At 62.8% G+C, this 111,329-nt stretch carries 101 protein-coding genes, 1 tRNA gene and 1 pseudogene; 44 read left to right on the top strand and 59 right to left on the bottom strand.

The window, feature by feature from the left end; translation table 11 throughout:
• The first annotated feature begins 165 nt into the window (after window positions 1-165).
• The gene (locus tag Q0P52_RS08020; protein ID WP_293762128.1) at window positions 166-1,887 is read left to right on the top strand and encodes a hypothetical protein; all 1,722 of its coding nucleotides are present in this window, start codon (window positions 166-168) and stop codon (window positions 1,885-1,887) included.
• Window positions 1,888-1,952: 65 nt separating this feature from the next.
• On the opposite strand, the gene Q0P52_RS08015 is transcribed toward Q0P52_RS08020, so the two are convergent.
• Together Q0P52_RS08015 and Q0P52_RS08010 are read right to left on the bottom strand one after the other, a co-directional pair.
• Entirely contained in the window at window positions 1,953-3,083 is a 1,131-nt protein-coding gene (locus Q0P52_RS08015; protein WP_293762125.1) for a M14-type cytosolic carboxypeptidase, read from the bottom strand.
• A gap of 125 nt (window positions 3,084-3,208) precedes the next feature.
• Complete coding sequence (locus tag Q0P52_RS08010) at window positions 3,209-3,757, bottom strand: phasin family protein (RefSeq protein WP_293762123.1); 549 nt, start codon at window positions 3,755-3,757, stop codon at window positions 3,209-3,211.
• A gap of 188 nt (window positions 3,758-3,945) precedes the next feature.
• Here Q0P52_RS08010 and phaR point away from each other — a divergent pair, with 188 nt between their 5' ends.
• The gene (phaR, locus tag Q0P52_RS08005; RefSeq protein WP_293762122.1) at window positions 3,946-4,512 is read left to right on the top strand and encodes a polyhydroxyalkanoate synthesis repressor PhaR; all 567 of its coding nucleotides are present in this window, start codon (window positions 3,946-3,948) and stop codon (window positions 4,510-4,512) included.
• A gap of 132 nt (window positions 4,513-4,644) precedes the next feature.
• On the opposite strand, the gene Q0P52_RS08000 is transcribed toward phaR, so the two are convergent.
• From Q0P52_RS08000 to Q0P52_RS07965, 8 genes and pseudogenes are all read right to left on the bottom strand, one after another.
• Window positions 4,645-5,481 carry an alpha/beta hydrolase gene (locus tag Q0P52_RS08000; protein ID WP_293762120.1) on the bottom strand — a complete coding sequence of 279 codons (837 nt, stop codon included), beginning with the start codon at window positions 5,479-5,481 and terminating at the stop codon, window positions 4,645-4,647.
• A gap of 313 nt (window positions 5,482-5,794) precedes the next feature.
• Entirely contained in the window at window positions 5,795-6,586 is a 792-nt protein-coding gene (locus Q0P52_RS07995) for a PhnD/SsuA/transferrin family substrate-binding protein (RefSeq protein WP_293762118.1), read from the bottom strand.
• 5 nt (window positions 6,587-6,591) lie between these two features.
• Window positions 6,592-7,353 carry an ABC transporter permease gene (locus tag Q0P52_RS07990; RefSeq protein WP_293762116.1) on the bottom strand — a complete coding sequence of 254 codons (762 nt, stop codon included), beginning with the start codon at window positions 7,351-7,353 and terminating at the stop codon, window positions 6,592-6,594.
• On the bottom strand, window positions 7,350-7,661 hold the full coding sequence (locus tag Q0P52_RS07985) for a CBS domain-containing protein (protein WP_293762142.1): 312 nt from the start codon (window positions 7,659-7,661) through the stop codon (window positions 7,350-7,352). The genes Q0P52_RS07990 and Q0P52_RS07985 overlap by 4 nt, the downstream gene beginning before the upstream one ends.
• A gap of 147 nt (window positions 7,662-7,808) precedes the next feature.
• Window positions 7,809-8,285, bottom strand: a pseudogene (locus tag Q0P52_RS07980) (ATP-binding cassette domain-containing protein); the annotation flags it as partial.
• A complete protein-coding gene (locus Q0P52_RS07975; protein ID WP_293762114.1) occupies window positions 8,278-9,450 on the bottom strand; it encodes an ABC transporter permease in 1,173 nt (390 codons plus the stop codon). The gene Q0P52_RS07975 and the pseudogene Q0P52_RS07980, both read right to left, overlap by 8 nt.
• Window positions 9,447-10,370 (bottom strand): ABC transporter substrate-binding protein, encoded by a 924-nt coding sequence (locus Q0P52_RS07970; protein ID WP_293762112.1) that lies wholly within the window; start codon window positions 10,368-10,370, stop codon window positions 9,447-9,449. Before Q0P52_RS07970 ends, Q0P52_RS07975 begins: the two co-directional genes overlap by 4 nt.
• Before the next feature lie 31 nt (window positions 10,371-10,401).
• The gene (locus Q0P52_RS07965; RefSeq protein ID WP_293762110.1) at window positions 10,402-11,229 is read right to left on the bottom strand and encodes a fatty acid desaturase; all 828 of its coding nucleotides are present in this window, start codon (window positions 11,227-11,229) and stop codon (window positions 10,402-10,404) included.
• A gap of 433 nt (window positions 11,230-11,662) precedes the next feature.
• Here Q0P52_RS07965 and Q0P52_RS07960 point away from each other — a divergent pair, with 433 nt between their 5' ends.
• From Q0P52_RS07960 to Q0P52_RS07935, 6 genes are all read left to right on the top strand, one after another.
• Complete coding sequence (locus Q0P52_RS07960) at window positions 11,663-12,580, top strand: LysR family transcriptional regulator (RefSeq protein WP_293762108.1); 918 nt, start codon at window positions 11,663-11,665, stop codon at window positions 12,578-12,580.
• A gap of 266 nt (window positions 12,581-12,846) precedes the next feature.
• Window positions 12,847-14,001: an ABC transporter substrate-binding protein gene (locus Q0P52_RS07955; protein ID WP_293762106.1), complete on the top strand. Its 1,155-nt coding sequence runs from the start codon at window positions 12,847-12,849 to the stop codon at window positions 13,999-14,001.
• 60 nt (window positions 14,002-14,061) lie between these two features.
• Window positions 14,062-15,078 (top strand): ABC transporter ATP-binding protein, encoded by a 1,017-nt coding sequence (locus Q0P52_RS07950; protein ID WP_293762104.1) that lies wholly within the window; start codon window positions 14,062-14,064, stop codon window positions 15,076-15,078.
• A 9-nt stretch (window positions 15,079-15,087) separates the two neighbouring features.
• On the top strand, window positions 15,088-16,044 hold the full coding sequence (locus tag Q0P52_RS07945; protein ID WP_293762102.1) for an ABC transporter permease: 957 nt from the start codon (window positions 15,088-15,090) through the stop codon (window positions 16,042-16,044).
• Complete coding sequence (locus Q0P52_RS07940) at window positions 16,034-16,849, top strand: ABC transporter permease (RefSeq protein WP_293762100.1); 816 nt, start codon at window positions 16,034-16,036, stop codon at window positions 16,847-16,849. Before Q0P52_RS07945 ends, Q0P52_RS07940 begins: the two co-directional genes overlap by 11 nt.
• Before the next feature lie 13 nt (window positions 16,850-16,862).
• Entirely contained in the window at window positions 16,863-18,299 is a 1,437-nt protein-coding gene (locus Q0P52_RS07935) for a gamma-aminobutyraldehyde dehydrogenase (protein WP_293762098.1), read from the top strand.
• A 221-nt stretch (window positions 18,300-18,520) separates the two neighbouring features.
• Here the strand turns inward: Q0P52_RS07935 and Q0P52_RS07930 are convergent, their stop codons facing one another.
• Genes Q0P52_RS07930 through Q0P52_RS07920 form a run of 3 tightly spaced genes read right to left on the bottom strand, consistent with a single transcriptional unit; the run spans window position 18,521 to window position 20,193 of the window.
• Window positions 18,521-19,132, bottom strand: coding sequence for a pyridoxamine 5'-phosphate oxidase family protein (locus Q0P52_RS07930; protein WP_293762096.1), 612 nt, complete (start codon window positions 19,130-19,132; stop codon window positions 18,521-18,523).
• A 2-nt stretch (window positions 19,133-19,134) separates the two neighbouring features.
• The gene (locus Q0P52_RS07925; RefSeq protein ID WP_293762094.1) at window positions 19,135-19,599 is read right to left on the bottom strand and encodes a nuclear transport factor 2 family protein; all 465 of its coding nucleotides are present in this window, start codon (window positions 19,597-19,599) and stop codon (window positions 19,135-19,137) included.
• 45 nt (window positions 19,600-19,644) lie between these two features.
• On the bottom strand, window positions 19,645-20,193 hold the full coding sequence (locus Q0P52_RS07920; protein ID WP_293762092.1) for a peroxidase-related enzyme: 549 nt from the start codon (window positions 20,191-20,193) through the stop codon (window positions 19,645-19,647).
• A gap of 129 nt (window positions 20,194-20,322) precedes the next feature.
• Here Q0P52_RS07920 and Q0P52_RS07915 point away from each other — a divergent pair, with 129 nt between their 5' ends.
• From Q0P52_RS07915 to rimO, 3 genes are all read left to right on the top strand, one after another.
• Window positions 20,323-21,204: a LysR family transcriptional regulator gene (locus Q0P52_RS07915; protein WP_293813694.1), complete on the top strand. Its 882-nt coding sequence runs from the start codon at window positions 20,323-20,325 to the stop codon at window positions 21,202-21,204.
• Between the two features lie 640 nt (window positions 21,205-21,844).
• Window positions 21,845-22,528 (top strand): hypothetical protein, encoded by a 684-nt coding sequence (locus Q0P52_RS07910; RefSeq protein ID WP_293762087.1) that lies wholly within the window; start codon window positions 21,845-21,847, stop codon window positions 22,526-22,528.
• A gap of 215 nt (window positions 22,529-22,743) precedes the next feature.
• Complete coding sequence (rimO, locus tag Q0P52_RS07905; RefSeq protein WP_293762085.1) at window positions 22,744-24,060, top strand: 30S ribosomal protein S12 methylthiotransferase RimO; 1,317 nt, start codon at window positions 22,744-22,746, stop codon at window positions 24,058-24,060.
• A gap of 211 nt (window positions 24,061-24,271) precedes the next feature.
• On the opposite strand, the gene Q0P52_RS07900 is transcribed toward rimO, so the two are convergent.
• Window positions 24,272-25,327 (bottom strand): HoxN/HupN/NixA family nickel/cobalt transporter, encoded by a 1,056-nt coding sequence (locus Q0P52_RS07900; protein ID WP_293762084.1) that lies wholly within the window; start codon window positions 25,325-25,327, stop codon window positions 24,272-24,274.
• A gap of 177 nt (window positions 25,328-25,504) precedes the next feature.
• On the bottom strand, window positions 25,505-26,875 hold the full coding sequence (locus Q0P52_RS07895; protein ID WP_293762082.1) for an ATP-binding protein: 1,371 nt from the start codon (window positions 26,873-26,875) through the stop codon (window positions 25,505-25,507).
• 227 nt (window positions 26,876-27,102) lie between these two features.
• Here Q0P52_RS07895 and Q0P52_RS07890 point away from each other — a divergent pair, with 227 nt between their 5' ends.
• A complete protein-coding gene (locus tag Q0P52_RS07890) occupies window positions 27,103-28,284 on the top strand; it encodes an acetyl-CoA C-acyltransferase family protein (protein ID WP_293762080.1) in 1,182 nt (393 codons plus the stop codon).
• 222 nt (window positions 28,285-28,506) lie between these two features.
• Window positions 28,507-29,271, top strand: a complete 765-nt coding sequence (locus tag Q0P52_RS07885; protein WP_293762078.1) for a hypothetical protein — start codon at window positions 28,507-28,509, stop codon at window positions 29,269-29,271.
• A gap of 13 nt (window positions 29,272-29,284) precedes the next feature.
• On the opposite strand, the gene Q0P52_RS07880 is transcribed toward Q0P52_RS07885, so the two are convergent.
• The 20 genes from Q0P52_RS07880 to Q0P52_RS07785 all read right to left on the bottom strand — a co-directional run bounded on the left by Q0P52_RS07880 (window position 29,285) and on the right by Q0P52_RS07785 (window position 47,690).
• On the bottom strand, window positions 29,285-30,724 hold the full coding sequence (locus Q0P52_RS07880; RefSeq protein WP_293762076.1) for a nickel-dependent hydrogenase large subunit: 1,440 nt from the start codon (window positions 30,722-30,724) through the stop codon (window positions 29,285-29,287).
• Window positions 30,721-31,722, bottom strand: a complete 1,002-nt coding sequence (locus Q0P52_RS07875) for a hypothetical protein (protein WP_293762074.1) — start codon at window positions 31,720-31,722, stop codon at window positions 30,721-30,723. Before Q0P52_RS07875 ends, Q0P52_RS07880 begins: the two co-directional genes overlap by 4 nt.
• Complete coding sequence (locus tag Q0P52_RS07870; RefSeq protein WP_293762072.1) at window positions 31,706-33,145, bottom strand: sigma-54 dependent transcriptional regulator; 1,440 nt, start codon at window positions 33,143-33,145, stop codon at window positions 31,706-31,708. The genes Q0P52_RS07875 and Q0P52_RS07870 overlap by 17 nt, the downstream gene beginning before the upstream one ends.
• 232 nt (window positions 33,146-33,377) lie before the next feature.
• Window positions 33,378-34,418, bottom strand: a complete 1,041-nt coding sequence (gene hypE, locus Q0P52_RS07865; protein ID WP_293762071.1) for a hydrogenase expression/formation protein HypE — start codon at window positions 34,416-34,418, stop codon at window positions 33,378-33,380.
• A complete protein-coding gene (gene hypD / locus Q0P52_RS07860; RefSeq protein ID WP_293762069.1) occupies window positions 34,415-35,533 on the bottom strand; it encodes a hydrogenase formation protein HypD in 1,119 nt (372 codons plus the stop codon). The genes hypE and hypD overlap by 4 nt, the downstream gene beginning before the upstream one ends.
• Window positions 35,530-35,760 carry a HypC/HybG/HupF family hydrogenase formation chaperone gene (locus tag Q0P52_RS07855; protein WP_293762068.1) on the bottom strand — a complete coding sequence of 77 codons (231 nt, stop codon included), beginning with the start codon at window positions 35,758-35,760 and terminating at the stop codon, window positions 35,530-35,532. The genes hypD and Q0P52_RS07855 overlap by 4 nt, the downstream gene beginning before the upstream one ends.
• Before the next feature lie 2 nt (window positions 35,761-35,762).
• Complete coding sequence (gene hypF / locus Q0P52_RS07850; RefSeq protein WP_293762067.1) at window positions 35,763-38,063, bottom strand: carbamoyltransferase HypF; 2,301 nt, start codon at window positions 38,061-38,063, stop codon at window positions 35,763-35,765.
• Between the two features lie 2 nt (window positions 38,064-38,065).
• Window positions 38,066-39,061 (bottom strand): hydrogenase nickel incorporation protein HypB, encoded by a 996-nt coding sequence (gene hypB / locus Q0P52_RS07845; RefSeq protein ID WP_293762065.1) that lies wholly within the window; start codon window positions 39,059-39,061, stop codon window positions 38,066-38,068.
• A 27-nt stretch (window positions 39,062-39,088) separates the two neighbouring features.
• Window positions 39,089-39,430, bottom strand: coding sequence for a hydrogenase maturation nickel metallochaperone HypA (hypA, locus tag Q0P52_RS07840; RefSeq protein WP_293762062.1), 342 nt, complete (start codon window positions 39,428-39,430; stop codon window positions 39,089-39,091).
• Window positions 39,423-40,445: a hypothetical protein gene (locus tag Q0P52_RS07835; RefSeq protein WP_293762059.1), complete on the bottom strand. Its 1,023-nt coding sequence runs from the start codon at window positions 40,443-40,445 to the stop codon at window positions 39,423-39,425. The genes hypA and Q0P52_RS07835 overlap by 8 nt, the downstream gene beginning before the upstream one ends.
• On the bottom strand, window positions 40,442-40,933 hold the full coding sequence (gene hybE, locus Q0P52_RS07830) for a [NiFe]-hydrogenase assembly chaperone HybE (protein ID WP_293762057.1): 492 nt from the start codon (window positions 40,931-40,933) through the stop codon (window positions 40,442-40,444). The genes Q0P52_RS07835 and hybE overlap by 4 nt, the downstream gene beginning before the upstream one ends.
• 2 nt (window positions 40,934-40,935) lie before the next feature.
• The gene (locus tag Q0P52_RS07825; protein ID WP_293762054.1) at window positions 40,936-41,157 is read right to left on the bottom strand and encodes a rubredoxin; all 222 of its coding nucleotides are present in this window, start codon (window positions 41,155-41,157) and stop codon (window positions 40,936-40,938) included.
• On the bottom strand, window positions 41,154-42,023 hold the full coding sequence (locus tag Q0P52_RS07820; protein WP_293762052.1) for a hydrogenase expression/formation protein: 870 nt from the start codon (window positions 42,021-42,023) through the stop codon (window positions 41,154-41,156). The genes Q0P52_RS07825 and Q0P52_RS07820 overlap by 4 nt, the downstream gene beginning before the upstream one ends.
• Window positions 42,020-42,457 carry a hypothetical protein gene (locus Q0P52_RS07815; protein WP_293762051.1) on the bottom strand — a complete coding sequence of 146 codons (438 nt, stop codon included), beginning with the start codon at window positions 42,455-42,457 and terminating at the stop codon, window positions 42,020-42,022. Before Q0P52_RS07815 ends, Q0P52_RS07820 begins: the two co-directional genes overlap by 4 nt.
• Window positions 42,457-42,780, bottom strand: coding sequence for a HypC/HybG/HupF family hydrogenase formation chaperone (locus Q0P52_RS07810; RefSeq protein ID WP_293762049.1), 324 nt, complete (start codon window positions 42,778-42,780; stop codon window positions 42,457-42,459). The genes Q0P52_RS07815 and Q0P52_RS07810 overlap by 1 nt, the downstream gene beginning before the upstream one ends.
• Complete coding sequence (gene hybD, locus Q0P52_RS07805; RefSeq protein WP_293762046.1) at window positions 42,780-43,388, bottom strand: HyaD/HybD family hydrogenase maturation endopeptidase; 609 nt, start codon at window positions 43,386-43,388, stop codon at window positions 42,780-42,782. Before hybD ends, Q0P52_RS07810 begins: the two co-directional genes overlap by 1 nt.
• 152 nt (window positions 43,389-43,540) lie before the next feature.
• Window positions 43,541-43,828, bottom strand: coding sequence for a HigA family addiction module antitoxin (locus Q0P52_RS07800; protein ID WP_293762044.1), 288 nt, complete (start codon window positions 43,826-43,828; stop codon window positions 43,541-43,543).
• A 51-nt stretch (window positions 43,829-43,879) separates the two neighbouring features.
• Window positions 43,880-44,587 (bottom strand): Ni/Fe-hydrogenase, b-type cytochrome subunit, encoded by a 708-nt coding sequence (gene cybH, locus Q0P52_RS07795; protein WP_293762041.1) that lies wholly within the window; start codon window positions 44,585-44,587, stop codon window positions 43,880-43,882.
• A gap of 200 nt (window positions 44,588-44,787) precedes the next feature.
• Window positions 44,788-46,578, bottom strand: a complete 1,791-nt coding sequence (locus tag Q0P52_RS07790) for a nickel-dependent hydrogenase large subunit (RefSeq protein WP_293762038.1) — start codon at window positions 46,576-46,578, stop codon at window positions 44,788-44,790.
• A complete protein-coding gene (locus Q0P52_RS07785) occupies window positions 46,578-47,690 on the bottom strand; it encodes a hydrogenase small subunit (protein WP_293762035.1) in 1,113 nt (370 codons plus the stop codon). Before Q0P52_RS07785 ends, Q0P52_RS07790 begins: the two co-directional genes overlap by 1 nt.
• A 348-nt stretch (window positions 47,691-48,038) precedes the next feature.
• Between Q0P52_RS07785 and Q0P52_RS07780 the strand changes: the two genes are divergently transcribed.
• Both Q0P52_RS07780 and Q0P52_RS07775 read left to right on the top strand, forming a co-directional pair.
• The gene (locus Q0P52_RS07780) at window positions 48,039-50,537 is read left to right on the top strand and encodes an EAL domain-containing protein (RefSeq protein WP_293762032.1); all 2,499 of its coding nucleotides are present in this window, start codon (window positions 48,039-48,041) and stop codon (window positions 50,535-50,537) included.
• Window positions 50,538-50,551: 14 nt separating this feature from the next.
• Entirely contained in the window at window positions 50,552-50,983 is a 432-nt protein-coding gene (locus Q0P52_RS07775; protein ID WP_293762030.1) for a GNAT family N-acetyltransferase, read from the top strand.
• Window positions 50,984-51,140: 157 nt separating this feature from the next.
• Here Q0P52_RS07775 and Q0P52_RS07770 read toward each other — a convergent pair whose 3' ends face one another.
• The 8 genes from Q0P52_RS07770 to Q0P52_RS07735 all read right to left on the bottom strand — a co-directional run bounded on the left by Q0P52_RS07770 (window position 51,141) and on the right by Q0P52_RS07735 (window position 59,939).
• Complete coding sequence (locus Q0P52_RS07770) at window positions 51,141-51,527, bottom strand: hypothetical protein (protein WP_293762027.1); 387 nt, start codon at window positions 51,525-51,527, stop codon at window positions 51,141-51,143.
• Window positions 51,524-52,846, bottom strand: a complete 1,323-nt coding sequence (locus Q0P52_RS07765) for a phosphatase PAP2/dual specificity phosphatase family protein (RefSeq protein ID WP_293762024.1) — start codon at window positions 52,844-52,846, stop codon at window positions 51,524-51,526. The genes Q0P52_RS07770 and Q0P52_RS07765 overlap by 4 nt, the downstream gene beginning before the upstream one ends.
• On the bottom strand, window positions 52,843-54,633 hold the full coding sequence (locus Q0P52_RS07760) for a bifunctional alpha/beta hydrolase/class I SAM-dependent methyltransferase (RefSeq protein ID WP_293762021.1): 1,791 nt from the start codon (window positions 54,631-54,633) through the stop codon (window positions 52,843-52,845). The genes Q0P52_RS07765 and Q0P52_RS07760 overlap by 4 nt, the downstream gene beginning before the upstream one ends.
• A gap of 22 nt (window positions 54,634-54,655) precedes the next feature.
• Window positions 54,656-55,309 (bottom strand): lysophospholipid acyltransferase family protein, encoded by a 654-nt coding sequence (locus Q0P52_RS07755; RefSeq protein ID WP_293762018.1) that lies wholly within the window; start codon window positions 55,307-55,309, stop codon window positions 54,656-54,658.
• 7 nt (window positions 55,310-55,316) lie between these two features.
• Window positions 55,317-56,264, bottom strand: coding sequence for a phosphatidate cytidylyltransferase (locus Q0P52_RS07750; RefSeq protein WP_293762015.1), 948 nt, complete (start codon window positions 56,262-56,264; stop codon window positions 55,317-55,319).
• Window positions 56,257-56,865, bottom strand: a complete 609-nt coding sequence (locus Q0P52_RS07745) for a CDP-alcohol phosphatidyltransferase family protein (RefSeq protein ID WP_293762012.1) — start codon at window positions 56,863-56,865, stop codon at window positions 56,257-56,259. The genes Q0P52_RS07750 and Q0P52_RS07745 overlap by 8 nt, the downstream gene beginning before the upstream one ends.
• A 452-nt stretch (window positions 56,866-57,317) precedes the next feature.
• Complete coding sequence (gene serS, locus Q0P52_RS07740) at window positions 57,318-58,604, bottom strand: serine--tRNA ligase (protein ID WP_293762009.1); 1,287 nt, start codon at window positions 58,602-58,604, stop codon at window positions 57,318-57,320.
• A gap of 12 nt (window positions 58,605-58,616) precedes the next feature.
• The gene (locus tag Q0P52_RS07735; protein ID WP_293762006.1) at window positions 58,617-59,939 is read right to left on the bottom strand and encodes a replication-associated recombination protein A; all 1,323 of its coding nucleotides are present in this window, start codon (window positions 59,937-59,939) and stop codon (window positions 58,617-58,619) included.
• 69 nt (window positions 59,940-60,008) lie between these two features.
• Here Q0P52_RS07735 and Q0P52_RS07730 point away from each other — a divergent pair, with 69 nt between their 5' ends.
• Window positions 60,009-60,947: an alpha/beta hydrolase gene (locus tag Q0P52_RS07730; protein ID WP_293762003.1), complete on the top strand. Its 939-nt coding sequence runs from the start codon at window positions 60,009-60,011 to the stop codon at window positions 60,945-60,947.
• A 153-nt stretch (window positions 60,948-61,100) separates the two neighbouring features.
• Here Q0P52_RS07730 and lolA read toward each other — a convergent pair whose 3' ends face one another.
• The 3 genes from lolA to Q0P52_RS07715 form a co-directional block, all read right to left on the bottom strand.
• Window positions 61,101-61,712, bottom strand: coding sequence for an outer membrane lipoprotein chaperone LolA (gene lolA / locus Q0P52_RS07725; RefSeq protein ID WP_293762000.1), 612 nt, complete (start codon window positions 61,710-61,712; stop codon window positions 61,101-61,103).
• Window positions 61,713-61,866: 154 nt separating this feature from the next.
• A complete protein-coding gene (locus Q0P52_RS07720; RefSeq protein WP_293761998.1) occupies window positions 61,867-62,889 on the bottom strand; it encodes a hypothetical protein in 1,023 nt (340 codons plus the stop codon).
• Window positions 62,890-63,004: 115 nt separating this feature from the next.
• Window positions 63,005-64,600, bottom strand: coding sequence for an NAD+ synthase (locus Q0P52_RS07715; protein WP_293761996.1), 1,596 nt, complete (start codon window positions 64,598-64,600; stop codon window positions 63,005-63,007).
• Between the two features lie 77 nt (window positions 64,601-64,677).
• On the opposite strand from Q0P52_RS07715, the gene Q0P52_RS07710 reads away from it, so the two are divergent.
• The 8 genes from Q0P52_RS07710 to Q0P52_RS07675 all read left to right on the top strand — a co-directional run bounded on the left by Q0P52_RS07710 (window position 64,678) and on the right by Q0P52_RS07675 (window position 72,744).
• Window positions 64,678-65,802: a GNAT family N-acetyltransferase gene (locus tag Q0P52_RS07710; protein ID WP_293813695.1), complete on the top strand. Its 1,125-nt coding sequence runs from the start codon at window positions 64,678-64,680 to the stop codon at window positions 65,800-65,802.
• Between the two features lie 62 nt (window positions 65,803-65,864).
• Window positions 65,865-65,955: transfer RNA gene (locus Q0P52_RS07705), tRNA-Ser, on the top strand.
• A 504-nt stretch (window positions 65,956-66,459) separates the two neighbouring features.
• Window positions 66,460-67,053 (top strand): GspH/FimT family pseudopilin, encoded by a 594-nt coding sequence (locus tag Q0P52_RS07700; protein ID WP_293761992.1) that lies wholly within the window; start codon window positions 66,460-66,462, stop codon window positions 67,051-67,053.
• Window positions 67,053-67,589 (top strand): type IV pilus modification protein PilV, encoded by a 537-nt coding sequence (gene pilV, locus Q0P52_RS07695; RefSeq protein WP_293761990.1) that lies wholly within the window; start codon window positions 67,053-67,055, stop codon window positions 67,587-67,589. The genes Q0P52_RS07700 and pilV overlap by 1 nt, the downstream gene beginning before the upstream one ends.
• Entirely contained in the window at window positions 67,586-68,386 is an 801-nt protein-coding gene (locus Q0P52_RS07690; RefSeq protein ID WP_293761988.1) for a PilW family protein, read from the top strand. The genes pilV and Q0P52_RS07690 overlap by 4 nt, the downstream gene beginning before the upstream one ends.
• On the top strand, window positions 68,383-68,928 hold the full coding sequence (locus Q0P52_RS07685) for a PilX N-terminal domain-containing pilus assembly protein (RefSeq protein WP_293761986.1): 546 nt from the start codon (window positions 68,383-68,385) through the stop codon (window positions 68,926-68,928). Before Q0P52_RS07690 ends, Q0P52_RS07685 begins: the two co-directional genes overlap by 4 nt.
• 24 nt (window positions 68,929-68,952) lie before the next feature.
• On the top strand, window positions 68,953-72,273 hold the full coding sequence (locus tag Q0P52_RS07680) for a PilC/PilY family type IV pilus protein (protein ID WP_293761984.1): 3,321 nt from the start codon (window positions 68,953-68,955) through the stop codon (window positions 72,271-72,273).
• A gap of 15 nt (window positions 72,274-72,288) precedes the next feature.
• On the top strand, window positions 72,289-72,744 hold the full coding sequence (locus tag Q0P52_RS07675) for a type IV pilin protein (RefSeq protein ID WP_293761982.1): 456 nt from the start codon (window positions 72,289-72,291) through the stop codon (window positions 72,742-72,744).
• Between the two features lie 54 nt (window positions 72,745-72,798).
• Here the strand turns inward: Q0P52_RS07675 and dkgB are convergent, their stop codons facing one another.
• Window positions 72,799-73,605, bottom strand: a complete 807-nt coding sequence (gene dkgB / locus Q0P52_RS07670; RefSeq protein ID WP_293761980.1) for a 2,5-didehydrogluconate reductase DkgB — start codon at window positions 73,603-73,605, stop codon at window positions 72,799-72,801.
• A gap of 37 nt (window positions 73,606-73,642) precedes the next feature.
• A complete protein-coding gene (locus Q0P52_RS07665) occupies window positions 73,643-74,833 on the bottom strand; it encodes an MFS transporter (RefSeq protein WP_293761978.1) in 1,191 nt (396 codons plus the stop codon).
• A gap of 154 nt (window positions 74,834-74,987) precedes the next feature.
• On the opposite strand from Q0P52_RS07665, the gene Q0P52_RS07660 reads away from it, so the two are divergent.
• The 5 genes from Q0P52_RS07660 to Q0P52_RS07640 all read left to right on the top strand — a co-directional run bounded on the left by Q0P52_RS07660 (window position 74,988) and on the right by Q0P52_RS07640 (window position 79,494).
• Window positions 74,988-75,878, top strand: a complete 891-nt coding sequence (locus Q0P52_RS07660) for a LysR family transcriptional regulator (protein WP_293761976.1) — start codon at window positions 74,988-74,990, stop codon at window positions 75,876-75,878.
• A 144-nt stretch (window positions 75,879-76,022) separates the two neighbouring features.
• A complete protein-coding gene (locus Q0P52_RS07655; protein ID WP_293761974.1) occupies window positions 76,023-76,955 on the top strand; it encodes a choline ABC transporter substrate-binding protein in 933 nt (310 codons plus the stop codon).
• Window positions 76,956-77,084: 129 nt separating this feature from the next.
• On the top strand, window positions 77,085-77,975 hold the full coding sequence (locus Q0P52_RS07650) for a 3-keto-5-aminohexanoate cleavage protein (RefSeq protein WP_293761972.1): 891 nt from the start codon (window positions 77,085-77,087) through the stop codon (window positions 77,973-77,975).
• Window positions 77,976-78,068: 93 nt separating this feature from the next.
• Window positions 78,069-79,025: an L-carnitine dehydrogenase gene (locus Q0P52_RS07645; protein WP_293761970.1), complete on the top strand. Its 957-nt coding sequence runs from the start codon at window positions 78,069-78,071 to the stop codon at window positions 79,023-79,025.
• Window position 79,026: 1 nt separating this feature from the next.
• Entirely contained in the window at window positions 79,027-79,494 is a 468-nt protein-coding gene (locus Q0P52_RS07640; RefSeq protein WP_293761968.1) for a thioesterase family protein, read from the top strand.
• 31 nt (window positions 79,495-79,525) lie between these two features.
• On the opposite strand, the gene Q0P52_RS07635 is transcribed toward Q0P52_RS07640, so the two are convergent.
• A complete protein-coding gene (locus Q0P52_RS07635; protein ID WP_293761966.1) occupies window positions 79,526-80,497 on the bottom strand; it encodes a GlxA family transcriptional regulator in 972 nt (323 codons plus the stop codon).
• 284 nt (window positions 80,498-80,781) lie between these two features.
• On the opposite strand from Q0P52_RS07635, the gene Q0P52_RS07630 reads away from it, so the two are divergent.
• Window positions 80,782-82,983 (top strand): SLC26A/SulP transporter family protein, encoded by a 2,202-nt coding sequence (locus tag Q0P52_RS07630; RefSeq protein ID WP_293761964.1) that lies wholly within the window; start codon window positions 80,782-80,784, stop codon window positions 82,981-82,983.
• A gap of 63 nt (window positions 82,984-83,046) precedes the next feature.
• On the opposite strand, the gene Q0P52_RS07625 is transcribed toward Q0P52_RS07630, so the two are convergent.
• The 3 genes from Q0P52_RS07625 to Q0P52_RS07615 all read right to left on the bottom strand — a co-directional run bounded on the left by Q0P52_RS07625 (window position 83,047) and on the right by Q0P52_RS07615 (window position 89,205).
• Window positions 83,047-86,355 (bottom strand): EAL domain-containing protein, encoded by a 3,309-nt coding sequence (locus Q0P52_RS07625; RefSeq protein ID WP_293761962.1) that lies wholly within the window; start codon window positions 86,353-86,355, stop codon window positions 83,047-83,049.
• A 525-nt stretch (window positions 86,356-86,880) separates the two neighbouring features.
• Entirely contained in the window at window positions 86,881-87,921 is a 1,041-nt protein-coding gene (locus tag Q0P52_RS07620; RefSeq protein WP_293761960.1) for an ABC transporter substrate-binding protein, read from the bottom strand.
• Between the two features lie 381 nt (window positions 87,922-88,302).
• Entirely contained in the window at window positions 88,303-89,205 is a 903-nt protein-coding gene (locus tag Q0P52_RS07615; protein ID WP_293761958.1) for a LysR family transcriptional regulator, read from the bottom strand.
• Window positions 89,206-89,403: 198 nt separating this feature from the next.
• Here Q0P52_RS07615 and Q0P52_RS07610 point away from each other — a divergent pair, with 198 nt between their 5' ends.
• The 5 genes from Q0P52_RS07610 (at window position 89,404) to Q0P52_RS07590 (ending at window position 95,122) form a co-directional block, all read left to right on the top strand.
• Complete coding sequence (locus Q0P52_RS07610; RefSeq protein WP_293761956.1) at window positions 89,404-90,702, top strand: NAD(P)/FAD-dependent oxidoreductase; 1,299 nt, start codon at window positions 89,404-89,406, stop codon at window positions 90,700-90,702.
• 75 nt (window positions 90,703-90,777) lie between these two features.
• The gene (locus tag Q0P52_RS07605) at window positions 90,778-91,200 is read left to right on the top strand and encodes a RidA family protein (protein WP_293761954.1); all 423 of its coding nucleotides are present in this window, start codon (window positions 90,778-90,780) and stop codon (window positions 91,198-91,200) included.
• Window positions 91,197-91,874 carry a DUF1028 domain-containing protein gene (locus Q0P52_RS07600; RefSeq protein WP_293761952.1) on the top strand — a complete coding sequence of 226 codons (678 nt, stop codon included), beginning with the start codon at window positions 91,197-91,199 and terminating at the stop codon, window positions 91,872-91,874. The genes Q0P52_RS07605 and Q0P52_RS07600 overlap by 4 nt, the downstream gene beginning before the upstream one ends.
• Before the next feature lie 3 nt (window positions 91,875-91,877).
• Entirely contained in the window at window positions 91,878-93,029 is a 1,152-nt protein-coding gene (gene argE, locus Q0P52_RS07595) for an acetylornithine deacetylase (protein ID WP_293761950.1), read from the top strand.
• 344 nt (window positions 93,030-93,373) lie between these two features.
• Window positions 93,374-95,122, top strand: a complete 1,749-nt coding sequence (locus Q0P52_RS07590) for a methyl-accepting chemotaxis protein (RefSeq protein WP_293761948.1) — start codon at window positions 93,374-93,376, stop codon at window positions 95,120-95,122.
• 228 nt (window positions 95,123-95,350) lie between these two features.
• Here Q0P52_RS07590 and Q0P52_RS07585 read toward each other — a convergent pair whose 3' ends face one another.
• Window positions 95,351-96,445 (bottom strand): polyamine ABC transporter substrate-binding protein, encoded by a 1,095-nt coding sequence (locus Q0P52_RS07585; protein ID WP_293761946.1) that lies wholly within the window; start codon window positions 96,443-96,445, stop codon window positions 95,351-95,353.
• A 287-nt stretch (window positions 96,446-96,732) separates the two neighbouring features.
• Window positions 96,733-98,232 (bottom strand): aldehyde dehydrogenase, encoded by a 1,500-nt coding sequence (locus tag Q0P52_RS07580; protein ID WP_293761945.1) that lies wholly within the window; start codon window positions 98,230-98,232, stop codon window positions 96,733-96,735.
• Between the two features lie 144 nt (window positions 98,233-98,376).
• Between Q0P52_RS07580 and Q0P52_RS07575 the strand changes: the two genes are divergently transcribed.
• Complete coding sequence (locus Q0P52_RS07575) at window positions 98,377-99,162, top strand: helix-turn-helix transcriptional regulator (RefSeq protein WP_293761943.1); 786 nt, start codon at window positions 98,377-98,379, stop codon at window positions 99,160-99,162.
• A 41-nt stretch (window positions 99,163-99,203) separates the two neighbouring features.
• On the opposite strand, the gene Q0P52_RS07570 is transcribed toward Q0P52_RS07575, so the two are convergent.
• The 5 genes from Q0P52_RS07570 to Q0P52_RS07550 all read right to left on the bottom strand — a co-directional run bounded on the left by Q0P52_RS07570 (window position 99,204) and on the right by Q0P52_RS07550 (window position 103,826).
• Window positions 99,204-99,785 carry a hypothetical protein gene (locus Q0P52_RS07570; protein ID WP_293761941.1) on the bottom strand — a complete coding sequence of 194 codons (582 nt, stop codon included), beginning with the start codon at window positions 99,783-99,785 and terminating at the stop codon, window positions 99,204-99,206.
• Window positions 99,786-99,915: 130 nt separating this feature from the next.
• Window positions 99,916-100,695 (bottom strand): hypothetical protein, encoded by a 780-nt coding sequence (locus tag Q0P52_RS07565; RefSeq protein WP_293761939.1) that lies wholly within the window; start codon window positions 100,693-100,695, stop codon window positions 99,916-99,918.
• 100 nt (window positions 100,696-100,795) lie between these two features.
• Window positions 100,796-101,359: a hypothetical protein gene (locus tag Q0P52_RS07560; RefSeq protein WP_293761937.1), complete on the bottom strand. Its 564-nt coding sequence runs from the start codon at window positions 101,357-101,359 to the stop codon at window positions 100,796-100,798.
• Between the two features lie 5 nt (window positions 101,360-101,364).
• On the bottom strand, window positions 101,365-101,916 hold the full coding sequence (locus tag Q0P52_RS07555) for a C40 family peptidase (protein ID WP_293761935.1): 552 nt from the start codon (window positions 101,914-101,916) through the stop codon (window positions 101,365-101,367).
• A complete protein-coding gene (locus tag Q0P52_RS07550) occupies window positions 101,913-103,826 on the bottom strand; it encodes an ATP-binding cassette domain-containing protein (protein WP_293761933.1) in 1,914 nt (637 codons plus the stop codon). Before Q0P52_RS07550 ends, Q0P52_RS07555 begins: the two co-directional genes overlap by 4 nt.
• Window positions 103,827-103,933: 107 nt before the next feature.
• Here Q0P52_RS07550 and Q0P52_RS07545 point away from each other — a divergent pair, with 107 nt between their 5' ends.
• The 8 genes from Q0P52_RS07545 (at window position 103,934) to Q0P52_RS07510 (ending at window position 111,321) form a co-directional block, all read left to right on the top strand.
• Window positions 103,934-104,293: a hypothetical protein gene (locus Q0P52_RS07545; protein ID WP_293761931.1), complete on the top strand. Its 360-nt coding sequence runs from the start codon at window positions 103,934-103,936 to the stop codon at window positions 104,291-104,293.
• A gap of 19 nt (window positions 104,294-104,312) precedes the next feature.
• Window positions 104,313-104,765: a protein YgfX gene (locus Q0P52_RS07540; RefSeq protein WP_293761929.1), complete on the top strand. Its 453-nt coding sequence runs from the start codon at window positions 104,313-104,315 to the stop codon at window positions 104,763-104,765.
• 2 nt (window positions 104,766-104,767) lie between these two features.
• Window positions 104,768-106,033, top strand: a complete 1,266-nt coding sequence (folC, locus tag Q0P52_RS07535) for a bifunctional tetrahydrofolate synthase/dihydrofolate synthase (protein ID WP_293761927.1) — start codon at window positions 104,768-104,770, stop codon at window positions 106,031-106,033.
• Window positions 106,034-106,040: 7 nt separating this feature from the next.
• Window positions 106,041-106,940: an SPOR domain-containing protein gene (locus Q0P52_RS07530; protein ID WP_293761925.1), complete on the top strand. Its 900-nt coding sequence runs from the start codon at window positions 106,041-106,043 to the stop codon at window positions 106,938-106,940.
• A gap of 7 nt (window positions 106,941-106,947) precedes the next feature.
• Complete coding sequence (locus tag Q0P52_RS07525; protein WP_293761923.1) at window positions 106,948-107,466, top strand: CvpA family protein; 519 nt, start codon at window positions 106,948-106,950, stop codon at window positions 107,464-107,466.
• An 84-nt stretch (window positions 107,467-107,550) separates the two neighbouring features.
• Window positions 107,551-109,086 (top strand): amidophosphoribosyltransferase, encoded by a 1,536-nt coding sequence (purF, locus tag Q0P52_RS07520; protein WP_293761922.1) that lies wholly within the window; start codon window positions 107,551-107,553, stop codon window positions 109,084-109,086.
• Window positions 109,087-109,289: 203 nt separating this feature from the next.
• Window positions 109,290-110,474, top strand: coding sequence for an O-succinylhomoserine sulfhydrylase (locus Q0P52_RS07515; protein ID WP_293761920.1), 1,185 nt, complete (start codon window positions 109,290-109,292; stop codon window positions 110,472-110,474).
• 205 nt (window positions 110,475-110,679) lie between these two features.
• Window positions 110,680-111,321, top strand: coding sequence for a TetR/AcrR family transcriptional regulator (locus Q0P52_RS07510; RefSeq protein WP_293762139.1), 642 nt, complete (start codon window positions 110,680-110,682; stop codon window positions 111,319-111,321).
• The last annotated feature ends 8 nt before the right edge of the window (window positions 111,322-111,329 follow it).

The raw sequence follows: 111,329 nt of genomic DNA, 5'->3' as shown, positions 1-111,329 counted from the left end.
ATCAGTTTGAGCATTGCAAAGCGCCGGTTTCGGCGCTTTTTGCATTTGTTCGCACGTTGTGCTTGCTCAATTCATGTTGAGTATAAATACTGGTAAGGTCGAACCGGCTTACATCCCGGTTTTTTACGCAGGTACGTCACGCAAGACAGACTTGAAAGTAGAAAAATGCTGGACTTCTTCTCCCGGGGCTCGAAGAACAAGTCAGACCCGTTGGCCAATGCCGCTGCCGCCAAGGCATATGTGGAAACGCTCAAACACGAGCATGGCCCTGCCGCACACGAAAAAGTGACCGAAACGCTGGTCAACCTCAACGCTGAAGCGCCCGTCATCACGCCGGATCTGCTTGATGCGGTGTTGACGCTGAACCTCGAGATTCAGCCCCTGCATGAAACGTTGTGCGGACAATACTTCATGAATAGCCGCATGCCGAAAGTGCTGGAGGCGCAATTGCGCTCGCAGATACTGGCTTATGGCCGGCAGTTCCTCGAGTTCTATCAGCGAGCCTTGTCGGTGGACAGCGGCTTTGAACATGAGGAGAGGCTGCATGCCATGATGCCTTTGGTGATGGTGCGCATCATGCATTATCACGGCGAGTTCGCGCGCTGGCAGTATTTGCGGCAATTCACGCCGGACGAGGTGTTCTGGCTGAATGTGAACCAGCTCTACAGGTTGGCCGAACAGCGCAAGATGGATTCAACGCCGGTATTCCTCTTTGGCGATGACAGCCCGGGCACAACGGTGCAGGACCAGTATCTGGTGATGCTAATGCTGTCTTTGCTGAGCAGCGGCAACATGACGCAAAAGCAGTTCAACTTCTCGTTTGAGCTGCTCAAGCTGGTATCCAATCGCATGTCGCTGGTGCCGGGGTACAACGACAGTTCCAGCTTTGTGGTGGTGCTGTCCGAGGCCAAGCCGGCGGCGCGCGCCAATGACAGCTTCGTCAGTGAAGGCGCCCGCTTCTGGAGCACTGCCGATGTGGTGGAAATCATTCACGCCTGGTCTACGGTGATGGACGGCGGTCGAATCCCGCCTGAGATAAAACGTCTGGTCGAACCCGGCATTGACTCGGCATTGCTGAAAATGCTGTGTCGCGAGTGGGCCCCCAAGCCAGTGCGCTTCCAGCGGGCAGAGCGCGTGCCGGTTTCGAATCGCAATATCGAGGTAGCTCACCGTCTGTCGCAGTTGCACCGGCTGATTCGACAGCCGGATGAGGTTATCCTGCAGCATTCCCGACAAGCGCAGTCCGACTCGGACAGCTTCGACGATGCCGCCAATATCCGTATCTACGGCTTTGTCACCAGTCGCAAACGCGACCGCAGTACGCTGGCGTCGCCCTTGTCGCTGGCGGGCGAATCGCCGGTGCCGCCCACCAAGGACGAGTTTCTGCGCTGGTCGGTCGAGAACGTCAGCCAGACGGGGCTTGGCGTGTCGCTGGATTCCTTGGGCAATGAATGGGTGTCGCTGGGTAGTCTGATTGGCTACCGCGACATGGATAATGCGACCTGGAGTCTTGGTCTGGTCAGGCGGGTGAAGCGCACCAGCCAGCGGGAGCGCATCTATCTGGGGGTGGAGTTATTGTCCAATCGGCCAGTGGCGGCTTCTTTGCGGCCTACTGACAGCAAGCTGATTGACCCCAGCCTGCCGCCGGATATGGTGTGGCTGGCAGGGCATATCGCGCTGTTTGTGCCCTTCGAGCGTGGCGGTCGCAACGTGAATGCCATGATCTTGCCGATTTCCATCTATATGCTGGGCAAGCAGTTTTACATGACGGCGCGCGGCAAGCACTTCCAGATTGCCTTGGGCAAAGTGCTGGAGAAGGGCAGCGACTGGTGCCTGGCGGAGATCGAGCTGGTAAAAGCGCTGGAGAAATTGCCCTTGGCAATGTGACTGAGCGACAGGCATAAAAAAACCGGAGCATGGCTCCGGTTTTTTTATGCCTGTACAAGACTGAATCAGGGACGCAACTGATTGATGACGCCATAGATGGGACTCAGCATGGCTTCGCCCAGCCGCAGGCTGCGCTGTCCGCTCCAGCCGTAATCGTCGTCCGGCAGATTGGCGTTGTCCTTGAACGGCATCTCCAGCGTGAAGGAGAGGCATTTGAAGTGTTCGGCCACCCAATTGGTGGCAACGGTGAGATTGGCTTGGCCGGGGGCGTCTTTCTCATAGCCGATCTCGTCCTGAAAGTCCGGGCTGGCCAGCATCAGCAGGTGTTTGAAGTTGTTTTCCAGCTGCTGGATGCGCGCGTCGTAAGACGGGGTGCCTTCCGAGCCGGCGACAAAGACATAGGGCAGCTTTTCATCGCCGTGGATGTCCAGGAACAGATCCACGCCCACTTCTTCCATCTTGGCGCGCACAGCCAGTACTTCCGGGCTGCGTTCAGCGGAAGGCGCTTGCCATTCCCGGTTCAGATTGGCGCCGGCGGCATTGGTGCGCAGATTACCGAGGACCGAGCCGTCCGGGTTCATGTTGGGCACCACGTAGAAGGTGGCTTTGTCGAGCAAGGCGCGCGAAGTCGGGTCCTGCGGGTCAAGCAAACGGTTCAGGAAGCCCTCCACAAACCATTCGGCCATGGTTTCGCCCGGATGCTGGCGAGCGATGACCCAGACCTTCAGATCGGATTCCACTTCGTGACCGATGGTGAGAAGGTTCATGTCGCGGCCTTGCACCGTGCTGCCCAGATCGTTGATCTGACACAGTCCCGACCCTTGAGCCTGACCCAGCAGGTTCAGGTGCTGTTCCAGAGAGTAGGGCTCGAAATAGGCGTAGTAGATGCTGTTGGCTAGCGGAACATGCTCCACCGTCATGGTTTCGCCGTCGTAATGGGCGGGTACGCGGAACCAGTTGATGCGGTCGTAGGAGGCCATCAGCTGGTAATCCACCCAGCCGTCGGGGTAAGCACACTGGCCCGCGTTCTCGAAAGTCAGCCTGCATTGCTGATAGGCCGCGCCTTGCAAACGGAAGTAGAACCACTGGGCGAACTCAGCGGCGTTGTCGCGGCGGATGCGCAGACGGATGTTCTCGAAGCTGTCCATGGAGACGATTTCGATGCTGCCTGCGTCAAAGTTGCTGCTGATTTTCATGCGCGAAACCTGTGTGCTGTTCGGTATTTCAAAGCCCGGATTGTACCCCCCCGGGCGCGCCATTGCATCATGGAAAGCAAAAACCCCGCCGTAGCGGGGTTTGTCGGCAATGCGCCAAGCGTCGATCAGCCAACGCGCTTGGTGGCGGCCTTCACGGCGTCAGCGGTGGCGCTGGTAGCGGCCTTCACGCTGCTGTCGGTGAATTCGGCAACTTGCTGGGCAGCCTTGCTGAAGCTGTTCACGGCGGCGGCGGCGGCGGCCAGGGAAGTCTTCACGGCGTTCAGGGCGGCGTCGGAGCCGGCCGGCGCGTTTTTGGCTGCGCCTTCCAGAGCGGTGATCAGGCCCTTGTTGAAGTTGCCAAGATTGTCTTCGGCCAGCTTGGACAGCTCGGTCTGGGCGGAGGAGACAATTTCGTATACGTTGCGGGAGTTGGCCACGGCAGTGTCAATGGACTGGGTGGTCAGCTTGTTCAGCTGGCTCAGGGCCTGCTGCGGGTCGGAAGACTCGGCCAGTGCCTTGGCGATCTTCACGTTCTCTTCCAGAGTCTGCTTGGAGGCTTCCAGGTTGAGCTTCACCAGGCGCTCGGCGCTGTCCAGGGAGATCTGGGCGACGCGCAGGGCTGCTTCGAAGCCGGACAGGGAGGCTTTGCTGAACTGATCATTAGTGGAAAACATCGTCGTAACCCTCATGAATTAGAATGGACCAACAATTTATTCTGACGATTGCATTGTGCGCTGCACAATGACGCACAAATGTATCATGCACTGCAGCATGGCGATAGAAGTTTTGCTCTAGCTTGTTGTATTTATGATAAATTGCCAGCACACAACACCGAACGACGACAATAAACCGGGAGTGTTACATGAGTGTTGAGAAACGGGTCATCAAGAAGTACCCGAACCGCCGTCTTTACGATACGGCCACGAGTTCCTACATAACCCTGGGGGACGTGAAGCAGCTGGTGCTCGATAATGTCGATATCCAGGTCGTCGATGCCAAGACGCAGGATGACATTACTCGCAGCGTGTTGTTGCAGATCATTCTGGAGGAAGAAAACGGCGGGATGCCTATGTTCAGCTATGAGGTGCTGACACAGTTCATCCGTTTCTACGGGCAGGCAATGCAGGGCATGATGGGGCCCTTCCTGGAAAAGAACCTGCAGCTGTTTGGTCAGCTGCAGCTGAAGATGCAGGAGCAGACTCGCGCGCTCTACGGCGACAACGCGATGTTCAACACCACGATGTGGGGCGAGTTCATGAAGCTGCAGGGGCCCGCCATCCAGAACATGATGTCCAGCTATATGGAGCAGAGCACCGGCATGTTCCTGGAAATGCAAAGCCGCATGCAGGAGCAGACCAAGCAGCTTTTCGGCGGCTTCGGTTTTCCTGCTTACCCGGGCGCGGAAAAGGACGAGAAAGACAAATCCTGATTGCCGCAGTTCCGGCCTGACAAAACCCGTCTTTCGACGGGTTTTTTCTTTTGTGCCAGCAGGCTCAGGCCCGGGTTGAAGCCTTGAGCACTGCAAAATCGGGCGCGCTGCGCGGCCGGCGTCGCCTGACCATCAAGACAGGCCGCCCATGCGGCGCACCGCCTGCCGCCAGCGCTCAGGCGCGGCCTGATAACAGTGGTCGTGATCGCCGCCCTCAATCAGCAGCTGCTGCTTGGGGGCGGTGCTGAGGCCGTACAACTTTAGCCCCAGTTCAACCGGTATCACTTCGTCTGCGGTGCAGTGAATGAACAATTGAGGCACTTTCAGATCGTCTATTTTTTCGGCGGACAAAAACTCCTGGCGCAGCAAGCGCGACAGCGGCAACCAGTCGGCTGTCATGGCGCGTCCCACATCCGCCGCCGAGGTAAACGCGCCATCCATGATGAGCCCGTCCAGATGCTGGGCGTGGCCGGCCAGATCGATAGCCACCGCGCTGCCCATGGAATGGCCGTACAGCAGTCTGCGGGATGCTTTGCCGGTCAGCTGCAAAAAGCGCAACCACGCCAGCCGGGCATCAATATAAACCGAGGTTTCACTGGGCAATCGCAGCGCGCTTTCTCCATAGCCGCGATAGTCGATAGCCATGACGGCAAAGCCCGCTTGCCACAGGCTGAGAATCAGATTGATATCGGTTGAGAGTGTGCTTTCATTGCCATGCAAATACAGCACGGCCGGGGCGGTGGGCTTGGGCGCCGGCAACCACCACAGATGAACCGGTCCCGGCCTGGTGCCGCCGCCGGCCGGCGCATCCAGCCACAGTTCTTCAAACGGTACGCCAAAATCGGCAGGAGAAACAGACACTTGCCTTGACGGCAGCAAGATCACCAGCCGTTGTCCCACATGCCAGACCAGCAAGAGCAGCAGCAAGGTTGCCAGGATGTAGAGTTGTTTTCTGGTGATGATCTTCACGAGTATCGCTTTCACTGAAGGCGGCTGTTTTGGTCTGAAGTAGCATGGGCGCGCCTGGTCTTGTTTGCCGCGCGCCCTGCCTGTAGGCATGGTAGTGCGCGCGGCGCCTGCGGGAAAGCTGGGCCGCATGGCTTCGGCCAACCTGGTGCTTGCGTCATTCAAACCCAAGTCACACACAGCGTATCGCCATCGTTCGCTCATGTGCTGCAGGCGGTGCGCAACGGCGCCTTGTTTCCAGACCGAAATTACGCCTTGCGATGGATCGCAAGTGGATGCGCAACTTGCCGTCGGCTGCTGATCTTCTTCCTGTTGCTTACCAGCAGCCCAGCAAGGCCGCGTTGCGTTCGGCATCTCGGCGCAGGGCCTGATAATCCGCAGCATTCAGCGCGGTGAAACCGGTGATGCGCATGTCGGCAAGCAAGCCGGCGACCGAGGCGTTGTCGAGCAGCGTGATGAGGGCCGCTCTCAGTCGGGCTACGGTGTCCTCGCTGGCGGTGCTGTGGGTGATCAGCGGCAGGCCGGGGGTATGCGCTGTCTGCGCCAGAGGGCGAAGGCGGGCAAAAACCTCGGGTTCCTCTTGTGCCAGCAACCACGCGCTGACGCTGTCCAGCGCGGCGATGTCCGCCTTGCCTTCGGCCAACTGCCTGGCGGAGTGGCGGTGCCCGCAGCTAAAGCTTACCGCCCTGAAAAAGGGCTGCGGCAGCGTATTGGTCACCAGATGGCTGCGCAAGGCGTGGTAACCGGATTGGGAGTGGCGCTCGCTGCATACGGCGATGCTGTTCTGGAAGTCTTCCAGCCGCTGTCGCGGATCGTCGCGGCGGATCAGGATCTGGCTGCTGTAGCGGTAGCCGTCGCAGCCCGGCGCGTCGTAATGGAAAGCGCCGAGGATCCGCACATGCCCGGCGAGCAAGGAGACGGCGGGAAAGCCGCAGGTCTGGCTTAGCAACAGGCGAGGGTCTTGCCAGTGATGGAGATAGTCACTGGGCTGGGTCAGCTCATTGGGTACGTCGCCCAGGCCGGCCAGCAGCAGTTGTTCGCGCAGGGCGCACCAAAGCGCTTGCTGATGGTGTTGCGCATAAGGGTACATGGGAAGGCTGCAAAGCATGGGGTTCAGCTTTTCTGTAGAGATGGCGCAGCAATGCCTACCGCCAGGCTTTCAAAGGCCTGGTCCACCACGATGGCAAGCAAGGCCACCAGTAAGGCCCCCTGAATGACATAGGCGGTGTTGAATCCGCTGAGCCCGACAATGATGGGCAGACCCAGTGTTTTGGCGCCCACGGTGGACGCGATGGCCGCAGTGCCGATGTTGATGACGACCGAGGTGCGGATGCCGGCCAGCATCACCGGCGCGGCAAGCGGCAGCTCTACTTTCCACAAGGATTGCGCGGTTGTCATGCCCATGCCCCGCGCCACGTCCCTCAACTCGGGGGAGACGCTGTCCAGTCCGTTGAGCGTGCCGTGCGCGATCGGCAGCATGCCGTACAGCACCAGTGCGATCAGCGCGGGGGTTTCGCCAAAGCCGATCAGCGGGGCGGCCACCGCCAGTACGGCAACCGGCGGCAATGACTGGCTGATGGCCAGCAGGGTTTCCAGCAGCGGCCGCAAATCCCGCCATGCGCTTCGGCAAACCAGGATGGCTCCGCCTGCGCCCAGCACCATGGCGATCAGGCTGGATGCCGCGACAATGGCCAAATGGGAAAGCAGCAAATTGGCGAAGCTTTCCTGTGTGTAAAGGGGCCGCTCCAGCTCCGGGAAAAAATAATGGAACAGCGAGGCGGCATGGGGTAGCGCCAGCAGGGTGGCGGCCAGCACGGCGATGGACAAGCACAAGCCGCGCTGGCGGGCGGCGACGGGAAGGCTCAGGGCGCTCATCGGGCTTCCCTGTCCAGTAGGTCGCTGAAGTGCAGCGCGCCGGCGGGATTGCCGCGCTCGTCAACCACCGGCAGTCGATCCACCTTACGAGTAACAAACTGGGACAGGGCTTCGCGCAGGGTGTCGTCGCTCTGGATGGGTTCTCCGCCGGCATGGTCGGCCGGGTGCACGCGGCCAGCCACTTTTTGCAGGCCCAGTAGGCGTACGCCGGCGTCGCCACGGCCAACAAAGTCACGTACAAAATCGTTGGCCGGCGAGATCAGGAAGCTTTCCGGGCTGCCTTGCTGCACGATGCGCCCTTTGTCCATCAGGACGATGGTTTGTCCCAGCAGCAAGGCCTCATCGATGTCGTGCGTCACCAGGACGATGGTCTTGCCCGAGAGCGACTGGATGCGCGCCACTTCCTGTTGCAGGCTGGCGCGTGTGACCGGGTCCAGCGCGCCAAAGGGCTCATCCATCAACAGCACCTCGGGGTCGGCCGCCAGAGCGCGGGCCACGCCCACCCGCTGCTGCTGTCCCCCCGAGAGTTCGTGGGGATAGCGATGCCTGAAATCGTTGGCCGGCAAGTGCAGCAGATCCAGCAGTTCGGCTACCCGATCGCGCGTGCGGGCTGCCGGCCACTTCAGCAGGGAGGGGACGGCGGCGATGTTCTGTTCCACGGTCTAGTGCGGAAACAGTCCGACCGACTGAATGGCGTAGCCGATGCGTCGGCGCAGGATCTCGGGCGGCTGGCGGCGGATGTCTTCGCCGGCCAGCAGAATGGCGCCGCTATCAGGCTCGATCAGCCGGTTGATCATTTTCAGCGTGGTGGATTTGCCCGAACCTGAGGTGCCGATCAGCACCGTCAGTTGTCCTTGCGGCACGGTAAGCGACACATTGTCTACCGCCGGGGCTGAGCCAAAGTGTTTGGAAATCGCGGTAATTTCAATCATGTCGGTTCCTGTCCAGCCGCGAGGCCGCCAATTTGAAGAGCCCGTCGGTCGCGGCCGCCAGCGCCACTACCGGCAACACCCCCAGCAGCACCTGATCCAGCGCGCTGCCCGACAAACCCTGGAACATGATGGCGCCAAAGCCGCCAGCGCCGATGAGCGCGGAGACGGCGGCGAGGCCTATGGATTGAACGGCCGTCACCCGCACGCCGCCGAGAAACATCGGCAAGGCCAGCGGCAGATCGATGCGGCGGAAGATTTGCCAGCGCGTCATGCCGATGCCTTCGGCGGCGTGGCGCACATCTTGCGGCACCTGTTGCAGGCCGGCGCATGTGGCGCGCGCCAGCGGCAACAGCGAATACAGCGCCAGGGCCACTACCGCCGGCCACGCGCCGACGCCGGCGATGCCGCTGCCAGGCCAGTGTTTGCCTATCCAGGCCAACGGACCGATGAGCAGCCCGAACAAGGCAATCGAGGGGATGGTCTGCAGAATGTTGAGGCTGCCGAACAGCCAGTTGTTCCAGTGTCTCCAGCGAAACGCCGCCAGCCCCAGCAGCGTGCCGGCGGCGACGGCGGGCAGCAGTGAAAACAGTACCAGTTGCATGTGCTGGATCAGCGCCGTATCGAAGCTGTCCTGATAGTTCTGGTATTCCTTCAGCAGCGACAGCGCATCAAGCCGTCCTGTGAGCAACACCGCGAGGGCAGGCGCAATGCCGGCAGCCAGGCACAAGGTTTGCCGAAGCGGGGGCAGCGCCAGTCGGCGCAAGCTTTCGCTAGCCATCAGCAGGCAGGCCAGCGACATCAACCAGAAGCCGCTGCCGAAAGAAACCCGCGCCAGCGAGTCCTCTGCGCCGGCCAGCTTGGACGCTTCATGGCCGGCGCTCCACAGCAGTAGAGCGACAAACCACATGGACCACCAGGCCCTGGCGAGCAAGCCGCGTGGCGACTCCGGCGCAAAACAGGCTGCCACCAGCAGTACGGCGGCCGGAATCAACGCCATGGCCAGCCCGTCATGCAGGGTGAGGACGGAAAGGCCGCGCCCGGTGAGCAGGCGGTTGGGCGCGTAAGTCAGCAAGGGCAACAAGAGACCCAGCACACTCAGGCCCGCCAGCAACAACCATGTCTTGTCTATTGCCGGCAGGCCAAAGCATTGGCGCCGCGCTGTCACTTGATAAAGCCCTTGCTCTTGAGATACGCGGCAGCCACTTTGCGCGCATCCTTGCCTTCAATGGCGATGCTGGCATTGAGTTTCTGCAGCGTGGCGCTGGTCAGCGAGTGGAATACCGGTTCCAGCAGTTTGGCGATGCGCGGGTTTTGCGTCAGAACCTGGCCGCGGATCACCGGGGTGGGGGCATAGATGGGTTGCACGCCTTTGACATCGTCCAGCGTTACCAGGCCCAGCGCCGCCACCGGGCCGTCCGTGCCGTAGGCCATGGCCGCATTGACGCCGGAAGTCTGCTCGGCCGCGGTCTTGATGGTGACGCTGGTGTCGCCGCCGGCCAGCGTCAGCAGCTGGTCTTGCTTCAGGTTGAAGCCATACGCGCTCTGAAAGGCGGGCAGGGCGTCAGGGCGTTCGATGAATTCCGCGGACGCCGCCAGTTTGAAACGACCGCCCTGTTTGATGTAGCGGCCCAAATCGGTCAGGGTTTTCAGCTTGTTGGCGGCGGCGACATCCTTGCGGATGGCGATGGCCCAGGTGTTGTTGGCCGGGGAGGGCGTCAGCCATACCAGTTTGTTTTTCTCCTGATCCAGCTTCTTCACCAGCTGGTAGCCCGCCTCGGCGTTTTTCCAGGCTGGATTGCTTTCATCGGCAAAGAAAAAAGCACCGTTGCCGGTGTATTCCGGATAAATGTCGATCTCGCCGGCGGTGATCGCGCCCCGCACGACCTTGGTATTGCCCAGCGAAATCTTGTTGACGGTATGAATGCCGTTGGCCTCCAGCACTTGCAGGATGATATTGCCCAGCAAGGCACCCTCGGTGTCGATCTTGGAGGCGACGCGTACGGCGTCAGCGGCATTGGCCATGGCGGCCTGGCCCATGCCGAGCGCGGCCAGCAAGCTGAAAGTCAGGAATTGACGTTTGTTCATGAGAGAAATCCGCAAAGGTGGGTTGAGAATGTCAGGCGAAAGGGTGGAACTCGGCAATGACCGGCTTGGCGCGATGCCGCCAGAGCAATCGCAGATAACCGGTTTCATGGAAGCCGTCGCACAGCTGCAGATAGTGTTCTCGCCGCTCAAGGTAGCGCGCGCGCAACTGGTACCAGGGCAGGCCCGGATGCAGGTGATGCACCAAATGGTAGTTCAAGTTGAGGAAAAGCACTCGCCATGGCAGCTGGGCTTCGTTGATCACGGAGCGGGCCGCGGGATGGCTTACCGCCCGATGCTCGTAAAAAGAACGCACCATGGCCAGCGCCAAGGCCGGGTAGGCAACGACGAAAACGTAGTACAACGGGTGAATGCCCGCCAGTCGGACTGCGTACAGCAATGCCGCGGTGAGCAGGAAATGCGCTAGCCAGATGCCCGCATGGCGGCGACCGCCCCGCCATGCGGCCTGCAGCGTTGCCAGCCAGCCCAGCAACGGGCCGAGCAGCAGGCGGCCGGGAGCCGTGTTGCGCCACTGCGCCAGTGACAAACGCCAACCGGACAAGGGCTTTGGCGACAGGTAATAGCTTTCCGGGTCAACACCCGGCAGGGTCAGTCGCTCGTCATGATGGTGCGCGAGGTGCGTGTCGCGATACACCGCATAGGGATACCAGATGGCCAGCGGCGCGGTGCCCAGGGCTTCGTTCAGGCGCGCATGCCCAGTGGGGTGGCCGTGAATCAGCTCGTGCTGCAAGGACATGTACCAGCAGGTGAAGAAAATGAGCAGTGGCGTGCCCAGCCACGGACTTAGCTGCCGCCAGTGCAGCACCGTCAGCAGCCAGCCGCCGTAAATAAGGACAATCAATCCCCAGGTTGGCCATTCAACCCCGCCATGCGCCGCCGAACGCTCAGACTTTCCCGTCGGCTGCGGCGTTTTGTTGTTTAGTTCCGGAATCGCGTGTTGCAAGCTGCAGTACATGTCCGCCCCGCCACTTGTTGTAGACGCGGACAAATATAAATAAGGGACGAGCGTTAACTAAATACGAAAAATCGACAAGCTAAGTCACGTTTCTGGTTTTGCGGAGCGGGGAGGCCCGGCAGCGGCTGACGGGTTGCCGCCGCGATGCCCGGCGTTGCGCAATAATGATTGCCCCTGTCGGGATGGCTGCCAGCACCCTGGCGTAGCGGAGGCTGACGGGAGGCATGGAAGCTCATGGGCGAGTTGCCGGGTGGTGGCTACACCCTGTCCGGACTCTGAGGCACAATCGGTACAAACAACATGGGGCCAGGGAGAGCGCGTGTCGATTACGCTAAAGAATGTGCGTTACTTTGTTGCGGTTGCGGAGATGGAGTCCATCTCCCGCGCCGTGCAGGATCTGAATGTTTCCCAGTCGGTGGTGACAGAGGCTATCCGGGCTTTGGAAGAGGATTTGGGCGTGCAGCTTTTCACGCGCCATGCGCGGGGAATGAGCCTGACGCACGCCGGCTACCAGTTCTTGCGTCACGCGCACCAGATTCTGGCTTCCGTGCGACATGCGCGAGAGGCGCTTTCCACAAGACCGGACGCAGTGACCGGCCAACTCAATATCGGTGTGACCAGTCTGGTGTGCGGCTATTTTCTTCCGTATCTGCTGGAGCGTTTTCGCAGCACTTTCCCGCAAGTTGAAGTCAGCGTGGTGGAAGACCAGCGCGACTATATCGAGCATTTGCTGGTGAATGGCGAGCTGGATGCGGCGGTGCTGATTGTGTCTAATGTCCAGAACAAGCAAGCCCTTCACACGGAAGTGTTGCAGCAATCCAGTTACCGGCTGTGGTTGCCGTCCGGTCACCGGCTGCTGGATGGCGGTGGCGTTGCCCTGGCAGACCTGGTGGAGCAGCCGCTGGTAGCGTTGAAGCTGGATGAACTGGAAGATGTGGCTACCGCCCTGTGGCGGCAAAGCGGCCGCAAGCCGAAGTTGGCGGTCCGCACTGCCTCTGTCGAGGCGATGCGGAGCCTGGTAGCCACCGGCGCCGGCCTTGCCATCATGCCGGATGTGCTGTATCGCCCGTGGTCCCTGGAGGGGGACCGGCTGGAAGTGCTGCCTCTGCTGGAGCCAACCCCGACACTTGAGGTGGGTGTCGTATGGCGGCGGGGCATGAGGGTATCTGACAACACGCACAACTTCCTGACGCTGGCCAGAGAGTACAGCCGCAGCCACAAACAGACTTTCTCTTGATATCTTTTTTTCAGATATATCTCGTTTGCCTATCATTTTTTTCTATATTACAGGCCCTATCCGGCCACCGCCTTGCCACTGGGCGCGACTCACCGTTGATCGAGAGCGCGGCGCTATTCGCTCTTGCCGGGGGTAGCCTGCTGTCATCTGTTTTTCCAATTGCTGCCATAGGCGGGACTGACTAGGGAGGAGGCCGCAGGCTGCCTAGAATCGGCTCACAAATTCCCAGACGCACAATGCGCAGTCCTTGGACAAGGAGAAACGTGATGCAAAGCAGCCTGATTCGTCTGACCGCGGTGTTGGTAAGCTCCAGCTTGCTTACCCCGACCGTGTTTGCCGCCCCTCTTGCCTCGTTGGGAAAGCCCGAGGGCAAGCTCAATATCATTGCCTGGCCCGGTTACATCGAACGCGGCCAGAGCGACAAGAATTATGACTGGGTAACCGGATTCGAGAAGTCGACGGGCTGCCAGGTCAACGTCAAGACGGCCGCCACATCCGATGAGATGGTGTCCTTGATGAACTCGCCAAATTATGACCTGGTGACCGCGTCTGGCGATGCGTCTTTGCGCCTGATTTACGGCAAGAAGGTCCAGGAGATCAACCCGGCGTTGATTCCCAGCTGGAAAACCCTGGACGCGCGAGTGAAGAATGGCAACTGGTTTACCGTTGGCGGCAAACCTTATGGCGTCCCCTATCAGTGGGGGGCCAACTTCCTGATGTACAACACCAAGATTTTTCCGAAGCCGCCCACCAGTTGGTCTGTGGTATTCGAGCCCGGCAACTTTCCGGATGGCAAATCCAGCAAGGGTCGGGTACAGGCCTACGATGGCGCCATCTATATCGCCGATGCCGCGCTTTACCTGATGCACAAGAACCCGAAGCTGGGCATCAAGGATCCCTACGAACTGAATGAGGCCCAATACGCCGAGGTGCTCAAGCTACTCCGGCAACAAAAAGGCCTGACCCATCGTTACTGGCATGACGTGACAGTGCAGATGAACGACTTCAAGAAGGAAGGCGTAGCGGCCTCCAGTGCATGGGGCTACACCATCAATACCCTGCAGGGAGAGAAATTCCCCGTGGCCGGCACCATCCCGCAAGAGGGGGCCACTGGTTGGGCGGACACCACCATGTTGCATGCCCAGGCCCAGCACCCCGTGTGTGCTTACAAGTGGATGGAGTGGTCGCTCAACAAAAACCTGCAGTCTGGCCTGGCGGAGTGGTTCGGTTCCAATCCCGTGGTTGCCGAGGCATGTCAGACCAAGGCACCTGGAGGCACCAATTTCTGTCAGAGCAACGGTTTTGACCGTTTTGCGCAGATCCGCTTCTGGAGAACGCCGGTGGCCAAATGCGCGCAAGGCAGCTGTGTGCCTTACAGCCGCTGGACTGCAGACTACATCGCCATCATGGGCGGCCGCTGACCGCATGTAAAACACGTCGCTGGTCGGCCTTGGCCGGCCAGCAGTCGGGAGCTTCATTTCATGACTCTAGCCGTCAGTTTCCAGCAGGTCAGCCGTCACTACGATGCGGTGCGCGCAGTGGATCAGGTAGACCTGGGTATCGCGGAGGGAGAGTTTTTCTCCATGCTGGGGCCCTCGGGGTCTGGCAAAACCACCAGTTTGCGTCTGATCGCCGGTTTTGAGCAGCCAACCAGCGGTTCCATCCAGATTTTTGGCCGGGAAGCCGCTGGCCTGCCGCCCAATATGCGCGATGTGAATACGGTATTCCAGGATTACGCGCTGTTTCCCCACATGAGTGTGCTGGACAACGTTGCCTATGGATTAATGATCAAGGGAGTGGCCCGGGCGGAGCGTTATCGCCGCGCGGAATCCATGCTTGATCTGGTCAAGCTGGGGCAGTACGGCGGCAGACGCCCTGCTGCGTTGTCTGGCGGGCAGCGTCAACGCGTCGCGCTGGCCCGGGCGCTGATCTTGCAGCCGCGGGTGCTGTTGCTGGACGAGCCGCTGGGTGCCCTGGATCTCAAGCTGCGCGAGCAAATGCAGACCGAACTGAAAACTCTGCAGCGCAAGCTGGGCATCACCTTTATCTATGTCACGCATGATCAAGGGGAGGCGCTCTCGATGTCTGACCGCGTGGCGGTGTTCAACAAAGGGCGGATTGAGCAGATTGCTGCGCCGAATGTGTTGTACACCCAGCCAGCCACGTCGTTTGTCGCCGACTTTGTCGGCACCTCCAATGTTTTTGATGCAGCCTGGGCTGCCAGCCTGACAGGCAAGCGGCAAGCCTTTGCGGTGCGCCCCGAGCGCATCCGACCGGTGGGGCAAGGGCAGGCCGGGGATGGGGTGCGTGTGCCAGCCCGGTTGCTGGATGTGCAGTACCTTGGGGCTGTCAGTCGCTATGAGCTGGAAGTGGAGCCGGAGCGCATCATCAGCATGGTGTTGCCCAATGACGATGCGGCAGCTTCGCAGCCCCTGACGCCGGGGCAGAACATTACCGTATGGCTTCCAGCCCATGCGATGCATGCCTTGGCAGGCTAAGGAGGCGACATGATGACGGCTTCGTTGCCTCAAGAGCGCGCCGAGGGGCAAAGGCAGGGAGTATGGCTGCGCCTGGGCGTGGCGCTGTACCGCCACCCGGGGCTGCAGTTGGGCCTGTTGCTGGCCTTGCCTTTGCTATGGTTTGTGCTGGTTTATCTGGGTTCGTTGTGCACCCTGCTGACGCAGAGCGTATTCACCTTTGATGATTTCACCATGTCCGTCAGCCGGGAGCTGACGCTGGATAATTACCGTCAGCTGTTGTCCCCGGCGAATCTGGATGTGGTGCTGCGAACCTTGACCATGGCGTCTCTGGTATCGCTGGCGTCGGCGGTAATGGCTTTTCCGCTGGCGTATTACATGGTGCGGTATGCCCGGGGCTGGCAAAAGGGGTTTTTCTATGTGGCGGTGATGCTGCCTATGTGGGCCAGCTACATCGTCAAGGTTTATGCCTGGACCGTGCTGTTGGCCAAGGGCGGCATTGTCTACTGGGCTTACGAGTCGCTGGGTTTGCAGGGAATTGTCGACTGGCTGATGACGATTCCGCTGCTTGGGGGAAACTCGCTGACCACTTCCAATCTGGGGCGGTTCACCGTCTTCACCTACATCTGGCTGCCTTTCATGATTCTGCCCATCCAGGCGGCTCTGGAGCGGGTACCGGCCAACCTGTTGCAGGCAAGCAGCGATCTGGGCGCAAACGGCATGCAGACATTCCGTCATGTCATCCTGCCGCTGGCCATGCCTGGCGTTGTCGCGGGCTCCATCTTCACCTTCTCGCTGACGCTGGGTGATTACATCATCCCGCAACTGATCGGCCCTTCCGGGCTGTTCATCGGCTCAATGGTGTACACCATGCAGGGATCAATCGGCAATATGCCCTTGGCCGCTGCGTTTACCGTGGTTCCCGTGCTGATAATCGGCCTGTATCTGATGGGCGCCCGCAAACTGGGAGCATTCGATGCGCTCTGATCAATCCAATCAGGCTCCATGGTGGCTGCGCCTGTTGGCGTTTGGCGGCATCGGCTTCCTGTTCCTGCCCATCGCCGTCATTGTGCTGTATGCCTTCAATGCTGAAAGCTCCGGCTACAGTTTTCCGCCTCAGGGTTTTACCCTGGGTTGGTTTGCTGCGGCCTTTGCCCGGGATGATGTCCTGGGCGCCATCGGTTTGTCCTTGAAACTGGCTTCCATGGCAACGGTGATGGCGCTGGTGCTGGGCACGCTGGCAGCGGCGGCCTTGTACCGGCGAGACTTTCTCGGCAAAGACGCCATCACGATGATGCTGATCCTGCCCATTGCGCTCCCGGGCATCATTACAGGCATTGCGCTGCTTTCCGCTTTTCGCCTGGCGGATATCACGCCAGGCTTCTGGACCATCGCAGTCGGTCACGCCACTTTCTGCGTCGTGGTTGTTTACAACAACGTGATTGCCCGCCTGAGGCGCATCAGCACCAGCATGCTTGAGGCCTCTCAGGATCTGGGAGCGGACATGTTTCAGAGTTTCCGGTACATCATCCTGCCGCAGATCGCCACGGCATTGTTGGCCGGGGGGATGCTGGCGTTTGCCTTGAGCTTTGACGAAATCATCGTCACCACGTTTACCGCCGGCAATGAGGTGACCTTGCCAATCTGGTTGCTGAGCCAGCTGACCCGGCCGCGGGATGTCCCGATTACCAACGTAGTGGCGCTTTGCGTAATGCTGATCACCGCCTTACCCATACTGGCCGCTTATACCCTGACGCGCGGCACGGAAGATATTGCCGGAAGCGGTAAATAGAAGAGGACTGAGCATGGACAAGACTCTGCAATGCAAATTGTTGATCAACGGTGAATTCGTGCCGGGCGACGGGGACAAGGAAGCGATCTTGAATCCGGCAAGCGGGGAGCTGATCACCCATATAAACGAAGCCTCCCTCGAGCAGGTTCAGGCGGCTGTGGCCGCCGCGCAAGCAGCGTTCCCTGCATGGGCGCGTACTACGCCGCGGGATCGCGCGGAACTGCTGCTGCAATTGGCCGATGCGATCGAGGGGCGCGGCCCAGAATTCGCGCGGTTGGAGTCGCTTAATTGCGGCAAGCCTTACCCGCTGGCGCTGAATGATGAAATCCCCGCGGTGGTGGATGTGTTCCGCTTTTTTGCCGGCGCCGTGCGAGCGCAGACCGGGATGTTGGCCGGAGAGTATCTGGCGGGTCATACCAGCATGATCCGTCGAGATCCTCTGGGCGTGGTGGCTTCAATCGCGCCGTGGAACTACCCCTTGATGATGGCGGCCTGGAAGATCGCGCCGGCGCTGGCTGCCGGTAATACCGTGGTGCTGAAGCCTTCAGAACAGACGCCGTTGACCACGCTGAAGTTGGCCGAACTCATCGCGGGCATCTTCCCGCCCGGCGTTTTCAATCTTGTGCTTGGCCGCGGGGAGACTGTCGGCAGCCCGCTGATCTCGCAGCCGCAGGTGCGGATGATCTCCATCACCGGCGATGTCTCAACGGGACAGCGAGTGCTGGAAACAGCTTCGCGCTCTGTCAAACGCACGCATCTGGAATTGGGCGGCAAAGCTCCGGTCATCATTTTTGACGATGCGGACCTGGCCTCCGCCGTTGAGGGGATCCGGGCTTTCGGGTACTACAACGCGGGGCAGGATTGCACAGCCGCGTGCCGCCTCTATGTACAGCGGGGTGTGTACGAGCGGTTTGCCGCTGATCTGGCATCCGCCGTTGCCACTATCAAGATGGGGCATCAGCATCAGGAGGGGGTGGAAATGGGGCCGCTCATTTCCGAGCGTCAGCGCAACCGCGTCGCCAGTTTTGTCGAGCGGGCTCAGCAGCTGTCGCACATCGAAGTGCTAACCGGCGGGAAGCTGGGCGATGGCCCCGGCTTCTTCTATCAGCCCACCGTGATTGCCGGCGCCAGACAGGAAGATGAAATCGTGCAGCGCGAGGTGTTTGGTCCGGTGGTGTCGATAACGCCGTTTGACGATGTTGATCAGGTGATTCGTTGGGCCAATGATTCCGACTACGGCCTGGCAAGTTCGGTCTGGACTTCGGATGTCGGCCGAGCCATGGAGGTCAGCGCGCAACTGCAATACGGGTGTACCTGGGTGAATACCCATTTCATGCTGGTGAGTGAAATGCCTCACGGCGGCATGAAACGTTCCGGCTATGGCAAGGATATGTCCATGTATGCGCTGGAGGACTACAGCTGCATACGCCATGTCATGCTGAAGCACTGAGGGCAAAACGCCGGGAGGTTGCCGGCAAGGAAAAAGGCGGCCATCCGGGGGAGGCCGCTTTTTTTACCAAAGAGGAGTGGATTGGCGTTCAGTCCGCCATCAGGCCATGCCAGTCTCAAGCATCTGCTTTCCCGCAGCACGGTCCTGCGGCTAGCTGACCCGGATGAGCAGTCAGACATGAGAACCCGCCGCAAGATGCTCGCCGTGATGATCATGCGGAATCAATCCTCATGCTTCTCTTGATGCAGTCGAGCCAGCTTGGCTTCCAGTTCGGCAATCCGTTGCCGGCTATCCCTCAGCGCGGTCTCGACGTCGGCGGCTTCGACGCGTTGCGGGATGTGTTTGGGGCAATTGGCGTTCCAGGCCGTCACAGTGAATAAGATGCAGCGCTCGCCCTGTGCGCGGTATCCGCTTGGCATCAGTTCGCGCAGCAGCTGCGCATCCTCGCTCACGCGCGCTTCGCCCCATAGCTTGACTCGCTGGCGGTGCGTGTAATCGATGAGGAAAAGTTGCGACTTCGGGTTCTCGCTGAGATTGCCAACAGTGATGTATTGCCGGTTGCCGGCGAAGTCGGCAAACGCCAGCGTGTGCGCATCCAGCACGTGCAAGAAGCCCGGAGGACCGCCGCGGTGCTGCATATAGGGTTGGCCGTCGGCACTGGCGGTGGCTAGGAAAAAACTGGTTTGTTCACCGATGAAGCTTGCCAGGTCTTGAGTGATTTCTGACGGCCAGTCGCCTTTTTCGCTCATGCGCGCATAGGTCATGCGGGAGCCCTGCCGGGCTTGCATGGCTTTGACGGCAGGGCTAAAGGCGATGTCGCTGACTGGGGACATGTTTATAGCCCGAGGTCAGAGAGTGAGGGGTGTTCATCCGGCCGCCTGCCTTGCGGCCAGTGAAACAGGCGCGCCGACTCAGTAATGACAAGGTCGTTGATGCTGGCGTGGCGCACGGCCATCAAACCGTGTGCGTCAAATTCCCAGTTTTCGTTGCCATAGGACCGGTGCCACTGGCCGGTCTCATCATGCCATTCATAGGCAAATCGCACGGCGATGCGGTTATGGGTGAATGCCCATAGTTCCTTGATCAGTCGGTAGTCCTGTTCTCGTTGCCACTTCAGCGTCAGAAAGACTTCGATCGCCTCCCGGCCCTGAATGAACTCATTGCGGTTGCGCCAACGACTGTCAGGGGTGTACGCCAGCGCGACGCGGGCGGGATCGCGACTGTTCCAGGCATCTTCCGCCAGGCGGACTTTGATCGCGGCAGTGGACGCATCGTAAGGGGGGAGAGGCGGGCGGGTCATTGAACGGCTCCATGATGGCAGCCCCGGCATGGCCGGGGCCCAGGGTCAGACGGTAAAGGGCTGCACTTCAGGGAAGTCGATGTCTGTGGCAGCCACGGAATTAATGTAGTTGGTCCAGGTATTGAGCGCGACGTGTTGCACGATTTCAATGATCTGTGCCTCGCTGTAGCCCGCGTCTTTTACAGCCTGCAGCGCATCAGGGCCGATGTGGCCGCGCTCATGAGCTATCAGGGCGGCGAAACGCACGGCGGCATCGGCCTTGGCATCGGTAGACGCTCCGCGGCGGTTTGCCAGAATTTCCGCGTCGTCGAGCTTGGCGAGGTTTTTGCCCAGATAGCTGTGGGCCGAGAGGCAATAAGCGCACTGGTTGATTTCAGCTACGGCCAGGGCGATGCGCTCGCGGGTTTGCGCCGGCAGTGTGCCCCGGTTCAGCGCGCCGGACAGTGCGAGATAGCCTTCCAGCGCTTGCGGGCTGTTGGCCACCAGGCGGAACAGGTTAGGGACAATGCCAAACTGCTTGTTGACCGCCTCCAGTAACGGCCGCGAGGCGGCAGGGGCGTCAGCGATGGTGGCGGGGATGTTGAGATGCGACATGTTCAGGCTCCGTACAGGGTGGTGGTTGCGACAGCCCAAAGCATACGTTCATTCAGTAATGGTGATAATCGGGTAATATTTGGAATAACTATCCCGGAATTCGAGAATATGGCTGATAGGCTGGAAGCGATGTCGTTGCTGGTGGCGGTGGTGGATGCCGGCGGTTTTTCGGCCGCGTCGCGCCGGGTGTCCATGCCGCTGGCAACTGTTAGCCGAAAGGTGGCGGAGCTGGAGACGCATCTGGGCGTGCAGCTACTGCAGCGCTCCACTCGCCATATCGCGCTGACTGATGCTGGACGCAGCTATGTGGAATCGTGTCGGCGCATTCTCGACGACGTCAACGAAACAGAACGCGCCGCTGCCGGCGAATATGCCGCGCCTAAAGGCGATCTTGTCATCACTGCGCCCGTGGTGTTCGGCCGCCTGCATGTCACTCCGGTCGTGGTGGCGTTCCTCAAGGCTTTTCCTGATATCAATGTTCGCCTGTTGCTTAGCGACCGTATCTCCCATCTGCTGGAAGAACATATCGATCTGGCCGTGCGTATCGGCCCGCTGCCGGATAGCAGCCTGGTGGCCACCCGGGTGGGCGAGGTCCGTCAGGTGGTCTGCGCCTGTCCCGAATACCTTGCGCTGCGCGGTGAACCGATGGCGCCCGAGGACATCGCGTTTCACGATTGCATCAGCTATGAAGGGCTGGCGGGCACACAGGCGTGGCCTTTTTATCGGGATACGGTGGTTTCGTTAATACCCATCAGATCCCGACTCATCGTTAACGGCGCGGAAGCCGCGCTGGATGCGGCCTGCGGTGGTCTGGGGCTCACCCGGGTTCTTTCCTACCAGTGCGAACCGGCCCGTGAGGCGGGCCAGGTGCGGATTGTGTTGCCGGATTACGAGCCCGCGCCGTGGCCTGTCAGCCTGGTGTATGCAGGGCAGGGCCGGTTGCCAATCAAGCTGCGGGCTTTCCTGGACTTCGCCGCGCCTCGCTTGCGTAGTCAACTGGCGGGCCGTTGATCGTACGGTGCGCCAGTAGCGGTGGCGTGCATCATGCGGCGTTTTCACCGCCGGATCGTGCCGGCGAGATTCTTTGCCGGGGCGGACCGGCAAGCGTATCGCTGAAGTCGATGAGCGCATGAGCCGCGCTGCGTTGCACGGTATCGGCATCATGCAGCATATTGCATCACGCTGGCCTGCCTATTTGCAGCGGCCCGTTGCCAAGAGTGGTCAGGACGGGGGGCGCCTTTTGCCGACGGTTTTCTGCATATCCGCTTGCGTGAATAGCGGGCTGCAAAGGTTTGCGTGGACATGGGCTTCAGGACGAAAAAGCCTGATGGCTTGAAGTCATGAAAAAGCGCATCCCCTGTGCGCTGGCTGCGTGGATGCCTGGAGCCCTGAGTGAAACGGTCTTGCCTTCCTTCTTCGGCCAACCTGTTGACGCATGGCCAGCCGGGTTTCCTCCCTTGCAAGCCGGCTGGCAAAAGCGCCATGACTGGATTGCTCGGAGCACCGAAGCGGGCGTCTGTGGTGACGGCGAAGGGGCTGGGACGCCGAATCCAAGCGCTCAAGCGATCACTCGCCAAGAGGCGGACTCGACGCCCTTGCGCGCTTGAGTTTTAAGCGCCGTGGGATGGACGCTGAAAATAAGGATAAGCAAATGACGAAACCGAGCAATGCCAAGAGCCCGGGAGAATCGACCGGCAAGACATGGCTGCGCAAAACCATGGTGATCCTCTGTTGGGTGGTAGGGTTTGTCGCCGCCAAGATGATTGTGCAATCGTATTTCGACAAGCAGGCGTTCAAGACCGCCGGGGCTGAGGCGAACAAATCGATGGAGGAGCTGAGGGCCAAGGCGGTAGCTGAACACCCCGACCAGCCGGCCGCGTTTGCGATTCACGACGAAGCCATCCAGCGTTCCAGCGAGGAGCTGGCGCAAAAATCCGGCAATCAGAAAGCCAAAGAAGCTGCAGGACAGTTCATCGGCTTTTACATGATCAACGTCCGCACGCGGCATGACTACTGCAAGGACTTGGGCGTCGATATCTCCCCTTACACCAAGGCGTTTGCCGCCGAGCATGAGGCGTTGTACGCGAAAAGCCGGACGATCCTTGGGCGCGGCCCTTACTCGCCCGACAAGATTGAAGACATGACCTACGAGCAGCTGCAACCCATTCTGCAGAAGACCATTAGCGAGGGGATGGCCACGCTGGCGAAGCAGAATAAAGTGACCGAAAAGGACATCTGCCAGGGATACAGCGACAAAGGCGCCGAGCTGGCGAGCGAAATGCACCTGTCGAAAGTAAACCCTGCCTTGTATAAAGCGATGCTCGACGCCAGATGAGCGGCAGGCGGAGTGCCCGGCATGGCGCTGCTTGAAGGCATTCAGCCCCTCATGCGCATGCCGAGCGCCTAATGCGGCGTGAGGTCGCGGACGGGTGTCCGTCGGGCGGCATGCGTCATTTGGCTATCCGATCCCGATTCATCGGGTTGTCGCCGGTCACTGAAATGCAAATGTCTGTATAATCACGCGTTTTCCAAATTGTTGCAGATTCCACCATGAGCAAGACACCTCGCGTCGGATTCGTCTCGCTTGGCTGCCCGAAGGCCGCCAGCGATTCGGAGCAGATCCTGACCCGCCTTCGCGCCGAAGGTTATGAAATCGCCAATACGTATGACGGCGCCGACATTGTCGTCGTGAATACCTGTGGTTTCATCGATTCGGCCGTGACCGAGTCGCTGGACGCCATTGGCGAGGCCTTGACCGAAAACGGCAAGGTGATCGTTACCGGTTGTCTGGGCGCCAAGGACGGCGTAGTGCAGACGGCGCATCCGTCGGTGCTGGCGGTGACCGGCCCGCATGCGACGGACGAGGTGATGGAGGCGGTACACGCCCATCTGCCCAAGCCGCACGACCCCTTTGTCGATCTGGTGCCGGATATCGGCGTGCGCCTGACGCCCAAGCACTATGCCTATTTGAAGATTTCCGAAGGCTGTAATCACCGCTGCACGTTCTGCATCATCCCGTCCATGCGCGGCGATCTGGAAAGCCGTCCGGTGCATGATGTGCTGCGCGAGGCGGAAAACCTGGCCCGCGCCGGGGTGAAAGAGCTGCTGATCATTTCGCAGGATACTTCGGCTTACGGCGTGGATGTGAAGTACAAGCTGGGCTTTCACAATGGCCGCCCGGTGAAGACCCGCATGACTGAGTTGTGCGAGGAACTGGGCCGCCACGGCATCTGGGTGCGTCTGCACTATGTTTACCCCTACCCGCATGTGGACGAAGTGATTCCACTGATGCGCGACGGCAAGATCCTGCCGTATCTGGATATCCCGTTCCAGCACGCCAGCCAGAAGGTGTTGAAGCTGATGAAGCGCCCGGCCAATAGCGACAATGTGCTGGCCCGTATCAAGAAGTGGCGCGAAATGTGCCCGGAACTGGTGATCCGTTCCACCTTCATCGTGGGTTTCCCCGGCGAGACGGATGAGGATTTTGAAGAGCTGCTGGCCTTCATCCGCGAGGCGGAGCTGGATCGTGTGGGCTGTTTCACCTATTCCGCCGTGGACGGCGCGGCCGCCAACGAACTGCCCGATCAGGTGCCGGAAGATGTGAAAGAGGCGCGCAAGGAGCGTTTCATGGAAGTGCAGGCCGAGATCAGCGCCCGCCGCCTGGAGCGCCGCATCGGCCAGCGTCTGACTGTGCTGGTGGACGAAATCGACGACGAAGGCACCGCTGTGTGCCGTAGCTATGCCGATGCGCCGGAAATTGACGGTCTGGTGTTCATCGAAGAGGCGGACGGGCTGGAGGCAGGTCAGTTTGTCGAGGTGGAAATCGTCGACTGCAGCGAGCACGACCTGTGGGGCGAGCGGGTATAAACCCCGTCACTCAAGGTTGGCCGAAGGGCCGCACTGAGTAAGGCCGGCCGACAACTCCTCCCGGAGCGCGTTGCGCCTGTTTGTCGTAAGCCGTGTACTGCCTGCGTCGGCGCCTTGGCTCAGGGCTGCCGGGAGGGTCGGTTCTCGGCGCGGAACAATGCCGTTCACTGGCGACAGTGAGCGGCATTTTCTTTGTGGCGGGCCGTACGGCTCAGCGGCTGATTTCCAGCTTGTCCAGGCCTTTAACGCGGTACAGCAGCGTGGCCAGCGCCCAGCTGCCGGCGAAGATGCCGACGATCATGAAACCCAGCATGCCGAAACTGTCGTTGAGGCTGCCCACCGCGTCCCAGAAACCCCCTTGCAGGCCCAGCTTGTCGGCCAGCAGGCCCAGCGCCTCGATGCCGCCTATCACCAGCGCCACCAGCGCGGAAATCAGCGTGATGGTCATGTTGTACCAGATCTTGCGCACCGGCTTCATATAGGCCCAGCCGTAAGCGCCCAGCATCAAGTGGCCGTCCAGGGTGTCCACCAGCGACATGCCGGCGCTGAACAGCAAGGGGAACACCATGATGCTCCAGGGCGACATGCCTTGCGCCGCCTGGGTGGCGGAAATGCCCATCAGCGCAATTTCGGTGGCGGTGTCGAAACCGAGGCCGAAGAGAAAACCCAGCGGATACATGTGCCAGCTGCGGCGGATGAGTCGGAACATCGGTCGGAACAGCCGTGCCAGCAAGCCGCGATTGGCCAGCAGCAGATCGAAATCCTCTTCCTCGTAGCGACCGCCCGCGCGTACCCGCCGCCAGGCGCGGTGAATGGCGTGCAGGATGAACAGGTTCATCAGGGCGATGGCGAACAGGAAAGACGCCGATACCAGAGTGCCGATCACGCCGCCGGCGGTCTTGAAGTCGGCAAAGTGCTGCTGCATGGCGGTGGTGGCCAGCGCCACACCGGCCGAAGCCAGAATCACCACGCTGGAGTGGCCGAAGGAAAAGCAGAAGCCGACTGTCACGGGTCGCTGGCCATCCTGCATCAGCTTGCGCGTGACATTGTCGATGGCGGCGATATGGTCCGCATCCACGGCGTGGCGCAGGCCGAAGCCGTAGGCCAGCAGGGCGGTGCCCAGCAGCACGGGGTGGTTGTGAAAGGCCAGCAAGGCCCAGGCCCAGCCGCAGACGTTCAGCAGCAGCAGGGCGGCGTAGATGCCGATCAGCCTGCGTTTGACGGAGCTGTCGGAGTTGCGGACGATGCGCAGCCAGTTAGCCAGCATGGTTTTCCCTCTGAAAACGGTGGTGTAACGGTTGGCGTTACATTCAAGAAGCGTGCCATGTGGCCGAGCCGGCCCTGCGTGCGCCAGCTGGCTGAAATCAGGGGCGGTTTGTCCGGCCTTGCGCCGCGGCAGGGCAAAAGCATGCCGGAGGTGGAAACCGTTTGCTTGCCGTAATGCTTACTTGCTATGCAGCGGCAGCCGCAAGGTGAAGCAGGCGCCGCCTTCCGGATTGTTGGCGGCGTCCAGTTGGCCGCCGTGGCGTTCGACAATGCCGTAACTGATGGATAGCCCCAGCCCGGTGCCCTTGCCTACCGGCTTAGTGGTGAAAAAGGGATCGAAGATCAGCGGTAACGCTTGTTCGGCAATTCCGGCGCCGTTGTCGCCGACGCTGAGCACGGCCTGGCCGTCTTGTTCCGCCAGCTGGATGTGCAATTGCGGCGCAGGGCATTTCTCCACCGCGTCGAAGGCGTTCTGAAACAGGTTGACCAGCACTTGCTGCAGCTGGTTGGCCGAACCACTGACCAGCACGGCTTGCTCCAGCCCCTGGCTGTCCACTTGCACGCGGAAGGGGGCGGCGCGGCTGACCCAGTGCAGCGAGCGCTGGGTGATGTCGGCCAGATCCACCGCCTGACGGGTGTTTTCTTCCACGGCGGAAAAACGCTTGAGCGCGTCCACGATATCGCCGCTGCGGTCTGCGCCCTCCAGCAAGCCGGCGATGAGCGATGGCAGGTCGGCCAGCAGGCGATCTATTTTCAGCTCCTGACGCAGGGCTTCGCACTCCGCGTTCTGGCCGGCGGTGTGCAGCGCGGCCAGATAGCGGGCAAGTTTGTCGGCATAGCGTTGCATGGCGTGCGCATTGCCCATGACAAAGCTGATGGGGTTGTTCAGTTCATGGGCCACGCCGGCCACCAGCCGTCCCAGGGAGGCCATCTTTTCCGCCTGCACTAGTTGCGCCTGGGCGGACTTCAGCGCTTCGTGCGCGCTTTTCAGTTGCGCATAGGCGCGCTTGAGTTCGCCCACCGGCCGGCCTACCGCCACAAAGCCGCTGTAGCGTCCTTCCCCGTCGTAGAGCGGGCTGACGTTCCAGGTGACCGGCGTGGCGTCGCCGGCCGGGCGCGCCAGTGCGATTTCCACATCCTGCACATCGCCGCGTCCCGCCGCCAGCAGGCCCTGAATCTGTTCCCGCGCTTGCGGGCTGTCCACCAGCTCGATCAGCTCGCGGCCCACCAGGCTGTCTTCCGTCTTGCCGGTAATGGCCAGCAAGGCGCGGTTGACCTGACGCACGGTGCCGAAGGTGTCGCACACCACCAGCACGTCGGTCATGGCCGCCAGCACGCCTTCGGTGAAGTGATGGGCCTCCGCCAGTTCGCGGTGTTTGGCTTCCAGCGTTTCTTGCGAAGCCACCAGTTCGCTGTACACCTCGTCCATGCGCTGGATGACATTGATCCATGCGGCTTCGGCCAACTCCTGCCCGGCGGCGGCGGGCGAGCCTTCCGGCAGCGGAACAGGTGCGTTCAGCGTGGGGTGTGAGCCCTGGAGAGAGAGCATGGTGGCAAGTCCTTGCGTGGTGGAAGATGAAAGCGGGCGGCGTGGCGCCGGTGCGTTATTCTAGGGCATCCGCGTCTTGTTGTAGGGCCCGGCATAGTGAACGGTGCGCAACAGCGCCGGGGCTGTGGCTTTGACGGCGCATGCCGCGCGTCGACGGCGGCGACAGATATGGTAGAGTCGATGATGGTGCAATGCACAAAGCACAATAAATCAACGGGAGAAACAGAATGAAGCAACGCGATATCGTGGTACTCAGCGCAGTGCGTTCCGCCATCGGCGCTTTCGGCGGCTCGCTCAGCCATCTGGAGCCGGCGGAACTGGGCGGTCTGGTGATGAAAGAGGCCGTCAGCCGCGCCGGCGTCGCCGCCGACAAGATTCATTATGTGACCGTGGGCAACTGCATCCCCACGGAAAGCCGTTACGCTTATGTGGCGCGTCTGGCGTCCATTGCCGCAGGTTTGCCGATGGAGTCCGTCGCCATGGCGGTGAACCGTCTGTGCGGTTCCGGTTTGCAGGCCGTGGTGTCCAGCGCGCAAGCCATCATGCTGGGCGACTGTGATTACGCCATCGGCGGCGGGGTGGAGGTGATGTCCCGCGGGGGCTACCTGCTGCCGCAATTGCGCAGCGGCGCGCGCATGGGCGACGTCAAGGCGCTGGACATGATGACCGCCGCGCTGACCGACCCCTTCGGCGTGGGCCATATGGGCATCACGGCGGAAAACCTGGTGGACAAGTGGCAGCTTACCCGCGAGGAGCAGGATGCCTTTGCGCTGGCTTCGCAAGAGCGCGCCGCCGCAGCCATTGCCGATGGCCGGTTCAAATCCCAGATCGTCCCCATCGTCAGCCAGACCCGCAAGGGCGAGGTTGTGTTCGATACCGACGAGCATCCGCGCGCCACCACGCTGGACTCGCTGGCCAAGATGAAACCGGCCTTCAAGAAAGAGGGCTCGGTGACCGCCGGCAATGCTTCCGGCATCAACGACGGCGCGGCTTTCCTGGTGTTGGCTTCGGCGGAGGCGGCCGAGGCTGCCGGCCAGAAGCCGATGGCCCGCATCGTTTCCTATGCCGTTTGCGGCGTGCCCAACCACATCATGGGCGAAGGCCCGATTCCGGCCACGCAGGAAGCGCTCAAGCGTGCCGGCCTGTCGCTGGAGCAGATGGACGTGATCGAGTCCAACGAAGCCTTTGCCGCCCAGTCGCTGGCCGTTTGCAAGGGCCTGGGGCTGGACCCCGCGCGCGCCAACCCCAACGGCGGCGCCATTGCGCTGGGCCATCCGGTGGGCGCCAGCGGCGCGGTGATCGCCACCAAGGCGCTGTACGAACTTGAGCGCATCCAGGGCCGTTACGCCTTGGCCACCATGTGTATTGGCGGCGGTCAGGGCATCGCCGTGATCTTCGAACGCCTGTAAGCCGGTTGGCCCTCTTCGGCAAACCTTGTCGGAGAGGGCCGTGCAATGTTCATCTTTTTGACGCGCATTAATACCCGGCGACAAAAGCCCGCTTCTACGTTGCCCTCCCGCCGAACCCTTTGTACTGTCTGGCCTGGCGGGACAGGCGAAGAGGGATGCGGTCTGTCGCATTGCCGCCGGCGGCATGTTGCGCCCCGGCTGGGCGAATAAGAAGGAGAGGCGATGGGGAGGCGAAACGGACTGGCGATCTGGCGGCTGCTTGGCGCGTGGCTGCTGTGTCTGTGTGCTGTTCCCGCACAGGCGACGGAGACCGTTTCGATTGCGGTGATCGCCAATGATCCGGTGGATGCCGCGGCATTTCGGGTGGTGAAGGAGGCGTATCGCCGCATTGGCGTGCAGGCCAGACCGGTGACCCTGCCCAGCAAGCGCGCCGTGCAGGCCGCCGACGCCGGCACACTGGATGGCGACACCATCCGCGTGATGGGCACCGAGAAGCAGTATCGCCATTTGCTGCGGGTGCCCGAGCGAGTGCTGTCCATCGATACCTACGCCTATACCGCAGCCGCCATGTCGGCCGATATCAAAGGCTGGGACAGCCTGCGCCCCTATCGGGTGTGCATACGCCACGGGATCCTGCTGCAGGAAGCGCAGGCGCAGCAGCTGAATGTCAGCCCGGTAGAGAGCGTTGCCGATGAGGTGAAAATGCTGCAGGTGGGGCGCTGCCAGGTGGCCACCATGAGCAAATGGGCCTGGCTGGAGATAGACCGGCAGCAGGCCGCGCCCATGCGGCAATGGCAGCCGGCTTTGTCAGCGACGCCGATGTTTCATTATCTCAACGCCAACAAGGCGCATTTGGTGATGCCGTTGACGCTGGCGTTGCGGCAGATGCAGGCTGATGGCAGCGCGGCCGAGCTGCTGGGCCAGGATAACCCGGCCATTGAGCTTGCCGCGCGCCGCAGCGCTGCCTTGCGCCTGGCCTCGCCCTGAGCGACTGCCGGCGTCAATGCGTGGTGCACACCTGACAAGGGTCGAAACTGCGCACGATATGCTGTACTTGCAGCGCCTGCGGGTCGTCCGCCTTCACGCCTTCCAGCGCCAGCTCCAGCGGCCCCGCCTGCCCGGCGCTGTCGCGCGGGGAGAAGTTCCAGGTGGTCGGGGCGATGATCTGGTAACGGCTGATGCGTTCATTCTCCACCAACACCCAGTGCCCGAGCATGCCGCGCGCGGCTTCGGTGAGGCCCACCGCCTCCTGGGCGACGATCGTGCCGGGCGTGGGCGCAAGCAGGACCGCCTCCAGATCCAGTGCGGTCAGCCAGCTTTCCATCAGCGGCACCAGCCGGGCGATTTCAGTCACCCGCGCCAGCACCCGCGTCAACACTGTACCGCCCTGTCGGGCAGTCATTTCCTGCAATAGCGGCTCGCCGCGCATCAATGCCCGGGCCAAGGCGCCGGTTTCCGCGCATTGGCCGCCAATGCGGGGCGCTTTGCTCCAACTGTAGGCCTCGGCCTTGTCCGGCAAGGGGACAGTGTCGGCATGTCCGGGGCCGTGCGCGCCGCTGCCGGCCAGCCAGCTACTGTGGTTGTCTTCGGTGATGGCGGCGATGTCGAGCGCCTCCGTCGCGCCATTCCGCCACAGGCCGGCCGGGCTCCAACAACCTTGTTCATCGGGGTAGGCCTCGGCAGCGATGAAGCGGTCTTGCGCCCGACCCAGCGCCGACAGGGCCAGATCGTCGGCGATGTCGAGGAACAGGGCTAGGTCGGCGCCGGGCCGGCGCGAACGGTAATCTTGCAGCGCGCGTTCGCTGTCGATGGCGGCAACGGCTTCCAGGCTGTCGCCGAAGGTGTGGGTTTCCAGAAAGCGGCGGAAGGCGCGCAACCATTGCTGCAGGCGCACCCGTTCCGCGGCCTGGATGACGCGGGTAACACCGCCCGGTTGCAGTGCCAGCGTGTGCGGCCAGTGGCCTGCCAACGTGCCCATGAAGCGCATCAGCACCGCGCGGGCTTCCAGCATGGGTGCGGTGGCGGCGCCTTGCTGGGCCTTGAAGCGACGTTCCGCTTCGGCAAACCAGGGGCGGTCGGCATAGTCGGCGCGGGCGAAATCGGGCAGAAAGAACAGATAGAAATGGCTGAGGTGGTCAGCCACATTCTCCACCGCGTGGATGAGGTTGATCACCCGCTGGCCGTCGGCCGGCGGCCGGATGCCGTACAGCCCCGCCAGCGCGCGGGCGGCGGCGACGGACTGCGACACGGAACAGATGCCGCAGATGCGTGGCACGATGGCCAGCGCGTCCAGCGGTTCGCGGCCCACCAGCATGCGCTCGAAACCGCGAAACAGCGGCGCGCTGACGGCGGCACGACTGACTTTGCCATCGGTGAAGTCCAGCGTGACGGCGAGGTCGCCCTCGACGCGATTGAAGGGGCCGAGCAGGCGTCGGGTCATGGTTTGCTCTTCTTGGGCAGCGAGGGTGGCAGGGTGATGCGGTCGCAGGTGGCGTTGTGGCGCACCCGGTGCGGCGTGGCGGATTTGGACAAGGTGGACAAAGCGACAAACCAGGCCTTGGGCATGTCGGTGGGCAGGCCCACCGGAAAGCCCGCCACTTGCGGCGTGTGGAAAAAGCCGTGTCCGGGGTCGGCAAAGTCCGGCGAGGTGCAGTTGATGCAGGGGTAGCCGCCGGACAGGCAGGAGCCTTCGCCGTTCCAGGCGCGGCTGTTGCAGTCGGCGTGCGCCTGCGTGCCCTTGCAACCCACGTGCTCCATCAGGCAGCCCATCTGTCCGGGCGCGGTGGCGCTGGCCTTGAATTCATAGAACTCGTTTTTTTCGCAGCCGTGGTGTACCAGCTTGTCGGCGTAAAAGCGCGGGCGGCCCAGCGGGTCGAGATCCCGCGCGCTCAGCGCGCCCGCCGCCAGCAAGGCCAGGGTTTCCAGCACCCAGCCGGGGTGGGTGGGGCAGCCGGAGATATTGACTACCGGCAGACCGTTGGCGGCGAGGAAGTCCCCGCCCAGCAGGCCGCCGGGCTGGCTGCCCTGATGGCTGAGTCCGACCGCGCCGGTGTGATTGTCGCCAGCGGCGCTGATGCCGCCGTAAGCGGCACAGGTTCCCACTGCCACCACGCAGCCGGCGCGCCGGGCAATGCGCTCAATGCGCCGGCTCATCGGGCTGCCGTCCGGCAGTAGGTGAAAGCGGCCGTCGGCGCCGGTCATCACGGCGCCTTCCAGACAGAGAATGTCCACGGTTTCGCGGCCTTCGGCCAACCCTTCCAGCAGGGCTTGCACCTGGTCCAGGCTGGCCTCTGAAAACGAGGGATGCCAGACCAGGTCGATGCCGGCGTCTTTCAGCGCCTGAAACAGCGAGGGCGTTTCCGCATTAAGCAAGGACAGGGTGCAGCCGCCGCAACCGCCGGATTGCATCCAGACCAGACGTTTATTTTTCGAGGCCATAGCGGGTCAGTTTGTTGCGCAGTCCAACGCGGGACAGCCCCAGCTCGGCGGCCGCGCGGGTCTTGTTCCAGCGCAGACGGGTGAGGGTTTCGCGCAGGATCTGCTTTTCCAGCTCTTCCAGCCGGGTTTTCAGATCGCCGGGCAGGCTGGCGAGGAAGGCCAGTTCCGCCTCCTGCTCTTCCGCGGCCGCTTGCAGCACCTCGGCGGAGAGCAAGTCCGGGCCGAGCTGATCGTTGTCGCTCAGCACCAGCATGCGGGTGATTTCATTGCGCAGTTGGCGCACATTGCCCGGCCAGCGGTATTCGCGCAGGCATTGCAGGGTGTCGTCGGCAAAGCGCGACGCCGGTTTCAGGTAATGCACGCGGGCTTCGGCCAACAGCGATTCGGCAATCAGCGGAATGTCCTGCGGCCGGTCGCGCAGCGGCGGCACATTGACGGTGAAGGCGGACAGCCGATAGTAGAGGTCTTCACGAAACTGACCAGCGCGCACCAGCTCCTGCAACTGGCGGTTGGTGGCGGACACCACGCGCACATTGACCTTGAGCGGGCGCGGGCTGCCCACCGGCCGCACTTCGCCTTCCTGCAGCACGCGCAGCAGCTTGGCCTGAAAGGCGGGCGAGGTTTCGCCGATTTCATCCAGAAAAATGGTGCCGCCGTCGGCTTGCTGAAACAGGCCGATGCGATCCTGATAGGCGCCGGTGAAGGCGCCGCGCTTGTGGCCGAACAACTCGCTCTCCAGCAACTGCTCCGGCATGGCCGCGCAGTTTTCCACCACGAAAGGGCGCTCCCTGCGGTGGCTGGCGTAGTGCAGGGCACGGGCCAGCAGTTCTTTGCCGACGCCGGATTCGCCCTCGATCAGTACGGAAATGTCGAATGGCGCCACCCGCTCCAGCAGCTTGCAGATGCGTCCCATGCTGCTGTCCGGCGCGCGCACGATGTTGTCCATCGCCGAGCGTTCGCGCATTTCGCGGCGTTTGTTGTCCACTCGCACCTTGAGCCAGGGCTCGGAGGCTTTCAGCTCTACGTTTAGCAGCTCGTTTTCTTGTTGCAGGCGGAATAGTTCCACCGCGCCCTGCACGGTGAGCAGCAGCGATTCCGGCCGCCAGGGCTTGAGCAAGTACTGGTAGATGCCGGCGTCGTTGACGGCGGCGATGATGTCGGCGTTGTCGGTGTAGCCGGAGAGGATGATGCGCACCACTTGCGGGCAGCGTTCGCGCACCTGTTTGAGGAATTCCACGCCGGTCATGTCCGGCATGCGCTGATCGCTCACCACCACCTGGATGAATTCCGAATCCAGAATGGCCAGCGCCTCCGCGCCGCCCTGGGCGGTGAAAAGGGTGAAGTCGTCTTCCAGTGTTCTTTGCAGCGCTTCCAGCGAGCGGACTTCGTCGTCCACCAGCAAAATGGCGGGTTTGCCTGTCATGCTGTTTCCCTGTGTTCTCTTGTGGCGCCCGGTCTGTATCCGGCCGGGTCGTTGTTGTGGCGGTTTTGGTTAACGGCTCTTGAAGCCTGTGAGCGAAGCGGCATTGAAGCCGGCGGCAAGATGCGGCTGCTGTCGCCCTGTCTCGCTGTTGGGCGCGGGTTCGTGCGGGCGCTTGGGGCGGCTAGCAAACATCAGTATCACGGCGCAGCATCAGACGTTTTGTTAGCTGCTGTTAGCAGATTCTGGGCAACATTTCGCCACTTAGCCAGTCCAGCAGCCGCTCGCCGCCAAAATCCGTTCTCACGCGCACAAAATGGTGGCTATCTTCTACTACCTCGCCGATGAGGGCCGCCTGCCTGCCCAGCGGGTGGGCGCGCAAGGCTGCCAGCGCGGCTTCGGCCTCATGGGCCGGGCAGATGGCGATGAGCTTGCCCTCGTTGGCGATGTACAGCGGGTCCAGCCCGAGGAATTCACAGGCGGCGCGTACGGCGGGGCTGACAGGGATGGCGCTTTCCTTGAGCCGCATGCCCACGCCGGACTGGCTGGCGATTTCATTCAGCGTGGTGGCGAGGCCGCCGCGCGTCGGGTCGCGCATCAGGCGCAAGCCGGGGCTGGCAGCTGTCAGCGCTTGCGCCAACGTGTGCAGGGCGGCGCTGTCGGAAACGATGGGGCTGTCAAAACGCAGGTTTTCCCGTTGCGACATCACCGCCATGCCGTGATCGCCCAGCGTGCCGGACACCAGGATCGCATCGCCGGGCCGGGCCTGGTCGCCGGACAGGGTCAGTCCGGCCGGCACGACGCCGATGCCGGTGGTGCTGATGAATACGCCGTCGCCCTTGCCGCGCTCCACCACCTTGGTGTCGCCGGTGACGATGGCTACGCCGGCCTCGCGCGCGGCGCGGGCCATGGCGTGGACGATGCGTTGCAGGTCGGCCAGCGGCAGGCCTTCTTCCAGAATGAAACCGGCGCTGAGGTAGCGTGGTTCCGCGCCGCCCATGGCCAAGTCATTGACCGTGCCGTGCACGGCCAGGCTGCCGATATCGCCTCCGGGGAAAAACAGCGGAGAGATGACGTGGCTGTCGGTGGCGACGGCGAGGCGACCTCCCGGCGGCGGCAGGATGGCCTGATCGTTGCCTTGCGCCAGCCATTCATTGTCGAAAGCCGGGGCAAACAGCTCGCTCACTAGCTGCGCCATGGCGCGGCCGCCGCTGCCGTGGGTGAGGTTGACGAGGCCGTGTTTGAAATCCAGCGGGCGGGTGTAGTGCTTGCTCATGCCTCGGCGGTCTCCATGAAGCGGCCATAGTGATAGTGCGCGGCGCAAGCGCCTTCGCTGGACACCATGCAGGAGCCCAGCGGATTGTCCGGCGTGCAGACCAGACCGAAAACCTTGCAGTCTCGCGGCGATTTCTGTCCGCGCAGGATGGCGCCGCACTCACAGGCTTTGTGGTCGGGCACGTGGCGGTAGGGCAGGGCGAAGCGCAGTTCGGCGTCGAAGTCTGCAAAGTCCGGATGCACGGCCAGCGCCGAGTGCGGCACTTGCCCCAGCCCGCGCCATTCGAAGCTGTCTCGCAGCGCCAGCGTGTGCGCCACCAGTTCGCGCGCTTTCTGGTTGCCGGTTTCGGTGACTGCGCGAGTGAACTGGGTTTCTACCCGGGTGTCGCCGCGATTGATCTGCTCCACCAGCATCAGTACCGACTGCAGCACGTCCAGCGGCTCGAAACCGGCAATCACCACCGGTTTGGCGAACTCCGCCGCCACGGCGGCGTAAGGCGCGCTGCCGATCACCGTGCTGACATGCGAAGGGCCGATGAAACCGTCCAGCTGCACTGCGTCGCCGGCGGCCAGCAAGTGGCGCATGGCGGGCGGAGTGAGTACGTGGTTGCAGAACACGCTGAAGTTTTTCAGGTTTTCCCGCCGCGCCGTGTCCAGCGCGATGGCGGTGGGCGGGGTGGTGGTTTCAAAGCCGATGGCGAAGAACACCACCTCGCGCTGCGGGTTGTCGCGGGCGATCTGCAGCGCGTCGGTCACGGAATACACCATGCGCACGTCCGCGCCCTGCGCGCGCGCCTGATACAGGCTGCCGCGATTGGAGGCCGGCACGCGCAGGGTGTCGCCGTAGCTGCAGAGAATCACTTCCGGTCGCAGCGCCAGTTCGATAGCCGAATCGACGCGGCCGATGGGCAGTACGCACACCGGACAGCCCGGGCCGTGGATCAGTCGCACATTATCGGGCAGCAGGCCGGTGAGGCCGTAGCGGGCGATGGCGTGGGTATGGCCGCCGCAAAACTCCATCAGGCGGTAGGGGCGGCCGGCTTGTACCGATTCATGAATGCGGCGGGCCATGCCGCGGGCCACGTCGCCGCGGCGGAATTCGTCCACGTATTTCATGCGCGCTCCTCGCCGGCTGCCAGTTCTTCCATCAGCGCCAGCGTTCTGGCGGCTTCTGCGGGGTCAAGTTTGCCGATGGCGTAGCCCACGTGCAGGATGACGTAATCCCCCACTTGCGCTTGATCGATGAGGGCGACGGATACTTCGCGCCCCACGCCGTCCACGTCTACCCGCGCCATCTCGTCGGGCAAGAGTTCGGTAATGCGTACCGGCATGGCCAGACACATGGTCAGTTCTCCTTTTGCAGCAGGCGGTGGCGCGCCACCCAGGCCTGGCCGAGGCTGAGGCCGCCATCGTTGGGGGGCAGCCGGTGCGCGGTGTGGGCGGTAATGCCTTGTTGTTTCAATAGCGGCAGCAGTTGTTCCATCAGGCGGCGATTGGCGCAGCAACCGCCCCCCAGCACCAGTTTGCGAATGCCGGTGGTGCGGCTGGCGCGCACCGCCCAGTCGGCCAGCGCGTGCGCCAGCGTGCTGTGCCACAGGCTGGCGATGTCGGCGGCGTCGGTCAGTGTGGCCAGATGGCGCGCCAGCGGCAGGAAATCCAGCAGGTTGGCCGAAGACAGCGTCCAGCCGTCGCTTAGCGGCTCGCAAGGGCGGGCCAGCGCTTCCAGCTTTTGCGCGGCCTCGCTTTCAAAGCTTTGCACCGGGCACAGGCCGGCCAGGCCGGCAATGGCGTCGAACCAGCGGCCAAGGCTGGTGGTGTCGTGACAGTTGACGCCGGTTTCCAGCTGGCGCAGCAGCATGGGCAGGCCGGATTCCTGCGCCAGGTGCGCGGGCAGCCGGTCCAGCATGCCAAGACGGGCGTACAGTGCGGCGGCCATGCGCCAAGGCTCGCGCGCGGCCTTGTCGCCACCGGGCAGCGGCAGCGGGCTGATATGGCCGATGCGCTCGCAGACGGCGGCTTCCACCAGCATCAGTTCGCCTCCCCAGGCGCCGCCGTTCTTGCCTAGCCCGTAGCCGTCCAGCGCCATGCCCAGCACCGGGCCTTGCAGCCCGTGCTCGGCCATGACGGCGGCGAGGTGGGCGTGATGGTGTTGCACCGGTATCAGCGGGATGCCGCGCTCGCGCGACCATTGCTCGGCCAGATGGCTGGAAAAGGCGTCCGGCTGCAGATCGCAGGCGATGGCCTGCGGCTCCGCGCCGGTGAGTTCCAGCAGGTGTTCCGCCGCTTCTTCCAGCGCCTCGCAGGTGAGCGGGTGGTCCAGATCGCCGATGTGCTGCGAGACAAAAGCCTCGTCACCGCGCAACACGGTGGCGGTGGTTTTCAGATAGGCACCCAGCGCCAGCACATTGGGGCCGTCATCGGCCAGCTTGACCGGGTCCGGCACAAAGCCGCGCGCTCGGCGGAAGAACAGCGCTTCCTGCTCTTGCACCGACAGTACGCTGTCGTCGCAACGGGTGACGATATTCCGGTTGTGCAGCAGGAAAACGTCGGCTACGCGGTTGAGGCGCTCGCGTGCTTCCTGGTTGCCGGTGACGATGGGCTCGCCGGACAGGTTGGCGCTGGTCATCACCCACACCTTGTCGCAGGGTTCGTGCAGCCAGTCGGTGCCGGCGGGGCGGCCCAGTGCTTCATGGAACAGCATCCATTGCAGCGGGGTATAGGGCAGCATGACGCCCACCGCGCCGATGCCGGGCGCTACGCCGGGCAGGCAGTGGTCGGTGTCGCGGTTTTTGCGCAGCAGCACGATCGGGCGTTCCGGGCGCTCCAGCCACTGGGCTTCTTCCGCGCTCACCTCGCAGAAAGCGGGCAGCGAGGCGGTGTTGAGCGCCATCACGGCCAGCGGCTTGCCGGGACGGTGTTTGAGCTCGCGCAGTCTTTGCACTGCGTCCGCGCTGCGGGCGTCGCATACCAGATGAAAGCCGCCCAGCCCCTTCATGGCGATGCTGCGGCCCATGCGCAGGATTTGCATGGCGCCGTAGACTGGGTCGCCTTTCAAGGGTTGGCCGAAGCGGTCGGTCAGTTGCAGGCGGGGGCCGCAGGCCGGGCAGGCGGTGGGCTCGGCGTGAAAGCGCCGGGTTTCCGGATTGAGATACTCCTCGCCGCAGGCCGGGCACAGCGGAAAGGCCACCATGCTGGTGTTGGCGCGGTCGTAAGGCAAGCGGTGGGTGACGGTGTAGCGCGGGCCGCAATCGGTACAGTTGATGAAGGGGTAGCGGTAGCGGCGGTCGCTCTGGGTGAACAGCTCGGTCAGACAGGACGGACAGGTGGCGATGTCGGCCGGCAGGCGGGCGCGGGTGGTGCTGCCGGCGCTTTCTTCGATGACAAAGGCAGTTTCGTCGCCGACCGGGTCCAGCAGCGCTTGTTGCAGCTGGTCGATGTGGGCCAGCGGCGGCAGGTCGTCGTCCAGCGCATGGCGGAAAGCCAGCAGGTTGGCGGCGCTGCCTTGCAGCTCCACAGTGACGCCTTCGCCCGTGTTGCGCACAAAGCCGGTCAACTGGTGGCGGCGCGCGGTGCGCCAGATGAAGGGGCGGAAGCCCACCCCCTGTACGCGGCCCTGAATCGAGAGCCGCAGGCGTTGCTGTTCCATGCTTAGCGCTTTTGCAGTTGCTGTTCCAGTTCGGCGATGCGGGCCTTCAGCCGCGCCACCTCGTGCTGCTTCACCAGCTGGGCATCGTTCATGCGCAGCAGCAGCCAGTCTATCCAGGCGTCCATGCCTTCGCCGCTGCGGGCCGATACCTGCAGCACGCGGATGGCCGGGTTGACGCGGCGGGCGTAGGCGATGCAGGCGTCCACGTCAAAATCAAGGTGGCGCAACAGGTCCACCTTGTTGAGCAGCAGGATGTCGGCGGCGGCGAACATGTCCGGGTATTTGATGGGCTTGTCCTCGCCCTCGGTCACCGAGAGGATGGCTACCTTGTGCGCTTCGCCCAGATCGAAAGCCGCCGGGCAGACCAGATTGCCTACGTTTTCGATCAGCAAGAGGCTGTCGTCGGCAGGGTGGAGGGTTTCCAGCGCCTGACCCACCATGTGGGCGTCCAGATGACAGCCCTTGCCGGTGTTGATCTGGATGGCGGGGGCGCCGGCCGCGCGGATGCGTTCGGCGTCGTTGCTGGTTTGCTGATCGCCCTCGATCACATACACCTTGCAGTCCTTGCCCAGCTGACGGATGGTTTCCGCCAGCAGGGTGGTTTTGCCGGAACCGGGGCTGGACACCAGATTAACGGCGAAGATGCCGCGATCCGCCAGCCAGCGACGGTTGATCTGGGCATAGCCCTTGTTCTTGGACAGGATGTCTTGTTCGATTTTCACCATGCGCGACTGGCTGAGGCCGGGCGCATGGGCGCGGGCCGCGCCCTGGCCGTAGTCCAGGCGGCCTTCGCCGCGCACCACAGGGCTGTCCGCCGCCGCGTCCTCCCGGTGCGTATGGTCATGATGGTGATCATGATCGTGATGATGGTGGTGTCCGTGGTCATGATCATGGCCGTGATGGGTGTGGCCGCCGCGCGGGCGGTACGGATACTTCACGCCGCCGGGCTTGCCGTCGATGGATACATTGCCTTCACTGCAACCGCATACCGTGCACATCTTTTTGTCTCCCTTGTGGCGGCCGGGTCAGTCCACTTCCAGTTCGCTGACGCGCATGTCGTCGCCGCCGGTCACTTGTACTTGATGCCTGCCGCATGCCGGGCAGGCGTCGTAGCGCGCCTGGATGACGACCGGCTGACTGCACGCCAGGCACCAGCCCTGTCCGGGTTCGCGCACCACGTGATAAATCGCGCCGTCGGCCAGCGTGTCGCGGCTGACGGCCTCCAGACAAAACAGCAGGGATTCCACCTCCACCCCGGCCAGTTCGCCGATGGTCAGCCACACCTGCCTGACCTTGCGGTACTGCTGCGCCCCGGCCTGATCTTCCAACAGCTGGACGATGCCTTCGGCCAACGACATTTCATGCATGCGCGCATTCCTTGTTTTCCACCGCCAGCCGCCAGGCCACGCATGGGTCGATCAGTGCGGCTTGCCGCCGCCATTCTGCCTCTCCGTCGTCCAGCCGGGAACACAGGGTTTCCCTCAGCAGGCCCTCGGGATGGCTGTGCCAGGCGGTAGGCGGTATTACCCGGTAGCGCGTGACGCAGCCTTCGTCGTCCAGCGCCGCCAGATGCGTTAACGGGCCGCGGGCGGTGTCCACCAGCGCCAGCGCGCCGTCCGGCAGCGGTGCGGCCGCCGCCTGTAGGCAAAGCTCGCCGTTCAAGCCGCGCGCCAACTGGATCAAACGCGCCAGCAGGCGCGCCCGCGCCAGCTGGCCCGCAGCCAGCGTGCGCGACAATTGCCGGTGTTCGCGCGCCAGCGCGCCGGTTTCACGCGGCTGGCCTTGCCAGACCGGGCCACCGGGGCGTATCCAGTCCGCCAGCCGGTTGGCCAGTTGGCCGGCGCTCAGCGGCGGCAGCAGCGCGCAACCGCGCTCCGGGCCCGTCAATGCCGCCAGCCAGCGCGCCGCCGGCATGCGACCTTCCGCCGCCCAGTCCAGCCAGCCGGCTTCACTTCTTTGTAGCCAGTCGTCGCAAGCCTGACCGAAGACTTGCTGTTCCGCCAGTGCCTTGAGCGCGGAAAGCGAACCGGCGGCGCGCCAGGCCGCCAGCGCCGCCGGTTCGGCGGCTTTGCCGTCAAAGGCCAGCGCCCAGTCGGTCAGCAGCTTGCGCAGGGTTTCGCGGGCGGCTTCCTGCGCCAGGCTTTGCAGCTCCTGCGGGCTGGCTTGCGCCGCTTTGCCTGCGGCGCAAGCCAGGGCCAAGCGGGCGGCCAGCGTCTGGGCGTGCGCGCAGAGGGAAAACAGTCTCGGCGTCAGTGCCAGCACTTCGCCGGCGGGTTTGCCGATGAACAGACGCTCCGCTTCCCGGCGCGGCCAGCTTACCGAAACGCCGCCGCCGCGCGCCTTGTCCTGCGTCAGGCGAATGAGGATTTCGTCGATTTTCATGCGCCCAGTCCAAACAGGCGCCGCCGCGACAGATCGGGCGCGTGAGCGGGCGGCGGCGGCGGAAACATCAACCGCAGGATTTCCAGCGCGGTTTCTCGGGCCGTGTCCTGGTCGGCGAACTCCGTCACTGGAGAAAACAGCGAGCACAGGCAGTAGTGGCCAAGGCCGGCTTCGTGTCCGGCCAGGAAGGGCATGTCGCCGCCTGGCAGCGCCAGACGGATTTCACCGCCCGGCGGCACCGGGGGGAGCGTGCCGGGCAGGGCCGGCAGCAGCATCAGATTCATGAACCAGGGCGTCAGCATGACGCCGGCCCACAGTTCGCCGGCGAGATCGGTTTCGGCGGCGCCGGGGCTCCAGCGGCGAAAGCCGATGGCCTCCACGCGCAGCGCGGGGTTGAGCAGCGGCACACCCGCCATGCGCGTGGCCTCGATCAGGCCAAACACGGTTTCCAGTTCAAAGGCGGGCGAGTCCGGATAGCAATCGGCCATGGTCAGTCTTGCACCACCATGAATTGATCGCGCGCGCCGTCGCACATCGGGCATTTCCAGTGTTCGGGCAAGGCATGAAAAGGCGTGCCGGGCGGAATCTGCCAGATGTCGTCGCCCAGCGCCGGGTCGTAGATCCACCAGCAGATTTTGCATTCCATGCGCGCTTCGTCGGGCAGGCGATCGTCGTCGCCCAGATAAGAGCCTTCGAAGCCGGCGCCGCTCATGCGGTTTCTCCGGCCAGCCACTCGCGCGCTTCGCGCAGGCGCTCCAGCGAGTCGGTCAGGTCGTCAAGCGACGCCAGCGCCACCTCGGGGATGCGGGTAATCTCCAGCGTATCCAGCAAGATGTCGTTCATGCCGTTGAAATACTGCACTCGCCAGACATCGCGCAAGGCACTGCCCATGATGCGGCACTTGCCGTAGCCGCGCGAAAACACGCCGCTGTTGCCGGGGCCGATCAGGCTGTCCAGCCAGGCGAGGTCGTCCGGGCTCATCGGCAGTAGCGAGAAATTGATGATGTGGGCGTCGTCGCCGGTTTTGCCCATGTGGTCGGCGATTTCCACCGCTACCGGGCCGGCGTTCATCAGCTGCAGGTTTTGCGGATCGGGAATGTGCAGCGATGGTTGGCCGAAGGCGCGGGCTTCCTGCCATACCGCCGCTGGAATCGGGCAGGCTTCGATGCGGTCGTCCAGCAGTTGTTCGTCCGGGCTGTACTCCAGCACGCGCCAGACGCCGGCGAAAACCGATTCCTGCATGTCCAGCCGGCGGCCGTCCACCCGTTTGACGCGGGCCGATACTTCGCCCTCGCCCAACAGTTGGTTGAGCAGGCGGCGGTTGTCGCTGTCGAGGCCGGCCAGGCTGATGACCGGGTAGGTCTCACCGTCTCCCTGATAGTCGGCAAGCTTGTGGATGAGGCTGTCGATCACCGACAGCGCGGCGGTGAGGTGGCTGACTTCTTCCGCAGTGGGCAGGTAGGGCAGGTCGAAATGTTCCACCTCGCGCGGCAGCGGCATGTAGTTGAGGTCTTCGTCCTCCGGTTGCGAGCCGGGGCCAAGCGCCACTACGGCGACGGGAAAGGGTTTGAGGTTCATGCGCAACCTCCTTGCTTGGCGACGCTGACCGGAATGCCCACCGAGGGCGGCCGGCGGGCTTCGGCAGTCAGTTTGTCGGCAAAGGCGCGCACCACGTCCGGCCAGTCCAGCAGGCCGACGATGACGCCCAGATACTGGCCTTCGCGCAGAAACAGCAGCGCCGGAAATTTCAGTACGCCAAAGCGGCGGGCAATCTTGCGGCTTTCGGTGATGTCGGCATAGGCCACGTCGAAAGTGCCGGCTGGGAATTCGCGCAGCACCTCGGGCACGATCACGGGGTTGTCCAGCACCTCGGGGTATTTCACCGGGTCTTCGTTGAGCATCACGATCAGGTGGTGGCTGTCGGCGGCCAGGGCGTCGAGGCCGTCGGCGCAGACGGCGTGGTAGCCGCGCTCGGCCAGGCGAGCCAGCAGGTTGTCCAGCGGGGAGGTCATCAGTGGGTTTTCCTTCCGGCTTCCAGTTGCGCCTGCAGATGAGGCGGAAGTTGCGGCTCGCGCCGGGTGAGATCGGCCAGATGCACATCGGGGTCGAAGCGGCCGTTCATGGCGGCTTCCAGCGCCGTCAGCGCCTCCAGAATGTCGGCGGCCTGCGCGGGGCTGAGCGCTTCGCGCGCGGCGCCGGCGAAGACCAGCAGCCAGTCGCCCGTTTGCGCGGGGCCGGTCAGCGAGAGGTCGATTTTTTCCGTTTCGCCACGGTGCAGGCACTCGGCCATCAGGCCATCAGCGGCGATGACTTGCATGGGTATGCCCAGGCACATCAGGCGCCTCCCTTCAGTACGCGGTCGTCGCCGATGCGACAGGCCAGCTCGGCTGACGGGCGTTCCGACTCGTAGCGGATCATGTCCAGGCTTTCATGATTGAGGCGCTGGCCGTCGCGGCGCGGGCCGGGTGTCACGCCCCATTCGGCCAGCTGCGTCATGGCCTGCTGGATGGCGGGCGCCAGTTGCGCGCGCACCGGTTCGGTCAGGCTGCCGCCATAGTCTTCCAGCTGCACCGGCTGCACGCCGATCAGCATGATGTCTTTCGGCAAACTGCCTTTGAGGTCGGCCAGACCAAGCACTTCGGAGAAACCGGTCTGGTGCAGGCTCATTTTCTTGGCGGTGAGGTAGGCGGGCACGGCCTGGTCGCGGTAGACGCGCAGGGTGCCGGGTTCGAGGCCGAAGTCGATGGCGTCGAACAGAATCAGCCGTTCGGTTTCTTCCACATAAGGCAGCAGGGCCAGCCCTTGCGTGCCGCCGTCGATGACCCGCACCGAGTCGGGCAGTTGGTAGCGGGCAAACAGGGTTTCCGCCGCGCGGACGCCGAAGCCCTCGTCGGCCCAGAGCAGGTTGCCCAACCCCATGATGGTGATGTGTGCTTTGTCCATATGTCGTCGCCTGTAACGCTATCCGTTACAAAACAAGTTTCGTGCCAGAGCGGAGTTGGACGGAAAGCCCCGCAGCATCAGGCGCTTGCGTTCATTTCCCTGGTCGTGCTGTGGACATGCGGGTGGCGCATGGAAAGCAAAGTGGAAAGTTACTAACCGCCACGCAGCTGGCGCAGGCGGCGACGGGCTTGCGCCAGATCCCAGGCGCTTTGCAGCTCCATCCAGAACTGCGCGCTTTGGCCAAACAGGCAGGCCAGGCGAATGGCGGTGTCCGGCGTGATGCCGCGTTTGCCGGCGATCAGCTCGTTGAGGCGGCGACGCGAGATGCCCAGTAGTCGGGCGGCGTCGGTTTGCGTCATGCCGCTGGGCGCAAGAAAGCGGCTGTCAAGAAAACGGCCGGGGTGGAGCGGGGTGCGGGCGCTGACGAGAGGGGAGGTCATGGCGACGAAGGAGGAGAGGCGCGCCGCCGGAGGCCGGAGCGCGCCATGGGCTCAATCCTTGAACATGCGGAAGCCGCTGATCATGGTGGACACCATGCTTTGCTTGGACATGATGTCCTCGCGGATGGCCGCGTACACGTGAATCATCACGAACAGAATGATGGACCACATGCCCAGCCGGTGCCAGTTGTGCACGGTGAGGCTGTTGCCGCCAAAGAGGCTGATCACCCAGCCGAAAGCGCCGTAGGCCCAGCTCTTGGTGCCCAGGCCTTCGCCGTACAGCGCGAAGCCGGACAGGCACATGAACAGCGTGGCCCAGAGGAAGGTGGCCATGGCCAGCTGGCCTACCGGGTTGTGACCAATGTATTTCTTCGGGTAGCGCTCGATGAACAGATACCAGCGCACTTCAAAGAAGAACTCCTTCCACCAGCTGGCGTCCCAGATCGGCACCAGAATGATTTCCCGGGCGTGATGGTTGCCGACGATGGCCCAGTACAGCCGGGCAATCAGGCCGACGGCAAGAATGTAGCCGGCAGTGAAGTGGGCAAAGCGGATATAGCCCATCACATAGTTGAAAGTGGCCTCGCCCGGCACCGAGGGCAGCGGTTTGCCGATGAGGTAGCCGGTAACCGACAAGGTGATGATGCACAGCACGGTAACCCAGTGCCACAACCGCACTGGGGCTTCGTACACGTACACCGAGGTGACTTTGCGACCCATCCCTTGCGGGGCGTCGCCGTCGAATCCGTAGGTTTTCATGCCAAATCTCCTGTCTGTTCCGACCTTGCCGCCGGGCCTCCCGCGTTCCGGGAGTGTTGGTCGGCGCTTGGCGCCGGCGGCCTGGTCTGGAACGTCACCCGGCGGTTCTGGGAGGGTTCCGCCGGGTGGCTAGCCCCTTGAGGGGGGAATCGCGCGGTCTGCCGGTTCATGGGGGGAATCCCCGGCAAGCCGCGACGAACTCAACGAACCTTGACGCTGACCAGCTCGCCGCCGTCTTCGCCGATCACGTGCGTGGAGCAGGCAAGGCAGGGGTCGAAGCTGTGTAGGGTGCGCAGGATTTCCAGCGGCTGATCCGGCACCGCCATTTTGGTGCCCATCAGCGAGGCCTCGTAAGCGCCGATCTGGCCCTTGGCGTCGCGCGGGCCGGCGTTCCAGGTGGTGGGCACCACGCACTGGTAGCTGTCGATGCGTGTGTCGGCAATCTTCAGCCAGTGGCCCAGCGCGCCGCGCGGCGCTTCGGTGAAGCCCACGCCCTTGGCCGTCTTCGGCCAACTGGCCGGGTCCCATTTGTCGATGTTGGCGGTGGCGGTGTCGCCGGCCTTGATGTTGGCGATCAGGCTGTCAAAGAAGTAGCGCATCTTCTTGGCGGCCCAGACCGATTCCAGCGCGCGGGCGGCGGTGCGGCCCAGGGTGGAGAACAATGCGGCTTTGGGCGCGTTGAGCGCCTTCAGCAGCTCGTCCACCGGCTCCTTGAATTCGGCCTTGTTCTGGTGATAGCCGATCAGGTAGCGCGCCAGCGGGCCCACTTCCATGGCGTGGCCCTTCCAGCGCGGCGACTTGATCCACGAGTACTTGGCCGATTCGTCCAGCTCTTCGATGCGCGTCTTGGTGCCCTTGTGCTTGGGGCCCAGCTCGAATTTGGGCTCGGTGATGCCGTCGAAGGGGTGCAGGCCCTTGCTGTCGTCGCCGTAGCTGTACCAGCTGTGGGTGACGAATTCCTGGATTTCGTCCGGTGCGTACAGGTCCACCGGGTGGATTTCCTCAAACTTGCCGTTGATGATGGCACCGCGCGGCAGCAGCAGGCTTTTCTCGCTGTAGTCGTTGGCGTGGTCGGGGAAATCGCCGTAGGAGAGCACGCTCTGGCTGGCCAGCCCGCCGCCGATGGCGGCCCAGTCCTTGTAGAAGCCGGCAATGGCGATGACGTCCGGCACGTACACTTTTTCGCAGAACTCGATGGAACGGTCGATGATGCTGGACACCAGGTTCAGCCGTTCCATATTGATGGCGCCCACCGCGCCCACGTCATCAATGTTGATGGCGCAGGGCATGCCGCCCACCAGCCAGTTGGGATGGGGGTTCTTGCCGCCGAAGATGGTATGCACTTTGACGATTTCCTTCTGGAAATCCAGCGCCTCCAGATAGTGCGCCACCGCCATCAGGTTGGCTTCCGGCGGCAGCTTCATGGCCGGGTGGCCCCAGTAGCCGTTGCGGAAGGGCCCCAGCTGGCCGGATTCGACAAAGCGTTTCAGGCGCGATTGCAGGTCGCGGAAGTAGCCGGGGCTGGACATGGGCCAGTCCGACACGCTTTGCGCCAGTTCGCTGGTTTTCTTCGGGTCCGCCTTGAGGGCGGACACCACGTCCACCCAGTCCAGCGCGTGCAGGTGGTAGAAGTGCACCAGGTGGTCGTGCACGTACAGCGCCGCCTGCATCATGTTGCGGATCAGGTTGGCGTTTTTGGGAATCTGGATCTTCAGCGCGTCTTCCACGGCGCGCACCGAGGTGAGCGCGTGGGTGCCGGTACAGACGCCGCAGATGCGCTCCACGAAAGCCCAGGCGTCGCGCGGGTCGCGACCCTTGAGGATCACCTCCAGCCCGCGCCACATGGTGCCGGTGGAGATGGCGTTGGTGATGATGTTGTTGCTGTCGATGTTCACTTCGCAGCGCAGGTGGCCCTCGATGCGGGTGACGGGGTCCACCACCACGCGGCGGCCGCTGTTGTCCAGCGTGAAACCTTGGGTCTGGTAGGCCATTACACGTTCTCCTTGTTCTTGTCGTCGGCGCTGTGGTCAAGCGGCTTGAGATCCTGCTTTTTCAGCATGGTGCTCTTGATGGCGCTTACCGCCGCGTGGGCGGCGATGGCGGCACCGGCCGTGCCGGCCACGGTCATGCCGATCTTGTCGGCGGTGGCCTCGATACTGAATTGCGGAATGGAGGTAACGCGATCGTAGAAAGAGCCCTTGTCCCAGAAGCCTTCTTCCGAGCAGCCAATGCAGCCGTGGCCAGACTGGATGGGGAAGGACACGCCACCGTTCCAGCGTACGGTGGAACAAGCGTTATAAGTGGTGGGTCCTTTGCAACCCATTTTGTACAAGCAGTAGCCCTTGCGCGCGCCCTCGTCGTCCCAGCTCTCCACAAACTGACCGGCGTCAAAGTGGGGGCGGCGATAGCACTTATCATGGATGCGCTGTCCGTAGAACATCTTCGGCCGACCCTGGCGATCCAGTTCGGGAATCTTGTCGAAGGTCACCATGAAGGTAATCACCGCCGCCATCACTTCCGGAATCGGCGGGCAGCCCGGCACCTTGATCACCGGTTTGTCCAGAATCACCTGATGCACCGGGGTGGCGCGTGTGGGGTTGGGCTTGGCCGCTTGCACGCAGCCCCAGCTGGCGCAGGAACCCCAGGCGATCAGCGCCTTGGCGTCGGCGGAAACGCGCTTGAGTTTTTCCACGAAGGGCTCGCCTCCCGGGAAACAGAACATGCCGTCTTCGTTCAGCGGCGGGTTGCCTTCCACGGCGACGATGTAGTTGCCTTTGTGATTTTTGATGATGTCGTCAAGGATGGCTTCCGCCTGATGGCCGGCGGCTGCCATGATGGTGTCGTCGTAGTCCAGCGAGATCATCGACAGGATGGCGTCCTTCGCCAGCGGGTGGGCCGAGCGGATGAAGGACTCGGTGCAACAGGTGCACTCCAGACCGTGCAGCCAGATCACCGGCACGCGGGGCTTTGTTTCCAGCGCATAGGCAATGCGCGGCACAAAGGCGGAACCCAGGCCCAGCGAGGTGGCGGTGAGGCTGCAAAACTTGAGAAAGCTCCGCCGGGTGACGCCCTGGCGACGCATGGCTTGATAGAAAGTCTCCATGTGTTTACGCTCCTCCGATGTGTCATGCGAATGACATTGGTGTGAGTTTTCTTGTTTTGCGGACATGCCATGGGGAATGAGCACATCCGGTCCAGCAAGGGATGGTGTAACCGGACCAGTATTTCAATTTCCATGCCAGCGGCAGGCAAGAAAAAACGCCTGATAATTCAGGCGCTTTGCGCAACGCAAAAAAATGGCGGGTGGAAAGCAGCTTTGCAGCAGCGGATGAAAAGCGGAAAGCCGGCCCCTATTCGGCTGTCATCTAAGTGGGAATGATTCGTTTTTTGTTGATAAGTAATTTGTGTATAATATTTCGGCAAATTAAATGCATGTCGTTAAAGGTGTTTCATGATATCGCCGCTCACCCAGCCCATTGAACAGATTGCTTCGGCCGACATCCTCCGGTGCGGCCCTCAGGCGTCGGTACGAGAGGCTGCGGCCCGCATGATGGAAAGCGGTTGCGGCTCCATCATCGTCATGGAAGGCGACAAGGCCATCGGCATCTGGACCGAGTCCGACGCGCTGAAAGTGGATTTCACCGATGCGCACAGCTGCAAGCAGCCGGTGGCGGAGGTCATGAGCAGCCCGGTGGTGGTTTTCCCGCATCACATGTCCGTGCACGACGTGCTGGGTCAGTTTCGCCAGCACAACATCCGCCACGCCCTCATAGAAAAATTCGGTCACATCTGCGGCATCGTTTCCCTCTCCGACGTGGTGCTGTGTCAGGGGACGGAGGCTTTTCTCGGCCTGAAACGGCTGGACGCCATCAATGCGCCGCCGGTCACCATTCTGGATGGTTCCGATCGACTGCCCGCCGCGCTGGCCTGCATGCGCAACGAACAGCTCACCGCGGTTGCCGTGCAGTGCGCGGACGGCAGCTACGGCATCCTCACCCAGCGCGATGTGGTGCGACTGGTGGCGGAAGGCAATTGGCAAGCCAGCCTGGGCGAGGTCTGCACCGCGCCGCTGCTGGGCGTGCCGCACACCACCAGCCTGTTGCAGGCGCGCCGAGTGATCCTGCAGCACCAGATCCGCCATCTGGGCGTGTTCGATCAGGACAACAAACTGATCCACATCATCGGTTTTCGTGACATCATCCAGAGCATCGAACACGAGTTTCTGCTGGAGCTGCACGGCGCGCTGCGCGAGCGCGACGAAGCGCTGCTGCAATCGCGGCAAAGCCTCTTGCTGGCCGACAAGGTGTTTGAAGCCACCATGGAAGGCATCCTCATCACCGACGGCGGCGGCACCATCCAGTCGGTGAACCCCGCCTTTTCCCGCATTACCGGTTACAGCCGCGAAGAAGCGCTGGGCAAAAAGCCTTCTTTGCTCAAATCGGGCAAGCAGCCGCCGGAATTCTACGAATACCTGTGGCGCTGTCTGCGCGTGGAAGGCTCCTGGCAGGGCGAAGTCGTCAATCGCCGCAAGAATGGCCTCTTGTACACCGAGCATCTCAGCATTACCGCCATCCGCGACGAGCGCGGCGAATGCCTGCACTACGTGGCGGTGTTTTCCGACATCACCCAGCGCAAGCAGGCGGAAGAGCGCCTGCATTTCCTGGCCAATCACGACGCGCTCACCGGCCTGCCCAATCGCACGCTGTTTCTGGAGAAGCTGCAGTCAGCGGTAGAGCAGGCTGCTCAGTACAATCGCCGCTTCGCCTTGCTGTTCATTGATCTGGACCGTTTCAAGCTGGTCAACGACACCATGGGCCACCATGCCGGCGACGAGTTGCTGGTGCGCATCGCCAGCGAACTGCAGCGCATTGCGCCGGCCTTGTCCACCGTGGCGCGCCTCTCCGGCGACGAATTCACCGTGTTGCTGGAAAACATCGATACCGTGCAGCAGGTGGCCAGTCGCGCGCAAAACCTGCTGGACGCCATCTCCACCGAATCCACCGTGGCAGGGCAGGGCGTGTTCATCTCGGCCAGCATCGGCATCAGCATGTTCCCCGAAGACGGGGCCGACGCCGACGCGCTGCTGGTCAACGCTGATACCGCCATGTACCGGGCCAAGGAGCGCGGCAAGAACAACTTCCAGTTCTACACCGCCGACATGAACGCCCGCGCCATCGAGCGGCTGAAGATGGAGTACAGCCTGCATCGCGCGCTGGCGCAAAACGAGCTGGAAGTGTGGTATCAGCCCAAGGTGGACCTCGACACCCGTCAAATTGTCGGCGCGGAGGCGCTGGTGCGCTGGCGGCATCCCGAGATGGGGTTGATTTCGCCAGCGCAGTTCATTCCTCTGGCGGAGGAAAGCTCGCTGATTACCGCCATTGGCGAATGGGTGCTGGATACCACCTGCAGCGACATGCACCGCTGGCTGGTGGCTGGCGTCTTGCCTGGCCGCATCGCCGTCAATGTTTCCGGCCGGCAGCTGAAGTATTCCAGCATTGTGGACACCGTGTCCGAGGCGCTGCACCGCCACGGGCTGGACAGCAGCCTGCTGGAGCTGGAAATCACCGAAAGCGTGGCCATGGATGAAGACAGCGGCGTGGTGGAAGTGCTGCGCCGCCTGCAAGCGCTGGGCATTTATCTGTCCATCGACGACTTTGGCACGGGGTATTCCAGCCTGTCCTATCTCAAGCGCCTGCCGGTGCGCGGGTTGAAGATCGATCAGTCCTTCATTATGGATTTGCATCAGGATCGCGACGACGCCGCCATCACCGAAGCCATCATCTCCATTGCCCGCAGCCTGGGGCTGGACCTGGTGGCCGAAGGCGTGGAGCTGGAAGAGCAGCGCCAGTTCCTGGTGGCGCAAGGCTGTCGCGCCGGGCAGGGCTATCTGTTCAGCCGCCCCGTGCCGGCGGCCGAGTTCGAAGACCTGCTGCAACACCGATTTGCCTGAATCAGGAGCCGGCCGTGTCGTATGTCTGGAAACGGGACACGGTTGGCCTTGACTGGCACGCCCTGTCCGAGCTGTATCGCATCGCGCCCTTGGGCGAGAAATCCGTCGATTTTTTGCAAACCGTCTTCGGCAATAGCCGCTATGTGGCTTTAGTTTTTGAGGGCGAGCGGCTGGTGGCCGCCGGGCGCGCGTTGGCGGACGGCGCGGACTGCGCTTATCTATGCGATGTGGCGGTAGCGCCTGACAAGCAGGGTTGCGGCTTGGGCCGGGAAGTCATACGCAGCCTGATGAGCGATTGCGCCGGCCACCGCAAAATCATCCTCTATGCCGTGCCCGGCAAGGAAGGGTTTTACCGGTCGCTGGGTTTCCGCCGCATGGCTACCGCCATGGCCGTATTTGAGAATCAGGAAGCGGCGACGGCGCGCGGCTTGTTGCAGTCACAGTAGCCCGGCAGTCAAACCGCGCAAGAAGTCAGGATCAAGCGGGGCCTGGCATCACTGACAGCGCCGCGCAGATGCTCGGCGCCATGGCGCGCTGTCGCAGGCGGTACTCGTCAAGCGACGAGGTGGCGCAACGCAGGAGCAGGGGTTTTCGCTGCGTGGCTTAGCCTGTTGGCAGTAGCAGCGCCAGCAAGGTCAGGGCCCAGCCCAGCGCCGTCGCCAGCAGGAAGCGGCGCAGCAGGCGGCGCATGCCTTGCTGCCGTTGCGCAAATGGGCGAGCTGGCATGGGTTTGCCGAACAGCCCTCCAAGCGTGGCGTCCAGTGCAGGCAAATCATCCTCCCCCGTCACGGCTGACATCAGCGCGGCATCTAGTTGCAGCCTCCAGCCCAGCCATGCCTGCCACAGCAGGGCAAGAGCGGCCGCCGCCAGCAGCCAGCCTTGATGATGCAGGCTGGCCAGCGCCAGCAAACCCGCTCCCGGCCACAGCAGACAAGTCGTACTGCGCAAGACGGCGGCGTGCAGTCGGGCGGTTTTCTCATCCAGCATCATGCCGCTTTCCCCTCGTCGCAAAAACCTTGCAGCCAGCGCCATTGCTCGGCTGACAGGGCCACGGTGCGGCCCTGATCAGTGAGCCGTCGGCGTGCCTCCTCCAAGCTGGCGCAGCGTCCGCTGCGCACCAGCCAGGCCATAACTACCGCTGCGCTGCGGGTCATGCCCAGCGCGCAATGCACCAGTATCGGGCCTTGCCGCTGGCTTTGCATGGCGTCCAGTTCGGCCACCGCCGCGCTGAGCGCCAGGGCGTCGGGCAGCAGCAGATCCAGCAGCGGCAGCTCGTGGTAGCGGGCGGCCGGGTGTGCCTGGCGCGGGTATTCGGCTGTCAGGTCCAGCACCGAATGGAAACGCGCTTCCCGCGCCGCCCTGGCCGGCCCCACCCAGACATTGTCCGCCACCAGGTTGGCCGAAGGATGGCGGCGCAGGAAGAGACCATGCACGGCACGCATGATCAGCGCATAGGGCCAGAACAGGCAGCGCGCCGGCAAACGATGACGGCCGTCGGTCTTTTGCCAGACGCGGGCGCCGCCGCCGGCATACGCCACAGACAGTGCCGCGAGCGCCAGCGCGGGCCAGAGTAGCAGCCAGGCCCAACCGCGCAACCACAGGGCCAGCGCGGTCAAGAGCGCGGCGCCGATAGCGTGGCGTGCGGCCAGCCGGCGTCGGCGGGCGCGGTCGATGTCGGCGGCTCCGGCGTAAGCCGGCAAGGGCATGGGCAGCAGATAGCACACCACCATGCCCAGCGCGAAACCAGTAGGCACATCGAGGAAATGATGCTGCCAGGTGGTGAGCACTGATACGCCGATCAGCGCGAACCAGCCATGCAGCAGCCAGCGCCAACGCTGCGGCGTGTGCGCGCCGTAACGCAGCCACAGTACCGTCAGCAGGCTGATGTGCAGCGAAGGCGCCTGATTGAAAGGCTTGTCAAAGCCAGCCAGCAGGGTGAACAACTGGCCCGCCCATCCGCTCAGGGGCGGGCGCTCAAAGCCGAAGCGCAGCGGAAACAGCGCAAACAGCAGGCAGGAGAGCAGGGTGACGGTCAGCAGCCGCAGCGCATGTCGGCGCAACTCCTCCCGGCTGGTGCAAATGAACAGTGAGAGGCCGTAGAGAAGGTCGATGCTCCAGTAGGGCAGGATGGTCCACGGCCATAGCGGGATGTGCCGTTCCCAGTCCATGGCGATATTGCCTACCGCCGAAGGCGGCAGGCTGGCGGCGTAGTGATTGGCCGCACCGTACAGCAAGAAGAAAGCCGGGCCCAGCAGCGCCAGCCACAGCAGGGCTTCGGGCCACAGGCGACGGTGGGCGGGCTGGTTCATGCGGTGGCCTGTTCCTGCACGGCTTGTGGCTTGTCTTGCGCGGCGGGCAGGCGGCGGGCAATGGCCACGCTGAAGATGCCCCATTCATCGATGCGCTGGCAGATTTTCTCGAAACCCGCCGCTGCGACCAGTTGATCCATCTCTTCTTGCGTGCGGCGCCGCATGACCCAGTCGCTGCCGCCGCGATGGCTGGTGAGCGTGCGGGCGATCATCTCCAGCTGCGGGTGCCAGGGCTGATTGGTGTAGACGAGATAGCCGCCCGCCGGCACGGCGGCGGCCAGACCCGCCAGCGAGTCGCGAATGCCTGCGTTGCCGGGGAAGAGCTCATACAGGCCGGAAACAATGGCCAGCGTGGGGCGCGGCTGCAGCGCGGCGAGATCGGCCCCGTCAAAGGCGTCGCCCTGATCGAAGCGCGCTTTGCCTTGCAGGCCTCGTTGTTCGATCAGCTTGCGTCCGGCGGTGACGTTGATGTCGCTGTAGTCGCGCAGCTGCAAGTGTTCGACGCGGTCGGCGTCGCCGGAGAGCGCATCCAGCACGTAGCGGCCATGGCCGGCGGCGATGTCCACCAGCCGTACCGGCATGCCGGCTTGCTCCAGTTGCGAGACGGCCTGGGAGATCAGTTCCTGCAGATGCAGTTTGCGCTGCCGGATGCCGCGCCAGCCAATGCTGTCCAGGTAGGCTCGGTCGCCCAGTCGGCCCAGCGGCGTAATGCCGGAGGCCTGGTTGCGATAGACGTAGTCCAGCGTACTGCCGGAATCGAAACCGGTTTGCCAGCCCAGTCGGATGCCGTCTGACAGCCGACCCAGCGTGGCCAGCGTCAGGCGGGTGAGGGCGAAGCTCCAGCGTTTGGGCGACAGAGCGGACAGCGGCTGTTGCAGGCGGTTGAATTCCTTGGCGGTATAGCCGCGCTGGTCGGCTGCCAGCAGCGAGGGCCTGGTGACGCCGGCCTCCACGCGCTGGATGAAAGCGCGAATCTTGTCGAAGGCCTGCGCGCGGTCGCGTTCGCCCAGTGTGTCGTGATAGAAGCCGGGCAGCTCGTGGCGCTCCTTGCACTCGCTGCCCAGATTCTGGAAGAAGGTTTCCTGCGGCGCCTTGTGCACGACGAAATCCGCGCCGGAGATCAGCAACTGGGTCGGCACGGTAATGGCGCCGGCGTCGGCGATGATGCGCTCGGCGGTGTCGTAAAGGGCCAGCAGGATGTTGGCCGAGATGGGCCGGGTGATCAGCGGGTCGCTGTTGTAGGAGGCGATGCGTTCCGGATCATGGGTCAGGAACTTGGCCTTCACATAGGAATTGACGAAGAAATTGCCGCGCAGCTTGTGCATCAACCGCAGGCTGGGGCGAGCGAAAGGCACGTACAGTTTCACCTTGAAGGCGGGCGAGGCCAGGATCAGCGCGCGCAGGCGCGGCGCGTAATCATGCACCCAGCTTGCCGCCAGCACCGCGCCCACGCTTTGCGCAATGACCACCAGCTCGTCAATCCGCACGCCGTGCTCGCCTTGCAGATGACGGACAAACTCTTCCAGATCGCGAATCGTGGCGCCGATGCTGGGACTGAAACCGCGCGGCCCTTCGTTGCGGCCATGGCCGCGGGCATCCCAGGCAAAGACCGGAGTATCCGGCAGCGCCAGCCCATCTACCACATGCTGCAAGCGGCCAGAGTGCTCGTGGCCGCGATGCAGCAGCAGGATGGCGCGCTGGGCCGGCGCGGTGGTGGCCGGCCAGTGGCGGTAGAACAGCGATTGTCCATCAAAACTGGTGAAGCGGGATTCCAGGGCTTGTCGCATGGGAGAGGCCTTTCAGTTTTTGTCAGTGGCTGTCCGGACCGGGTTCGGCGGGCAGGGTCTTCTGTTTCAACTGCAGTAGGGTGTCGCGGATTTGCGCGCGGAAGGCGTCCTTGTCGTCCATCCAGCGCAGGGAACGTCCCACGGCGATATCGACGAAGAAAGGCACCGGCAGCCATTGGCCGCGGCCCATGGCCCGGCCAAGGCCGTGCAGATAGACGGGCGCCACGGGGATGTCGGGAAAGTCGCGCAGCAAATACCAGATGCCGGATTTGATTTCAGACAGCGCTTCCGGCTCGCCGCGCGTGCCTTCGGGGAACAGCACCAGAATCTCGCCGGCTTGCAGCGCTTGCCGGCAATCGGCCAGCGGGTCGCGGCCCGAGCCCGCGCCGCCGCGCACGACCGGAATGATGCCCACCACATTGGTGGCGAACCAGGCCATCCAGCGGTTCTTCAAAAAGTAATCCGCCGCGGCGGCGGGGCGGACGCGCGGAATCAGCCCCAGCGGAAACAGGCTGTACAGCGCCAGGATGTCCAGATGGCTGTTGTGATTGGCGATGACGATGGCCGGGCCGGCTGCGGGCAGCCGGTCCTGGTGTCGCACCGTGACGCCCAGCCACAGGCGCACCACCGGTCGCGCCAGCAACATCACGAAGAGAATGCGCAGCAGGTTCTTCATGAGTCGCTCAGAAGTACAGGTAGTGCACGTAGTGGAAGAACAACGGCGCGGTGTAGGTGAGCGAATCCAGCCGGTCCAGAATGCCGCCGTGGCCCGGCAGCAGGCGGCCGGAGTCCTTCACGCCGATATCGCGCTTCACTGCCGAGATGACGATGTCGCCGATAAAACCCATGGTGCCGATCAGCAAACCCGCCAGCACGGCGTGCAGCGGGCTGAACGGCGTCAGCAGCGGGCCCAGCAACCAGCCCAGGAAGCCGGTGGTGAGCACGCCGCCGAGAAAGCCCTCCAGCGTTTTGTTGGGGGATACCTTGGGCGCCACCTTGCGTTTGCCGAAGGACTTGCCCCACAGATATTGCGCCACATCGTTCAGTTGGGTCAGCGCCACCAGATAAAACAGCATCATCGCCCCCTGCGCCGGCACGCCGATGCCGGTCAGTTGCGGCAGGGTGAGCACCGCCGCCATGTGGCTCAGACAGAACACGCTAATCATCAGCCCCCACTGCAGCGACGCCGCCGCCTTGAGGAAGCCTTGGGTCTCGCCGATCAGCACCATGCGCATGGGCACGAACAGGAAGATGTAGACCGGAATGAAGATGATGAACATGCCGTACCAGTGAATGCCCAGCCAGTAATACTGCAGCGGGATGCTCAGATAGGCCCAGAACAGCACTACGTGGTCGGCGGTGCGCGTGGCGCACAAAGTCAGGTATTCCTTCAGCGCCAGGAAGCTGATCAGCGCAAACACCACCAGCGCCACTGGAATGCTGCCCAGCAGGGTCAGCGAGAAGCAACCGACAATCCACCACCAGGTTTTGATGCGCAGTTTCAGCTCCAGCCAGTTCTTCTCCGGCTTGCGCGCTTCCAGCACGCGAATGGCGACGCTGGCCAGCACCAGCAAGACAAACACGCCGCCCAGCGCCCACAGGAGCGGCGGCGGCAACAGCAACTTAAACATGGCGATTTTCTTTCAGAATGGCGCGGGCACGGTTGAACACAGTCAGCAACATCAGTAGCGCAGTGAGGCCGAACAGCCAGTCTGCATAGGCGGCGGCAGCGGGCAGCAGACCCACCAGCAGGGCGAAGGCGCCATACCAGAAAGCACGGTCGCTCTTGCCCATCGGGCCATCGTAACGGCGCGCCGCGCCAAGACTGGGGCCGAGCACGCCGACGAACTCGGTCAGCACCGCCAGCAGCACGGCCAGCGCCACTAGCGCCGGGTGGGAGCTCAAGGCGGCAAAAGGCAGGTAGAGCGCGGCGTCGGACACCACATCGCCTACTTCGTTGAGAATGCCGCCCAGGCGCGACTGCTGGCCGAATTCGCGCGCCAGCATGCCGTCAATGGCGTTCAGCGCCATGCGCAGAAACAGGAACAGCGGCAGCAGCAGCCAGGCCAGCGGCTGGCTTGGGGCCAGCCATAGCCAGAGACCGTAGGCGATCGAGCACAGCATGGCGGTGAGCGTCACCTGATTGGCGGTAACGCCGGTGCGCACCAGTGAACGCAAAAGGGGACGCAGCAAGTTCTGGAAGCGGGATTTGAGGTCGTAAATGCTTGGCATGGAAGGTTGGCCGAAGCGGCGGGCTGCCCGGCGCGCAGGAAAATGAAGGAATGATGACGAAAGGATTTTGCCCACGGAAACCATGTCCGGCAAATGGTCGCGGCATTTCAGCGGTTATTACTTAAGTAAAAATGCTGAACAGGTGGGTGGGGGAGGAGCCTGCGGAGGAGATTTATGCAATTTTGCCCTTGCTACCCGGATTTTCGTATCGCGAAGCAAGGGGGAGTGAGCAGCCCTGCTGTGGGGCTGTCCGGCGGCCGTGGCAACAGGCGAAAAAAAACCGGAGCGGGTAGCTCCGGTTTGGCAAACGCTTTGCAAGCCTGGCTCAGGATGGCGCTTGGGACGGCAGACAAAATCTCGCTGAGCCCCTGAGCCATGTTGCTCCGCCGCTGGCAGTACACGGAGCACGACCAGGCGGCGCAAGGTAAGGGCAGGGATTTTGTTGGTGGGTCTTAGCCGCCGATCTTGTCCTTGCCGCCCATATACGGGCGCAGAACGGCGGGGATGGTCACGCTGCCGTCGGCGTTCTGGTAGTTTTCCAGCACCGCCACCAGCGTGCGGCCCACGGCCAGACCGGAGCCATTCAGAGTGTGCACCAGCTGGTTCTTGCCGTTGGCGTCCTTGTAGCGGGCCAGCATACGGCGGGACTGGAAGGCCTCGCAGTTGGAGCAGCTGGAGATTTCGCGATAGGTATTCTGCGCCGGCAGCCAGACTTCCAGGTCGTAGGTTTTGGCCGAGCCAAAGCCCATGTCGCCGGTGCACAGGGTGATGACGCGGTAGGGCAGCTCCAGCGCCTTGAGGATGTTCTCGGCGTGGCTCACCATTTCTTCCAGCGCGGCATAGGAGTTCTCGGGCTTCTCGATGCGCACCATCTCCACCTTGTCGAATTGGTGCTGGCGAATCATGCCGCGGGTGTCGCGACCATAGCTGCCGGCTTCGGAACGGAAGCAGGGCGAGTGCGCGGTCAGCTTCAGCGGCAGGTCCTCTTCCTTGAGGATGCTGTTGCTGACAGTGTTGGTCAGGGTGATTTCCGAGGTGGAGATCAGGTACTGGTCGATGCTGCCTTCTTCGCCGCCCTTGCTCACCTTGAACATGTCTTCGGCAAACTTCGGCAGCTGGCCGGTGCCCAGGAGGGCGCTGTCGTTGACGATGTAGGGGGTGTAGTGCTCGGTGTAGCCATGCTCGCCGGTATGGGTGTTGAGCATGAACTGCGCCAGCGCGCGGTGCAGGCGGGCGATGTCGCCCTTGAGCACGGTGAAGCGCGCGCCGGACAGCTTGGCACCGGTGTCGAAGTCCAGCCCCAGCGGCGTGCCCACGTCCACGTGGTCCTTCACTTCAAAGTCGAACTGGCGGGGCACGCCCACGCGGCGCACTTCCACGTTTTCGCTTTCGTCCTTGCCGGCCGGCACGGATTCGTGCGGCAGGTTGGGGATGCTCATCAGCCAGGCGTCCAGCTTGGCCTGCACGGCTTCGAAGCCGGCTTCGGCGGCTTTCAGTTCGTCGCCCAGCGTGGCCACTTCGGCCAGAATGGCGGACACGTCTTCACCCTTGCCCTTGGCTACGCCGATCTGCTTGGAAGTGGCGTTGCGCTTGGATTGCAGCTCCTGCATGCGGGTTTGCAGCGACTTGCGGTCGGCTTCAAGTTGGCCGAAGGCGGTGGTGTCCAGCGTGTAGCCGCGAGCGGCGAGGCGGGCGGCGACGGCTTCCAGATCGTTGCGGAGCAGTTGGATGTCTAGCATGTCAAATCCTGATTATTGGTCGTTTTCCTGTTGCCGGGCTTCTTCGTCAAGTCGACGCAAGAAGTCCAGCTTGTCCTGAATCTTGCTTTCCAGCCCGCGCGGCACGGGCTGATACCAGCGCACATCCTCCAGCCCTTCGGGCAGATAGGTTTCGCCGGCGGCGTAAGCATGCGGCTCGTCGTGGGCGTAGCGGTATTCCCGCCCGTAGCCCAGCTCTTTCATCAGCCGCGTCGGCGCGTTGCGCAAGTGTACCGGCACCGGCCGCGACTTGTCCTGTTTCACAAAGGCGCGGGCCTCATTATACGCGGTGTAGCCGGCGTTGCTCTTGGCGGCGATCGCCAGATAAATGGCGGCTTGCGCCAGCGCGAGTTCGCCTTCCGGACTGCCGAGGCGTTCGTAGGTATTGGCCGCTTCGTTGGTGATCTGCATGGCGCGCGGGTCCGCCAGGCCGATGTCTTCCCAGGCCATGCGGATCAAGCGCCGCGCCAGATAGCGCGGGTCTGCGCCGCCGTCCAGCATGCGGGTGAGCCAGTACAGCGCGCCGTCCGGGCTGGAGCCGCGCACCGACTTGTGCAGCGCGGAGATCTGGTCGTAGAAGTCGTCGCCGCCCTTGTCGAAGCGGCGGGCGTTGACGGTCAGCACCTCGCCGAGAAAATCCGGCGTCACCGTGCCGGTCTTGCGGGCGTGGGCGGCGGTGCGGGTTTGCTCCAGCAGGTTGAGGAAGCGGCGGGCATCGCCGTCGGCGTAGCCGGTCAGGGTGTTGACGGCGGCTTCGTCAAAGCTCAGCCCCTCCAGCGCGCCCTTGTCCTGAGCGCGGCGGAACAATTGTTGCAGCTCGGTTTCCGACAGGCCGTTCAGCACGTACACCTGCGCGCGCGACAGCAGGGCGGAGTTCACCTCGAAGGAGGGGTTTTCCGTGGTGGCACCGATGAAGGTCAGCAGGCCGGATTCGACAAAGGGCAGAAAGGCGTCTTGCTGGCTTTTGTTGAAGCGGTGCACCTCATCGACAAACAGAATGGTGTGGCGGCCGCTGCGCTGCAGTTCGGCGTGCGCCTGCTCCACGGCCTCGCGGATGTCCTTGACGCCGGAAAACACGGCGGAGAGGGGGATGAAGCGGGCGTCGAAACTGGCGGCCAGAATGCGCGCCAGCGTGGTTTTTCCCACGCCGGGCGGGCCCCAGAGGATCATCGAGTGCGGCGTGCGCGACTCCACCGCCAGCCGGAGCGGTTTGCCCGGGCCGATCAGATGCTGCTGGCCGATCACTTCGTCCAGCGTGGCCGGGCGCAGGGCCTCGGCAAGCGGCTTTCGCGGTTCGTTGGCGAACAGGTCGTTCATGGTGGTGACGCAGGCTGGCTAAAGCGGCAGTATACCAGCTTGCCTTGTCAGACCGGGACGGGAGGACGTATGGGAAAGCTCAGCGGCGTAGTCTGCGCATTGGCGCTGGCGGTCATGCCGACGCTGATTGGGGCCGGGCCTTTGCTCGACGCTTTGCGTCAGGCGCGGCAAAACAGTCTGGAGGATGGTACGGGGCAGGGGCGGGACGCTGTGGCCATGCCGGCCGGCAGTCGCAAGCTGGAGAATCTGGCCTATGGGCACACGGCGGGGGAGCGGCTGGATGTGTATGTCCCGGCGGAGGCGCATCAGGCGCCGGTCTTGCTGATGGTGCATGGCGGCGCATGGCGCTTTGGCGACAAGCAGTCTGCCGGCGTGGTGGCTGGCAAGTGGCAGCGCTGGGGCGGACAGGGCTGGGTGGTGGTCTCGATGGATTATGGTTTGCTGCCGGATGTCGCGGTGGATGAGCAGGCGCGGCAGGTGGCGAGGGCGTTGGCCTGGGTGCAGCGCCATGCCGGCGAATGGGGAGGCGACGGGCGGCAAGTGGTGCTGATGGGGCACTCGGCCGGCGCGCATCTGGTGTCCTTGCTGACGGCGTCGGCAACGCTGGCGCGCGACAATGGCGTGCGCGACTGGCCGGGCACGGTGGTGCTGGACAGCGCGGCGGTGGATGTGGCGGCCCTCATGCGCGCACGCCACTTGCCCCTGTACGATCATGCTTTTGGTACTGACCCGGCATACTGGGATGACTTGTCGCCGTTGCGGCAACTGGGGCCGGGCAGGCCGCCCATGCTGCTGGTGTGCTCCTCGCGCCGGCAGGAATCCTGCCCGAATGCGCAGCGCTTGCAGGAGCGGGCGCAGGTGCTGGGCGACCGGGCGACAGTGCTGGCCGAGGACCTGTCACATATGCAGATCAATCGCGAGCTGGGTCTGCCGGGGCCCTACACCACGGCTGTCGAGCGCTTCATGAGCGCCTTGAGCCCGGAGTTGGCGCGCCATCTGGCACAGTAGCGCGCCGGATCAAAAACCCGCGCGGCGGCGTTGGGTGGGCATGAAATGCCTCGGCAGCCTGCTGCCATCGCGCTGTTTCGGCGGCGTCGCCAAATCTCGCAGTGCGAGCACGTTCTTCGGCAAACCTTACGCAGAGGCGGGCTGGCGCGAGGGTCAGTCGCCGCTCACCACATCCACCCCCTTGGGCGGGGTAAAGCTGAAATGCCCGGCGGCCAGTGCCGGATTCTTTTGCGGGCTGTTGAAGTGGATGCGGGTGTTGTTGCCGAAGCTGTCGGTCAGCTCCATGTCCACCAGCATCTTGCCGGCAAAGCCCATGCGGATGTTGCTGAAAGTGTTGTCGGCTTTTTTCGGGCTGGCGGTCAGCCATTCTACGTCGCCCTGTTTGCCGGCTTCTTTCAGCACATAGTCGCGTTCAATGGCATTGCTGCCGGCCAGCAACGCAGCCGGGCTGGAGCCCAGCGCGTTATCCAGCGATTTGCGCGTGACCTGCGCCAGATCCTTGTCGTAAATCCACAGGGTTTTGCCGTCGCCCACAATCAGCTGCTCGTAAGGCTTGCTGTAGGCCCAGCGGAATTTGCCGGGCCGGGAAATTTCCAGCGTGCCGCTGGCTTCTTCCCGTTTGCCCTTGTTGGTAACCACCTGGGTGAAGGCGGCCGACAGGGTGCGGGTTTCGCCGATAAAGGCTTTGAGTTGCGGGATGGCGGCAGCGTATGCGGGGGCTGCGCAGGAAATGGCCAGCGCGGCGGCCAGAACGAGTTTTTTCATGAGATTCCTCGGGCGGTGCGGGCCGGCGGTTGTCGCCCGCAGTGGTCCATTATGACCGGCTGCGTGGGCCGGGGTTCGGCCCGCGCTGTTAACGAGTGTTGACCCAAAAGCGTACGCCCCGCGCGGGCGGGGCGTTGCGGAGAGGCTGCGGCGCTTATTCTTCGGCGCTTTCCGGCTTGTCTACGCTATTGAGCCAGGCCGGCTTGGGCAGTTTGTCGAAGTCGATGATCTGCGCCTCGGTCAGCGGGTAGGCGAACACCGGTTTGCCGAAGTTGCTCATCTTCATGGTGGCGTAGGCGCGGGCGTCGAACTCCGGCGTGCTCAGGTCGATGCGCTCGCGCAGGCCGATGAGGCGGGCGCTGCGGTCGGCGTACAGGTGGATGGTGCTTTCGCTGAAGAAGCCTTTTTGCTCATTGTTGCTGAGCGACTTGATCACCTGCGCGATGGCCATGGCTTGCTGGGCTTCTTCCGGCTTGCCGCGGCGCTCGGCTTCATCGCGCACGATGCGCGCCAGACCGTCGATCATGCGCAGCGTCAGCTGGCTTTGCTGCTCTTGCGACAGGGCGACGCGCAGCTGGTAACTGGCGCCCAGCTGGCGAGCGGTGTCGTCCAGCGGCTCCAGCGTGAAGGCCTGCTTGTCAGCCTGGGCGTAAGCCTGGTCAAGCACCTCGGGCAGGCCTTTTATGATGGCGTCGGTGGGAATCTTGTCGGCGAATTCCTTGGGCAGCGCAAAGCGTACAAAGCGGCCGGGATGATCGCGCAATTCCTTGGAAATCAGATCGATGGCTGCAGGGTCCACCAGTACGGCGTTTTTCTGCAGGTCCAGCTTCAGCGGCACGCTGACTTCACCCTTGATATTGCGTCGCTCGAAGCGCAGGCGCGGGGTAATTTCCAGTTGCTTGCCCGGCAGGTCGATCGCACCGTTGAAGTCGATGAACAAAGAGCGGGCCACTTCATTGGTGATGTCGGCCAGCTCCGGGTTGGTGGTGGCTTCACCCTTCTTGATCAGCAGCTGATCAAAGCCCATCACGCCGGTGAAGTTGTACTGGCTTTGCGCCATGTTTTGCTTCAGGACGTAACGCACCGCCATGTCCGGCGATTTGTTGGCAAGCGGGCTGGCGCAGCCGGCCAGCAGCAGGGCGGAGCCGACGGCGGCGGCAAGAAGAGCGGTTTTCATGGGGGAAGTCACGGAATATGTCGTTGTGTTAATGGCGCATGGTGGCACAAGCGGCAGGCGCGCTCAAGCAGGCGTGGCGGCGCGCCGGCCATATAGGCAAGCGCGCTGGCGGGGCTCAGCTGAAGCGGTTGGTGATGGGATAACGCCAGTCCTTGCCGAAGCCGCGATGGGTAACGCGCGGCCCCACCGGAGCCTGACGCCGCTTGTACTCGTTTATTTTCAGCAGGCGCACCACCTTGCGCACATCGGCTTCGGCAAACCCTTCGGCGATGATGTCCTCGGCCGACAGGTTTTGCTCCACGTAGCGTTGCATGATGGCGTCCAGCACATCATAGGCCGGCAGGCTGTCCTGGTCTTTCTGGTCCGGGCGTAGCTCGGCGGACGGCGGGCGGGTGATGATGCGTTCCGGAATGATCTCGCCCTGGGTGTTGCGCCAGCGGCACAGCGCGAACACCAGCGTTTTGGCCACATCCTTCAGCACGGCGAAGCCGCCGGCCATGTCGCCGTACAGGGTGCAGTAACCGGTAGTCATTTCCGATTTGTTGCCGGTGGTGAGCACCAGCTTGCCGGTTTTGTTGGACAGCGCCATCAGCAGGGTGCCGCGAATGCGCGCCTGCAGGTTTTCTTCGGTGGTGTCCATTGCCAGCCCGGCGAAGGAGGGCGCCAGCGCCTGCATGAAGCTTTCGTACATCGGCCAGATTTCGATCTCGTCGTATTTCACGCCCAAGCGGGCGATCATGTCGCGCGAGTCGATCACGGAAATGTCGGCGGTGTAGCGGGAGGGCATCATTACCGCGTGTACCTTGTCCTTGCCCAGCGCATCCACCGCCACGGCCAGCGTCAGCGCGGAATCGATGCCGCCGGACAAGCCCAGCAGTACGCCGGGGAAGCCGTTTTTGCCGATGTAATCGCGCACGCCCAGCACCAGCGCCTGGTAGACGCTGGCCAGCTCGTCCGGCAGCGCGGCGCGGCGCGGCGCGGGCTGGAGGTCGCCATCGGCAAAATCGATGAGCAGCAGTTCTTCTTCGTAGGCCGCGGCCTGGGCCACCACCTCGCCGGCGCGGTTGACGGCGAAAGAGCCGCCATCGAACACCAGCTCGTCCTGGCCGCCCACCAGATTGACATAGGCGAAGGGCAGGCCGGTTTCTTCAGCGCGATAGCGCAGCACTTCGTGGCGGGTTTCGATCTTGTTGCGATGGAAGGGCGAGGCGTTGAGAGCCAGCACCACGTCTGCCCCAGCATCTGCAGCCTCGGCGGCGGGGTCCACCGACCAGACGTCTTCGCAGATCAGCACCCCCACCTTGCGACCGCCCTGGTCAAACACCAGCGGCATGGCGCCGGGGGTGAAGTAGCGGCATTCGTCGAATACCTCGTCGTTGGGCAGCAACATCTTGTGGTACTGGCCCAGACGGTTGCCGTCGCGCAGCACGGTGGCGGCGTTGAAGCGTTCCTGACCCAGCTTGACCGGATGGCCCACCACCAGCGTGATGCCGTCCAGTTCCAGCAGCTCGTCCAGCGCCTTGGCGCAGGCGCGGTAGAAACTGTCGCGCAGCAGCAGGTCTTCCGGGCTGTAGCCGGTCAACGCCAGTTCCGGCGTTACCAGCACGTCGGCCCCCTGTGCCATGGCGGCGTGGGCAAGGTCGAGAATTTTGCGGGTATTGCCGGCGATATCGCCGACAACGGGGTTGAACTGAGCCAGCGCAATACGCATCTTGAAAACAACCGTCGGTTGGAATGAGGCGATTTTACCTGAAGACGCGGCGAATGCCCGAGAGGAATACCGTGAAGATGCAATTGGCGGACGGCCTGGGCGCCGTTTCCCGCGAAGAATGGGACAGCCTGGCGGCGAATGCAGGCCTGTTCATGCGGCATGACTGGCTGGCCTTGCTGGAAGAAAGCGGCTGCGCCGTGGCCGAGACCGGCTGGCAGCCCTTGCCGCTGCAAACGTTTTCAGCAGACCATCTGGCTGGCGCGGCGCCGCTTTATCTCAAGCGCCACTCGCGCGGCGAGTATGTGTTTGACTGGGCCTGGGCCGAAGCCTGGCAGCGTGCCGGGCTGGACTATTACCCCAAATTGCTGCTGGCGTCGCCCTTCACGCCCGTGGCCGGGCGGCGCTTGTTGGGGCAGGGCGAGGCGCCCGCCATGCTGATGAACGGCATGCGACAATTGGTGGAAGAGCACAGCCTGTCCTCTGCTCATGTGCTGTTTCCCGCCGAGGACGAGCTGGCCATGTTGGCCGAAGCCGGTTGGCTGGTGAGGCATGGGGTGCAGTTTCACTGGCTCAATCAGGGCTATGCCGACATGGACGCCTTCCTGGCCTCGCTGACGCGCGACAAACGCAAGAAGATCCGCCAAGAGCGGCGCAAAGTGGCGGATGCCGGCATCACCGTACGGGCGCTGCGCGGCGCTGAGATCGGTCCGGCCGACTGGCGCTTCTTCGAACGCTGCTATCGGCAAACCTATCTCGAGCATCTGTCGACCCCCTATCTCAACGCTGCCTTCTTTGAGGCCGTGGGCGTGCGCATGGGCGAGCACAATGTGCTGTTCATCGCCAGCCGGCATGGCCATCCCATTGCCGCCAGCTGGTGCCTGCGCGATGGCAATGTGCTGTATGGCCGTTATTGGGGCGCGCTGGAAACGGTGGATTGCCTGCACTTTGAGTTGTGCTACTACGCGGGCATCGACTACGCCATCCGGGAAGGTTTGACCTGCTTTGAAGGCGGCGCGCAGGGGGAGCACAAACTGGCCCGCGGTTTTCAGCCGGTGCGAACCGGCTCCGCCCACTGGATAGCCGAGCCGCGCTTTCGCGCCGCCATCGCCGACTGGCTGGCCCGCGAGCGGCAAGCGGTGGGCGACTATCGCGAGCAACTTTTTTTGCATTCGGCTTATAAAACCTCTTGCGCAGGGGGATGAGGGCTTATATACTGCGCAGCCTCTGACGACGAAACGCCGCAAGGCGGTTGTCAAAGCCATCTGGAGAGGTGGATGAGTGGTTTAAGTCGCACGCCTGGAAAGCGTGTTTAGGGTAATACCCTAACGGGGGTTCGAATCCCCCCCTCTCCGCCAGATATCTGCAAAAAAGCCCTGACACGTCAGGGCTTTTTTGTTGCCTGTCATTCTCGTTATCGGGTTTGCTTTGTGTACTGTTCATGCCTTGGCGGCTGATTGGCTGCCATGAGCTGTCTCAATTCTCCTTATCCCCCTCCCTGTTTTCTGGCCCCTGCTTTGAATTGGCGATTTTTCATGGGTTCGGCATGTCATTTGAATTGACGCTGGGCTTGTTTTTCCCTGGCTGATTTCCATTTTATCTGGCTGATATTAAGTTGCTTGGCGACATTATTGGCTGCATTCATATTTAGCAATCTTTTACATTTTTTATGCACCCTGTTGAATACAATTCCCTGCGTGGCTTGCCCTGAAAGGGCTTGCTGTAGCGATTGCGCAAGCGATTTGTTTGGGATTTATTAGTGCGCCTGGCTGTGTGGCCGCTAATTTGATTTTTCGTTTTCCGATGAGTTGTCATTTATTCGGCAAGAGCGATGAATCGTTGGCAGGGTTGTAAAAAATATCATGGGTATTCATTGTTTTTTCAATGTTGGCGGTTTGCAGCGCCAAGGATTCACCCTCATTGAATTGCTGGTTGGCATGGCGATTGCGACTATTTTGCTGACCATGGCAGTGCCGGCGTACAGGGCAACCATAGATGGCAGCCGGGTTTCCTCCGAACTGGACGCGCTGTGGTCGGACATGGCCTTTGCCCGCATGGAAGCGGTCAGGCAGGGCTTGAATGTGATGATGTGCAGCTCACGCGATGGGCGTACTTGTAGCGGGTCCGGCAATTGGCAGGATGGCTGGATTGTGATGTTGCCAGAAGGCGGCGCTTGTACCGCCAATTCAGGGCTAGGCGCCAACAACGGCGCGCTGTTGCGGACAAGGCCCGCCATTCATGGCGGCGACACTGTCAGTTACGTCAATGCCGGCAGCGGCGGGCAGGGCGTTTGTTTTTCCCGCTTGGGCACGACGGCGGCGTCCGGCGTGATGGTGGTCAATAGCCCGGCGGCACAAAGCGCGCCGTCCATGTTCAATCGCCAGTGTCTTTTCATCGCCAAAGGGGTGGGCAATGTGCGCGCCGCCCGTTATGGCGACGCGGCGGGGGGGTGCTGATGCCAGCTCCGGTCTTTTTAACGCCCGGTTTGCGAGCAGGCGGTTTCACCATGCTGGAAGTGCTGGTGGCGATCCTGATTGTGGCGGTGGGTTTGCTGGGTCTTGCCGGCGTGCAGGCCAGCGCCATCAGCCGGGCAAACGATGCCAAGTACCGCAGTCTGGCTGCGCTGGCTGCCGAGGGAATGGCGGCCAGCATGCATGCCAATCAGGCTTATTGGCAAAACCTGTCTGCGTCCACCACTCAAGCTGATGTGCCCTATTCAGCCTCATGGGCTTGCAATGCCAGCCAGGCATGCAACGCATCGCAAGTGGCGGGGTATGACGTTTCTCAGTGGCAGCAAGGCTTGAAGAGCAATCAGATGGCCTTGCCCGATGCCAGCGGCACTTTTTCCTGTGCGCCTCAATCCGCCAGTGCTCCGGTCAGTTGCCAGATCAGCATTACCTGGACCGAAAAGCGTTACAGCGCGCCCGGCGGCGCAAAAAACAGCGGCAATGCCTATGCCTCTGCCACTTACAACATGGTGGTACAGCCATGAGCGGCCGCTACTTGCTATGCAAGGGCCGGCGCGCGCGGCAGGCCGGGATAAGCATGGTCGAGCTTATGGTGAGTTTGACGATTTCCCTGATCCTGTTGCTGGCCCTGTACTCGATTTTCATGACTACCCGTTTGTCGCAGCAATCAGAAAACGGTCTGGCGCAAATGCAGGAGGACCAGCGCATGGCCATGACCATTATCAGTCAGATGATTCAGTCAGCAGGGTATTACTCCAACCGGATGAGCAGCGGGCGCGACTCGTTATTCCCGGTGATCGCCTCATCGTCGCAGCAGCTTCCCTTTTCAGTGGGGCAGTTCATCTCCGGCAGGGCAGGCGATGCAAATACGCCAGATGTGATCGGGGTGCGATTTCAGATTGGCACGAATGAAAATGCGGCTAGCGACGGAGTGGTCAACTGTCTTGGAGCAACCGATCCCGCCGTATACAGCAATGTCATCACTGTGGACGCTGCGTCGTTGCAACTGACTTGTTCCGTAAACGGACAGCAGCCTGCGGTGGCCGTGGCGGGAGGCAAACGGGCAAATGGTATGGCTGGCGCGGCGATACCGTGCAAGAACGCTGGCTATCAAGGCATCAGCAATCTCAAGCTGCAGTACGGCTATGACGCAAGCGGCTCAGGCTCTGTCACCCAGTACCTTGCGGCTTCCGGTGTGACTGACTGGGCTGCGGTGCGCTCGGTCAAGGTGGCGCTCACCACGCTGTATTGCCAGAGGCAGGGTGTATTGCCTGCGGCGGTGACCATTTCCAGAGTTGTTTTTGTGCCCAATCAGCTATGAACCGCCATTTTCTCCCCTCGACGCGCCGCGTAGCCGGCCTGCATTCACAGGCCGGCATTGCCCTGGCGACAGCCCTGCTGTTTCTGCTGATTGTCAGCATCGTCACGGTAGCGGTTTATCAGAATGTGATCGCGCAAGGGCGTATGGCTGGCGGTTTTCGCGAGAAAGGCCGCGCTTTCGAGGCCGCCCAGTCAGCCCTGCAGTACGGAGAGTGGTGGGTGGCGAAAAACAGCAGCGCCGCCGCCGCAGCAGCAGCGGCAAAGGTTTGCCAAAGCGTGCTCGATACGGAACCCGACAGTTCGACAGTGCTGGCCGGAGGCAACTATGCACCTCTAATCGGCATGACCATAGCGTCCAGTGGTGTTTCCAGCTATGCGGGTCAGGCGCAGTACTGCATCCAGACCGTTGGCAACAACGGCAGTGGTGATGTGTACAAAGTCACCGCCAAGGCGTTTGGCGGCAATCTGGACACCACCGCCGTGGTGCAAAGTACCTATGTCATACCCGCTTCATTCAGTGCATTCGGGCCTGGTCCCCAATAGATATCTACCGTGAAAGATCCGGTTATGAATACCAATCGAGTTGCTCGCGCTGGTGTCGCCGCACTTGTCTTGTTTGCCTCCTGCAAGGCGCAGGCGCTGGTGGTGCAGGACAACTTCACCGGCACTTCCAATCAGGCCAACTGGCTGCCGGTAGGCAATGCCTGCCTTTCCGCCAGAAGCAGTGCGGCGGATGGCCCCGGCAAGATTCCAGGCTGCGCGGTGGTAAGCAATATGAGCGGGGGCGGGTATTACAAAACCGGCTCGGCGTCGCAAGCCGACCCGGTTGGCAATGGGGCGCTGCGCTTTACCTCCAACCGGGGTTATCAGCGCGGCGGCATTATCTACAACAACTGGTTTCCCGCCACCGCCGGCATTGATGTTACCTGGACCAGCTATACCTACGGCGGCAACGGCGCGGACGGCATGAGCTTCTTCCTGCTGCGCAATCCTTCTGGTGATCCTTCACAGCCCGTGCCGCAAACGCTTGGTGCTTCGGGTGGCGCGCTCGGCTATGCCTGCGCCAATGCCTGGTCCGGCTCGCGCGCCATGGACGGTGTCGCCAATGGCTATCTGGGCATTGGCATGGACGAGTTCGGCAATTTCTCCAACGCGGCGGACAATGGCGCGTCCGGACCGAACAAGGCTTATTCCAACGCCATCGGTTTTCGCGGAGCCGGCAATATCAACGCCGCTTTTCTGAGCGCCACTTTTCCCAGCCTGTATCCCAACCCCAGCACGAAAGACGTCGGGACGGTCTGCGGGCAGGGTTATGTGAACAATGGCGGCGTCAAAGTGCCGCTGTTGAACTATGCGGTACTGCAAAACCCGCCTTATATCCTGCCGAGCGGGCAGAAAATCTCCGCGACCAATGTGCCTTGGCGCGCAGGCGCGCCGACGGCGTCCGGCAATGCCTGGCCCATGAATTATCACTTGAAGATCACCCCGCAAAACCTGATGTCCTTTTCCTATAGCGTCAATGGCGGGGCCTGGACACAGATTGCCAATGGGGTTGATCTGAATACTTTCAGCGGGCCGATTCCGGCCTATCTGACTTTTGGTTTTGCCGGCTCGACAGGAGCGGTAACCAATTTCCATGAAATTACCTGTTTCAAGGCACAGCCGCAGGCAACCTCGTCGAGTTCCGCCGCGGCCAATACCAATCAGTCATCGCAGATCATCGCTGGCACGCAGTTGTTTTTGTCCGCCTACCATACCGACAACTGGTGGGGCGAGGTGTCTTCTTTCCCTCTGGTGGTGGATGCGGCCAACCGGGTTTCGGTATCTACCAGTGCATCCTGGAACGCTTCCTGTGGTTTGACTGGCGGTACTTGTGATGCGACGAACAGCTCGGCAACAGCCCAGGATGCCGGCGCGCGAACCATACTTACCTGGGGGGGCAGCCAGGGCAGCACTTTCCGCTGGAATGCCTTGACAGCAGCCCAGCAAAGCGCCTTGAACAGTAGCGATGGCAAGGGGGCTTTGCGACTGGACTTCCTGCGGGGAGACCGTAGCCATGAGCAGTCGAGTTCTGACAAGGATGCAAGGTTGTTTCGTACGCGCAATGGGGTGCTGGGGGATGTCGTGAACTCCAGTCCGGTCTGGGTTGGCCCGCCGTCCAGCGCCTACCCCGCCATCTGGACCGATGCTTTATATCCCGCGCAATCCGCTGCTGAAAACAGCGCGGCGGCGGTGGCGTACAGCAGCTTCAAGCAAAGTCGCGCCAGCCGTGCCAACGTGGCCTATGTAGGCAGCAACGATGGCATGCTGCATGGTTTCCGGGCCGGCGCTTACACCGCGTCCGGCGCGTACTCCACCAGCCAGACCCCGAACGACGGCAAGGAGGTGCTGGCTTATGTGCCCGCCACGGTTTTCCCCAATCTGGCCGCCTACACCGCACAGGTTTACAACCATCAATATTTTGTCGATGCCACGCCGGGTGAGGGCGATCTTTTTTATGGCAATAACTGGCATAGCTGGTTGATTGGCGGAATGGGGATGGGCGGCAAAGGCATTTACGCACTGGATGTAACCGACCCTTCCGACAGCAATTTCACCGAAGCCAACGCCAGCAGCCTGGTGGTGGGGGAGTGGTCTTCGGCCAACATCAGCTGCGTCAATGGGAGTACCTGCGGCAAGAGCCTGGGCTATAGCTTGGGCACGCCGGTACTGGCGCGCTTTCATAACGGGCAGTGGGGCGCCGTGTTCGGCAACGGCTATGACAGTGAAACCGGCGACGCAGCCCTGTTTGTCTTGCTGGTGGATCCTGACAGCGGGCAAAAACGGTTTTACTCGATCAGCACCGGTTGGGGGCCGAGCAAGGATCCCACGGCTCAAGGAGGCAAGAACGGCATTCTCCACGCGACGCCGGTGGATCTGGATGGCGACAACATTACCGACTACGTCTATGCAGGTGATTTGTTCGGCAACGTTTGGCGTTTTGATCTGACCAGCAGTGACCCCGCCAAATGGCAGGTAAGCAACCTGGGTAGCGGAACACAGGCCAAGCCCTTGTTCTCTACCCCGGTCAATGTGCTTGTCAATAATGGCGTCAGTAGCAAATCGCTACAGCCCATCACGACCAGAATCGTCGCCGGTCCGCTGAAAACCAGTGGCGGGGCGAGGGTGATGATCTATTTCGGTACCGGGCAGAAGCAGTCCTTCACCAGCGCCAACGCCAATGTTTACGCCACTGGTTCGCAAGCGGCTTACGGCATATGGGACTGGAACATGGCGGCCTGGAACGCGCTGCCGACGAAGAAGTTTGCTGTTCCCGTAAATGCGGAAACGACGCCAACCGATACGTTGGCTGCGACGCAATTGCAAACGCAGTCGGTCATTCCAGAGTCCGTCACCAACTCCTCAAGCTCCGGGGTTACCCAATACGCTGCTTTGACCAGCAATCCGGTTTGCTGGCCGGGGCTGGCAGGCTGTACGGGCGCAACCCAGTATGGTTGGCGCTTTGTATTCCCCAACACCACGGAACAGCTGCTTTACAACCCCAGGGTTTCGCTAGGCGCGGTGCAGTTCAACAGCACAATTCCCTTCTCGAACTCGGCGGTAGGCTGCGACGCCGGCAATGATACAGGTTGGTCCTACGCGCTAAATCCCGCCACGGGCGGTAATTTCCGGCTGTCTTACTTTGCCAATGACAACAATACGTTTTCGGGCGTGAACAGCTATGCCGTCAATGCGGAAAAGGCCAGCCTGTCCGGTGCCTCCATTCTGTTGACGTATGCGGGGCAAACTTATTTGTGCGGGCAGAAAACCGATGGCTCCGGCTTTTGCACGCAAGTGAAGTCGCCAACGGCTCAACCCTACCGCCTGACCTGGATCGAACTGCGTTAAGCCGGAGTATTATTTATGTCTGGAAATAATAAACAAGCCGGTTTCAGTTTGATTGAATTGATGATCGCTGTCGCCATTATCGGCATTCTCGCCGGCGTAGCCCTGCCGGCCTACACCCAGTTTGTGCAGAAGGGCAACCGCGTTCTGGCCAAGAATGCGGTGCTGGATCTGGCCGCGCGCGAGGAAAACTATTACGCGCTGAACAATGTGTTTACCGCCAACCTGTCCAGCCTGGGGCTGGCTCAGGCGGCATCGGTGTCCGTGCCGGGCAATGGCCAGAACCTCTACACGCTCAACGTGTCCTCGGTTTCCAACGGCTCTCCGCCGTCTTATGTGATCCGGGCCGTCCCGGTGAAGGGGGGCGCGCAAGCGGCGGATGTCTGCCAGACCTTCCAGTTGGACAGTCTGGGCAGCAAAAGCAATGTGGACGCCGCGGGCAATGCCGTGACCAACAGCGCAGACTGCTGGTAAGCGTTGGCGGCTTGCCGGGCTGCAGGGCGCATGCCGGCAAGCGCCCATCGCCAGTCAGTCATCCCACTCCGGGGCCAGGCCTGCCGGATTCACCAGCCGTCCGCCGCACTCCAGCCCGTCTATGGCGCGGATGTCTTCATCGCTCAAACGCAGTTGTTCGGCCAACAGGTTGCCGGCCAGATTTTCCCGCTTGGTGGAGGAGGGAATCACGCTGTAGCCCTTGTTCATGGCCCAGGACAAGGCCACTTGCGCCGGGCTGGCGCTGTGTTGGCGCGCAATGTTCTGGATGGTGGGGTCTTGCAGCACTTTGCCGTAGCCAAGCGTCATGTAGGAGGTGACGGCAATGCCGGCTTCCTTGAGAAACGCGGCCAGCCGGCGGTTCTGCAGATGCGGGCTGAGCTCGATCTGATTGGTGGCGATTTCTCCCGGGCCGAGAATGTCGATGGCGCGTCGGGTAAGCGCGATGTTGAAGTTGGACACGCCGATCTGGCGGGTCAAGCCGAGCGATTTGGCCTCGGCCAACGCTGTCAGATATTCCTCCGGCTGCACCGGATGGCCCGGCGCCGGCCAGTGGATCAGCGTGAGGTCCACCGCGTCGGTGCGCAGCTTGTCGAGGCTGGCGCGCAGGCTGGGTATCAGCTTGTCGGCGGCGTAGTTGTCGGTCCAGATTTTAGTGGTGAGAAACAATTGCTCGCGCGGCACGCCGGACTCGGCCACGGCAAGGCCTACTTCAGCTTCGTTGTTGTAGATCTGCGCGGTGTCGATGGCGCGATAGCCTAGTTCCAGCGCTTGCGAGACGGAATCGATAACGGCCTGGCCTTGCAGGCGGAAAGTGCCAAGGCCGAAAAGGGGAAGAGTCATATTCAGCTTTCCTTGTCGAAGAGTTGTTCAATCAGGTTCAGGCTTGCGGGCAAGCGGTCAGGGTTTGGCTTGCGCGGCGGTCCAGCGCGCCGGACCAGCTGGTGAGCACCAGTGCCGCCAGTACGATCAGCGCGCCAACCCACGGCGTGGCCATGATGCCCAGCGATACCACGATGCGTCCGCCAGCCCAGGCACCGAAGGCGATGCCCAGATTGAAAGCCGCGATATTGAGGCCGGAGGCCACGTCCACCGCGTGCGGCGCTTCTCTTTCGGCTTGTTGCACCACATAGAGTTGCAAGCCGGCCACATTGCCAAACGCCACCGCGCCCCATAGCAGCACCGTCAGCACCACCAGTATTTTGGAACCCGCAGTCAGGCCCAACAGTACCAGTGCGGCGGCCAGACCGGCGAAGATGATCTGCAGGGCGCGCACTGGGCCCTTGCGATCGGCAAGACGGCCGCCCCAGACGTTCCCCACCGCTACCGACACACCATACACCAGCATCAACAGGCCGGTAGCCGAGGCCTGGAAGCCACTGATTTCCTGCAGCATCGGCGCAAGGTAGGTGAAGGCGGTGAAGGAGCCGCCATAGCCCAGCGCGGTCATGGCGTACACCAGCAACAGGCGGGGTTTGCCCAATACGGCGAATTGGCTCAACAAGGAGGCGGGCTGGCTGGCGGGAATATTGTCGGGAATCAGCATCAGGCTGCCCAGCAAGGCGATCAGGCCCAGCCCGGCCACGGCCAGAAAGGTGGTTTGCCAGCCGAAATGCTGGCCGATGAAGGTGCCTAGCGGCACGCCGGTAACCAGCGCCACGGTCAGCCCGGAAAACATCAGCGCGATGGCGGAAGCGGCCTTGTCCTTGGGTACCAGACTGGCGGCGATGGTGGAGCCGATGGAGAAAAATACGCCATGAGTAAGGCCGGTGAGGATGCGCGCTACGGCCAGCGCGGTATAACCCGGTGCTTGCCAGGCAATGAGATTGCCCAGGGTGAACAGCGCCATCAAACCCAGCAGCAGGGCTTTGCGCGGCAGGCGGCTGGTAAGGGCGGTAAGCACCGGCGCGCCCACGGCCACGCCCAGCGCGTACAGGCTGACCAGCATGCCGGCGGAGGGCAGGGCAACGCGCAGACTGTCGGCGATGGTGGGGATCAGCCCGACGATGACGAATTCGGTAGTGCCGATGGCGAAGGCGCTAAGCGTCAGCGCCCAGAGAGCAAGTGGCATGTGAGACTCCAGAAAAATGGTGGATGACCATTGCCGGCTGCGGGGCGTATTTCGCATTGCAGCACAGCGGATGAGTGAAAGTCCGCATTATCATTGCTTGCGTTGCCAGGAAAAATGCGTCAAAAACGCTATATCTTGTGATTGAAAATCAATAATGCTGGCTACCGAAAATTTGCAGGCCTTTGTGGCCGTGATTGACGATGGTTCCTTCTCCGCGGCGGCGGAGCGTCTGGGGCTGACGCCTTCCGGCATCAGCCGCAGCATCGCCAAGCTGGAAAAACAGCTGGGAGTCAGGCTGATCCGCCGCACCACGCGCCGCTTGGACCTGACCGATGAGGGACGCTGGTTTCTGGACAGTGCGCGCGAAATTCTCGCCCGCCTTGAAGCAACCGAGCTGACTTTGCAATCGGCGGCGGAGTACCCCTCCGGCCTGCTGCGCGTCAATGCGGCCACCCCGGTGTTCGATCATGTGCTGGCCCCGGTGCTGCCGGATTTTTGCCGGCGCTATCCCCGCATCCGGCTGGAGCTGACCAGCGGCGAAACGGTGGTGGATCTGATCGAGCGCGGCGCCGACGTAGCCCTGCGCGTGGGGCAGTTGCAGGATTCCACGCTCAACGCGCGGCTGCTGTTCCACAGCCATTGGCGGCTGGTGGCGGCCCCGGCCTACCTGGCCGAATGCAGTCGGCCTGCTAGTGTGGAGGCGTTGGCCTCGCACCGGCTGCTGGGTTTTACCCAGCCGTCCTCTCTGAATCTTTGGCCGCTGCACCAGGCTGGCGCGGAAGGCTGGCCGATAGAGCCGACCCTGGCCGCCTCCAACGGCGAGACGCTGCGCCATCTGGCGCTGACGGGCAACGGCATTGCCTGCCTGTCGGACTTTCTGGTGGATGGCGATATCGCCCAAGGCAGGCTGATTGCGTTGCTGCCGCAGGCGGTGTTGCCTTGGTCGCAGCCGGTATGGGCGGTGTTCTACCGGCAGGGCTTTCTCGCGGCGCGCGTATCCTGTTTTGTCGATTTCCTCGCCGAGCGCTTGCGGGCGCCGCGCTGACTGACCGGTTGTTTGCACAGCTTGTCGCTCCAGTGCGAGCAACTGTCGCTGTGGGTGGCAAACGCCATTCGGCGCGCGGGTAGTGTAGCGGCGTGATGTTCGCTTTCGTCATCACCACGCTGACTGATAAAGAGGAGATGGAGCATGAAGCTGCGCGCAGGGATAGTGTTGTTGAGCCTGGCAGGTTCCACTGTCTGGGCCGGGGAGCCGGAAAGCTGTCGCAACGTGAGGTTCGCCGATGTGGGCTGGACCGACATTGCCGCCACTACCGGTCTTGCCAGCGTGGTCTTGCAAGGCCTGGGTTACAAGCCGAGCAAAACCATCGCGTCGGAACCGATTGTCTTCGCCGGGTTGAAAAACCGGCAGCTGGACGCGTATCTGGGGTACTGGGACCCGTCGCAAACACCGGCGATCACCCCCTTTGTGCAGGCCAAGGCCCTGCAAGTGCTGCCCGCAGCCAATCTGGACGGCGCCAAGTACACCCTGGCGGTGCCAAGCTATGCGGCGGAAAAGGGTCTGCGCACTTTCGCCGACATCGCCCGCTTCCGCAAGGAGCTGGACGGCAAGATTTACGGTATCGAGGCCGGCAGTCAGGGCAATGCGCAAATCAAGAAAATGATTGACGGCAATGAGTTTGGTCTGGGCGGCTTCAAGCTGATCGAATCCAGCGAGGCCGGCATGCTGGTGGAGGCCAACAAGGCTTACCGGCAAAAGAAAATGGTGGTGTTTCTGGCGTGGGAACCGCACCCGATGAACTTCATGATGAAGTTGACCTACCTCTCGGGCGGCGACAAACAGTTCGGCCCCAATTTCGGCGGCTCCAAGGTGTATACCGTGCTGGCCAACGACTTCCAACAGCGCTGTCCCAATGCCGGCAAACTGCTGGGCAATCTCAAATTCACGCTGGACATGGAAAACCATGTCATGGCGCCCATCATGCAGAAAATCAACCCCGACACGGCGGCCCGGCAATGGCTGCAGCGCAATCCACAGGCGCTGGAGCCCTGGCTGGACGGCGTAAGCACCTTTGACGGCAAGCCTGGTCTGGCGGCGGTCAAATCCTTCCTCGCGCAATAGCGCACGCGCCGCCGCCCGGCGGCCTTTACCCGTAACACCCTGGCTGAGCCGGTATGCCGGTCCGGCGGTTTTCGCACGGTTTTACCGGGCGGGGGCACGGCTTCGCCCGGATTTTCGCAAGGGATCAACATGAATCAGGACGTGATCGTCACCTGCGCCGTTACCGGCGCGGGCGACACGGTGGGCAAGCATCCGCATATCCCGGTAACGCCCAAAGAGATTGCCGCCGCTGCCGTGGAGGCGGCTAAGGCCGGCGCTACCGTGGTGCATTGCCATGTGCGCGACCCGCATACCGGCAAGGGCAGCCGCGATCCGGCGCTGTATCGCGAGCTGGTGGATCGCATACGGTCTTCCGGCGTGGACATGATCGTCAATCTCACTGCCGGCATGGGCGGAGACCTGCAGATCGGCGCGGGCGAGCAACCGATGGCCTTTGGCCCCGGCACCGATCTGGTGGGCGGACTGACCCGCCTGATCCACGTGGAGGAGCTGCTGCCGGAAATCTGCACGCTGGATTGCGGCACGCTCAATTTCGGCGATGGCGATTTCATCTATGTGTCGACGCCGGCCCAGTTGCGGGCCGGGGCCCGGCGCATTCAGGAACTGGGCGTCAAACCGGAGCTGGAGGTGTTTGATACCGGGCATTTGTGGTTTGCCAAACAGATGCTGAAAGAAGGGCTGCTGGACGAGATGCCGCTGTTCCAGCTTTGCCTTGGCATTCCCTGGGGTGCGCCGGCCGATACCGGCACCATGAAAGCGATGGTGGACAACCTGCCGCCTGGCGCTGTCTGGGCTGGTTTCGGCATCGGCCGCATGCAAATGCCGATGGTGGCGCAAGCCATGTTGCTGGGCGGTAATGTGCGGGTGGGCCTGGAAGACAACCTCTATCTGGATCGGGGGGTATTCGCCAGCAACGGCGCGCTGGTGGAGCGGGCGGCGGACCTGGTGGCCAAGCTGGGCGGCCGCGTGCTGACCCCTGAAGAGGGCCGAAAGAAACTGGGGCTGAAAAAGCGCGGCTAAAGCCGCAGGCCGCCGGCCGCAGTGCGACATTGCGGCGAGGCTGCTGCTTGCGGGGCAATGGCCGGTGCCAGGAAACCGGCAAACAGGAGTGGCATGATGGAACTGATCAAAGAGGTGAAGACGTTCGCCGCCTTGGGCACGGGTGTTATCGGCGGCGGTTGGGTGGCGAGGGCGCTGGCCAACGGGCTGGATGTGCTGGCCTGGGACCCGGCGCCGGGCGCGGAAGACCGGCTGCGCGCCCAAGTGGCGCGGGCCTGGCAGGCTTTGAACGAATGGGGGTTGGCCGAAGGGGCGTCGCCGGAGCGCTTGCGCTTTGTCGGCACGCTGGAGGAGGCCGCTGCAGAAGCGGACTTCATTCAGGAAAGCGCGCCGGAGCAACTGGCGCTGAAGCTGGAGATGCATGCCCGGGCCTCGCGCGCGGCCCGGCCAGAAGCCATCATCGCGTCCTCTACGTCGGGTTTGCTGCCCAGCGAATTCTATCGCGAGACGGCATATCCGCAGCGCTGCCTGGTGGGCCACCCTTTCAACCCGGTCTATCTGTTGCCGCTGGTGGAAGTGGTGGGCGGCGAAGCTACCGATGCGGCAGCCATCGAGACAGCCATGGCCATCTACGCCAGACTGGGCATGCGCCCCTTGCATGTGCGCAAGGAAGTGCCGGGCTTCATTGCAGACCGGCTGCTGGAAGCCTTGTGGCGGGAGGCCTTGCATCTGGTCAACGACGGCGTGGCCACCACCGGTGAAATCGATGATGCCATCCGCTTTGGCGCGGGCATACGCTGGGCGTTCATGGGAACATTCCAGATCTACACTCTGGCGGGCGGCGAGGCCGGCATGCGACATTTCATGCGTCAGTTCGGCCCGGCGCTCAAGCTGCCCTGGACCCATCTGCCCGCTCCCGAGCTGACCGACGACTTGATTGAAGCGGTAGTGGCCGGCACCAGCGAACAAATGTCGGGGCGTTCGCTTGCCGAGATGGAGCGTTACCGCGACGATTGCATCATGCATATCAGGCGCGCGGTGGCGGCCTGCCAGTACAAACACGGAGTGTGAGATGTCGGCCATGGTTTTGTATCGCGGGCAAGTGTGCCCGGAGTGGGTGGATTACAACGGACACATGCGGGACGCCTATTACCTGCTGGTGTTCAGTCTGGCCAGCGATGCGCTGATCGATCGCATCGGCCTGGACGATGCCGCGCGGCAAAGCCGGCGCCGCTCGGTGTACACGCTGGAAGTGCATCTGAATTATTTGCGCGAGATGAAAGAGGGCGATCCTTTGCGGGTGGAGGGACGGATTCTGGCCAGCGACCACAAGCGGCTGCAGGTGTTTTTCAGCCTGCATTACGGCGAGGAGGACGCGCCTGCCGCCTGCAGCGAGCAATTGCTGATTCATGTCGATACCGGGAGCGGGCGCTCCACGGCGTTTGACGAGGATGTGTTGAGCCGGATCGGCGAGCTGTCGCCACCGGGGGCCGGATTTGAGTCGCCTTATGTTGGCCGAAGCATCGCGTTGAAGGTCTGAGGCCAGCGTCGTGCCGGGCCGCGCCCGCCTCTCAGGGTTGGCGCGGCTCGCCGCTTTCTGCCGCAGCGCGGTCGTTCCGGTCGTGGCTGGGTGTGGCGCCATAGCGTTGACGATAGGCGCGAGCAAAATAGGTGGCCGACTCAAAACCGCAAGCCAGGCAGATTTCCAGCACGCTCATGCCGGTTTGCCGCAGCAGTTCGCGGGCGCGGCCAAGCCGCAGATGCAGGTAAAACCCGCTGGGCGTGGCGTCGAACTGCTGGCGGAACAGCCGCTCCAGCTGACGCCGGGTGACGCCTGCCAGTTCCGCCAGCTCGATGGTGGTAAGCGGGTGTTCGATATTGCCTTCCATGGCCGCAATGGCGTTGATCAGTTTCTTGTTGTGCACACCGTAACGGGCGGTCAGCTGCAGGCGTTGATGATCGTTTTTGGAGCGGATACGTCCCAGCACGAATTGCTCTGACACCAGCGCCGCCAGCGCTGCGCCGTGACGTCGCGCCAGCCGCTCCAGCATCAGATCCAGCGAGGCGGTGCCGCCGGCTGAGCTGATGCGCTTGCCGTCAATCTCGAACAATTCCTGCGTTACCGTCAGCAAAGGGTAGCGCTCCTGGAAAGCCGCAATGGCTTCCCAGTGCAGGGTAAGCCGCTCCTGACGAAACAGGCGCGCTTCGGCCAACGGGAAGCAACCGGTGTCGATACCGCCCAGCGTGGCGCCGGCCCGGTCCAGTTGTCTTAGCCAGGCTTTGAGCGTGTCGTCGGCGTGCGCCAGCGGATTGAAGCCGGCGATGATGAACAGCGTGTCGATGCCGCCCGCGTCGAAGCAGGCCGCCTCCGCTTCCAGTGACATGCCGTTGCTGGCCCGCACCGGTCCACCGTCCAGGCTCAGCAAGTGCCAACGGTAAAGATCCGCCTGAAAGCGGTTGGCCACGCGCAGGGGCTCGATCGCGGACAAGAGGCCGATCATCGAGAATTCCGGCAGCAGCAGAAAATGAATGTTCTCGGTCATGCGCGGGGCACCATTTGGCTTGAGAGAGCGAGGCAGCACTCGACATTACCCCAGTTTGCGTTTGTCGGGCAGCGTGGCGCGCCGGCAAGGTTGGCCGAAGGCTCCGGGTCATGCCGCTGGCCGGCCTATGCTTGAAACAGCCTGCGCAAGTCCTGACAAGTATTGACCCAACGCAGATAAACCCGTCCCGCCCTTCTTGTACATTTGCTAAACAAAGAACAAGAAACAAACGATCCTGGTCAGGATGGGCAAGCGCGCATCCATGCCGGACAGCGGGGACAATCATGAAACAAAACAATACGGGCGGCCGCGCGGGGGATGTCTGGGGCGGTCTGGCCGCCATGCTGGTGGCCTTACCATCCGCCATTGCTTTCGGTGTGGCCATCTTTGCGCCGTTTGGCAGTCAGCACGCGGCGGACGGCGCGCTGGCGGGCATTCTCGGCGTCATGGTGCTGGGTTTCTTTGCCGCCGCCTTGGGCGGCACCGACCGGCTGATTTCCGCCCCCTGCGCGCCAGCGGCGGCGGTGCTGTCGGCCTTTGCCGCACAGTTGGCGTCCGGGGGCGCGGATGCCGCTCTGGGCGTGGTGATGCTGACGCTGGTGGCTGCGCTGGCCGGCGCGGCGCAGATCGCACTGGGGGCTTTGGGCACCGGCAAGCTGATTCGCTACATTCCTTACCCGGTGGTGAGCGGCTATCTGAGCGCCGTGGGCATCACCATCATCCTGAGCCAGTTGCCGCAAGTGCTGGGCACCGGGGGGCATGTCTCGCTGTGGCAGGCCTTGCAGGCACCGGAGAACTGGCGCTGGCAAAGCCTTGTGGTCGGCCTGTGCGTGATGCTGACCATGCTGCTGGCCCCCAGGCTGATCAAGGCCGTGCCGGCGGCCATCGTGGCGCTGGCGGTGGGGGTGGCGGTGTACTTTCTTGCCGCCTTGCCGGACCCGTCCCTACTGTCCCTGGGCGGCAACCATTTTGTGGTGGGGCCGCTGCCGCAGGGCGGGCAAAGCCTGTTGACGGCGGCGCTGGAGCGGTTTCACGCTGTGCGGCAGGTCGGGTTTGCGCAGTTGGCCGAAGTGGTGTGGCCGGCGTTGACGCTGGCCATCCTGCTGTCCATCGATACGCTCAAGACCTGCGTGGTGCTGGATGCGCTGACCTTTTCCCATCATCGGTCCAATCGCGAACTGGCGGCGCAGGGCGTAGGCAATATGGCCTCGGCCTTGTGCGGCGGCATTCCCGGCGCGGGACAGATGGGCGCTTCCATGGTGAACCTCAACAGCGGGGCGAAAACCCGTCGCTCGGGCGTGTTCGCCGCTCTGTTCGCCTTGCTGGTGTTTGCTCTGTTTGCGCCGCTGGTGGCCTGGGTGCCCATCGCCGCCCTGGGCGGCATCCTGCTGGTGGTGGGCTTTCGCATGATCGACCTGCACAGCCTGTCTTTCATCCGCAGCAAATCCACGCGTTTTGATTTTCTGGTGATTGCGGCTGTGATCGCCACGGCGCTGAGCGTCAGCCTGATTGCAGCTTCCGGCGTGGGCATCCTGCTGGCGGCGGTGCTGTATCTGCGCGAACAGATGCGCAGCGTCATCCTGCATCGCAAGATCGAGGGCGGCAACGCTTTCTCCCGCGTGGTGCGCCACGACCAGGAGCTGGAAATCCTCATCCGGGAGGGCAGCAAGACGGTCATCGTGGAATTGCAGGGCAGCCTGTTTTTCGGCACGGCGTACCAGCTGTTTCAGGCGCTGGAGCCGGAGATCGGCCCGCGCACTTACGTCATCCTCAATATGCGCCGCGTGCAGTCGCTCGATCTCACCGCCACCCATGTGTTCGAGCAGATCAAGGACAGACTGGAAGAGGTGGGTGCTTATCTGATTTTCTCGGAGATTCCGCGCAATCTGCCCAGCGGCCTGAAAATGAAGCGCTACCTGCGCAAGGTGGGGCTGGTGCGCGACACGGAAAAGGCGCTGGCTTTTCGTCGTATCGACCAGGCGCTGGAATGGGTGGAGGCGCAGATTCTGCTGACAATGGCGCAAGAGGGAGGGCAGGCGGACGATGCCATCGCCTTGCATGAACTGGAAGCGCGACTGGGCTGGCGCGAAGGTTGTCTCACGCAGCTGGCGCCGGTGATGACGCCGCTGAGCCTGCCGGCGGGGACCACGTTGTTTGAAGCCGGCGCCGAGGCCTGCGAGCTGATTTTCATCCGGCGCGGCTCAGTCCGCGTGGCCTTGCCGCTGGGAAAGAAGAACGAGTGGCATATCGGCACCTTCGGCAAGGGCGATTTCATCGGGGAGATGGGTTTTCTCGACGGCTCGCGCCGCAGCGCCAGAACGCTGGCCCAGACCGACTGCGAGCTGTATGTGCTGAAACGGGCTGATTTCGACCGGTGCGCGGCCGAGCAGGGCGGCCCCTGCCTGTTTCTGTTTGAAGGAATCGCCACCGCGCTGGCCATGCGGGTACGCATGCTGAACAAGGAACTGCGCGCCCTGCGGGAATAACCGTCTTGGCTGCCCGCCGCGCGCCCGTGCCGGCAAGGTTGGCCGAAGGGCAGCGGCAAACCGTCAGCTTGAGAGCCGTTCGGCGCAGGCTTGCTCCGCCAGCCACGCGGTAAGCCGCTGGCTGGCCTGATCGGCCGGAGCAGCGTCCGGGCCGGGGTCTTGCCAAGCCGGTGGTGGGCGCTTGGCGAGAAAGGCTTGCAGCGGACAGTGCTGCGGCTCTGGCCGGGCCTCGGTGTGCGAGGGCTGGGTATAGAGCCAATGCTGCGCCAGCGCACCCAGATAGGTAGTGATGCGATCCCGGTGGGCCGGCGGCTGAAAGCCCGCCTGCCACGCCACAAAGCGGGAAGCCTCCATCGGTTTTGCCAGACAATAGCCCTGGCCAAGGTCGGCCCCGAGAATCATGGCAGCCTCCAGCATGCCCGCGTCTTCCAGCCCTTCCACCACCACTTGCCGTTCCAGATCGCGGCCCAGTTGCAGGATGGCCCGGATCAGCGCCAGGCTGGGCAGCGGATTCTTGCGCAAATTCAGCGTCAGGCCCTGATCCACCTTGATGCAGTCGAAGGGCTGCGAGCTCAGTCGTTGCAGGCTGCTGTAGCCGGAGCCCAGGTCGTCCATCGCCAGCTTGATGCCGGTGCGGCGCAAGCGTTCGATCGCCCTGTCTTGCGCCTGCGGCGGAATGTCTTCCGTTTCCAGCAACTCCAGGCTGAGCCGGCGAGGATCGACGCCATGCTGCCTCAGCGCGTCATCCACCCAACTGGCGCAGTTGTCGTCCAGCAAGGTGGCTGGCGCGATGTTGAGCGAGACGTCTATCGCCAGCCCTTGTCGTTCAAAGGCTTGCAACTGGCCAAGGGCCTTGTCCAGCCCCAGCCGGAACAAGTGATCCATGTCGGCGTCGCCCAGCAGGGGCAAGAACACGCCGGGGCCGACGATGTCGCCGTTGTCCTGGCGCAGCCGCGCCAGCGCCTCCACCTTCACGGTCTTGCCGCTGCGCAGGTCCACCACCGGTTGCAGGAACATCTCCAATCCGCCGGCAAACAGACGTTCGCGCAGGGCGATGGCCAGGTTCTGCTGGATGGCGGCGGCCGGCTTGGTGCAGGCGGTGAGAATCAGCTCCCAGCGATGCTGCAGGCCCTGGGCAAATTGTCGCATCGCATTGGATTCGAATTGATTGGGGTAGGCGCCGAAGAAGCTGATGACCGCTACGGTCAGGCCCTCCGGGTTGCGTACCGGCACGCTCATGGTTGAGCGGATGCGATAGTCCTCGGCTTGGCTGTACCAACTGGCGTAACGCGGGTCGTGGCCATAGGCGGCCACGCTGCAGATATTACCGGTGCGCCAGGCCACGGCGCTCAGGCCTTGTCCGCGCGGCGAGGTGGGATCCACCACCGATTCCTTGCCTGGCGTTTGCAGGATGTTGGCGACGATTTCGCCTTTGGGGCCACGGCTGTTTTCCGGGACGAACACGCCGTTGGACATCAGTCGCATCAGTAGAACGGCCTGTACGCCGGGCAGCTTGCCCAGCAAGTCCAGTTCGCTGTTCACCGCATCCGCCCACAGCGTCCCTTGATGCGGCATGGGGTGGGAGATCACTTCCAGATAGTCGCTCTGCACCTGGGCGGCGGCCTTGAGCTGGCCATGCAGCTGGTTTTGCAGGCGGCTGTCGACGATTTCCAGCAAGCGATAGCGCTGGCTGGCCGGCAGCAGGGTCTGGTTGAGTTGCTGGCTGAACTGATGACGGAACAGCTCCACGCTTTGGACCAGCATGGCGGGCGTGACGCCCACCAGACCATGTACCTTGCCCAGCCGCAAGCTTTCCGCATGAATGGTGGCGGCATCGGCGTCGGTGGTGAGCAGACGCTGGATGAAGTTGCGATGCAGCGGCTTCAGGCCCTCGACATTGGCGGGGCTGAGGTTGCGCAAAATGCGCAGGTAATCTTCCGGTGCACCGTCCAGATCATAAAAATGAGCGATGTAGTGCTCGATGGCGGCGTTCACCACCTTCGACGCCTTTTGCAGCAGCCTGGCGGCTTCTTCGCCGTATACCTCGAAACTGCCGGCCTCTTCGGCGTGGTATTCGGTTTCGTCCGCAGCCATGCGCCACCAGACGCGGCGTGAAGATTTATGCTGTTTGGCCTGATACATGGCGACGTCGGCCTGCCGCATCAGCGCATCGGCATCCGCGCCATCGTGCGGAAACAGCGCCACACCCACGGTCATGCCCACTTCGGCCTCGTTGCCCGCACCCAGCGCGAAGGGCGACTCCACCGCCTGGTGCAGCTTGTTCAGGGTGGCGGACAGCTTGTTGAGCAAACCGGTTTCTTCCAGATCTTCGATCACCACCAGAAACTCGTCGCCGCCCAGGCGGGCGACGAAGTCGGAGCGGCGCAGCAGGTCTTGCAGGCGGCGGGCGAACAGTTGCAGCAGGATGTCGCCGGTTTCATGGCCCCAGGTATCGTTGACCGGCTTGAAGTCGTCCAGATCGATCATGCATACCGCCACCATGCTCTGGTGGCGCTGAGCGCGGGCCAGCGCGCCGTCCAGATGACGGGTCAGCGAGAAGCGGTTGGGCAAACCGGTGAGCCAGTCGTAATGGGCGGCACTGATGATCTGTTCTTCCTGCCGCTTGTGTTCGGTGACGTCCTGGTTGGTGCCGATGGCGCGCAAGGCGCGGCCATTGTGATCGCGCGCCACCACCTTGCCGGTGCTGCGTATCCAGTTCCAGCCGCCTTCGGCGTTGCGATAGCGGAATTCCTCGCGAAAGCGGGGGGATTCGCCGCGCAGCATGGCAATGGTGGCGCGGCTGACCGCGGCGAAGTCATCGGGATGCACGCCGGACAGCAAGGTTTGGCTGTTGAGCTCCGCCTCGCGCGGCGGGTGGCCCAGCATGCGCAGCCAGCGTGCGTCCAGCCGTACCACATCGCGGGGAATGTCCACGTCCCACAGCGACAGTTGCGAGGCGTCCAGCGCCAGCGACAGCCGCTCGTTGGCTTGTTGCAAGGCCTCTTCAATGGCTTGGCGGTCGGCCATGTCGGTATAGGTCAGCACATAGCCGCCGATATCGCCGTCGTCGTCGGTCATCACGCTGCAACTGAGCGCGACGCCCAGCGTCTGGCCGCCCTGGGCGATACGTTTCACCTCGCCCTGGAAGGGGCGCGTGGGGCTGGCGGCGGCGATGACAGCCTGATGCGAGGCGATGTCGTCCATGCCGGAGGGGGCGATGACGCTGATGTGGCGACCGAGGATGTCGGCTTCCGCGTAGCCGAACATGGCGCTGAACGCCGGATTGACGTAGCGGACCATGCCGTGTTGGTCGAGGATGGCCAAGGCTTGCGCGGTTTGGCGCAAGGCCAGCTGGAAATCGGGGACTGTCATGCTGTTCTGTCTGGCTGCCGCGCGCTTGGCGGACAAGCCGGCCTGCTGGTCGTGCTTGCCCGCTGGAATGATCTGATTGTTCTCAGCCGCAAGTGTACACAGGATTGGGGGGATTCGATGCATTGACCCGGACAAGACGCCTGATGTGGTGCGAAAGGTCTGATGGCGCAAGGGTGGCCCGCATCCGCCGGGTTGGCCGAAGATCTTCACTTGTCGGGAAATACGACCGCATCAGTCCTTGATAAGAGCGGCTAACAAAAATCAGTATCACGGCAGAGGCAAGGCGCGTCGGCGTAGTCAGTACTTGAGTACGGCAAGCAGGCGCAACGCAGCATCAGGAATTTTGCCAGCCACTCTAAAAGCCGCGCGCAATACCTTGTTGAAACCTTGGCCCAGGCGCAGGGGCGCGGGCTGCGCAGCTGGTGTGGTGCAGACCAAAGGAGGCGTAGCACAGGCGCAGAGGCATTGCGGGCGGGGGTGAAAAAGGCGCTTGACGCGCCTTGCAGGGGGGCAGAGTGGGCCGGCTTAACGGGCGGCCCAGGCGTTGAAGCGTTGCTCCAGACTTTCGCCGTGGTCCACCCAGAAGTTGCTGTCTATAGCCAGGCCATCGCGGATATTGTTGGGCGCGGTGGGCAGGTTGGCCAGCGTGGCGGCGGGAATCAGTCGCGAGGCGGCCTTGTTGCTGACGCCGTAGCTGATGCCTTTCACATACTGGGCCTGGGCCTGCGGGCGGGCGGCAAAGGCGAGGAATTTGTACGCGGCGTCGGCGTTGGGGCTGCCTTTGGGAATGGTCCAGTAGTCGTAATCGTAAATATTGCCTTTCCACACCATACGCAGCGATTTGGCGCCTTCGTTCTGCGCGGCGCTGATGCGGCCATTGTAGGCCGAGGTCATGGCCACATCGCCGGAGGCCAGATACTGCGCCGGCTGCGCGCCGGCCTCCCACCACTGGATATAGGGCTTGAGCTTGTCCAGCTTGGCAAAAGCGCGGCTGACGCCAGTCGGGGTGGACAGCGCCTTGTAGACTTCAGCCGGGTTGACGCCGTCGGCCAGCAGGGCAATTTCCAGCGTGTATTTGGCGCCCTTGCGCAAACCTCGTTTGCCGGGAAAACGTTGCACATCCCAGAAGTCGGCCCAGGAGGCGGGCGCTTGTTTGACCTTGTCGGCGTTATACGCCAGCACCGTGCTCCACACGTAGGCGGCAACGCCGCACTCCTGCGCCGCGCCGGGCAGCAAGTCGTTCTTGTTGGCAATACGGCGGTAGTCCAGCTTCTCGAACAGGCCTTCGTCACAGCCGCGCGTCAGTTCGGGCGATTCCACGTCCAGCACGTCCCAGCTCACATGCTTGCTGTCCACCATGGCTCGCAGCTTGGCCATTTCGCCGTTGTAATCGCCTGCCACCACCTTGATGCCGCTGCTGGCGGAAAATGGTTGGTAATAGGCTTTTTGCTGGGCGTCCTTGTTGGCGCCGCCAAAGGAAATCACAGTGAGTTCGGCCGACATGGCCGGCAAGGCGGCAAGCGCCCCCAGTGAGGCGAACAGGCAGGTGAGGCGAGTGGTGGACATGGCGTTTCTCCGGTTCGGGTGGGTAGGGCCGCCCGGCCGCAGACCACTCACCCGGACTGCGGGCGGCGGAGGCGCTCAGTCCCGGCACGCCCGGCGGATGCGGTCTGCGACGCATGCGCGGCGCCAGCCCACTGTAGGGACTGTCCGCACCGCAGGTAAAATAGCTTTACCCTTTGCAGTGCATCGTTATTTCCGATCCAGCGCCATCGCGGCGCGCCTGCCGCGTCTCTTGGCGCAGTGTGCAGGCGTTTGCGCGTTTCTCAAGCTTTGGCGCGGCCGACAAATCTTTGATGCTGCATCGCGCCCTCTTGCCTTTCCTTGTGGGCCGCTTGTGTCGGTGCGCCTTGTTTCAGCCGTGAAACTGATGCTTGTCGGCTGCTTTCATCCCAACAAGCCCATGCCGCGCTCGCACAGTGTGACAAAGGCTTCGGCGCGGCGCGTCAGACGCAGCTCCGCCGGCCAGGCCAGCACGATGTCCAGCGAGGGCACGTCTTCCACTATCGGCAGATACACCAGCGGGTCGCCGGCATAACTCACCGCCGTGTTGGGCTTGAGGTGCAGCAGGGCGAAGCCGCAGCCGGCGGCCACCAGTCCGCGCGCCATCTCGAAGCTGACGGTGCGGTGCGCCACTCGCGCTTCCAGCCCGTGCTGGCGAAACACCGAGAGGAAGTATTCGCGGCTGTGCGGCAGGTCCAGCAGCACCATCGGTTCTTCGGCCAGATCGATCAGCGATACCGCGCCGGCGCGGGCTAGCGGGTGATTGGCCGGCAGCACGGCGTAGGGTTGCTGCGTGCGCAGCTTGTGGCGGAACAGTTGCGGCGAGAGGTCAAGATCGTACAGCAGCGCCAGCTCGGTTTCCCCGCTGAGCAAGGAGCGCTGCAGCTGCTCGGTATCCCCCTCGCGCAGCTGCACGGCGATGTCCGGGTAGTCGCTGCGCAACTGGGCCATCAGCCGCGGCAGGAAGATGGGCGCGATGGTGCTGAAGCAGCCCAGTTCCAGCTTGCCGCGCAGGCTCTGGCTGAGGTCAGTGGCGTGCTGGCTGAGCTCTTCCGCATGGGCCAGCAGATTGCGCGCGGCGGCGACAAAGCTTTGCCCCGCGGGCGTCAGCGACACGCCCTTGGCGTGATGGCGGATGAAAAACTGCAGGCCGAATTGATCTTCCAACTGGGAGATGGCGCTGGAAATGCCCGGCTGTGAGGTGTAGAGCGCATTGGCGGCGGCGGTGACGCTGCCGTGATCGGCCACGGCCACCAGGTAGGCCAGCTGTCTTAGCGTGTATTGCATAACTTTGCCTTATCCAATGTAGAAAATTTATATATTTTCCGTATTCAGACTGTCTCCCTAGACTGCGGTTGTCAAGCGGAGCACCGACGCCAGTCGGCGCTCCGGGCGCAAGGCCGTTGCCTTGGCGTCCGCACGCAAGCGTTGTGCCACACCAGACAAGGGCGCCGCGCGGCGGCTCACACATGGGAGGAGAGAACGATGGAGAAGGAAAAGATCGACACGCTGGTGATCGGCGCCGGCCAGGCCGGCATCGCCTTGAGCGAGCATCTGAGCAGGCTGGATGTGCCGCATCTGGTGCTGGAGCGCAACCGCATTGCCGAACGCTGGCGTTCGCAGCGCTGGGATTCGCTGGTGTGCAACGGCCCGGCCTGGCACGACCGCTTTCCTGGCCTTGACTTTGACGATGTCGACCAGGACGCCTTCGCCGGCAAGGAACGCGTGGCGGCTTATCTGGAAGCCTACGCCCGCAAGTTCAACGCGCCGGTTCGCACCGGCGTGGAAGTCACCAAGGTAACGCGCAACGCCGACCGTGCCGGGTTCACCGTGGAAACTTCGGCCGGCGTGATCGAAGCGCAGCGCGTGGTGGCCGCTACCGGGCCTTTCCAGCGCCCCATCATCCCGGCCATCGTGCCGGCCAGCCCCGCCATCACCCAACTGCATTCCGCCGACTATCGCAACCCGGCGCAACTGCCGCCCGGCGCGGTGCTGGTGGTGGGCTCCGGTTCTTCCGGCGTACAGATTGCCGACGAACTGCACCGCGCCTGCCGCAAGGTGTACCTGTCCGTCGGCCCGCATGATCGCCCGCCGCGCGCCTATCGCCAGCGCGACTTCTGCTGGTGGTTGGGTGTGTTGGGCGAATGGGACGCCCAAACCATGAAACCGGGCAGGGAACACGTCACCATTGCCGTCAGCGGTGCGCGCGGCGGCCATACGGTGGACTTCCGCCGGCTGGCGCACCAAGGCGTCACGCTGGTGGGCATGACTCAGAGTTGCGATAAGGGCGTGATGCGCTTTCAGTCCGATCTGGCGGAAAACATCGCCCGCGGCGATGAAAACTACCTGTCCTTGCTGGACGCCGCCGACGCCTACATTGAGCGCAACGGTCTCGACCTGCCGCCGGAGCCCGAGGCGCGCGACATCCCGGCAGACCCGGCCTGCGTGGCGCATCCGATTCTGGAGCTGGATCTGGCGGAGGCCGGCATCAGCACCATCATCTGGGCCACCGGCTTTGCCGTGGATTACAGCTGGTTGCAGGTGGACGCCTTCGACGACAAGGGCAAGCCCCGTCATCAACGCGGCGTCTCCAGCGAGCCGGGGGTGTATTTCCTCGGCCTGCCCTGGCTGTCGCGGCGTGGTTCCAGCTTTATCTGGGGCGTGTGGCACGACGCCAAATTCATAGCCGACCATATCGCCACCCAGCGCAAATACCAGGCCTATCGGGACGCCGGCCAGCGCGCCGCCGCCAGTCAGCGCGAAACGGCGCCCGAGACAGCCTGAACAACGGCAAGACAAGGCGGGCCGTCCTCCGCGGCGGCCCAGCGACACACAGCCATCAAACAAAAGGTGATCACCATGGTTCACAAGCGCATCCGTCCGTTCAACACCAAGGAAACCTACCCGGAACAAAATCTCAACAACGATCTGTGCCAGGCAGTCGTGGCCGGCAACATCGTCTTTTTGCGCGGCCAGATCGGCCAGGATCTGGATACCCGAGAATCCGTCGGCATCGGTGATGTGAGCGCGCAGGCGGAAAAAGCCATGGCCAACGTCAAAATGCTGCTGGAGGAGTCCGGCAGCAGCCTCGATCATGTTTGCAAGATCGTCATCTACCTGGTGGACCCGCGCTATCGCGAAGCGGTGTACCAAGTGGTGGGCCGCTGGCTCAAGGGGGTGTACCCGGTGTCCACCGGGCTGGTGGTGTCGGCGCTGGCGCGGCCCGAGTGGCTGGTGGAAATCGACATCACCGCCGTCATCCCGGAGGGATATCAGCCATGACTTTTTCCATCGCGGCCCGTTGCCCGAAGACCGGCATGCTGGGCGTGGCGGCCGCCTCGTCCAGCATCGCCGTGGCTAGCCGCTGCTGCCACGCGCGCGCCGGCGTGGGCGCGGTGATGAGTCAGAACGTCACCAACCCGGCGCTGGGGGCGCTGGCGCTGGACCTGATGGAAGCCGGCCTGCGCGGCGATGCCCTGCTGGTGGCGCTGGCGCGCGAAGAACCCCATTTGGCCTGGCGCCAACTGGTGCTGGTGCCGGCCGAGGGCGACATCGCCACGTATAGCGGCGAGCGCGCACTGGGCCTGTACGCCGCCGCCCAAGGGCGCGATTGCGCCGCCGCCGGCAACATCCTCAATAGCGAATCGATACCGGGGCGCATGGTGTCCGCCTTTGAAAACAGCAGTGGACATCTGGTGGATCGACTGTTGCTTGCCATGCAGGCGGCGGTGGACGCCGGCGGCGAAACCGGCCCCATTCACGCGGCGGGTCTCAAACTGGTGGATGCGCTCAGCTGGCCGGTGGCCGACCTGCGGGTGGACTGGACCGATGGCGCGCCCATCGAGGAACTCAGCCGGCTATGGTGGCGCTATCGCCCGCAGATGCAAGACTACGTCACACGGGCGCAAGCCCCCGACAGTGCGCCGGCTTTCGCCGTGCCCGGCGTGGAGGAGTGAAGCATGGAATCCCTCGCCTTGCTCAACACGCTGGTGGGCTTTGACACCACCAGCCGGTTGAGCAACCAGATGCTGATCCACTTTGTGAAGAACTACCTCGCCGGTTTCGGCGTGGAAAGCCGCATCGTGGACAGCGAAGACGGCAGCAAAGCCAGCCTCTACGCCACCATCGGGCCCACCGACCGTCCCGGCGTCATGCTGGCCGGCCATACCGATGTGGTGCCGGTGGACGGGCAGGATTGGCGCAGCGATCCCTTCAACTTGCATGTGGCCGACGGCAAAGCCTACGGACGCGGCGCCGCCGACATGAAAGGCTTTATCGCCTGCGTGCTGGCGCAAGTGCCGCGCCTGAGCCGCACCGCCTTGCGCACCCCCATCCATCTGGCGCTGAGTTACGACGAGGAAATCGGCTGCATCGGCGTGCGGCGATTGCTGGAAGTGCTGGGCGGCCTGCCGGTGCTGCCGGCCATGGGCATTGTGGGCGAACCCACCAGCATGCGGCTGGCGGCCGCTCACAAGGGCAAGACCGCCTGGCGTGCAACCGTTACCGGCAAACCGGGGCACTCCAGCGACCCGGCCGCCGGCGTCAATGCGGTGGAATGCGCCGCCGAACTGGTGTGCCATATCCGCCGCCTGGCGGCCCAGCGGCGGGAGCAGGGGCCTTTCGATCCGCTGTACAACGTGCCGTACACCACCTTGCATGTGGGCCCGATGCAGGGCGGCAACGCGCTCAACATCATTCCCGGCTACTGCGTGTTTGACTTCGAAATCCGCCATCTGGCCAATGACCCGCCGGACAGTCTGCTGACTGCCATCCGTAGTCATGCTCAGGACATGCTGACCCCGGCCATGCGCGCCGTATCGCCGGAGTGCGGTTTTCATTTTGCCGAGCTGGCCAGCTACCCGGGCTTGCTGACGCCGCCAGACGCCGAAGTCGTGCGCTTTGTGCAAGGCTTGCTGGCGGACGGCAGCCAGCCGGGCAGCATCGCTTTCGGCACGGAGGCCGGGCTTTACAGCGAGCGCTGCGGCATCCCCACGGTGGTATGCGGCCCGGGCGACATCGCCCAGGCGCATCAGGCGGATGAGTGGATAGCGCTGGATCAACTGGCGGCGTGCGACCGTTTTCTCGACAGGCTGTTGGACCGGCTGGTGTAAGTCAGGGCGGATTTCCTCTGCAGACCAGCATTCGACCGGCTTTGGCCGGTCTTTTTTTATGCGGCGCGGGCGCGACGAAGCATGCCGCCGCTTGCTTGGAATTCCGCCACTTGTAAGGTTGGCTATCTGCGCAGGGAGATTGCCTGGCGCGCTGCAATCAGACAGTCAAACTGCCCGTTGCACGCTATCCGGCCTGCCGTGCTTCGCGGTTGCTTGAGGCCACAGCTGACTTTTCTCTGGCGGGTTAATGGTGCGGAGGCGCTTGTTCGTAAAGGTTTTCTAAAGAAGAGTCCCATGTTTTTTCAAGAGTTGCCTATGCTGGTAAAAATACCTAGGAGAAATACATGCTTAGCCAGCGCAACGCCTCCAGCATCGCCATTGCCATTCAGGTATTGATCGCAGCAACGCTCATTGTGCTGGTATACCTCTTCGTTCACATGCGGCAAGCCTCGGCGGAGCTGGACGAGGCGGCCGACAATCGCTATCACTCCTATCTGCTGGCAAGCGAGCTGCGTCAAAGCTCGGATGACCTGACCCGGTTGGGGCGCACTTATGTGGTCACCGGCGACCCTTCATACGAGCAGCAGTACAACGCCATTCTCGATATCCGCAACGGCAAGGCCCCGCGTCCTCAGGAGTACAACCGCATCTACTGGGACTTTGTCGCGGCCGGGCAGGCAAAGCCAAGGCCGGACGGGGAGACGGTGCCGTTGCAAGAGCTGATGAAAAAAAGCGGTTTTACCGATGAAGAGTTCGCCAAGCTGAAAGAAGCGCAAGCCAACTCCGACGGCCTGGTACAAATGGAAGTGCGCGCCATGAACGCCGTGAAAGGCAAGTTTGCCGATGCCCAGGGCAATTACACGGTTGCCGGCCCGGCCGATATGGAGCTGGCGCGCAAGCTGGTGCACAGCAAGGAATACCATCAGTTCAAAGCCCAGATCATGAAGCCTATCGACGACTTCTTCGTGCTTTTGGACAAGCGCACCGCCGAGACGCAGCAAACCGCTCGTCACAGCCTGGGGATGGCCCAGAACATGTTCATGGCAAGCATGGTGGCCCTGATCGCTGAAATCCTGTTGCTGATCTGGGTTGGAAAACAGCAAACCAGAATGCAATTGGGTGGGAGCGTAGGCGATATCGGTCATGTGCTGCAGGAGATCGCGGCCGGCAATCTGGCCATTACCGTGCCCGATGCGCCTGAAGACAGCGCGCTGGCGCACGTCAAGGTCATGCACGCGCGCCTCAAGCAGCTTGTCAGCGAGGTGCGCGACAGCGCCGCGTCGCTGGTGGACAACATCGGCGCCATCAACGATATGACTCAGCACGTGTTTCGCGGCACCGAGCAAGTGAACTCGGCGGTTGGCGGCAACGCAGCCACCGTCGAGCAAATTACCGTCAGCATCAATCACATTGCGGACAACTCGGTGGACGCAGGCAACATCATTCACAAGACGGACGAACTCACCTTGGCGGGCTCCACCGCCGTGGAACAGGTAGCCAGCGAGATAGGCAACTTGTCGCAAACCATGAGCAATCTCGGCAAGACCATGTCCGCGCTGGGCACCAGCTCGCGCGACATCACCGTCACCGTCAATGAGATCAAGGACATTGCCGACCAAACCAATCTGCTGGCCTTGAATGCGGCCATCGAGGCGGCGCGGGCGGGAGAGCAGGGCCGGGGTTTTGCGGTGGTCGCCGATGAAGTGCGCAAGCTGGCTGAGCGTACGGCAACCGCCACGCTGGAAATCACCAAGATGACGCAAGGCATCCAGTCACAAACCATGGGTGCCGAGGACGACATGAGAAAAGCCTGTGAGACGGTAGAGGAAAGCGTCAGGCTGGCAGGGTCCGCGGCGGCAAGCATTGGCGATGTGCGTCAGCAGATGCAGGTGGCGGTTGCCGCGATCAAGGAAATCGGCGCCGCCACCAGAGAGCAGTCCACCGCTGTCAACGGCATGGCCCAGTCCATCGAGCAAATCAGCACCTTGACCAATCAAACCTCCGAGACGGTGAAGGATGCGGCGACGACGGTGGAGCAGCTGAATGATCGGGCGGCAACACTGAATACCTTGGTTCGCCGCTTTCAAACCTGAACCCATGGTTGGCCGAAGGCAATGCAAAAGCCCGCAGACGGTTGTCTTGCGGGCTTTTCTGTTTGCAGGATCAGAGGGCGCCTTCCGCCGCGCTGAGGCAGTGAATGGGTTGGCGCGGAGAGGGCCGGGCAAGTGCGCGGCCAACCCCGGCGCCACTCGTATGGCTGCCGCGCGCAGGCGCGCCCCATGTTGCTGGAGGCGATTCGCTATGGGCGTCGGGAAGCGCCTTCAGCGGCCGCTTTTCAATTGCGTCCACAAGCGGTTTTGCAAGCGCAGGATGTCGTTGGGCAGCGGTTTGAGCAAGAACAGCGTCTGCATCACCTGAGCGGGCGGGTAGATGCCGGGGTCGCGCGCTATCTGAGGGTTTACATACTTTTGCGCGCCGATGTTGGGCGTGGGATAGAACACCTTGTTGGTGATGCCCGCGCTGACCTCCGGGTCCAGGATGTGGTTGATCCACTTCAGGGCGGCGTCCGGATTGGGCGCGTCTTTGGGAATCGCCATCATGTCGATGGATACCGGCGCGCCCTGTTTCGGCAGGCTGTAGGCAATCTGGTAGGGCTTACCGGCGTCGGCGGCGCGGCGCTTGGCGATGCCCACATCGCCGGACCAGCCCACGGCGAAGCAGACGTCGCCGTTGGCCAGGTCATTGATGTAGCCCGAGGAGTTGAACTGGGTGATGTAGGGGCGAATTTTTTTCAGCGTTTCCAGCGCGGCCTGATAGTCGGCCGGGTTGCGGCTGTTGGGGTCGCGGCCCAGATAGTGCAGGGTGATGGCGAAGATGTCCGGCGCCTGATCCAGCACCGACACGCCGCAGCCTTTCAGTTTTGACAGGTACTGGGGGTTGAACAGCAGCTCCCAGCTGTCCAGCGGGGCGTCCTTGCCCAGCACGGTTTTGACCTTGTTCACATTCATGCCCATGCCGTCGGTCAGCCAGGCATAGGGCACGCCGTATTTGTTGCCGGGGTCGGCGGAGGCCGCCAGTTTCATGACTTGCGGGTCCAGGTATTTCAGATTGGGCAGGGCGGCCTTGTTCAGCGGCAGATAGATGCCGGCTTCGGCCTGCCGGCCCAGGTAGTTGGAGGTGGGTACGACGATGTCGTAGCCGGCCTTGCCGGTCAGCAGCTTGGCCTGCAGGGTGTCGTCGCTGTCGTAGACGTCGTATTTCACCTTGATGCCGTACTTCTGGGTGAAGGACGACACGGTGGTTTCGCCGATGTAGTCCGACCAGTTGTACACGCGCAGTTCGGCAGCCTGGGCGCCGAGGCCGCAACACAGTAGCGAGGCGGCCAGCAGGCGGCGGGTATGAAGGGGGCGATGCATGGGATGCTCCTTTTTCAGTGGTGGGAACCGCCGCAGGTCAGGAGGGCCGCGCGGCGGGAAAAACTGAGTCAAAGGGCAGGGACCGGCTGTTATGTTGGCCGAAGCCGTCGAGGGCTTCGGTCCATGTTGCGCGCCGCTCGTCTGGCAGGGCCTGGCGAGGGCGGCAGCGCAGGCGGCGCTTGGGGCCGCTGACAAAACGTCGCAGAAACTCTGAACCCAGGCTTGCCGACGCCGGCGTCGCCCGACGTGCGACAAGGCGGCGCAAGGCAGGAGCAGGGAGGCGGGCGTCAGCGCCGCAGCTGAATCCAGGTGGTTTTCAACTGGGTGAACTTGTCCAGCGCGTGCAGCGACAGGTCGCGGCCAAAGCCGGACTGTTTCATGCCGCCGAAGGGCACCGCCGGGTCCAGCGCGTCCACGGTATTGACCGACACGGTGCCGGCCCGCAGCGCGCGCGCCACGCGGTGGATGCGGTTCACATCGTCGCTCCATACCGAGGCGGCCAGGCCGTACTGGCTGTCGTTGGCCATGGCGATGGCTTCTTCCTCGCTGTCGAAGGGCAGCACGCACAGCACCGGGCCGAAGATTTCCTCGCGCACGATGGTCATGTCCGGCCGCATCTCGCTGAAAATGGTGGGCGGAATGTAGCAGTCGCCGCCGTCGAGTTGCAGGCGTTCGCCGCCGCACAGCAAGCGGCCGCCCTCCGCCTTGCCGGTCTCGATGTAGCGCAGCACGCGCTCGGTCTGGCGGGCGTCCACCAGGCAGCCGGCGCGGCTGTCCGGGTGCAAGGGGTTGCCCGGTTGCCAGGCTGCGGCGGCGCTCAGCAGCTTGTCGAGAAAACGGGGCAGGATGGCGCGCTCAACCAGCAAGCGCGAGTTGGCCGAACACACCTGCCCCTGATTGAAGAAGATGCCGAAGGCGGCGCGTTGCGCGGCCAGCTCCAGATCGCCGCAGTCGGCAAACACCAGATTGGCGCTCTTGCCGCCGCATTCCAGCCACACCTGCTTCATGTTGGATTCGCCGGCATAGCGCAAGAAATGCTTGCCCACCTCGGTGGAGCCGGTAAAGGTAAGGCAATCGATGTCCGGGTGGCGGCCCAAGGCCGCGCCCACTTCCTCGCCGTAGCCCGGCAGCACATTGAACACGCCGTCGGGTAGGCCGGCGGCAGTGGCCAGTTCGGCCAACCTCAGGGCGGACAGGGGCGATTGCTCGGCGGGCTTCAGGATGACGCTATTGCCCGCGGCCAGGGCCGGGGCCAGCTTCCATACCGCCATGTCCAGCGGGAAATTCCACGGCACCACCGCCGCTACCACGCCCACCGGCTCGCGGGTAATCAGCGCCAGCGCGTCTTGCCCGGTGGGGGCTACTTGTTCGTAGAGCTTGTCGATGGCTTCGGCATACCAGCGCAGCACAGCTACCGAGCCGGGCACGTCGATCTGGCTGGCGTCGCTGATCGGCTTGCCCATGTCCAGGCAGTCCAGCAAGGCCAGTTCGTCGGCGTGCTCTTCCATCAGCGACGCCAGCCGCAGCAGCACCGCCTTGCGTTCGCGCGGCGGCAAGCCGGCCCAGTCGCCATTGTTGAAAGCCTGACGGGCGGAACGCGCTGCCAATTCCACCTCCGCCGCGCCGCAGCGGGCCACCTCGGCCAGCACCCGGCCCGTAGCCGGATTGATGGTGGGGAAGGTGCGGCCATCCGCGGCGTCCGCCCGGCGGCCGTGAATGAATGCCTGTCCGCGCGCTTGCAGCGCATCGGCCTTGGCCTGCCAGAATGCGGCGTCCTTGCTGCTCATGTTTTGCTCCCTGTGTGTGGCGTCGCCAGGGGCTGTCTTTACCCCCTGCGGCTTTCAACTGATACTAGGGATGGGCCGCAAGGCGTCATATCACACCAATTGGTTACCCCCATGGCGGCAGGTAACCCCAGCGGGGGAGCAGAGATGTTGATACCGGTGACGGAGCTGGCGTTTCACCAGCGTCTGGGCAGATTGATGGCGGCTTTGCCTGCCGGGGAGTTCTGGCCGGAACTGGCGCGCTTTCTGGGCGAAGCGGCCGCTTTTGATACTTGGGTCGCCATGCTGTTTCACCCGGGGCGCAGCCCCACCGTGCTGGCCGACCGCGCTGTCAATTACACCGCCAAGGATCTGTTTGCCGATTACCGCAAAAGTCTTTATCTGCTGGACCCGTTCTATGTGTTCTGTCAGCAGCCGGCGGCGGCCGGCGTTTATCGGGTGGATGAGGTGGCGCCGGAACACTTTCGCGAAACGGAATACTTCCGCTGCTATTTCTCGCGCAATGTGGTGGAAGACGAGGTGCAACTGTTGGCGCCGCTGGGCAACGGCGATGTGTTGTCCTTTTCCATGGGCAGCCGCAAACGCTTCAGCGCCGAGGAAATCGGCGCCATCTTGCTGTATTTTCCCTGGATCAAGCAGTTGATGACGCTGGCCGCGCCGGCAGCCCGGCCAGACCCGGCCGAGGCGGGCGCCGAGCGCGAGCAGAAAGTGCGCGAACAACTGCGCCTGAAAGGCAGCACCCCGCTGACCGACCGCGAGCTGGACGTGGCGCTGCTCATCCTGGCCGGTCACCCCGCCAAGAATATTGCCCGCCAGCTCAATATCTCGCATGAAACCGTCAAGGCGCACCGGCGCAATCTCTACGCCAAGCTCAATGTCACCGCCCAGGCCGGGCTGTTCTTGCTGATGCTGGAAATCAATCAGGCGGGGTAGTTCATCCGCAAAAAGGGCGAGGCTGCTGGCCCCGTTGTGTGTTAATTCGCACTGGCTTTCTGCACCAGTACCGGCACGATGGTGCTGATGACGCCTTCCAGTTTCAGCGTTTCGCCGGCGAAATACTTTTGCTGGCGCATGCGCGCGATATCGGCGTCGCTGACTGCTGCGTCGCTCTTCTGGCCGCTGAGCGCGCTGCCCAGCGTGACGATGTTTTCCAGTAAGTCCTTGTCGGCGCGGGACAGATCCAGCCGCACCAGATACACATCGTCCACCGTCAGGCCACATTCCGCTTTCACATTGCGCAACTGGCTGCCTTCTTCCACGAAGGGGGTCAGCATCAGCGCGCCGACGCCAGCCAGCTGCTTGGCCGGAATGATCTGGGCTTTGAGCGGCTCCTTGCCTTCGAAATGGTCGCGGAACAGGCGGTCGCGGTCAGTGCTGGCGGGCTGGCTGAAGCTCCAGCCGCTCTTGTCCTGGCGCACGCTGAGCACCGTTTCTTGTTTGCCGCGACTGAAGGTGTGCTGGAAGTTGCCGGCGAGGTCGGCAAGGCAGGCTTTGTCGTCGGCGTGGGCCAGCGCGGAGGCCAGCGCGAGGCCGGCGATGAGCAGGGCGTTTTTCATGATTGGCATTCCTGGTTGGGATGACGATGTATTGAGTCTGCGGCAAGGCGGTGTCAGGGCAAAGCCTGCGCGGTAGTCGGCCTTCGGCCAACCTTGGCTGCGGCGCCTTGCCGTCCTGCGCGTCTGAGGGTCAGGCCTGCGCCTCGGCCGGGCGGCTTGTCTTGGCTTGCGGCGCAGCCTTCTCGGGGCGCGGCAGGTTCTCCAGCAGGCGAAGATTGCGCTCGATCTTGATGGTGATGGAGAGGAAGACAATCAGCAGAAACGCGCCAAACGCGGCGGCAGCGTAATAGAGGCTCATCTGGCTTTCTGCTTTCTCACCCAGATATTTCTGCTGCGCTTCGGCATTCTTGGCCTCCACGGTTTCAATCTGGCCGTTGAAGCGTTCTTTGTAGCCATCCAGCACTTTGTCCACCACCCGGAACGGCTCCTCGGGGGAGGCGGTCTTGAGGACGGCGGGCGAACTCAGCGTTTGTTCCAGCGTCTCGGCCAGGCCTTTGACGTATGCGGCTTCGTAGTGTGGGTCCTTGAGATCGGCGCTTTGCTCTTTCAGCACCGAGACCAGCGGTTCGCGGTCGGCGGAAATCTGGCCATGGGAGGCTTTTTCGCCAAAGCGGATGATGGCGTCCGCGCCGCGGCGGTAGTAGGCCGTCAACGGGTCCGCGCCGGGTTTGCCCTGGGGGGCGGCTTCGTTGTCGGCGGTGGAGGCGGCTGCCGGCGCGGGGCTGGTGGCGAGGGAGATCATTTCCTGCGCGGTGACTTTGGGTTCCACTCGTACCGGGGCAGGCTCGCTCTTCATCAGATGGAGGGCGTCGATGCCAAACCAGACGACGGCCACCAGCATCAGGCCGGCAACGGCCAGCACCACAAAGCGCAGGATGGCGAGATAGGCGTTTTCAAGAATTTGCAGCATGATTATCCAATCAAAAAGTCATTTCACGTGCCGCTTTGCTATGCAAATGGCGTGGACATTTTATTCAGATTGGGTGGCGTGGGGAAGCGACAGCGGCGAGTCAGGTTTTTGCGAAGCGCAGGCGCAGCCAGCCGGGAGAGGTTTCCAAGGTGCGTACTTGCCAGCGCTCGCCAAGCGCGCGGCCAAACAGCGGGTAGTCCAGCCACTCTTTGACTGCGGGCAGGGCGTCCAGCCCTATGGTGGCGATGCCGTCTTCCAGCTTGAGCCAGTCCAGCGGTGCTGCCAGCTGGCGCAGCAAGCGGTCGCCCATGCCGCCGCTGAGCGCGGTCAACACCAAGCCGCCAATGGCCCGGCGCAGCAGGGATGGAGAGGCCGCTTCGCCGTCTACATGGTAGGCAAGACGCAGCTGGCGTTGAGCCCAGTCGGGCGGCAGGAAATCCAGGTGCAGGGTAAGCCGGGCGGCCAGGGGCTGCTTCAGGACGAGGTGCAAGGTGCTGTCGCGGCTGAGCAAGGACAGCGCGGCCACTTCCATGGCCTCGCTGTCCAGCGCCTGTTTGAGTTGGCCGAAGAGCAGGGACTCCGGCAAGGAGATACCGTCGCGATGCAGGTGCGGACGTTGTCGCCAATAGCGAACCAGCCGGCCTGCGGTGTCGCTTCTGGTCATGGCGCTCAGGAGAACAGGGTGCGCGCGCCCTCGTAGCGGGCGGAGAAATAGCTGTTGTCCAGCCGGTCCACGCGTATGGTGCTGTTGGTGCGCGGCGCATGGACGAACTTGCTGTCGCCGATGTAGATGCCCATGTGGGAGAAGGAGCGGTTCATGGTGTTGAAGAACACCAAGTCCCCCACCTGCATCTGACTGTTGCTGACGGGACGGGCCAGACCGGCGATCTGCGCAGCGTTGTGGGGCAACTTCACGCCAACGGCGTTCTGGTAGATATAACTGACCATGCCGCTGCAATCGAGACCGGCCTCCGGGTTGCCGCCGCCGAATTTGTAGTCGAGGTCCAGCAGACCCAAGGTGTACATGAGGATTTCACGGCCCGCGCCGTCAGCCTTCAGCGCGGACAGGGTTTTGTCCTGAGAAGGGCGGGGTTTGGCGGTCTGCGTCGGCTTTTTGGTGGTGCCGCAGGCTGCCAGCAGCAAGGCGGCGGAGGCCATCAGCGCACCGCGCAGCGCGGCGCGGCGGTTCAGCAGGGCAGTTTCGGGCCGTGTCGGTCTCATTTCAGTCGTGACTCCAGTTCTTCCCAGCGCGCCAGTTTTTCCAGCAGCAATTCATCGATGGCCTCGATGCGTTGTTGCCACTGTACGGCTTCTTTGGGGGTGTTGCGGTAGCAGTCCGGGTCCAGCAGTTTCTGGTTGAGTTCGGCCTGCTCGGTTTCCAGCGCCGCGATATCGTCCGGCAGCGCGGCCAATTCCCGCGTTTCATTATAGGAAAGCTTGTTGCGGGCCGGTTTGGGCTTGTCCTGGCGCGCGGCAACCGGCGCGCTGGCGACGGTTTTGGGCGCGTCGGCAGGCTTCATGGCGGCCATGCGCGCCTTGGTGTCCAGCCAGTCCTGATAGCCGCCCGGGTATTCTTCCAGCCTGCCTTCGCCTTCAAAAGCGATGACCTGGGTAACGACGTTGTCGAGGAAGGCCCGGTCGTGGCTGACCAGGAAAACCGTACCCGAATAGTTGGCAATCACCTCTTCCAGAAGTTCCAGGGTGTCGATGTCCAGGTCGTTGGTAGGTTCGTCCAGCACCAGCACGTTGGCGGGGCGGGTGAACAGCCGGGCCAGCAGCAGGCGGTTGCGTTCGCCGCCGGACAGCGAGCGCACCGGGCTGCGGGCGCGCTGCGGCGAAAACAAGAAGTCTTCCAGATAGCTCATCACGTGTTTACGCACGCCGCCGATTTCGACAAAGTCGTTGCCCTGGCTGATGATGTCGGCCACGCTGGTTTCTTCGTCCAGTTGTTCGCGGAACTGGTCGAAGTAGGCGATTTCCAGCTTGGTGCCTTGCTTTACCACGCCGCTGTCGGGCTCCAGCTGACCGAGAATGAGCTTGAGCAGGGTGGTCTTGCCGGCGCCGTTGGGGCCGATCAGGCCGATCTTGTCGCCGCGCAGGATGCGGGTGGTGAAGTCGCGAATCAGCGTCTTGCCGTCATAGCCCTTGCTGACGTGTTCCAGCTCGGCCACCAGTTTGCCGGAGCGTTCGCCCGCATCCAGCTGGAAGTTCACCTGGCCCACGCGTTCGCGGCGGGCGGAGCGTTCGCGGCGGATGGCCTCCAGCCGGCGCACGCGGCCTTCGTTGCGGGTGCGGCGCGCCTCGATGCCTTTGCGAATCCACACTTCTTCCTGCGCGTGGAATTTATCGAAAATGCGGTTTTGCTCTTCTTCAATGGCGATTTCTTCCGCCTTGCGCACCTGATAGGCGGAAAAACTGCCCGGATAGCTGCGCAGCAGGCCGCGATCCAGCTCCACGATGCGGTTGGCGGTGTTGTCGAGAAAGCGCCGGTCGTGGGTGATCAGCAGCACGCTGCCGCTGAAGCTCTTGAGCAGGCCTTCCAGCCATTCGATGGCGGATACGTCCAGATGGTTGGTGGGTTCGTCCAGCAGCAGCACGTCCGGCTTGGCGGCCAGCGCGCGAGCCAGCGCCACGCGTTTTTTCCAGCCGCCGGACAGGTCGGCGATGAGGGTGTCCGGATTCAGCCCCAGATGGGACAGGGTGGTGGTGATCAAGGCATCAAACTGCCAGCCGCCCTGGGCCTCCAGCTGGTGCTGGATGGTTTCCATGCGGGCCAGCAAGTCGTCGGCGTTGGCCGAAGCCTGGGTCAGTTGATGGGTAAGGCGGTGGTAGTCGCTCAGCAGGGCCTTGAGTTCGCCCAGGCCCTCGGCCACAGCGTCGAAGACGGTTTGCCCTTCGGCAAACTCGGGCTCTTGCGGCACATAGGCCACTTTGACGTCGCCCTTGGTGTTGACGCGACCGTCATCCAGCGCCACCGTGCCGGCAATGCTTTTCAGCAGCGAGGACTTGCCCGCGCCGTTGCGGCCGATCAGGCCGACCACTTCGCCTGTGTCCAGCGAAAAATCCACATTGTCCAGCAGGGCGTGGTGACCGAAGGCGAGACAAGCCTTCTCGACGGAAATAAGAGCCATGGCGCATCTTGTAATAATCGGAAACGGTCGCCATTGTAGCATGCACGTGTGCGACGCTTTTCCCGCTGGGGTACAATGCGCGCCAATTCTGCTTTGAAAGGAAAACCATGTATTTCGTTGATCGCGCCGTGGCCGTCGTCAAGCCCAAGCAACCTTTTCTGGACTGGCTGAACGCCGTGCCGGGCAACGAGGACATGGTGGATCTGTCGCTGGACAGCCTGCGCAGCGATTGCACCGTGATCCTGCTGCCGGAATTCAATCAGCCGGAAGAAGCGGTAGCCCATATCGACGAGATCTACGAACAGCTGTTCAAGATGGAAGTGGCCAGCTGGTTTGACGATGAGGCGGTCTGGCCGGCCGACATGTCGCTGAAAACCTTCTGGGAATGGTTCGACGTGGAAATCCACTCCACGGTGATCGACAGCGTGGAAGGCGACATCACCAATATGCCGGCTCACGATCTGTGATCATGGGTTTGAACCGCCAATGAGCGTATCCGGTCGTCGCCTGCCGCCTTTCCGGGTGGTCTTGCGCCCGTCCCGGCTGGGCCCCGCGCTGACTTGGGGCTGCGCCGTCGCTGCTGTCTTGCTTTGCCTGCTGTATTTGCCAGTCGTCCATTGGTGGGCCTGCTTGCCGGCCATGTTGGGGGCGCTGCGCTGCCAGCGCGCGCTACCCCGGGCGGGCAGCCTGCAGGTGGAGCTGGACGGCAGAATGTTTGCCGAAGAGGGCGGCCGGCGGCTGGAGCTGACGCTGTCGCCAGACAGCTTTGTCATGCCCTGGCTGACGGTGGTCAACGCGGTTGCCGATGGTCGGCGTCGCAGTTGGGTCTTGCTGCCGGACAGCGCCAATGCCGACAGCCTGCGCAAACTGCGCGTTTATCTTTCCTGGTTCCACAGCGCGCGCGATCTGCATCGCGATGCGCCCCTAACAGACTCCTGAGCATGCAACGCACCACACTGGACGACTGGCTGCACTGGCTGGAAAACCTGCACTTCACCACTATAGACATGGGCCTGGAGCGCGTCGGCAAAGTGCGCGACGCCATGGCCCTGCGGCCAAGCTTCCCGGTCATCACCGTCGCCGGCACCAACGGCAAGGGCTCGGTCTGCGCCATGCTGTCCACCATGCTGCAGCGCGCTGGGTTCAAGGTGGGCACCTACACCTCGCCGCACATCCTGCGCTACAACGAGCGGGTGGCGATCAACCTCGCCCCGGTGGGCGACGAACGCATTATGCGCAGCTTTGCCGCCATCGACGCCGCGCGCGGCGATGTCTCGCTGACCTATTTTGAGTTTGGCACGCTCGGCGCCATGCACGCTTTCATGGAAGAGCGGGTAGACGTGGCCATCATGGAAGTGGGCTTGGGCGGCCGCCTGGATGCCGTCAACCTGTTTGATCCGGACGTGGCCGTGGTGGTGAGCGTGGATATCGACCACGCCGCCATTCTGGGCGACAACCGAGAAGATATTGGTTTCGAGAAAGCCGGCATCTACCGCGCCGGCAAACCCGCCATCTGCGCCGACCCCAATCCGCCGGCCCGCCTGCTGGCGCATGCAACCGCCATCGGTGCGGAATTGAAGCTGGTGGGACGCGACTACAACTACAGCCGCATGGATAACCAGTGGTCGTTCAGCATGGGCGATTCGCGTCGGCACGCTTTGCCCATGCCGGCCCTGCGTGGCGGCTACCAGTTGGGCAACGCCGCTGCCGCGCTGGCAGCGCTCGAGTGCCTGCGCGAGCGTTTGCCGGTAGGCATCGGCGCGGTGAAACAGGGTTTGGTGGAGGTGGATTGGCCAGGCCGTTTCCAGGTGCTGCCCGGCCGTCCGGTAGTGGTGCTGGACGTGGGACACAACCCGCACGCGGTCAAGGCCATGACGGCCAGCCTGCGCCAGCTGCCGTTTGCCGAAAACCGCATTGCCGTGTTTTCCATGCTGGCGGACAAGGATCTTGAAGCCGTGGTGGAACTGGCGCGTGATGAGTTCGACCAATGGCATGTGGGCGGACTGGACATGCCGCGTGGCCAGAGCGGCGAAGTCATCGCCGAACGTCTCAAGGCGATGGGGCTGCAGCAGGTGCATGCGCACAAAACCATGGCCGACGCATGGCGGTCCGCCTTATCCGCGGCGGGCGAGAATGATAGAATCACTGTTTTCGGGTCGTTTCACACCGTGGCCGAGGTCATGGAAGCCCGACAGCGCAAACATTGAGGACTGAATGGCACTTTCCGCACACGACGAACTGATACTGCTTCGCAAACGGGCGCGCCGCCGGCTGGTGGGCGCCATCGTGCTGGTCAGCGTATCCACCGGCGTGCTGTGGAACGTGGTGGGCCACCTGCCGGATCAGCAAATGAAGCCGGAGTCGGTGGAAATCGTCAGCGAGTCCTCTGGTCCCTTGCCCGATACGGCGTTGCCGCCGGTCGGCAACGCTTCCGCGCCCGCTGCCAAGGCAGGCGCATCCGCGCCCAAGGCGACCGAGGCTTCCGCGCCTGCCGTTGCCGCCGGCACGCAGTTGCCGGCTTCGCTGGCGACGGTTGAGCCGGAAGACAAGCCCAAGCCGGTTGTGGCGGCCCCCGTGGTGGGCGCTGTGGCTGGTGTCGCCGCCGGCGCCGCGGTCGCCCAGACCGTGAAACCGAACAAGCCTGCTGAGCCGCCCGCGGAGCCGGTGAAGAAGCCGGAGCCGAAAAAAACCGCCAGCAAGCCTGCCGAGCACGCGCCCGCGAAGCCCGCCAAAACGGAAAAACCAGCAGTCGCCGAACCGGCCAAACCGCACAAGCAGCCTGATCCGGCCGCCATTCTTGAGGGCCGCTTCGACGGCGCGGACGCCGCGCCGACGCCGAAGAAAAATACGGCGAACAAGCCGGAAAAAGTGGATAATGCCGCCAGCGGCAAACCGGTGATCCAGCTTGCGGCCCTGTCCGATCCGGCCAAGGCCGACGCTTTGAAGGCCAAGCTGTCGTCGATTGGCGTTTCCGCGCACTTCAGCAAGGTGCAAACCAGCAAGGGCGAAGTCACCCGCGTGCGGGTGGGGCCTTTTGCCAGCCGCGCCGAAGCCGAAGCCGCCCTGCAGAAGCTGTCCCATGCCGGCGTGTCGGGCATCATCGTCAACAAATAAGGCCTGAATGACCGCTTTCGACTATATCGTCATCGCGATCATCGCCGGCTCGGTGCTGGTGGCGCTGATCCGTGGGCTGGTGGCCGAGGTGTTGTCGCTTGGCTCCTGGCTGCTGGCTTTCTGGTGCGCCAAAGAGTTCGCGCCCAGCGTGTCGGCCTTCATGCCGGCCTCCGTGCCCTCCGAGGGCTTGAGGTTGGTGGCGTCTTTTGTGGCGCTGTTTTTCCTGGCTTGGCTGGCAACGGCCTTGCTGCGCATTACGCTGACCAGTCTTTTGGACTCGACCGGGCTGGGTGGTGTAAACCGATTTTTGGGCGCCGTGTTCGGTCTGGCCAGAGGGCTGGTACTGGTTACGGCGCTGGTGCTGATTGGCGGGTTGAGCGACCTTCCCCGCCAGCCGATGTGGAGGAATGCGGTATTGGCCGCTCCATTCGAAACACTGGCCTTGTCATTGAGGCCATGGTTGCCGGCCATGATGGCCGATCACCTGAATTACACCGGACAGGCGGAAACAGGCGGAATATCTTGATATCTTCACTTCAAGATTTCCGCCTTTTTTCATGGCTGGACGGTTTGCGTTGAAACCTGGGTAGTTGGGAAGAGAGAGTAGAGCATGTGTGGAATTCTAGGCGTGGTAGGGCAGACCCCCGTCAACCAGTTGCTGTATGACGGCCTGCAGGTACTGCAGCATCGCGGTCAGGATGCCGCCGGTATCGTTACCGCCAGTGGCAAGACCTTTCATATGCACAAGGGCAGCGGCATGGTGCGCGACGTTTTCCGCACCCGAAACATGCGCTCGCTGATGGGCAACGCCGGCATTGCGCATGTGCGTTACCCCACCGCCGGTTCGGCCTCCAGCCTGGCCGAGGCACAGCCTTTCTATGTGAACTCGCCGTTCGGCATCGTACTGGCCCACAACGGCAACCTCACCAACACCGAAGAGTTGAAGGCCGACATGTTCCGTCATGATCTGCGCCACATCAACACCAACTCGGACTCCGAAGTGCTGCTGAACGTGTTCGCCCATGAAATCGCCACTCGGGTAAAAGGCTTCGAGTTGAGCGAGGACGCGGTATTCGGCGCAGTCGAGGCCGTTCATCGCCGCGTGCGCGGCGCCTATGCCGTGGTGGCTCTCATCGCCGGCTACGGTCTGGTGGCTTTCCGCGACCCCAACGGTATTCGTCCTTTGGTGATCGGCACCAGCGAAGCCAGCGGCAAGACCGAATATATGTTTGCTTCCGAGTCGGTGGCGCTCGATTGCTCCGGCTTCTCCATCCTGCGCGACGTGCAGCCGGGCGAGGGCGTGTTTGTCACCTTCGACGGCCAGTTTCATGCACGCAGCTGTTCGGCCAACGCCCGTCACGCGCCTTGCCTGTTTGAATACGTGTACTTTGCCCGTCCTGATTCCGTCATTGACGGCGCATCGGTTTATCAGGCCCGTATCGTGATGGGTGAAAAGCTGGCGGACAAGGTGCGCCGCGTGCTGCCGGCGATCGACATTGACGTCGTGATGCCGATTCCTGACACCAGCCGCCCCAGCGCGCTGCAACTGGCCAATCACCTTGGCCTGCCGTACCGCGAAGGTTTCATCAAGAACCGTTATATCGGTCGCACCTTCATCATGCCGGGCCAGGCCGTGCGCAAGAAGTCCGTGCGGCAGAAACTCAATCCGGTGGCTTGCGAATTCAAGGATCGCAACGTACTGCTGGTGGACGACTCCATAGTGCGCGGCACCACCTCCAAGGAAATCGTGCAGATGGCGCGCGATGCCGGCGCACGCAAGGTGTACTTTGCGTCGGCCGCGCCGGCCGTGCGTTTCCCCAATGTGTACGGCATCGACATGCCGACCCGCGCTGAATTGTTGGCAACCGGTCGCACCGAGGAGGATATCGCGCGTGAAATCGGCGCAGATGCGGTGATCTATCAGGATTTGGACTCGCTGAAAGAAGCGGTGCATTCGGTGAATCCGGAGCTGAATCACTTCGAAACCTCTTGTTTCAACGGCGAATACATCACCGGCGATATTGATGACGCGTATCTGGACGCTATCGAGAATGCCCGTCAGGAAAGCAAGGGCGGCAAGGAAGAGCCCACCAGTTCGCAGATGATCGACCTTAATCTGAATGTGGCCGAGCAGAATCTGATCTGATGTTTCAAGGCTGCCCCGCTGGCGGCTTTTGCAAACAGGAAACCGGCCTTGCGGGCCGGTTTTTTCATATCTTCGGCAAACGTTGCCGGATGTCGCGATGCTTATGACAGACTGTGATTTAAAAAAAGTGCCGCGATCAGGCAATATAGACGGCATTGCCGCAAGCATGCCGCTTGGCGGCCCGCACAATAACGAGAGTCATCATGTCAGTTGAAACCAACATCCCCGAATTGCACCCGGAAACACTGGCCATTCGCGCCGGGCGGGAAACCAGCGAATATCGCGAACACAGCCAGAGTCTGCATCTTACCTCCAGCTTTACTTACGAGTCCGCCGAGCAAGCGGCCGCCATGTTTCTTGGCGAGATCGAAGGCTATACCTACTCCCGTTTCACCAATCCTACGGTCACCGCTTTTCAGCAGCGCCTGGCTGTCATGGAGGGGGCCGAGCGCGCCATTGCCACATCCAGCGGCATGGCCGCCATTCAGGCCACCATGCTCACCTTGCTGAAGGCGGGCGATCATATCGTGTCGTCGCAAAGCCTGTTTGGTTCCACCACCAATCTGTTCTCCGGTTTGCTGGCAAAGTTCGGCGTGGAAACCTCCTTTGTCGACGCTACCGATCTGGCGGCCTGGCAGGCGGCGGTGAAGCCCAATACCAAGGTGTTTTTCCTGGAAACACCCTCCAACCCGCTGACTGAAGTGGCCGATATCGCCGCCGTGGCGGATATCGCCCACGCGCATGGGGCCCTGCTGGTGGTGGACAACTGTTTCTGTTCGCCGGCCTTGCAGCAGCCCATCAAGCTGGGCGCGGACCTCGTGGTGCATTCCGCTACCAAGTACCTGGATGGTCATGGTCGCGTGCTGGGCGGTGCGGTGGTTGGCGGCGATGCGCTGATCGAGCAGGTATACCTGCATGTGCGCACGGCGGGTCCGACGCTGGCCCCGTTCAACGCCTGGGTGTTGCTGTCGGGCCTGGAGACCCTGCATTTGCGCATGGAGAAGCAATCCACCAATGCCTTGGAGTTGGCCAAGTGGCTGGAGGCGCATCCCGCGGTAGAAAAAGTGTTTTACCCCGGGCTGCCCAGCCATCCGCAGCACGAACTGGCCCTGCGTCAGCAAAAGAGCGGCGGCGCGGTGGTGTCTTTCGTCGTGAAGGGCGGTCGCGCGGCGGCCTGGAAGGTGGTGGATGGCGTGCAGGTGATTTCTCGCACAGCCAATCTGGGCGATGTAAAGAGCACCATCACTCACCCGGCTTCCACCACGCATGCCCGCGTTGCGCCGGAAGTGCGGCTGAAAGCGGGCATCGAGGAAGGTCTGATTCGCGTGGCAGTGGGGCTGGAATATGCCGGTGATCTGAAAACCGATCTGGCGCGCGGATTGAGCTGATTTTTCATACCTGCGTTTCAATCAAACGAGCGGCAGTCTACACTAGGACTGCCGCTGTTTTTTTGGCAGGCAAGGGGATCGGTCAGAACAACGCCACGAATTTCTTGACACTGATCAAATTAAAACGTAAGTTTGAAACGCTTGTTCGAAAGCTGAGATGGACAAGGCAAAACACTCTGCAAATACAAAAAAGGCACAGGAGATCATGGAGGCAAGCCGCCCGGATACCGCCACCCGCATTTTGGACGTTTCCGAGCGATTGTTCGTGGAGCACGGCTTTGAGGCCACGTCTCTGCGCATGATTACCCAGCAGGCTGAAGTCAACCTGGCCGCGGTGAATTATCACTTCGGTTCCAAGGATGCGCTGTTCGAGGCCGTGTTCATGAGAAGACTGGCGCCGTTGATCGGTTCCTGTCTGAGTGAACTGGACGAGCTGGAGGCAAAAGAGGAGAAGCTGTCGGTGGAGGGGCTGGTCATGACGTTCATTCGTCCATGTCTGGCCTTGTCCAAGGATCCTGCGAGGGGCGGGGCCCTGTTTGTCAGACTTCTCTCGCGCACACTGGTGGAAAACCACCGGCTGCTGCGCGAAACCATCTCCCAGCAGTACAGCGTGTTTGTGCAGCGCTACACCACCGCTTTTCACCGGGCTTTGCCAGAACTGGAAGCGGAAGAGTTGGCCTGGAGGATGCACTTCGCGTTCAGTGTCATGTTCAACGCCTTTGCCGGCAACGACGTGCTGAAGATTTTCATGCGCAGCCAGATCGTTTCGGCCCGGGACCCGGACATGATTGTGAAACACCTCGTGCCGTTTGTGGTTGCCGGGTTGCTCTCGCCTATCGAAAGCTAAGCAGGGTC

It is taken from the genome of uncultured Aquitalea sp. (assembly GCF_945957525.1).
Classification (GTDB): domain Bacteria; phylum Pseudomonadota; class Gammaproteobacteria; order Burkholderiales; family Chromobacteriaceae; genus Aquitalea.
This window is presented reverse-complemented; position numbering and strand designations above follow the sequence as displayed.

What these genes read in the sequence shown, in the direction of transcription:
- Q0P52_RS07770 (WP_293762027.1), bottom strand. Translation starts at nt 51,527, where the DNA reads ATGATGCTGGATGAGAAAACCGCCCGACTGCACGCCGCCGTCTTGCGC.
- Q0P52_RS07640 (WP_293761968.1), top strand. Translation starts at nt 79,027, where the DNA reads ATGTCGGCCATGGTTTTGTATCGCGGGCAAGTGTGCCCGGAGTGGGTG.
- Q0P52_RS07610 (WP_293761956.1), top strand. Translation starts at nt 89,404, where the DNA reads ATGGAGAAGGAAAAGATCGACACGCTGGTGATCGGCGCCGGCCAGGCC.
- Q0P52_RS07950 (WP_293762104.1), top strand. Translation starts at nt 14,062, where the DNA reads ATGACTCTAGCCGTCAGTTTCCAGCAGGTCAGCCGTCACTACGATGCG.
- Q0P52_RS07615 (WP_293761958.1), bottom strand. Translation starts at nt 89,205, where the DNA reads ATGCAATACACGCTAAGACAGCTGGCCTACCTGGTGGCCGTGGCCGAT.
- hybE (WP_293762057.1), bottom strand. Translation starts at nt 40,933, where the DNA reads ATGGCCGATTGCTATCCGGACTCGCCCGCCTTTGAACTGGAAACCGTG.
- Q0P52_RS07800 (WP_293762044.1), bottom strand. Translation starts at nt 43,828, where the DNA reads ATGACCTCCCCTCTCGTCAGCGCCCGCACCCCGCTCCACCCCGGCCGT.
- dkgB (WP_293761980.1), bottom strand. Translation starts at nt 73,605, where the DNA reads ATGACTCTTCCCCTTTTCGGCCTTGGCACTTTCCGCCTGCAAGGCCAG.
- Q0P52_RS07555 (WP_293761935.1), bottom strand. Translation starts at nt 101,916, where the DNA reads ATGAGACCGACACGGCCCGAAACTGCCCTGCTGAACCGCCGCGCCGCG.
- lolA (WP_293762000.1), bottom strand. Translation starts at nt 61,712, where the DNA reads ATGAAAAAACTCGTTCTGGCCGCCGCGCTGGCCATTTCCTGCGCAGCC.
- Q0P52_RS07540 (WP_293761929.1), top strand. Translation starts at nt 104,313, where the DNA reads ATGAGCGTATCCGGTCGTCGCCTGCCGCCTTTCCGGGTGGTCTTGCGC.
- Q0P52_RS07585 (WP_293761946.1), bottom strand. Translation starts at nt 96,445, where the DNA reads ATGCATCGCCCCCTTCATACCCGCCGCCTGCTGGCCGCCTCGCTACTG.
- Q0P52_RS07855 (WP_293762068.1), bottom strand. Translation starts at nt 35,760, where the DNA reads ATGTGTCTGGCCATGCCGGTACGCATTACCGAACTCTTGCCCGACGAG.
- Q0P52_RS07910 (WP_293762087.1), top strand. Translation starts at nt 21,845, where the DNA reads ATGACGAAACCGAGCAATGCCAAGAGCCCGGGAGAATCGACCGGCAAG.
- Q0P52_RS07920 (WP_293762092.1), bottom strand. Translation starts at nt 20,193, where the DNA reads ATGTCGCATCTCAACATCCCCGCCACCATCGCTGACGCCCCTGCCGCC.
- Q0P52_RS07525 (WP_293761923.1), top strand. Translation starts at nt 106,948, where the DNA reads ATGACCGCTTTCGACTATATCGTCATCGCGATCATCGCCGGCTCGGTG.
- Q0P52_RS07780 (WP_293762032.1), top strand. Translation starts at nt 48,039, where the DNA reads ATGATATCGCCGCTCACCCAGCCCATTGAACAGATTGCTTCGGCCGAC.
- Q0P52_RS07820 (WP_293762052.1), bottom strand. Translation starts at nt 42,023, where the DNA reads ATGAACCTCAAACCCTTTCCCGTCGCCGTAGTGGCGCTTGGCCCCGGC.
- Q0P52_RS07955 (WP_293762106.1), top strand. Translation starts at nt 12,847, where the DNA reads ATGCAAAGCAGCCTGATTCGTCTGACCGCGGTGTTGGTAAGCTCCAGC.
- Q0P52_RS07700 (WP_293761992.1), top strand. Translation starts at nt 66,460, where the DNA reads ATGGGTATTCATTGTTTTTTCAATGTTGGCGGTTTGCAGCGCCAAGGA.
- Q0P52_RS07895 (WP_293762082.1), bottom strand. Translation starts at nt 26,875, where the DNA reads ATGCTCTCTCTCCAGGGCTCACACCCCACGCTGAACGCACCTGTTCCG.
- Q0P52_RS07750 (WP_293762015.1), bottom strand. Translation starts at nt 56,264, where the DNA reads ATGTTTAAGTTGCTGTTGCCGCCGCCGCTCCTGTGGGCGCTGGGCGGC.
- cybH (WP_293762041.1), bottom strand. Translation starts at nt 44,587, where the DNA reads ATGAAAACCTACGGATTCGACGGCGACGCCCCGCAAGGGATGGGTCGC.
- Q0P52_RS07815 (WP_293762051.1), bottom strand. Translation starts at nt 42,457, where the DNA reads ATGACCTCCCCGCTGGACAACCTGCTGGCTCGCCTGGCCGAGCGCGGC.
- hypD (WP_293762069.1), bottom strand. Translation starts at nt 35,533, where the DNA reads ATGAAATACGTGGACGAATTCCGCCGCGGCGACGTGGCCCGCGGCATG.
- Q0P52_RS07570 (WP_293761941.1), bottom strand. Translation starts at nt 99,785, where the DNA reads ATGAAAAACGCCCTGCTCATCGCCGGCCTCGCGCTGGCCTCCGCGCTG.
- Q0P52_RS07720 (WP_293761998.1), bottom strand. Translation starts at nt 62,889, where the DNA reads ATGAAAACCGCTCTTCTTGCCGCCGCCGTCGGCTCCGCCCTGCTGCTG.
- Q0P52_RS07685 (WP_293761986.1), top strand. Translation starts at nt 68,383, where the DNA reads ATGAACCGCCATTTTCTCCCCTCGACGCGCCGCGTAGCCGGCCTGCAT.
- Q0P52_RS07935 (WP_293762098.1), top strand. Translation starts at nt 16,863, where the DNA reads ATGGACAAGACTCTGCAATGCAAATTGTTGATCAACGGTGAATTCGTG.
- purF (WP_293761922.1), top strand. Translation starts at nt 107,551, where the DNA reads ATGTGTGGAATTCTAGGCGTGGTAGGGCAGACCCCCGTCAACCAGTTG.
- Q0P52_RS07730 (WP_293762003.1), top strand. Translation starts at nt 60,009, where the DNA reads ATGGGAAAGCTCAGCGGCGTAGTCTGCGCATTGGCGCTGGCGGTCATG.
- Q0P52_RS07870 (WP_293762072.1), bottom strand. Translation starts at nt 33,145, where the DNA reads ATGACAGGCAAACCCGCCATTTTGCTGGTGGACGACGAAGTCCGCTCG.
- Q0P52_RS07605 (WP_293761954.1), top strand. Translation starts at nt 90,778, where the DNA reads ATGGTTCACAAGCGCATCCGTCCGTTCAACACCAAGGAAACCTACCCG.
- Q0P52_RS07600 (WP_293761952.1), top strand. Translation starts at nt 91,197, where the DNA reads ATGACTTTTTCCATCGCGGCCCGTTGCCCGAAGACCGGCATGCTGGGC.
- Q0P52_RS07550 (WP_293761933.1), bottom strand. Translation starts at nt 103,826, where the DNA reads ATGGCTCTTATTTCCGTCGAGAAGGCTTGTCTCGCCTTCGGTCACCAC.
- Q0P52_RS07560 (WP_293761937.1), bottom strand. Translation starts at nt 101,359, where the DNA reads ATGACCAGAAGCGACACCGCAGGCCGGCTGGTTCGCTATTGGCGACAA.
- Q0P52_RS07680 (WP_293761984.1), top strand. Translation starts at nt 68,953, where the DNA reads ATGAATACCAATCGAGTTGCTCGCGCTGGTGTCGCCGCACTTGTCTTG.
- Q0P52_RS08010 (WP_293762123.1), bottom strand. Translation starts at nt 3,757, where the DNA reads ATGTTTTCCACTAATGATCAGTTCAGCAAAGCCTCCCTGTCCGGCTTC.
- Q0P52_RS07675 (WP_293761982.1), top strand. Translation starts at nt 72,289, where the DNA reads ATGTCTGGAAATAATAAACAAGCCGGTTTCAGTTTGATTGAATTGATG.
- Q0P52_RS07785 (WP_293762035.1), bottom strand. Translation starts at nt 47,690, where the DNA reads ATGGAGACTTTCTATCAAGCCATGCGTCGCCAGGGCGTCACCCGGCGG.
- Q0P52_RS07735 (WP_293762006.1), bottom strand. Translation starts at nt 59,939, where the DNA reads ATGAACGACCTGTTCGCCAACGAACCGCGAAAGCCGCTTGCCGAGGCC.
- serS (WP_293762009.1), bottom strand. Translation starts at nt 58,604, where the DNA reads ATGCTAGACATCCAACTGCTCCGCAACGATCTGGAAGCCGTCGCCGCC.
- Q0P52_RS07790 (WP_293762038.1), bottom strand. Translation starts at nt 46,578, where the DNA reads ATGGCCTACCAGACCCAAGGTTTCACGCTGGACAACAGCGGCCGCCGC.
- Q0P52_RS07530 (WP_293761925.1), top strand. Translation starts at nt 106,041, where the DNA reads ATGGCACTTTCCGCACACGACGAACTGATACTGCTTCGCAAACGGGCG.
- Q0P52_RS07880 (WP_293762076.1), bottom strand. Translation starts at nt 30,724, where the DNA reads ATGACCCGACGCCTGCTCGGCCCCTTCAATCGCGTCGAGGGCGACCTC.
- Q0P52_RS07835 (WP_293762059.1), bottom strand. Translation starts at nt 40,445, where the DNA reads ATGAAAATCGACGAAATCCTCATTCGCCTGACGCAGGACAAGGCGCGC.
- Q0P52_RS07655 (WP_293761974.1), top strand. Translation starts at nt 76,023, where the DNA reads ATGAAGCTGCGCGCAGGGATAGTGTTGTTGAGCCTGGCAGGTTCCACT.
- Q0P52_RS07630 (WP_293761964.1), top strand. Translation starts at nt 80,782, where the DNA reads ATGAAACAAAACAATACGGGCGGCCGCGCGGGGGATGTCTGGGGCGGT.
- Q0P52_RS07875 (WP_293762074.1), bottom strand. Translation starts at nt 31,722, where the DNA reads ATGGCCTCGAAAAATAAACGTCTGGTCTGGATGCAATCCGGCGGTTGC.
- rimO (WP_293762085.1), top strand. Translation starts at nt 22,744, where the DNA reads ATGAGCAAGACACCTCGCGTCGGATTCGTCTCGCTTGGCTGCCCGAAG.
- pilV (WP_293761990.1), top strand. Translation starts at nt 67,053, where the DNA reads ATGCCAGCTCCGGTCTTTTTAACGCCCGGTTTGCGAGCAGGCGGTTTC.
- Q0P52_RS07995 (WP_293762118.1), bottom strand. Translation starts at nt 6,586, where the DNA reads ATGCTTTGCAGCCTTCCCATGTACCCTTATGCGCAACACCATCAGCAA.
- Q0P52_RS07945 (WP_293762102.1), top strand. Translation starts at nt 15,088, where the DNA reads ATGATGACGGCTTCGTTGCCTCAAGAGCGCGCCGAGGGGCAAAGGCAG.
- Q0P52_RS07590 (WP_293761948.1), top strand. Translation starts at nt 93,374, where the DNA reads ATGCTTAGCCAGCGCAACGCCTCCAGCATCGCCATTGCCATTCAGGTA.
- Q0P52_RS07900 (WP_293762084.1), bottom strand. Translation starts at nt 25,327, where the DNA reads ATGCTGGCTAACTGGCTGCGCATCGTCCGCAACTCCGACAGCTCCGTC.
- Q0P52_RS07580 (WP_293761945.1), bottom strand. Translation starts at nt 98,232, where the DNA reads ATGAGCAGCAAGGACGCCGCATTCTGGCAGGCCAAGGCCGATGCGCTG.
- Q0P52_RS07710 (WP_293813695.1), top strand. Translation starts at nt 64,678, where the DNA reads ATGCAATTGGCGGACGGCCTGGGCGCCGTTTCCCGCGAAGAATGGGAC.
- Q0P52_RS07890 (WP_293762080.1), top strand. Translation starts at nt 27,103, where the DNA reads ATGAAGCAACGCGATATCGTGGTACTCAGCGCAGTGCGTTCCGCCATC.
- Q0P52_RS07990 (WP_293762116.1), bottom strand. Translation starts at nt 7,353, where the DNA reads ATGAGCGCCCTGAGCCTTCCCGTCGCCGCCCGCCAGCGCGGCTTGTGC.
- Q0P52_RS07760 (WP_293762021.1), bottom strand. Translation starts at nt 54,633, where the DNA reads ATGCGACAAGCCCTGGAATCCCGCTTCACCAGTTTTGATGGACAATCG.
- Q0P52_RS07565 (WP_293761939.1), bottom strand. Translation starts at nt 100,695, where the DNA reads ATGCTGCAAATTCTTGAAAACGCCTATCTCGCCATCCTGCGCTTTGTG.
- Q0P52_RS07915 (WP_293813694.1), top strand. Translation starts at nt 20,323, where the DNA reads ATGTCGTTGCTGGTGGCGGTGGTGGATGCCGGCGGTTTTTCGGCCGCG.
- Q0P52_RS07635 (WP_293761966.1), bottom strand. Translation starts at nt 80,497, where the DNA reads ATGACCGAGAACATTCATTTTCTGCTGCTGCCGGAATTCTCGATGATC.
- argE (WP_293761950.1), top strand. Translation starts at nt 91,878, where the DNA reads ATGGAATCCCTCGCCTTGCTCAACACGCTGGTGGGCTTTGACACCACC.
- Q0P52_RS07810 (WP_293762049.1), bottom strand. Translation starts at nt 42,780, where the DNA reads ATGTGCCTGGGCATACCCATGCAAGTCATCGCCGCTGATGGCCTGATG.
- phaR (WP_293762122.1), top strand. Translation starts at nt 3,946, where the DNA reads ATGAGTGTTGAGAAACGGGTCATCAAGAAGTACCCGAACCGCCGTCTT.
- hypB (WP_293762065.1), bottom strand. Translation starts at nt 39,061, where the DNA reads ATGTGCACGGTATGCGGTTGCAGTGAAGGCAATGTATCCATCGACGGC.
- hypE (WP_293762071.1), bottom strand. Translation starts at nt 34,418, where the DNA reads ATGAGCAAGCACTACACCCGCCCGCTGGATTTCAAACACGGCCTCGTC.
- Q0P52_RS07985 (WP_293762142.1), bottom strand. Translation starts at nt 7,661, where the DNA reads ATGGACAAAGGGCGCATCGTGCAGCAAGGCAGCCCGGAAAGCTTCCTG.
- Q0P52_RS07745 (WP_293762012.1), bottom strand. Translation starts at nt 56,865, where the DNA reads ATGCCAAGCATTTACGACCTCAAATCCCGCTTCCAGAACTTGCTGCGT.
- hybD (WP_293762046.1), bottom strand. Translation starts at nt 43,388, where the DNA reads ATGGACAAAGCACACATCACCATCATGGGGTTGGGCAACCTGCTCTGG.
- Q0P52_RS07665 (WP_293761978.1), bottom strand. Translation starts at nt 74,833, where the DNA reads ATGCCACTTGCTCTCTGGGCGCTGACGCTTAGCGCCTTCGCCATCGGC.
- Q0P52_RS07645 (WP_293761970.1), top strand. Translation starts at nt 78,069, where the DNA reads ATGATGGAACTGATCAAAGAGGTGAAGACGTTCGCCGCCTTGGGCACG.
- Q0P52_RS07625 (WP_293761962.1), bottom strand. Translation starts at nt 86,355, where the DNA reads ATGACAGTCCCCGATTTCCAGCTGGCCTTGCGCCAAACCGCGCAAGCC.
- Q0P52_RS07940 (WP_293762100.1), top strand. Translation starts at nt 16,034, where the DNA reads ATGCGCTCTGATCAATCCAATCAGGCTCCATGGTGGCTGCGCCTGTTG.
- Q0P52_RS07930 (WP_293762096.1), bottom strand. Translation starts at nt 19,132, where the DNA reads ATGTCCCCAGTCAGCGACATCGCCTTTAGCCCTGCCGTCAAAGCCATG.
- Q0P52_RS07620 (WP_293761960.1), bottom strand. Translation starts at nt 87,921, where the DNA reads ATGTCCACCACTCGCCTCACCTGCCTGTTCGCCTCACTGGGGGCGCTT.
- Q0P52_RS07825 (WP_293762054.1), bottom strand. Translation starts at nt 41,157, where the DNA reads ATGAGCGGCGCCGGCTTCGAAGGCTCTTATCTGGGCGACGACGATCGC.
- Q0P52_RS07765 (WP_293762024.1), bottom strand. Translation starts at nt 52,846, where the DNA reads ATGAACCAGCCCGCCCACCGTCGCCTGTGGCCCGAAGCCCTGCTGTGG.
- Q0P52_RS07755 (WP_293762018.1), bottom strand. Translation starts at nt 55,309, where the DNA reads ATGAAGAACCTGCTGCGCATTCTCTTCGTGATGTTGCTGGCGCGACCG.
- Q0P52_RS07510 (WP_293762139.1), top strand. Translation starts at nt 110,680, where the DNA reads ATGGAGGCAAGCCGCCCGGATACCGCCACCCGCATTTTGGACGTTTCC.
- Q0P52_RS07885 (WP_293762078.1), top strand. Translation starts at nt 28,507, where the DNA reads ATGGGGAGGCGAAACGGACTGGCGATCTGGCGGCTGCTTGGCGCGTGG.
- Q0P52_RS08015 (WP_293762125.1), bottom strand. Translation starts at nt 3,083, where the DNA reads ATGAAAATCAGCAGCAACTTTGACGCAGGCAGCATCGAAATCGTCTCC.
- Q0P52_RS07660 (WP_293761976.1), top strand. Translation starts at nt 74,988, where the DNA reads ATGCTGGCTACCGAAAATTTGCAGGCCTTTGTGGCCGTGATTGACGAT.
- Q0P52_RS07925 (WP_293762094.1), bottom strand. Translation starts at nt 19,599, where the DNA reads ATGACCCGCCCGCCTCTCCCCCCTTACGATGCGTCCACTGCCGCGATC.
- Q0P52_RS07650 (WP_293761972.1), top strand. Translation starts at nt 77,085, where the DNA reads ATGAATCAGGACGTGATCGTCACCTGCGCCGTTACCGGCGCGGGCGAC.
- Q0P52_RS07970 (WP_293762112.1), bottom strand. Translation starts at nt 10,370, where the DNA reads ATGAACAAACGTCAATTCCTGACTTTCAGCTTGCTGGCCGCGCTCGGC.
- Q0P52_RS07575 (WP_293761943.1), top strand. Translation starts at nt 98,377, where the DNA reads ATGTTGATACCGGTGACGGAGCTGGCGTTTCACCAGCGTCTGGGCAGA.
- hypA (WP_293762062.1), bottom strand. Translation starts at nt 39,430, where the DNA reads ATGCATGAAATGTCGTTGGCCGAAGGCATCGTCCAGCTGTTGGAAGAT.
- folC (WP_293761927.1), top strand. Translation starts at nt 104,768, where the DNA reads ATGCAACGCACCACACTGGACGACTGGCTGCACTGGCTGGAAAACCTG.
- Q0P52_RS07545 (WP_293761931.1), top strand. Translation starts at nt 103,934, where the DNA reads ATGTATTTCGTTGATCGCGCCGTGGCCGTCGTCAAGCCCAAGCAACCT.
- Q0P52_RS08020 (WP_293762128.1), top strand. Translation starts at nt 166, where the DNA reads ATGCTGGACTTCTTCTCCCGGGGCTCGAAGAACAAGTCAGACCCGTTG.
- Q0P52_RS07715 (WP_293761996.1), bottom strand. Translation starts at nt 64,600, where the DNA reads ATGCGTATTGCGCTGGCTCAGTTCAACCCCGTTGTCGGCGATATCGCC.
- Q0P52_RS07515 (WP_293761920.1), top strand. Translation starts at nt 109,290, where the DNA reads ATGTCAGTTGAAACCAACATCCCCGAATTGCACCCGGAAACACTGGCC.
- hypF (WP_293762067.1), bottom strand. Translation starts at nt 38,063, where the DNA reads ATGGAACAGCAACGCCTGCGGCTCTCGATTCAGGGCCGCGTACAGGGG.
- Q0P52_RS07690 (WP_293761988.1), top strand. Translation starts at nt 67,586, where the DNA reads ATGAGCGGCCGCTACTTGCTATGCAAGGGCCGGCGCGCGCGGCAGGCC.